Origin of the sequence: Herbiconiux gentiana, assembly GCF_024978135.1 — a bacterium.
In the GTDB taxonomy this organism is placed as follows: Bacteria; Actinomycetota; Actinomycetes; order Actinomycetales; family Microbacteriaceae; genus Herbiconiux; species Herbiconiux gentiana.
The window spans coordinates 56,333-169,685 of sequence record NZ_JANTEZ010000002.1; the positions used below are offsets into that span (position 1 = coordinate 56,333).

Annotated in this window: 106 protein-coding genes, 1 tRNA gene and 1 other RNA gene (1 of these 108 only partly in view); 39 read left to right on the plus strand and 69 right to left on the minus strand. The window is 69.8% G+C overall.

Translation table 11 applies throughout. The annotated features are described in order from the left end of the window. The first annotated feature begins 53 nt into the window (after positions 1–53). Positions 54–1,529, plus strand: a complete 1,476-nt coding sequence (locus tag NVV95_RS04010) for a phytoene desaturase family protein (protein WP_259485831.1) — start codon at positions 54–56, stop codon at positions 1,527–1,529. A 69-nt stretch (positions 1,530–1,598) separates the two neighbouring features. Next, positions 1,599–3,593, plus strand: coding sequence for a hypothetical protein (locus NVV95_RS04015; RefSeq protein WP_259485262.1), 1,995 nt, complete (start codon positions 1,599–1,601; stop codon positions 3,591–3,593). Between the two features lie 3 nt (positions 3,594–3,596). On the opposite strand, the gene NVV95_RS04020 is transcribed toward NVV95_RS04015, so the two are convergent. The 8 genes from NVV95_RS04020 to NVV95_RS04055 form a co-directional block, all read right to left on the minus strand. Then, the gene (locus NVV95_RS04020) at positions 3,597–4,493 is read right to left on the minus strand and encodes a glycosyltransferase family 2 protein (protein ID WP_259485263.1); all 897 of its coding nucleotides are present in this window, start codon (positions 4,491–4,493) and stop codon (positions 3,597–3,599) included. Beyond that, positions 4,490–5,416: a glycosyltransferase gene (locus NVV95_RS04025; RefSeq protein ID WP_259485264.1), complete on the minus strand. Its 927-nt coding sequence runs from the start codon at positions 5,414–5,416 to the stop codon at positions 4,490–4,492. The genes NVV95_RS04020 and NVV95_RS04025 overlap by 4 nt, the downstream gene beginning before the upstream one ends. A 192-nt stretch (positions 5,417–5,608) precedes the next feature. Then, positions 5,609–6,988, minus strand: coding sequence for a hypothetical protein (locus tag NVV95_RS04030; protein WP_259485265.1), 1,380 nt, complete (start codon positions 6,986–6,988; stop codon positions 5,609–5,611). Positions 6,989–7,029: 41 nt separating this feature from the next. Then, positions 7,030–8,535 carry a hypothetical protein gene (locus NVV95_RS04035; RefSeq protein WP_259485266.1) on the minus strand — a complete coding sequence of 502 codons (1,506 nt, stop codon included), beginning with the start codon at positions 8,533–8,535 and terminating at the stop codon, positions 7,030–7,032. Between the two features lie 114 nt (positions 8,536–8,649). Continuing rightward, complete coding sequence (locus tag NVV95_RS04040; RefSeq protein ID WP_259485267.1) at positions 8,650–9,750, minus strand: HTTM domain-containing protein; 1,101 nt, start codon at positions 9,748–9,750, stop codon at positions 8,650–8,652. Next, positions 9,747–10,277, minus strand: coding sequence for a tudor domain-containing protein (locus NVV95_RS04045; protein ID WP_259485268.1), 531 nt, complete (start codon positions 10,275–10,277; stop codon positions 9,747–9,749). Before NVV95_RS04045 ends, NVV95_RS04040 begins: the two co-directional genes overlap by 4 nt. Positions 10,278–10,400: 123 nt before the next feature. After that, a complete protein-coding gene (locus NVV95_RS04050) occupies positions 10,401–12,422 on the minus strand; it encodes an acyltransferase family protein (RefSeq protein ID WP_259485269.1) in 2,022 nt (673 codons plus the stop codon). Positions 12,423–12,461: 39 nt separating this feature from the next. After that, complete coding sequence (locus NVV95_RS04055; protein ID WP_333474048.1) at positions 12,462–13,550, minus strand: polysaccharide pyruvyl transferase family protein; 1,089 nt, start codon at positions 13,548–13,550, stop codon at positions 12,462–12,464. 298 nt (positions 13,551–13,848) lie between these two features. Between NVV95_RS04055 and NVV95_RS04060 the strand changes: the two genes are divergently transcribed. Genes NVV95_RS04060 through NVV95_RS04070 form a run of 3 tightly spaced genes read left to right on the plus strand, consistent with a single transcriptional unit; the run spans position 13,849 to position 17,181 of the window. Further along, positions 13,849–15,177 (plus strand): flippase, encoded by a 1,329-nt coding sequence (locus NVV95_RS04060; RefSeq protein ID WP_259485271.1) that lies wholly within the window; start codon positions 13,849–13,851, stop codon positions 15,175–15,177. Positions 15,178–15,182: 5 nt separating this feature from the next. Beyond that, a complete protein-coding gene (locus NVV95_RS04065; RefSeq protein WP_259485272.1) occupies positions 15,183–16,250 on the plus strand; it encodes a nitroreductase family protein in 1,068 nt (355 codons plus the stop codon). Positions 16,251–16,272: 22 nt separating this feature from the next. After that, on the plus strand, positions 16,273–17,181 hold the full coding sequence (locus NVV95_RS04070) for a glycosyltransferase family 2 protein (protein ID WP_259485273.1): 909 nt from the start codon (positions 16,273–16,275) through the stop codon (positions 17,179–17,181). Positions 17,182–17,239: 58 nt separating this feature from the next. On the opposite strand, the gene NVV95_RS04075 is transcribed toward NVV95_RS04070, so the two are convergent. From NVV95_RS04075 to NVV95_RS04095, 5 genes are all read right to left on the minus strand, one after another. Continuing rightward, on the minus strand, positions 17,240–18,748 hold the full coding sequence (locus NVV95_RS04075; RefSeq protein ID WP_259485274.1) for a sugar transferase: 1,509 nt from the start codon (positions 18,746–18,748) through the stop codon (positions 17,240–17,242). An 80-nt stretch (positions 18,749–18,828) separates the two neighbouring features. Beyond that, entirely contained in the window at positions 18,829–19,761 is a 933-nt protein-coding gene (locus NVV95_RS04080) for a hypothetical protein (RefSeq protein ID WP_259485275.1), read from the minus strand. Positions 19,762–19,807: 46 nt separating this feature from the next. Then, complete coding sequence (locus tag NVV95_RS04085; RefSeq protein ID WP_259485276.1) at positions 19,808–21,244, minus strand: tyrosine-protein kinase domain-containing protein; 1,437 nt, start codon at positions 21,242–21,244, stop codon at positions 19,808–19,810. Between the two features lie 91 nt (positions 21,245–21,335). Next, complete coding sequence (locus tag NVV95_RS18455) at positions 21,336–22,250, minus strand: nucleotidyltransferase family protein (protein ID WP_375163780.1); 915 nt, start codon at positions 22,248–22,250, stop codon at positions 21,336–21,338. Further along, positions 22,247–23,350 carry a DEAD/DEAH box-containing ATP-dependent helicase gene (locus NVV95_RS04095; RefSeq protein ID WP_259485278.1) on the minus strand — a complete coding sequence of 368 codons (1,104 nt, stop codon included), beginning with the start codon at positions 23,348–23,350 and terminating at the stop codon, positions 22,247–22,249. The genes NVV95_RS18455 and NVV95_RS04095 overlap by 4 nt, the downstream gene beginning before the upstream one ends. A gap of 161 nt (positions 23,351–23,511) precedes the next feature. Between NVV95_RS04095 and NVV95_RS04100 the strand changes: the two genes are divergently transcribed. Both NVV95_RS04100 and NVV95_RS04105 read left to right on the plus strand, forming a co-directional pair. Next, positions 23,512–25,164, plus strand: coding sequence for a tyrosine-protein kinase domain-containing protein (locus NVV95_RS04100; protein WP_259485279.1), 1,653 nt, complete (start codon positions 23,512–23,514; stop codon positions 25,162–25,164). After that, positions 25,164–25,811, plus strand: a complete 648-nt coding sequence (locus NVV95_RS04105) for an arsenate reductase/protein-tyrosine-phosphatase family protein (protein ID WP_259485280.1) — start codon at positions 25,164–25,166, stop codon at positions 25,809–25,811. The genes NVV95_RS04100 and NVV95_RS04105 overlap by 1 nt, the downstream gene beginning before the upstream one ends. A gap of 652 nt (positions 25,812–26,463) precedes the next feature. Here the strand turns inward: NVV95_RS04105 and NVV95_RS04110 are convergent. Next, positions 26,464–27,141 (minus strand): G5 domain-containing protein, encoded by a 678-nt coding sequence (locus NVV95_RS04110; RefSeq protein ID WP_259485281.1) that lies wholly within the window; start codon positions 27,139–27,141, stop codon positions 26,464–26,466. A gap of 770 nt (positions 27,142–27,911) precedes the next feature. After that, entirely contained in the window at positions 27,912–28,463 is a 552-nt protein-coding gene (locus NVV95_RS04115; protein ID WP_259485282.1) for a hypothetical protein, read from the minus strand. Positions 28,464–28,656: 193 nt separating this feature from the next. Here NVV95_RS04115 and lepB point away from each other — a divergent pair, with 193 nt between their 5' ends. The 6 genes from lepB (at position 28,657) to NVV95_RS04145 (ending at position 32,702) form a co-directional block, all read left to right on the plus strand. Further along, positions 28,657–29,382, plus strand: a complete 726-nt coding sequence (gene lepB / locus NVV95_RS04120; RefSeq protein WP_259485283.1) for a signal peptidase I — start codon at positions 28,657–28,659, stop codon at positions 29,380–29,382. Positions 29,383–29,426: 44 nt separating this feature from the next. After that, on the plus strand, positions 29,427–29,729 hold the full coding sequence (gene tatA, locus NVV95_RS04125; RefSeq protein WP_259485284.1) for a Sec-independent protein translocase subunit TatA: 303 nt from the start codon (positions 29,427–29,429) through the stop codon (positions 29,727–29,729). A gap of 89 nt (positions 29,730–29,818) precedes the next feature. Then, entirely contained in the window at positions 29,819–30,580 is a 762-nt protein-coding gene (gene tatC, locus NVV95_RS04130) for a twin-arginine translocase subunit TatC (protein WP_259485832.1), read from the plus strand. A 240-nt stretch (positions 30,581–30,820) separates the two neighbouring features. Next, complete coding sequence (locus NVV95_RS04135) at positions 30,821–31,273, plus strand: Ig-like domain-containing protein (protein WP_259485285.1); 453 nt, start codon at positions 30,821–30,823, stop codon at positions 31,271–31,273. Between the two features lie 74 nt (positions 31,274–31,347). Next, on the plus strand, positions 31,348–31,845 hold the full coding sequence (locus tag NVV95_RS04140) for a hypothetical protein (protein ID WP_259485286.1): 498 nt from the start codon (positions 31,348–31,350) through the stop codon (positions 31,843–31,845). After that, the gene (locus tag NVV95_RS04145) at positions 31,842–32,702 is read left to right on the plus strand and encodes a helix-turn-helix transcriptional regulator (protein ID WP_259485287.1); all 861 of its coding nucleotides are present in this window, start codon (positions 31,842–31,844) and stop codon (positions 32,700–32,702) included. Before NVV95_RS04140 ends, NVV95_RS04145 begins: the two co-directional genes overlap by 4 nt. Here NVV95_RS04145 and NVV95_RS04150 read toward each other — a convergent pair. From NVV95_RS04150 to NVV95_RS04175, 6 genes are all read right to left on the minus strand, one after another. Continuing rightward, the gene (locus NVV95_RS04150; RefSeq protein WP_259485288.1) at positions 32,695–33,228 is read right to left on the minus strand and encodes an MmyB family transcriptional regulator; all 534 of its coding nucleotides are present in this window, start codon (positions 33,226–33,228) and stop codon (positions 32,695–32,697) included. The two genes, NVV95_RS04145 and NVV95_RS04150, sit on opposite strands and share 8 nt — an antisense overlap. Positions 33,229–33,624: 396 nt before the next feature. Then, on the minus strand, positions 33,625–33,921 hold the full coding sequence (locus NVV95_RS04155; protein ID WP_259485289.1) for a winged helix-turn-helix transcriptional regulator: 297 nt from the start codon (positions 33,919–33,921) through the stop codon (positions 33,625–33,627). Next, positions 33,918–34,322: a VOC family protein gene (locus NVV95_RS04160; RefSeq protein ID WP_259485290.1), complete on the minus strand. Its 405-nt coding sequence runs from the start codon at positions 34,320–34,322 to the stop codon at positions 33,918–33,920. The genes NVV95_RS04155 and NVV95_RS04160 overlap by 4 nt, the downstream gene beginning before the upstream one ends. Before the next feature lie 40 nt (positions 34,323–34,362). Then, positions 34,363–35,862: an HNH endonuclease signature motif containing protein gene (locus NVV95_RS04165; RefSeq protein WP_259485291.1), complete on the minus strand. Its 1,500-nt coding sequence runs from the start codon at positions 35,860–35,862 to the stop codon at positions 34,363–34,365. Between the two features lie 258 nt (positions 35,863–36,120). After that, positions 36,121–37,329, minus strand: coding sequence for an LCP family protein (locus NVV95_RS04170; RefSeq protein WP_259485292.1), 1,209 nt, complete (start codon positions 37,327–37,329; stop codon positions 36,121–36,123). A gap of 25 nt (positions 37,330–37,354) precedes the next feature. Continuing rightward, positions 37,355–38,092, minus strand: coding sequence for a hypothetical protein (locus NVV95_RS04175; RefSeq protein WP_259485293.1), 738 nt, complete (start codon positions 38,090–38,092; stop codon positions 37,355–37,357). A 107-nt stretch (positions 38,093–38,199) separates the two neighbouring features. Here NVV95_RS04175 and NVV95_RS04180 point away from each other — a divergent pair, with 107 nt between their 5' ends. Next, positions 38,200–38,634 (plus strand): DUF4190 domain-containing protein, encoded by a 435-nt coding sequence (locus NVV95_RS04180; protein WP_259485294.1) that lies wholly within the window; start codon positions 38,200–38,202, stop codon positions 38,632–38,634. Positions 38,635–38,648: 14 nt separating this feature from the next. Here the strand turns inward: NVV95_RS04180 and NVV95_RS04185 are convergent, their stop codons facing one another. Both NVV95_RS04185 and NVV95_RS04190 read right to left on the minus strand, forming a co-directional pair. Then, on the minus strand, positions 38,649–40,286 hold the full coding sequence (locus tag NVV95_RS04185) for a RecQ family ATP-dependent DNA helicase (RefSeq protein WP_259485295.1): 1,638 nt from the start codon (positions 40,284–40,286) through the stop codon (positions 38,649–38,651). A 326-nt stretch (positions 40,287–40,612) separates the two neighbouring features. Next, on the minus strand, positions 40,613–41,140 hold the full coding sequence (locus NVV95_RS04190; RefSeq protein WP_259485296.1) for a hypothetical protein: 528 nt from the start codon (positions 41,138–41,140) through the stop codon (positions 40,613–40,615). A gap of 185 nt (positions 41,141–41,325) precedes the next feature. Between NVV95_RS04190 and NVV95_RS04195 the strand changes: the two genes are divergently transcribed. Together NVV95_RS04195 and NVV95_RS04200 are read left to right on the plus strand one after the other, a co-directional pair. Continuing rightward, complete coding sequence (locus NVV95_RS04195; protein ID WP_259485297.1) at positions 41,326–41,649, plus strand: hypothetical protein; 324 nt, start codon at positions 41,326–41,328, stop codon at positions 41,647–41,649. Beyond that, positions 41,646–41,993 carry a PqqD family protein gene (locus tag NVV95_RS04200; RefSeq protein WP_259485298.1) on the plus strand — a complete coding sequence of 116 codons (348 nt, stop codon included), beginning with the start codon at positions 41,646–41,648 and terminating at the stop codon, positions 41,991–41,993. The genes NVV95_RS04195 and NVV95_RS04200 overlap by 4 nt, the downstream gene beginning before the upstream one ends. Here the strand turns inward: NVV95_RS04200 and NVV95_RS04205 are convergent. The 3 genes from NVV95_RS04205 to NVV95_RS04215 all read right to left on the minus strand — a co-directional run bounded on the left by NVV95_RS04205 (position 41,974) and on the right by NVV95_RS04215 (position 44,617). After that, the gene (locus NVV95_RS04205; RefSeq protein WP_259485299.1) at positions 41,974–42,861 is read right to left on the minus strand and encodes a helix-turn-helix domain-containing protein; all 888 of its coding nucleotides are present in this window, start codon (positions 42,859–42,861) and stop codon (positions 41,974–41,976) included. The two genes, NVV95_RS04200 and NVV95_RS04205, sit on opposite strands and share 20 nt — an antisense overlap. Before the next feature lie 68 nt (positions 42,862–42,929). Then, positions 42,930–43,946, minus strand: a complete 1,017-nt coding sequence (locus NVV95_RS04210) for a MauE/DoxX family redox-associated membrane protein (RefSeq protein WP_259485300.1) — start codon at positions 43,944–43,946, stop codon at positions 42,930–42,932. A gap of 155 nt (positions 43,947–44,101) precedes the next feature. Next, positions 44,102–44,617: a hypothetical protein gene (locus NVV95_RS04215; protein WP_259485301.1), complete on the minus strand. Its 516-nt coding sequence runs from the start codon at positions 44,615–44,617 to the stop codon at positions 44,102–44,104. A gap of 189 nt (positions 44,618–44,806) precedes the next feature. Here NVV95_RS04215 and NVV95_RS04220 point away from each other — a divergent pair, with 189 nt between their 5' ends. Beyond that, complete coding sequence (locus NVV95_RS04220; protein ID WP_173182699.1) at positions 44,807–44,992, plus strand: hypothetical protein; 186 nt, start codon at positions 44,807–44,809, stop codon at positions 44,990–44,992. Between the two features lie 64 nt (positions 44,993–45,056). Here NVV95_RS04220 and NVV95_RS04225 read toward each other — a convergent pair whose 3' ends face one another. Then, the gene (locus tag NVV95_RS04225; protein ID WP_259485302.1) at positions 45,057–45,431 is read right to left on the minus strand and encodes a hypothetical protein; all 375 of its coding nucleotides are present in this window, start codon (positions 45,429–45,431) and stop codon (positions 45,057–45,059) included. A 56-nt stretch (positions 45,432–45,487) separates the two neighbouring features. On the opposite strand from NVV95_RS04225, the gene NVV95_RS04230 reads away from it, so the two are divergent. Beyond that, the gene (locus tag NVV95_RS04230) at positions 45,488–45,793 is read left to right on the plus strand and encodes a DUF7882 family protein (RefSeq protein WP_259485303.1); all 306 of its coding nucleotides are present in this window, start codon (positions 45,488–45,490) and stop codon (positions 45,791–45,793) included. Positions 45,794–45,834: 41 nt separating this feature from the next. Here the strand turns inward: NVV95_RS04230 and NVV95_RS04235 are convergent, their stop codons facing one another. Both NVV95_RS04235 and NVV95_RS04240 read right to left on the minus strand, forming a co-directional pair. Further along, a complete protein-coding gene (locus NVV95_RS04235; protein ID WP_259485304.1) occupies positions 45,835–46,104 on the minus strand; it encodes a GlsB/YeaQ/YmgE family stress response membrane protein in 270 nt (89 codons plus the stop codon). A 67-nt stretch (positions 46,105–46,171) separates the two neighbouring features. Further along, on the minus strand, positions 46,172–46,459 hold the full coding sequence (locus NVV95_RS04240; protein ID WP_259485305.1) for a hypothetical protein: 288 nt from the start codon (positions 46,457–46,459) through the stop codon (positions 46,172–46,174). 121 nt (positions 46,460–46,580) lie between these two features. On the opposite strand from NVV95_RS04240, the gene NVV95_RS04245 reads away from it, so the two are divergent. Together NVV95_RS04245 and NVV95_RS04250 are read left to right on the plus strand one after the other, a co-directional pair. Then, positions 46,581–47,417 carry an alpha/beta fold hydrolase gene (locus NVV95_RS04245; RefSeq protein ID WP_259485306.1) on the plus strand — a complete coding sequence of 279 codons (837 nt, stop codon included), beginning with the start codon at positions 46,581–46,583 and terminating at the stop codon, positions 47,415–47,417. A gap of 219 nt (positions 47,418–47,636) precedes the next feature. After that, positions 47,637–48,671 carry an NAD-dependent epimerase/dehydratase family protein gene (locus NVV95_RS04250; protein ID WP_259485307.1) on the plus strand — a complete coding sequence of 345 codons (1,035 nt, stop codon included), beginning with the start codon at positions 47,637–47,639 and terminating at the stop codon, positions 48,669–48,671. 16 nt (positions 48,672–48,687) lie between these two features. Here NVV95_RS04250 and NVV95_RS04255 read toward each other — a convergent pair whose 3' ends face one another. Both NVV95_RS04255 and glgX read right to left on the minus strand, forming a co-directional pair. Further along, a complete protein-coding gene (locus tag NVV95_RS04255; RefSeq protein WP_259485308.1) occupies positions 48,688–48,957 on the minus strand; it encodes a DUF3072 domain-containing protein in 270 nt (89 codons plus the stop codon). A gap of 95 nt (positions 48,958–49,052) precedes the next feature. After that, a complete protein-coding gene (gene glgX, locus NVV95_RS04260) occupies positions 49,053–51,137 on the minus strand; it encodes a glycogen debranching protein GlgX (protein WP_259485309.1) in 2,085 nt (694 codons plus the stop codon). A gap of 100 nt (positions 51,138–51,237) precedes the next feature. Here glgX and NVV95_RS04265 point away from each other — a divergent pair, with 100 nt between their 5' ends. From NVV95_RS04265 to NVV95_RS04280, 4 genes are all read left to right on the plus strand, one after another. Continuing rightward, positions 51,238–51,720, plus strand: a complete 483-nt coding sequence (locus NVV95_RS04265) for a pyridoxamine 5'-phosphate oxidase family protein (RefSeq protein WP_259485310.1) — start codon at positions 51,238–51,240, stop codon at positions 51,718–51,720. 59 nt (positions 51,721–51,779) lie between these two features. Further along, the gene (locus tag NVV95_RS04270) at positions 51,780–51,962 is read left to right on the plus strand and encodes a hypothetical protein (protein ID WP_259485311.1); all 183 of its coding nucleotides are present in this window, start codon (positions 51,780–51,782) and stop codon (positions 51,960–51,962) included. After that, on the plus strand, positions 51,959–52,081 hold the full coding sequence (locus tag NVV95_RS04275) for a hypothetical protein (protein WP_259485312.1): 123 nt from the start codon (positions 51,959–51,961) through the stop codon (positions 52,079–52,081). Before NVV95_RS04270 ends, NVV95_RS04275 begins: the two co-directional genes overlap by 4 nt. A 91-nt stretch (positions 52,082–52,172) precedes the next feature. Beyond that, positions 52,173–52,442, plus strand: coding sequence for a hypothetical protein (locus tag NVV95_RS04280; RefSeq protein ID WP_259485313.1), 270 nt, complete (start codon positions 52,173–52,175; stop codon positions 52,440–52,442). Here NVV95_RS04280 and NVV95_RS18380 read toward each other — a convergent pair. From NVV95_RS18380 to NVV95_RS04295, 3 genes are all read right to left on the minus strand, one after another. Further along, positions 52,439–56,980, minus strand: coding sequence for a S8 family peptidase (locus tag NVV95_RS18380; protein ID WP_269909031.1), 4,542 nt, complete (start codon positions 56,978–56,980; stop codon positions 52,439–52,441). The two genes, NVV95_RS04280 and NVV95_RS18380, sit on opposite strands and share 4 nt — an antisense overlap. A gap of 138 nt (positions 56,981–57,118) precedes the next feature. Beyond that, complete coding sequence (locus NVV95_RS04290) at positions 57,119–58,138, minus strand: helix-turn-helix domain-containing protein (protein WP_259485314.1); 1,020 nt, start codon at positions 58,136–58,138, stop codon at positions 57,119–57,121. Beyond that, positions 58,131–58,976 (minus strand): TetR/AcrR family transcriptional regulator, encoded by an 846-nt coding sequence (locus tag NVV95_RS04295; RefSeq protein WP_259485315.1) that lies wholly within the window; start codon positions 58,974–58,976, stop codon positions 58,131–58,133. Before NVV95_RS04295 ends, NVV95_RS04290 begins: the two co-directional genes overlap by 8 nt. Positions 58,977–59,111: 135 nt before the next feature. Here NVV95_RS04295 and NVV95_RS04300 point away from each other — a divergent pair, with 135 nt between their 5' ends. Together NVV95_RS04300 and NVV95_RS04305 are read left to right on the plus strand one after the other, a co-directional pair. Beyond that, entirely contained in the window at positions 59,112–59,639 is a 528-nt protein-coding gene (locus NVV95_RS04300) for a MarR family winged helix-turn-helix transcriptional regulator (protein WP_259485316.1), read from the plus strand. A 23-nt stretch (positions 59,640–59,662) separates the two neighbouring features. Further along, on the plus strand, positions 59,663–60,124 hold the full coding sequence (locus tag NVV95_RS04305; protein WP_259485317.1) for a MarR family winged helix-turn-helix transcriptional regulator: 462 nt from the start codon (positions 59,663–59,665) through the stop codon (positions 60,122–60,124). Between the two features lie 8 nt (positions 60,125–60,132). Here the strand turns inward: NVV95_RS04305 and NVV95_RS04310 are convergent, their stop codons facing one another. The 3 genes from NVV95_RS04310 to NVV95_RS04320 are packed head-to-tail and all read right to left on the minus strand — an operon-like array spanning position 60,133 to position 63,174. Then, positions 60,133–61,302, minus strand: a complete 1,170-nt coding sequence (locus tag NVV95_RS04310; protein ID WP_259485318.1) for a hypothetical protein — start codon at positions 61,300–61,302, stop codon at positions 60,133–60,135. Beyond that, positions 61,299–62,507 (minus strand): ATP-binding protein, encoded by a 1,209-nt coding sequence (locus NVV95_RS04315; protein WP_259485319.1) that lies wholly within the window; start codon positions 62,505–62,507, stop codon positions 61,299–61,301. Before NVV95_RS04315 ends, NVV95_RS04310 begins: the two co-directional genes overlap by 4 nt. A gap of 7 nt (positions 62,508–62,514) precedes the next feature. Beyond that, positions 62,515–63,174 (minus strand): response regulator transcription factor, encoded by a 660-nt coding sequence (locus tag NVV95_RS04320; RefSeq protein ID WP_259485320.1) that lies wholly within the window; start codon positions 63,172–63,174, stop codon positions 62,515–62,517. Between the two features lie 92 nt (positions 63,175–63,266). Between NVV95_RS04320 and NVV95_RS04325 the strand changes: the two genes are divergently transcribed. Both NVV95_RS04325 and NVV95_RS04330 read left to right on the plus strand, forming a co-directional pair. Further along, positions 63,267–64,901, plus strand: a complete 1,635-nt coding sequence (locus NVV95_RS04325) for a sensor histidine kinase (RefSeq protein ID WP_259485321.1) — start codon at positions 63,267–63,269, stop codon at positions 64,899–64,901. Positions 64,902–64,939: 38 nt separating this feature from the next. After that, positions 64,940–66,109: a GGDEF domain-containing protein gene (locus NVV95_RS04330; protein WP_259485322.1), complete on the plus strand. Its 1,170-nt coding sequence runs from the start codon at positions 64,940–64,942 to the stop codon at positions 66,107–66,109. A 6-nt stretch (positions 66,110–66,115) separates the two neighbouring features. Here the strand turns inward: NVV95_RS04330 and NVV95_RS04335 are convergent, their stop codons facing one another. Then, entirely contained in the window at positions 66,116–66,769 is a 654-nt protein-coding gene (locus NVV95_RS04335) for a PDZ domain-containing protein (RefSeq protein ID WP_259485323.1), read from the minus strand. A gap of 104 nt (positions 66,770–66,873) precedes the next feature. On the opposite strand from NVV95_RS04335, the gene NVV95_RS04340 reads away from it, so the two are divergent. Together NVV95_RS04340 and NVV95_RS04345 are read left to right on the plus strand one after the other, a co-directional pair. Further along, positions 66,874–68,322, plus strand: coding sequence for a glycosyltransferase family 2 protein (locus NVV95_RS04340; RefSeq protein ID WP_259485324.1), 1,449 nt, complete (start codon positions 66,874–66,876; stop codon positions 68,320–68,322). Next, a complete protein-coding gene (locus tag NVV95_RS04345) occupies positions 68,319–68,720 on the plus strand; it encodes a hypothetical protein (protein WP_259485325.1) in 402 nt (133 codons plus the stop codon). Before NVV95_RS04340 ends, NVV95_RS04345 begins: the two co-directional genes overlap by 4 nt. 50 nt (positions 68,721–68,770) lie before the next feature. On the opposite strand, the gene NVV95_RS04350 is transcribed toward NVV95_RS04345, so the two are convergent. From NVV95_RS04350 to NVV95_RS04400, 11 genes are all read right to left on the minus strand, one after another. Next, the gene (locus NVV95_RS04350; protein WP_259485326.1) at positions 68,771–69,718 is read right to left on the minus strand and encodes a response regulator transcription factor; all 948 of its coding nucleotides are present in this window, start codon (positions 69,716–69,718) and stop codon (positions 68,771–68,773) included. A 66-nt stretch (positions 69,719–69,784) separates the two neighbouring features. Next, complete coding sequence (locus tag NVV95_RS04355) at positions 69,785–70,792, minus strand: glycoside hydrolase family 6 protein (RefSeq protein ID WP_259485327.1); 1,008 nt, start codon at positions 70,790–70,792, stop codon at positions 69,785–69,787. A 9-nt stretch (positions 70,793–70,801) separates the two neighbouring features. Then, a complete protein-coding gene (locus tag NVV95_RS04360; RefSeq protein WP_259485328.1) occupies positions 70,802–73,261 on the minus strand; it encodes an EAL domain-containing protein in 2,460 nt (819 codons plus the stop codon). Further along, a complete protein-coding gene (locus NVV95_RS04365; RefSeq protein WP_259485329.1) occupies positions 73,258–73,422 on the minus strand; it encodes a hypothetical protein in 165 nt (54 codons plus the stop codon). The genes NVV95_RS04360 and NVV95_RS04365 overlap by 4 nt, the downstream gene beginning before the upstream one ends. Before the next feature lie 8 nt (positions 73,423–73,430). After that, positions 73,431–74,165 (minus strand): SGNH/GDSL hydrolase family protein, encoded by a 735-nt coding sequence (locus tag NVV95_RS04370; RefSeq protein WP_259485330.1) that lies wholly within the window; start codon positions 74,163–74,165, stop codon positions 73,431–73,433. Between the two features lie 112 nt (positions 74,166–74,277). After that, a complete protein-coding gene (locus NVV95_RS04375; RefSeq protein WP_259485331.1) occupies positions 74,278–75,369 on the minus strand; it encodes an aspartate-semialdehyde dehydrogenase in 1,092 nt (363 codons plus the stop codon). Positions 75,370–75,386: 17 nt separating this feature from the next. Then, positions 75,387–76,655 (minus strand): aspartate kinase, encoded by a 1,269-nt coding sequence (locus NVV95_RS04380; protein ID WP_259485332.1) that lies wholly within the window; start codon positions 76,653–76,655, stop codon positions 75,387–75,389. Between the two features lie 85 nt (positions 76,656–76,740). Then, positions 76,741–78,666, minus strand: coding sequence for a bifunctional 3'-5' exonuclease/DNA polymerase (locus NVV95_RS04385; protein ID WP_259485333.1), 1,926 nt, complete (start codon positions 78,664–78,666; stop codon positions 76,741–76,743). A gap of 11 nt (positions 78,667–78,677) precedes the next feature. Next, positions 78,678–79,277 carry a recombination mediator RecR gene (gene recR, locus NVV95_RS04390; protein WP_179546401.1) on the minus strand — a complete coding sequence of 200 codons (600 nt, stop codon included), beginning with the start codon at positions 79,275–79,277 and terminating at the stop codon, positions 78,678–78,680. Between the two features lie 144 nt (positions 79,278–79,421). After that, complete coding sequence (locus NVV95_RS04395; protein WP_375163786.1) at positions 79,422–83,048, minus strand: DNA polymerase III subunit gamma and tau; 3,627 nt, start codon at positions 83,046–83,048, stop codon at positions 79,422–79,424. Between the two features lie 92 nt (positions 83,049–83,140). Beyond that, positions 83,141–83,614: a GNAT family N-acetyltransferase gene (locus tag NVV95_RS04400; RefSeq protein ID WP_259485334.1), complete on the minus strand. Its 474-nt coding sequence runs from the start codon at positions 83,612–83,614 to the stop codon at positions 83,141–83,143. Positions 83,615–83,695: 81 nt separating this feature from the next. Here NVV95_RS04400 and NVV95_RS04405 point away from each other — a divergent pair, with 81 nt between their 5' ends. Then, a complete protein-coding gene (locus NVV95_RS04405; protein WP_259485335.1) occupies positions 83,696–84,757 on the plus strand; it encodes a GNAT family acetyltransferase in 1,062 nt (353 codons plus the stop codon). 48 nt (positions 84,758–84,805) lie between these two features. Here the strand turns inward: NVV95_RS04405 and NVV95_RS04410 are convergent, their stop codons facing one another. Both NVV95_RS04410 and NVV95_RS04415 read right to left on the minus strand, forming a co-directional pair. Beyond that, positions 84,806–85,393 carry an MmyB family transcriptional regulator gene (locus NVV95_RS04410; RefSeq protein WP_259485336.1) on the minus strand — a complete coding sequence of 196 codons (588 nt, stop codon included), beginning with the start codon at positions 85,391–85,393 and terminating at the stop codon, positions 84,806–84,808. 21 nt (positions 85,394–85,414) lie between these two features. After that, positions 85,415–85,663 carry a helix-turn-helix domain-containing protein gene (locus NVV95_RS04415; protein WP_259485337.1) on the minus strand — a complete coding sequence of 83 codons (249 nt, stop codon included), beginning with the start codon at positions 85,661–85,663 and terminating at the stop codon, positions 85,415–85,417. A 165-nt stretch (positions 85,664–85,828) separates the two neighbouring features. Between NVV95_RS04415 and NVV95_RS04420 the strand changes: the two genes are divergently transcribed. Continuing rightward, a complete protein-coding gene (locus tag NVV95_RS04420) occupies positions 85,829–86,581 on the plus strand; it encodes an SDR family oxidoreductase (RefSeq protein ID WP_259485338.1) in 753 nt (250 codons plus the stop codon). An 86-nt stretch (positions 86,582–86,667) separates the two neighbouring features. Here NVV95_RS04420 and NVV95_RS04425 read toward each other — a convergent pair whose 3' ends face one another. From NVV95_RS04425 to ffs, 4 genes are all read right to left on the minus strand, one after another. Continuing rightward, positions 86,668–87,858 carry an acetate/propionate family kinase gene (locus NVV95_RS04425; protein WP_259485339.1) on the minus strand — a complete coding sequence of 397 codons (1,191 nt, stop codon included), beginning with the start codon at positions 87,856–87,858 and terminating at the stop codon, positions 86,668–86,670. Further along, positions 87,855–90,104, minus strand: a complete 2,250-nt coding sequence (pta, locus tag NVV95_RS04430; RefSeq protein WP_259485340.1) for a phosphate acetyltransferase — start codon at positions 90,102–90,104, stop codon at positions 87,855–87,857. Before pta ends, NVV95_RS04425 begins: the two co-directional genes overlap by 4 nt. A gap of 67 nt (positions 90,105–90,171) precedes the next feature. Continuing rightward, on the minus strand, positions 90,172–90,837 hold the full coding sequence (locus tag NVV95_RS04435; protein WP_259485341.1) for a hypothetical protein: 666 nt from the start codon (positions 90,835–90,837) through the stop codon (positions 90,172–90,174). 109 nt (positions 90,838–90,946) lie between these two features. Next, positions 90,947–91,043, minus strand: an RNA gene (ffs, locus tag NVV95_RS04440) — signal recognition particle sRNA small type. A gap of 60 nt (positions 91,044–91,103) precedes the next feature. Here ffs and NVV95_RS04445 point away from each other — a divergent pair. The 3 genes from NVV95_RS04445 to NVV95_RS04455 all read left to right on the plus strand — a co-directional run bounded on the left by NVV95_RS04445 (position 91,104) and on the right by NVV95_RS04455 (position 93,146). After that, positions 91,104–91,757 (plus strand): SDR family oxidoreductase, encoded by a 654-nt coding sequence (locus NVV95_RS04445; protein WP_259485342.1) that lies wholly within the window; start codon positions 91,104–91,106, stop codon positions 91,755–91,757. Between the two features lie 72 nt (positions 91,758–91,829). After that, positions 91,830–91,917, plus strand: a tRNA-Ser gene (locus NVV95_RS04450). Between the two features lie 110 nt (positions 91,918–92,027). Then, entirely contained in the window at positions 92,028–93,146 is a 1,119-nt protein-coding gene (locus NVV95_RS04455; RefSeq protein ID WP_259485343.1) for a Gfo/Idh/MocA family protein, read from the plus strand. A gap of 208 nt (positions 93,147–93,354) precedes the next feature. On the opposite strand, the gene NVV95_RS04460 is transcribed toward NVV95_RS04455, so the two are convergent. Continuing rightward, positions 93,355–93,792: a DUF3151 domain-containing protein gene (locus NVV95_RS04460; RefSeq protein ID WP_259485344.1), complete on the minus strand. Its 438-nt coding sequence runs from the start codon at positions 93,790–93,792 to the stop codon at positions 93,355–93,357. A gap of 56 nt (positions 93,793–93,848) precedes the next feature. Further along, positions 93,849–96,332: a phosphoketolase family protein gene (locus NVV95_RS04465; RefSeq protein ID WP_259485345.1), complete on the minus strand. Its 2,484-nt coding sequence runs from the start codon at positions 96,330–96,332 to the stop codon at positions 93,849–93,851. A 187-nt stretch (positions 96,333–96,519) separates the two neighbouring features. Here NVV95_RS04465 and NVV95_RS04470 point away from each other — a divergent pair, with 187 nt between their 5' ends. Further along, positions 96,520–97,140 (plus strand): hypothetical protein, encoded by a 621-nt coding sequence (locus NVV95_RS04470; protein ID WP_259485346.1) that lies wholly within the window; start codon positions 96,520–96,522, stop codon positions 97,138–97,140. Here NVV95_RS04470 and NVV95_RS04475 read toward each other — a convergent pair. From NVV95_RS04475 to NVV95_RS04505, 7 genes are all read right to left on the minus strand, one after another. Next, positions 97,112–97,717 (minus strand): GNAT family N-acetyltransferase, encoded by a 606-nt coding sequence (locus NVV95_RS04475; RefSeq protein WP_259485347.1) that lies wholly within the window; start codon positions 97,715–97,717, stop codon positions 97,112–97,114. The genes NVV95_RS04470 and NVV95_RS04475 overlap by 29 nt on opposite strands. Then, positions 97,710–98,864, minus strand: coding sequence for an o-succinylbenzoate synthase (menC, locus tag NVV95_RS04480; protein ID WP_259485348.1), 1,155 nt, complete (start codon positions 98,862–98,864; stop codon positions 97,710–97,712). The genes NVV95_RS04475 and menC overlap by 8 nt, the downstream gene beginning before the upstream one ends. A 30-nt stretch (positions 98,865–98,894) precedes the next feature. After that, positions 98,895–100,169, minus strand: coding sequence for a saccharopine dehydrogenase family protein (locus NVV95_RS04485; protein ID WP_259485349.1), 1,275 nt, complete (start codon positions 100,167–100,169; stop codon positions 98,895–98,897). Beyond that, the gene (locus tag NVV95_RS04490) at positions 100,166–100,921 is read right to left on the minus strand and encodes a phosphatase PAP2 family protein (RefSeq protein WP_259485350.1); all 756 of its coding nucleotides are present in this window, start codon (positions 100,919–100,921) and stop codon (positions 100,166–100,168) included. Before NVV95_RS04490 ends, NVV95_RS04485 begins: the two co-directional genes overlap by 4 nt. 14 nt (positions 100,922–100,935) lie before the next feature. Next, complete coding sequence (locus NVV95_RS04495; protein WP_259485351.1) at positions 100,936–102,165, minus strand: multidrug effflux MFS transporter; 1,230 nt, start codon at positions 102,163–102,165, stop codon at positions 100,936–100,938. Further along, positions 102,162–103,133, minus strand: coding sequence for an aldo/keto reductase (locus NVV95_RS04500; protein ID WP_259485833.1), 972 nt, complete (start codon positions 103,131–103,133; stop codon positions 102,162–102,164). Before NVV95_RS04500 ends, NVV95_RS04495 begins: the two co-directional genes overlap by 4 nt. Before the next feature lie 111 nt (positions 103,134–103,244). Then, positions 103,245–104,057: a DeoR/GlpR family DNA-binding transcription regulator gene (locus NVV95_RS04505; RefSeq protein ID WP_259485352.1), complete on the minus strand. Its 813-nt coding sequence runs from the start codon at positions 104,055–104,057 to the stop codon at positions 103,245–103,247. Positions 104,058–104,151: 94 nt separating this feature from the next. Between NVV95_RS04505 and galT the strand changes: the two genes are divergently transcribed. Genes galT through galE form a run of 3 tightly spaced genes read left to right on the plus strand, consistent with a single transcriptional unit; the run spans position 104,152 to position 107,500 of the window. After that, positions 104,152–105,267: a galactose-1-phosphate uridylyltransferase gene (galT, locus tag NVV95_RS04510; protein ID WP_310796054.1), complete on the plus strand. Its 1,116-nt coding sequence runs from the start codon at positions 104,152–104,154 to the stop codon at positions 105,265–105,267. Then, complete coding sequence (gene galK, locus NVV95_RS04515; protein ID WP_259485354.1) at positions 105,264–106,541, plus strand: galactokinase; 1,278 nt, start codon at positions 105,264–105,266, stop codon at positions 106,539–106,541. Before galT ends, galK begins: the two co-directional genes overlap by 4 nt. Next, positions 106,538–107,500, plus strand: coding sequence for a UDP-glucose 4-epimerase GalE (gene galE, locus NVV95_RS04520; RefSeq protein ID WP_259485355.1), 963 nt, complete (start codon positions 106,538–106,540; stop codon positions 107,498–107,500). Before galK ends, galE begins: the two co-directional genes overlap by 4 nt. Before the next feature lie 24 nt (positions 107,501–107,524). Here the strand turns inward: galE and NVV95_RS04525 are convergent, their stop codons facing one another. From NVV95_RS04525 to chvE, 5 genes are all read right to left on the minus strand, one after another. After that, entirely contained in the window at positions 107,525–108,340 is an 816-nt protein-coding gene (locus tag NVV95_RS04525) for a CPBP family glutamic-type intramembrane protease (RefSeq protein ID WP_259485356.1), read from the minus strand. After that, positions 108,337–109,791 carry an ATP-binding cassette domain-containing protein gene (locus NVV95_RS04530; protein WP_259485357.1) on the minus strand — a complete coding sequence of 485 codons (1,455 nt, stop codon included), beginning with the start codon at positions 109,789–109,791 and terminating at the stop codon, positions 108,337–108,339. The genes NVV95_RS04525 and NVV95_RS04530 overlap by 4 nt, the downstream gene beginning before the upstream one ends. Before the next feature lie 67 nt (positions 109,792–109,858). Then, positions 109,859–111,100 carry a multiple monosaccharide ABC transporter permease gene (gene mmsB, locus NVV95_RS04535; protein ID WP_259485358.1) on the minus strand — a complete coding sequence of 414 codons (1,242 nt, stop codon included), beginning with the start codon at positions 111,098–111,100 and terminating at the stop codon, positions 109,859–109,861. 33 nt (positions 111,101–111,133) lie between these two features. Continuing rightward, positions 111,134–112,672: a multiple monosaccharide ABC transporter ATP-binding protein gene (gene mmsA / locus NVV95_RS04540; protein ID WP_259485359.1), complete on the minus strand. Its 1,539-nt coding sequence runs from the start codon at positions 112,670–112,672 to the stop codon at positions 111,134–111,136. A 108-nt stretch (positions 112,673–112,780) separates the two neighbouring features. Next, positions 112,781–113,353 carry the 3' portion of a multiple monosaccharide ABC transporter substrate-binding protein gene (gene chvE / locus NVV95_RS04545; RefSeq protein WP_269909032.1) on the minus strand. 555 nt of this gene lie beyond the right edge of the window, so only the last 573 of its 1,128 coding nucleotides appear in the window; its start codon lies beyond the right edge, outside the window; it ends in the stop codon at positions 112,781–112,783.

Consider the following 113,353-nt stretch of genomic DNA (forward strand, 5'->3'; position numbering starts at 1 on the left):
AGTGAACAGCCATGCTGCCGGCACGCGGCGCTCCCGATGGGATACTGGGTTCCATGCCTGATGTGACAGTTGTCGGAGGTGGGCCGAACGGGCTGGCAGCGGCCGTCACGATGGCGCGTGCGGGGCTCGATGTCGAGGTCCTCGAGAGAGGTGCAACACTCGGCGGCGGAGCCCGGACCGTGCCCCTCACCCTGCCGGGGTTCCTGCACGACGTCGGCTCGGCCGTTCATCCCATGGGACTTGCCTCCCCGTTCTTCCGAGCCTTCGAACTCGACCGACGCGTTGACTTCCTGGTGCCCGACGTCTCCTACGTGCACCCGCTGCCCGATGCACCCGCGGGCGTGGCCTACCGAGACCTGGATAAGACGGCCGCACAGCTCGGCCCGGACGGGCCGGCCTGGCGACGCTTGTTCGCTCCGCTGGTCGAGAGGATCGACGGAGTCACCGACTTCACGGCTAACCAGCTCCTGCGCGTGCCTCGAGACCCCGTCACCGCCGTCCGGTTCGGGCTGCGGACTCTGGAGCAGGGGACCGTGCTGTGGAACCGTCGATTCCGGGGCACGACCGCCACCGCCATGCTCAGCGGGGTGAGCGCTCATTCCATCGGTCGCATGCCATCCCTCGCGTCAGCCGGTGCGGGCATGGTACTGGCCGCCCACGCTCACGCCCGCGGATGGCCCATTCCGGTGGGTGGCAGCCAGGCCATCGTCCGCGCATTGGAGGACGACCTGATCGCGCACGGTGGACGGGTGACGACGGGAGTCGAGGTGCGCGACCTGCGGGCATTGAGCTCGAGCCGAGCGGTGCTCCTGGACGTCTCGGCGTCCGCCCTGGCGGATATCGCCGGACCTGCCCTTCCGGACGGGTACAAGGCGCGCCTGCGCCGCTTCGCCTACGGTGACGGGGTCGCGAAGGTCGACTTCGCGCTGTCCGGTCCCGTTCCCTGGTCTGATCCCGAGGCGAGGCTCTCCCCCACCCTTCACCTCGGCGGATCCCGGAAGGACATCGCCCGGTCGGAAGCACAGGTCGCCTCTGGCCACGAGCCGGACGAACCCTACGTGCTGGTGTCACAGCCCACCGTCCTCGACCCTTCCCGTGCGCCGTCGGGGCAGCACGTCCTCTGGGCGTACATCCACGTGCCGCGCGGTTCGACGCTCGATCCGACCGAGCTGATCACGCGCATGGTCGAGCGGTCCGCCCCGGGGTTCCGCGATCTCGTTCTCGCGTCGGCCGCGATGTCCGCCTCGCAGCTGCAGGAGTACGATCCGAACTTCGTCGGGGGAGACATCTCCTCGGGCGCCCTGTCGATCCTTCAGATGGCCGTGCGGCCGACCCTCTCGCACCGCCCGTGGCGCACACCCGGGACGGGGTTGTACCTGGCGTCGTCGTCGACTCCCCCAGCGACCGGGGTGCACGGGCTCTCGGGCTTCTACGCCGCTCGAACGGCATTGAAGGACATGTTCGGCCTGCGCGTCCCCGAACTGGGAATCGACGGGCCCCTGAAGCGGCCCCGGGAGGCCCGGCCGTGATGTAGGGTCGGACCACGCTCCTTTGGGTTGGAGCGCGAAGCATCTGGACGGACTTTGGGGGTCTGAACCATGCGCAGGACGATTCCGCGACGAATTTTTCTCGCCGGGTCTGGTCTTGCCGTGCTCGGTTTTGCCGACTTAGCGAACGGACTTGTCGCCTATGCGGCGGGTCCGCAGAACTCGGCGCTGGCCGCGGTCTCCGGGACGTCGGCAGACGCAGCGGGCGCCATCAACGACTACCTGCGCTCCAAGACGGGCGCGGTCGCGTTGACCGGCGACTACTTCATCGATTCGGTGATCGAGATCCCCGCGGCGATCTCCTCCTTCGAATTGACCGCGGGGTCGCGGCTCAAGGTGCGGGGCGACCACACCGCGCTGTCGCGCACCGGCACGATCGTGTACCGCGAACAGCTGAAGACCGCCATGACGAAGGGCAAGACCGCGATCACCGTCGGACAACCGACGGCGTATCGCGCGAACGACTACGTCCTCCTCGCCGGTGACGACACCACCTCCGGAACGACGGATCGGTACGGTTACCTCCGACGGGTCACAAGTGTCTCCGGAACGACCGTGAATCTCGACAAGGCGCTCCCCCGGACCGTCCAGATCAAACCCCGTGTCGCAGCGGTGACCCTCTCCCGCCCGCTCAAGATCTTCGGCGGCGGTGAGATCTTCCACACGGCACCCATGTCCAGCAGTTCACCACTGATCCGGATGATGGCCGTCGACACCCCGCAGGTCCTCGGCCTCATCGTGCACGACAACGGGGCGGCGGGGGTCTGGATCGCCCACTGTCGAAACGGCGTGGTCGATTGCACCATCAGCGATCTGCTCGATGACGAGGCGAACGACAAATTCGGCTACGGCGTCAACGTCGTCGGATCGACCCGGGGCTTGACCGTTCGCGGAACGATCTCCCGGGTCAGGCACGCGGTGACCACCAACTCCGGCCCGTTCATCAGTGTCCTCGGAGCGGCCGGGGAACCCGAGGACTGCCGCTTCGAGTGCATCGCGTTGGACTGCACCGACAAGTCGGTCGACACCCACCGCCTCGGCTGGAACACGACGATCGTGCCGAACGTCACCGGAGGCCGGGGAGGCGTGCAGGTGCGGGCGGACAACACCAAGATCGTTGGCGGAACCATCGTGGGATCGGCGGGGCCCGGCATCTCCGTGCATCCCATGGTTGCCGTGGCGCCGACGGTCACCGGTACGGCGATCAGCAACCTGAAGCCGTCGGGGAGCGCGATCCTAGCGGATTCACCCGTCTCCGTGAAGGATGTGGCCATCCGCGACAGCTACGGCGTCCACATCGTCCTGTCGTCCAATTCTACCGTCATCGGCGGATCGATCCTCGCCGGCGGCGCTGTGGCCGTACGGTTCCGTGGCAGCAACAACAGCGTGACCGACATCCAATGCGGCAACAACATCACCACTCCCTACACGGAGGATCCGGGCGCGACGCACAACGTCTTCCGCATGTCGACCACCGCCCCGGAGCCAATGGCGGCGCCGGTCGCGACGAAGCCGCCGAGCATCTCCGGAACGTTCGCCGTCGGCAACCAGCTCTCAGTCGACGACGGCACCTGGACCATCGGGCCGCTCACCATGGCATTTACCTGGATGCGCGACGGGGTCCCGATCTCCAATGCGACCAACCGCACCTACCGCACGTACGACGTCGTCAGCGCGGACCTGGGCAAGACGCTCACCGTCGTCGTCACAGCCCGGCGCGCCGGCTATGCCGACGGAACGGCGACCAGTGCTCCGACCGCCACCATCGCCGCCGGACTCGCCTTGGTTCCCGTCACCGTGCCTGTTCTCTCGGGAACCCCGAAGCCCGGCCAGACGCTGACCGTCACCCGTGGCACATGGGATCCGAGCGCTCAGAACACCAGCTGCAAATGGTTCGCGAACGGTGTCGCGAACGGCAGCACGGGCACGACCTATCTCGTGAAGTCGAGCGACGTCGGAAAGCTGATCACCGTCGCCGTCACGGCGACCAGGACCGGTTGGACTACGGCAACATTCACCGCCGTCGGCCTTTCCATCGTCGCTTGACGGTCAGGCCTGGTCGTTGTCGTCGAACCCCTTGACGATCCAGAAGTCCTTCGTCGAGCGCTGACGCACGCTCGAGAGCATGGTCTTCGGTGATGAGTTGACGAGGCCCAGCAGGAGATAGCGAAGCTTCGCGATCGGCGACCGGGCAGCGTGATACCGGATGCGGCTGGCTGAGAGCCGTATGAAGCGGCGATCCGCGAGGGTCAGATTGCTCCGGTGCTTGTCGAGATAGGCCTCGAGCCCCGCCGCCCGGGACAGCGTGCGGCCGGTCAGCTGACCGGACTCATGCTTGCGCTGCAGCACGTTGGCTTCCTGGCACACGGCATAACTCAGCCCGCAGAGCAGGAAGCGGAAGAAGAAGTCCCCGTCGTTCTTTACCATGAGCTGCTCGTCGAACCCACCGACGCGGTCGAAGGCCCGCCGGCTGACCAAGATGTTCGAGCCGGTGACGCCAGGGTTTTCGGCTGCCGCCGCCTTCGCCGGGAGGCCGGGCTTGATCCTCAGCCCCGGCGCGGTCTGACTCCCCCGGAACATCTCTATCCACGTGACCACCGCATCCGGACGGTGCTGGTCGAACTCCGCAGTCGCGCTCTCGAGGTACTCGGGAGTCCACTTGTCGTCATCGTCCAGGAAGGCAATGAGCTCCTCGCGGGCGTGGGCCGCTCCGAGATTGCGTGAGCTCGAGGCGCCCCGGCCGTCCACATTCCTGACGAAACGCACGGGAACCGACGAACCTGCTCCGACCCGCTCGCAGAGGTCCGCGGTTGGTGCATCTTCCACGTCCGAGACGACGACGATCTCCGATACCGGCGTGGTCTGCGTCAGGACCGATCGGAGTGCTTCCTCGAGGAACTCGGGACGCTGGTGGGTCGGGATGACGCAGCTGACCGCTGTGCTCATGCCGCGTACATCCAGGCTTTGATCGCGCCCATCGCATCGTCCTGCTCGGCGATCTTGCGCTGCAGCAGCGCCGCCATCTGTTCTCGGCGCGCTGCCGCGTCGGAGATGGCATCCGCCATCGCTGCGGCGATTCCGGCGGCGGTGGGCTCGGCGTAGATCGCGCCGTCGCCGAAGTAGTCCTTCAGAACGACCATGGGGCTCGTCACCAGCGGCGTGGTCGCTTCCAGCGCCTCGTACCCGGACCGCTGCATGGTGTCCTCCGCCGTGGTGATCGCTCCGACCACACTGGCGCCGGCGCGAAGGCGCTCATAGTCGGGGCGCGTCGCGAAGCCGCTGAAGACGATGTTCGGCGGCGCTGAGTCGCGGGCCTGCTGCGGAGCCTTGCCCGTCAGCACCCAGAGCATGTCCGGCTTCAGCCGAGCCGCCTCGATGATCTCCTCTACCGGTTCGTCGTACGCCCAGGCCAGGGGAATGAGAACGTAGGGGCGACCCGCCGTCACCATGAGCGCTGGGTCGTCGAACGACCCGTCCGCCGGCGCGACGAAGTCCCGCAGATACCCGTGGCACTGCAGCACGGTCGCCCCCGCTGCGCGGGCGCGCCGGGCGAGCGGTTCGTTCGTGACGATGACGCGGTTGCCCTTGCGTCTGGCTATCCGCAGGATCCAGGGAGTCGCCCATGACCAACGCGGGTCGTCGAATGCACCGGTGTGCATGTCGGCGGCGAGGCGGGCCCCCGTCCTGAGGCTGTAGAGCCATGCCCGAAACAGCGAGAAGAACGGAGGCTGCATCACGAGCACCACCGACGGGCGCTTCTCCGCGAGCATCCGCCCGGTCATCCGCCACTGCCTGGCGTACCGGCGGGGCAGCGACAGGCCCTTGCCACCGTGGATGTACACGCCCTCGATGCCGAGCCCCTCGGCCATCCCCGCGCTTCGTCCGTTGAACTCGACCCAGCTCAAATAGACGGGAGGCCCCGACGGCCTGGCCTTCACAGTGCCTCTCCGCGGTCTCCGCGGCAGGTCGTGGTCATCGAATGCATGGCTTTCCCCTTCGTCATGTTTTTGCGCTCGCCGCGCACCGCAGGGCAGTGAGATCTTTTCAGTGCCCGGTTGCGGCTACGCGGCACGCGCGGGATCGGCAGCCACGGGTGTCGGGACACCTCGTTTTCGGGTGACGACGTCTTTCAGCACGTCACGTGCAGACCTCTTGTCCGCGAGGGCGAGGCCGCCGAGGATCCAGAGGGGACCCGCGGCGTCGAGGCCTCCGGCGGTCTCGGACACCATCGCCACGAGCACGGCCGCGGTCAGCGCCACGCCGGGAAGAGTCGCACCGGCACCGATGCCTCGGAGCAGCAGCCAGCCTAGGAGCAGGATGCCGAACCAGCCAAGGGCGGTCAGGAAGATCGCCGCCAGGCTCTCGCCGGCACCCGATTCGCTCCCGTCCAGGCCTGCTTGGTTGACCGAGTTGCCGACGAGACCGAACCCACCTCCGAACGGATGGGTGAGCGCATAGGTGATGCCGTAGAGGAATCCGTCGGCGTGACGGCCGCTCTGCCCCTGCTGGGCGAACTCGGAGTAGGCGACCGCGCCCAGCACAACTCCGACGAGGATGAAGGCCAGACGACCCGAGTACTTGGTCAGGAACGGCTGCACAATGGCAAGTCCGAGCACGACGATCCCGCCGCGCCCCAGCGAGGCGAAGGTCATCCCGGCGAAAAGGAATGCCAGGATGATGAACAGGGGCCCGCGCTTGAGAGAGGAGAACCGCAACCAGATGAAGCCGCTCGCCGCCAGGATCCCGAAGGACGGCGGATTGAGGACGAGGCCACCGACCCTGGACAGCACCGTGCCATCGGACAGGAAGTAGCGGTAGGCGGCCGGGAGACCGTTCTCGCGGATATTGGTGTTCGAATAGGCGTTCAGGTCGCTGGCACTCGCAGGATCGATCGGCCGCACTCCCGTGAGCTCGAGCACGCCGTAGAGAGCGCCGATAGCGATGAAGGTGATGACGACGGGGGATGCCCGCCGCAGCTCCTCGCGGTCGACCACCATGCCGAACATCAGCAGGATCGCCGGCACACCCATCTGGCGCAGCTGGTAGACGCCGATGGAGGTATCGGTCGAACGGAGGAAGGCCACCGCGAGGAACGCGACGAACACGAGGATGAAGACGAGCACGCCTGCCCGCTGTTGACTGCGGGTCATCAAGCGGATGACGATGTACAGCGCGATGCCGATCAAGACCGAGTCGTCCAGCCAGAGGGCGATCGGGCTGCCGGTCAGCGCTCCGAGCGACCGCTGGACGGCAGACGCTCCGACGAGCAGTCCGATGAGAAGGACCGGCTTGTTCGCGAGAGCCGCTAGCACCGAAGAGAGGCCGACCAGCGCGACCAGCACTGAGACAATCCCATCAGGGCCCGCACTCACGGCGGCGAGAGTCACCACGGGGACGGCGAGCACCGCGCACGCCGTAAGGACGACGTCGCGCAGGGACATGTGTTCCCGCATTCTCGTTCCAGCCATGTTCCCTCCGCCTCTCAGTGTAGGTGAAAGAGGCGCCGCACGATTCCGGCGGGCTCCCGGCTCGTCCGCAGCACGATGGTGTTGTTGTCCGCCTTCTCGGCCTCGACCACCGCCACCGTCGAGCGCGTGTCGGTCGTGACCTCGCGCACCGAGTTGTTGTCGCCGAGGATGCGGACCCCGACCTCGCCACCGCGTCGGATGGTCAGACCGTCGATGCTCGAATCGCTCCGCAGCTCGACCGCAGGTCCAGGAGTGTCCGAGATGGAGCAGTCCCGGATGTGAGCCGGCCCGCGACAGCGGATTCCGGTGCCGTCGGTGACGTCGGTGATCGTGACGCCCTCGATGGATGGCGGCACACGCACGACGCTCGCCACGGTGATGCCGGAGACGGTCGTTCCGCTCACCGAGCCTCCGAGAACCCGCACGTTGTCCGCGCGGACCTGCACGCCCCCGGCGCCACCGGCGACGTCGGGGATCATCGTGATTCCCCACCCCAACCGGTGGGTGTCGATGGCTTTGTTCGAGCAATCCTCCGCCCGGGGAGCAAAGGTGCAGTCCTCAGGCTCTCCCGCACTGCCCACGCCCTCGATGGGACTGCCGGCGTTCGTCGTCACTGCGTGGCGCACCCTGGTCATGAATCCTCCGACGAACACGTCCCGCGTCGAACCCGACACATTCACTCCGTAGCCGAAGTAGTCTTTGCCGTCGTCGAGGAGATCACGGACCGTGCACTCGATGCGTCCGCCACGGCAATGGGCGACCGTCACGCCGATGCCTCCGTTCGAGTGGACGTCTATTCCCGAGACGATCGGCTGATCGACTGCTCGCAGAGTGACCAGCGACTTCTTGCCCGATCGCGGGTCGAGGTTGTAGACCTCGCCCGCTCCGTCGATGACGACCGGCGGCGCGAGAGTCACGCTCGAGGTGCGCGGAGACTTGTCGATCGTGCGGGGCAGGGGCCGATCTATGTTGACGGTGCCACCGTCGATCGAGGTGACCCGCCGCAGGTACCCGTACTTGTCCGAGGAACCGGCCACCTTGTTGTCACCCGACAACAGCAGGTACTCGTCCACCTCGTAGCGGTCCGCATGGTCGGTTCGGAAGGACACCGCGCCCTCCTCCATGGTGTGGCCGGTCTTCTCCCGGAGCTCGATCGATCCCGAACGGGCCAATCCCGAGTGACTGCCTCGAACCTTGATCGCACTGCCCGCCGCGAAGGTCAGGTGGGCGAGCGATTCGGGGAGTTCAACTGCGGCGTCCGTCACGAAGCGGCCGTCGATCGTCGCCCGCGACCCTGCCCGCTCCAGGAACGCATTGAGAGCCGGTGCGGCGTCGAGGTCGCTCCCGTCCAGCTCACGTAGCACGGGGTCATCGGACGTTCGCACTCCGGGACGCCCGAGCAACGACCCGCCCGTCGCGAGTTCGAGCGAGACCATGCCGGCCAGACCGGCCGCTACGGTGGCCGCACCGCCGCCCGCGACGAGGAGGAACGAACGTCGGGTCAGGCCCGGTGCCGTCATACGGTTCTGATTCACTGTGCCCCTCCGTCTGCCATTCAACACAGTGAATGTTTCCAATGACATCTCGAACGCTGGGAATCAGCCTGCGTTCGCCGCCCAAAAGCTCTGCGGCGTTTAGACGCCCACCTCCCTGCGACCGCTCGGGCGGTCGTCCGCGCGGGTGCGGCTGATCCACCGCACGAGCGCCACGGCCTGACTGACCAGATACGCGGCCCCGACGAGGCCCCCGACGATGATGATCGTCAGCTTGATGCCGTTCTCCACCTCGAGCGGGAGCGAGATCGACAGCAGCCAGGCGCACAGTGCCAGAAGGGGCACTCCGACGGACGCCATGACGATCCAGGCCCGTGGCGACAGGTGCGGTGCGCGAACACCCCGGTCGCGCAGCCAGGCCACCGCGAGACCCCAGGGCACGAAGGCCGCGTAGGCGACGACGTTGGTAGTGAACAAGATGTTCATCATCACCAGCACCCCCACGTGGAAGACCGCCGCGAAGGAGATGAGGATGCGGAATGCGCGCCAATTGATCACCGAGAGGAGGATGCCGCCTTCAAGAAGGATCGTGATCCAATCGAGCGGCTCCCAAAAGACCGGTGTCGTGATGTTGCCGAACAGCGGCGCGAAGGCCGCATCCCGGCCGTCGATCAGCAATTCGTACCAGTAGTGGCCCTCCGTCGCCTGAGTGCCGGGGCGCAGCCATCCGCCCAGTACTTTCGGGGCAGCAGCCGTCGCGAAGCCGACGCCGATCAGTAGCGCGAGGAGCCGCATGGGCCACTGACGAGGCGGCCGCGCGGCGTCTGACACGGAGGAGTCGATGGAGTACGCACTCCCCCACCCCGCCCAGACCACGAGCAGCGCGACCAGCGGCAGGAAGATCGTGTGATCGATCTTGCCGAAGCTGTAACTGAGACCGAACAGCACGATCATCAGCAACCCGGCTGCGATCGATGCAACGCGAGTGACGACACCGAACACCACGAGCGCGAGGGCTAGCGCCAGAGCGAGTTCCAGGGCCACAAGCACGCCAAGGGGCGGCAGGGCGTCCAGCAGTCGGAACGGCCCGGGTGGGGGGTTAAAGAACGACTCGGGGTAGGAAGAGAGGAACTGCGCGTTCGGGAGTAGCGCCAAGGCGGCGATGCCGAAGACGATGCGGTACACGCCGAGATCGCGCGTGGTGAACGGTCCGCTGAGAACCCAGCGATCGAAGGCCTTCATCGGGCACCCTCTGTCAGGTCGATGACCACCGTCTTCGTGATCTCGTCGGTCGTCTCCGTCGCGCCCGTGATGTCGATGCGGCGATCCGTCCAATCGACCGTCATGCCGACCGGCTCACGCCCAGGAAACATGCGCGCAAGGTCCCCACGGAGCCATTTGACGGTGTCAGGTGCCGTGGCGCGATCCTCCAAGAAGAACGCCGACTTGAACACCGACTTGTCGAGAAGCTTGGAGTCGGGAAGGACATCCTCGAAGGGGATCTCCTCGCTCGCTCCGTCGTCGAACTCTACGTGAACAACCGGAATCTGGGCTTTGAGGATGTCACCCGTCAGGGGCGTGCCCGCGAAGCTCGGCTGGAACACGCCCGGATAGGGCTGATCGAACTGCCGCTGAAAGAGCAGCTGGGCAGGGAGGAGCAGGATCGCCAGCGCAAAAATCAGCCTGAGCGCGATGCGCACTCCACGATTGCTGTCGCGGCGGCGGTCACCTCGGAGCGACCGACGGCGATCGCCTTCTTCGTCTCGCACTGCGTCCCCCTCTGATGCCTTCCCACGAACCCGTCGGTGGCTCGGTCGGCCCCAGAAGTTTACCGGGCAGGCATCGGTGACATCCGCCGATGCGTACCCCCCTTTTTGGGCCGAGCCAGGTACTCAGGTTTGGACTAGACCGTCGAGCCGATCCCAGATCTCATCGCGTAGAGCGGTGGTGAAGGTGACGGTCAGGTGATGATCGTCCCGGTAGACCAGGGTGTCGTCGATGATCGGCGGGCACCAGCGGTCGTTGCAGAGGTAGGGGTTGAGGTCGAGGAAGGCCGCGCCCGTGTCGGACGCGACGCGGCTCTCGGCGTCGAACGAGAGCCGGTCGATGGCGGCGGACGGTGCGCGACCGCAGTAGTTGGCGTCGTCTAGGTGGGCGGACAGGCAGATAGAGGGCGTCAGCCCCATCGTCGCCGTCTCGCCGACAACGACGGTCTGCGACGCGTCCGGCAACGACGTGATGGTCGTACGCAGCCCGGATGCCCAGTAGCTAGTGAAATCCTCGGTTCCGTGAGCCACATCAATCTCCCGCGCGAAGTTCGCGAGGATGATGACCTCGGGCGGATCGGCGTTGAGGCGGTCGATGACGCCTTGGCGCCAGGTGTCGCACTCGGGGTACGGCTCGCTGTTCAGCAGACTATCGACCGTCACGGAGTTGCAGGAGCTCTTCGTGTACGACGTCAGTCGGATGCGGCCCTCCTCCGCCAAGGCCGCGAGCGGTGGGTACCACTGAGCCGCGTGGGAGTCACCGAACAGCGCCACGGTCGGGCCTGAGTCACCGACCTCGCAGCCGGCCACCGACATCTCGTCGAAATCGAGGTGGCATCCGCTGTCGTAGATGGCGGGATTATCCTCGCTCGCGTCCTCAAGGGCCGGTCGCAGGTTGACGGGCACGAAGTCAGTTCCCTCCGGCGATGTCCGCGCGACGTACCCGGGGGCAGTCTCGCCGCTCGTCAGCCGAAGCTGTGCGACGACGGCCATGCCTCCCCCGCACGTCGCCACAATGACGGCGGACGCTGTCAGCGCGGCCACGAGGGTGCGCCGAGGACGCGCTCCGGCCAGGAACTTCTGAGTGCGGAACGGGTTCTCCACGAAGGTAAAGAGCAGCCACCCGATCGGTACGCAGGCTACGGCGAGCGCGACGGTCGCCCACAGCGGCAGCGGAGACCGTTCCCCGATCGCGGCCTGGGTCAGTAGCAGCACCGGCCAGTGCACGAGATACAGCGAGTAAGAGATCATGCCGATGAAGACCAGCGGCCGCAACGACAGCAGGCCAGCCGGACTCCACGCACGCGTGCCGGCGCCCCCGATGATGACGAGTGCGGTCGCCACGACCGGGATGGCAGCGTTGTATCCCGGGAACGATGTGTTCTCGTTGAAACTGAAGCAGACCCAACCGATGGCCACGAGTCCGATCCAACCGGCAATGCCCGCGGCGCGACCCCGGATCGCGCGTGGGTTCGCGTTCACGAGGAAAGCGACCAATCCCCCGACGCCGAGTTCCCAGGCGCGGGTCGGAAGGGAGAAGAACGCCCAGGGCTGATCGGAACGGGTCAACAGCACGCACAGGGCGAACGAGACAACGACGAGCATCGCCACCACCGCGGCCAGCCTCCGCGGCGACCTCCGGACGAGGAGGAATCCGAGCGCCAGCACCGCCGGCCAGAAGATGTAGAACTGCTCTTCGATGCCCAGAGACCAGAAGTGTTGGAAGAGCGAAGGCGTGGTCTCGCTGAGGTAGCTGGTGCCGGTCGCCGCGAAGAAGTAGTTCGGGAGGTACAGCGCAGTGGCGATCGCGCCCTGGAACATGGCCTTGAGTTGGAGTGGCGGGAGCCAGATCACGCTGCCGATCACGGTCAGGATGACCACGAGCAGCGAGGCGGGCAGGATGCGGCGGGCTCTCCGGGCGTAGAACTCCGCGAAGCCCACCCGGCCCGTCGACACAAGCGATCGTAACAAGTGACTCGTGATGAGGAATCCGGAGATCACGAAGAAGATGTCGACCCCGACATAGCCGCCCGTGATGAATGGCAAGTGGGCATGGTAGAGCAGTACGGCACCGACCGCTATGGCTCGGAGTCCCTGAATATCGCCCCGGAACCCTTCACGGGGAACCGCACGGCGTTCCGCGGTCATCGCCACGGCCTCAGACCTCGCATCACGGGCGCGGACCGTTCACGATCGGAGGTCCTCGCGCACCGCCGACCACATCGCCTCTATCGACCGCTTGACTTCAGACCCCGCAGCGACGATGCGCTCCCCCAGATCGGCGGACTCGAGGATGTAGCTGATCAGATCGACCGACTGGCCGGCGTCGCCGAGCGGGTCGGCCAGAAGCTCCGGGACCCCGAAGTCGCGGGCAACGTGCTCATACTTGTGGCTCCAGCCGTGGATCACCGTGGGAACACCCTGCGATAGGGCGCTCACCACGGCGTGGTATCTCCCGGACACCAGCAGCGGTGCCGACCCGATCAGGCCCTTCAATTCCACGCCGTCGAGACCGCTGACGACGTCGAGGTCGATCCCGGCGGTGCGCCTGACGGAGTCGACTACCAGTTGGAGGATCTCGACGTCGTTCCGGCCCTCGTGGGCCAGTCCGTACGGGGCGAGCCCCCGGCCGTGCAGGTCGATCGCTATCGCGGAGAGGTTCGCCACGTAGCGGGCCTTCGCCTCCGCGTCGTCCGCCCGGGAATAGATGTTGACGTTCGGGACGATCGGCACACGACCTCGGAGCCGCTCGTGCCTCGCGGGGAAGCGTCCGTCCAGCACGGCGGTGAAGTCGGGATAGCGCCGCACTCGATCCGCGCCCTCGTCGGCCAGGATAGCTCGAACGTAGGACTCCGACTCCGGGTCGCGAGGGAAGATCAGATTCGAAGCGTTCAGAGCCTTCCGCGACGGCGCCGCCGTCAACTCGAACGGGCCGAAGGCTTGCGGGAGCATGTAAACCGGCACGCCGCGCGCCGCCCACCGTTCGAGCTTCGAGGCCGTGTAGTCCAGCGACTGATGCACCCACTGGTCACCGTAGCGAAATCCAGAACCATCGAACACGGCGACGACCTCCGACGGCAGCACCCACGGGAACCGCTTCCACAAACGTCGAAGCCCGGGAATCTTCTGGAGACGGTCGGTCAGCCCGTACACCCGCTGAGGAACGAGGGGATACACGCCCGCGATGCGTTTCTTGACGTCGGATCCGTTGTGGAACTCGACCACCGGCACGGCCCCGAACTCCTGCCGCACGCGCTCGGCCGCGGCGAGCAGCATTAGATACGCGCCCTGGTTATTGAATTCGACCCCGACGAGGAGTATATATTTTCCCTGCAATGCGTGCCCCCGGATCGCCGACCTGACTTACAACTGTGATGCAAGCTTACGAGGGGAGCGTGGACACCGACGGCACGCCGGATCCGCGGCACCTCAGCGTCTTCGGTCGCACCGATCCCGATGTTACACTTGTCGGCGACGCCAGCTCTCCTGCCATAGGAATCCGACCCATCGTCCCGCAGGCGTCGACCCCACCCATCGACGGCGTTGGTCGGTCCTCTTCGACATAAGGAGATAGGTGGTCACGTTTTCGCGCGATTCGCGCAAGTCCCTCGGGAACGGTTTTTGGAACGCGGGCCAGCAGGGACTTTCACTAGCGTTGAACGCCGTGATCGGCATTCTGTTGGTCGTCGCAGTTCCGGTTCAGGAATACGGCCTCTACAGCTATGCGGTCGCGCTGTCGTCGATCGGCGTCGCTGTGATGTCGGCGGGTCTGACCGGGTTGGCCGTCCGCGAGCTGGTGCAGGACCGCGAAGCAAACTCGGCTATTGTCGCGTCGCTGACGCTGATCCGCGAGTTCTTCGCCCTGGTCGGCTTCCTCATCATCGCGGGCCTCAGCCTCACGAGTGGCGACGGTCTCGCGATCGCCGCCACTCTGCTGGCGTCTTCCGCGCTGTTCGGACGGGCGCTGAACGCTCCGGAGCTCTGGTTCCTCTCGCACCTGCGCAGCGGCAAGCCCGCGATCGCCAGGATCTCGGTCACCGTTGCTCTCTTCGGCGTCCGGCTCGCTCTTCTGGCCCTGTGGCCGAACATCTGGGTCATGCTGATCCTGTACTCAGCGGAGGGGCTCATCTCAAGCCTCATCATCATCGGGATGTACCTCCGAGACAAGGACTCACCGGGGTTCGCCCGTCCGAGCTTCCCCGCCATGTTCACGCTGCTCCGCCGGTCGTGGCCACTTATGCTGTCCAGTCTCGCCGACCAGGCGAACCTGAAGTCCAGTGTGATCGTCATCCAGGCGCTGCTCGGCCCGAAAGCGGTGGGCGTCTACGCAGCCGCGTCCCGGCTCAGCGAGATTTCTTTCTTCCTCCCCGTCGTGTTCATGAACTCCACCTTCCCCGTGCTGCTGAAGGTCCGGAAGGAGAAGGGGCCGGACAGCTCCGACTACCGGCGCATGCTCCAGCAGTCCTACGACCGAGCGTTCTGGATGGGCGTGCTCGTCGCAGTGAGCGTTATCGTCGTCGGCACGGTCGTGATCCGCGTCGTCTTCGGACCGGAATATGCCGACGCGGAACCTATTCTGTACATCCAGGCAGCGGCCTGCCCCTTCGTCTTCATGGGTGCCGTCTACTCGAAGTGGATCATCGCAGAGGGCTACCTCTGGTCGTCGCTGGTGCGCCATTCCTTCGGAGCAGTCGTCAACATCGCCCTCAACTTCGCCCTGATTCCGGTCATGGGCGTCATCGGGGCCGCCGTGGCGACTCTCGTCTCCTACATCGCCGCGTCGTTCGTCGCCAGCTTCCTGGGCCGTCGATCGCGGTTCGCCGGTGGCCAGATGGCTCGCGCCATCGTCTGGCCCGCGCGCCTGGTACGCAACCGCCTGCTTCGGCCCTCGATCGGAAAGTGACCCACGTGAAGAAGAGCCTCGTGTCCCGCGGAATCTCTCGGAGCCGCAAAGTCGTCGGCCGATGGGCTCTGGCCGGAGGTCCCGTACGGCGGGGGCTTTACTACCGATATATCAGCGAGGCCTTCGGTCGCGAGGAGCGGGCCGTCGACGCCGGCATCACCGCCTATCATGGAACTCTCGGCACCGGCAAGGAGCTTTTTACGCTCCGGCGGAACGTGCACATGCTCGAAAAGGGCCTCACCATGCGCCCGCGGCGCGATGAGTTCGCCTTGGGCTACATCGGCTCGACTGTGCAGGCCTTCGCCGGCGTGCACCGCCTCGGCGCCGCGTCGGGCGTGGGCGTCGACGAGTCCCGTTGGATGCACACGGTGCTGACCGAGTACTTCGAGGCCACGTCGCGCTCGACGAATCCGAAGATCGAGCGCCTCCGCGCCACGTTCCGTGACCTCGAGCCGATCGAGCCCACCCGGGTATCGATCGCATCGGGACCGCACCTGCCGCAGGGCCTACCTCCCGCGGTGTCGATCGAGAAACTGACCGAGCTCGCGATGAATCGGCGCTCGGTCCGGTGGTTCACCGGCCAGCCCGTGGACCGCACACTCGTCGACGCCGCGATGGCGGTCGCAGCGGAATCCCCGACGGCGTGCAATCGACAGCCCTACCGGTTCGAGGTGTTCGATGACCCGGAGAGCGTGCGCCGCGTGGCAGCCATTCCCATGGGCACCGCGGGATACGCGGAGCAGCTGAGCGGGATAATCGTCATCGTCGGAGACCTCTCCGCGTTCTTCGATGAGCGGGACCGGCACCTGATCTATGTCGACAGCTGCCTTGCTGCGATGGGTCTCATCTACGGCCTCGAAGCCCAGGGTGTGGCCAGCTGCTGCATCAACTGGCCGGACCTCCCCGATCGGGACAAGGCGATCGCCGCATTGCTGGGTCTGCCCTCCCACGAGCGAGTAGTGATGCTCCTGGCCTACGGATACCCCGATCCGTCGGGGCTCGTGCCCTACTCGGCGAAGCGCCCCGTCGAGGCCGTTCGCCGGTACCGATCGCTGACACGGCCCGCCGACTGATCTGAAAAGAGGCTCCACGCTGATGTCGTCAATCAGTTGCATCATCCCCACGCATCGACGATCCGACCTGCTCGCCGAAGCATTGCGATCGGTCGCAAGTCAGACGCGGCCTCCGCTGGAGATCATCGTCGTCAGCGATACTGATGACCCGGGGGCGGCCGAGGTGTGCGAGCGCTTCAGAGCGGATTCGGCCATCCCGATCCAGTTCCACTCGTCCGCCGGCACCGTCGGAGGCGCGTCGGACTCGCGCAACCGCGGCTTCCGCGAGTCCATCGGGGAGTACGTCGCCTTCCTCGACGACGACGACACCTGGGAACCGCGGTTCCTCGAGGAGTGCGAACAGGCTTTGGCCGCGTCGAATCGGGACATCGCTGTCGCGTGGATCACCATGTTCCGCGAGGCCGCGACGAAAACCGGCCCTGCCATCGTCGAGGGTCTATCGGCGTCCGACGTCGTCGCGGTGAATGCCGGCACGACCGGCAGCAATATGGTCATCTCCCGCACGGCGCTCGACGATGTCGGTGGATTCGACCCCAGTCTCCGGATGAAAAATGACACAGACTTGTTCTATCGACTTCTAAAGGCCGGCAATGGTTACTCCGTCGTCCCCGAACGGCTCGTGAATCAAAGGAAACATGACACCGGTCAACTGACGGGGCACTCGTTGGCTCGAGCTGCAGCCACCGAGCGCTACATGGCGAAGCACGCCGCGGATCTCAACAGAAGTGACCGGCGGCAACTCCGTTTCGTCATTCACCGCATCCGGCGGCACGCCTCCACAAATCGACTAGCGAAGGCTTATCACCTCGTGATGACTATCCTGCACTATTCGCTCGCGCAGTATCGGATCGACAGGGCCAACCGTTCCGAGAAGGACTATTTCACCGTCCCGGCTATCGAGGACTCAGGCGGCGAGGCAACCGGTACATAGGCAAAAGTCGAGTCCGCGACCGGTCTCGTCGCCGCCACGCTCAACCAACTGGTTCGAATCAGTAGGCCCCATCGCGTGCCAGCACTGCCCGCGCAGTCCGCCAAAGAATCACGAGATCGCCTGTGAAAGACCAGTTCTCGACGTAATACAGATCCAGTCGAACGGTGTCCTCCCAGGAAAGGTTCGATCGGCCAGACACCTGCCACAGCCCGGTGATGCCCGGCTTGACGAGGAATCGACGATGTACGTGCTGCTCGTACTGGTCGACCTCGGTGTCCAGCGGAGGTCGGGGGCCGACCAGTGACATGCTTCCCGAGAACACGTTGAAAAGCTGGGGCAGCTCGTCGAGGCTGAAGCGGCGGAGGAAGCGACCGATAGGGGTGATTCGAGGATCGTTCTTCATCTTAAATAGCACGGCATTCCCCTCAGCACGCTGCTTCGCGGCGAGTTCTTGCAGCAGGTGCTCCGCATCGACCACCATTGAGCGGAACTTCAGGATGCTGAAATGTGCACCGTTGTAGCCAACCCGCTCCTGCCGGAAAAAGACCGGGCCAGGGGAACTCAGGCGAATCGCCAGCGCGATGGCCCCTAGCACAGGGCTCAATAAGAGGATTCCTAGACCGGAGAAGAGGATATCGAAGGCCCTCTTGGTGAACTTCTTTGCTCCCTCGTAGCGCGGCATCTCGACATGAATGAGGGGCAATCCGGCGACTGGTCGGGTGTGGATACGCGGACCACCGATATCCACCAAGCTCGGTGCCACGACAAGGTGCTGACGCCCCGGAGCCAAACTCCAGCTGAGCTCTCGGACACGTTGGGGGGGAAGCTCGTCGGCACTAGTGATGATGACCGTGTCCGCTCCTGACGCCTCGAGCGCCATCTGGACCTTGTCGAGGTTCCCGAAGATCGGCGCGCCGGTGCCCGGGAGCGTCGCACCAACGAGGGAGGTCGGAACGCAAGCGCCCACTACCCGATAACCGACGTCAGGACGACGCATCAGCTCGCGCCCGATATGAGACGCCGACGCTGCCGAACCGACAAGGAGCACTCGCGAACTAAAGGCACCATGCGCTCGGCGAGCGTGCAACCATCGGCGCCACGCCCAGCGGCCCAGCAACAGTACCGCTATTCCTCCAGGGAAGGCGATGAGTATGTAACCCCGCGCTAGATCTACTTGGAACAGGAAGGCGACAATGGCGACCAGTCCGAAAAGACGTACGGTCGCATCGGCGATCAATCGGTATTCCTGCGAACCAGCCCCTATTACCCGGAACCCTCGGGTCCCGTAGATCTGCAGCGCGAGGAGCCAGGAAACGAACAGGACCACAGAGATCGTCGTATAGCTCACCGCCAAACTGCCCGACGACTCGCCCAGGCGGAGCTCGGCGGTGTCGAGCCCCAGCCAGAACCATTGCACCCCGAAGATCACGGCGGCGACGATCCCGACGTCCGTGAAGAACAGCCGGCGAGCGTAACCAATCTGCCAGGGGGCCGCGCGATTCGCTCGACCGGCGGCCCCGATGGTGCCGCCGCTCAAAGCGCCCTCTGAATAGGTTTCGCTGACCATTCATCCCCCATCGTTCACCAACCTGGCACGAGGCGACTGCGCCGATCAGGATACGGTCTTGACGATACCACTCGGCTCATTCAGTTCACTTGCGACCAAACCGCTCCGCCGTCGGCCGACACGAAGAACCCTTCCTGTGACCACGCCTTGACAGCGGATCCCTCAGACGTGATTCCGATCGGTTTGGAGGCGACTTCCGGGAGGCAATCGGACGCCTCGACGACCGCCCTCTGCGGCCCGACGCCGTACTTCCGGAGCCCCAGCCCATCGCAGTCCGCGTCGTCGGAGACCACGGCCACGAGGCCACCGGAACCATAATCGTAGGCGATCGTGGCGGCTTGCTCGTCGATGACAGGCTCCCAGACTCCGACCACCCCGTCGTCTACCGTTGCATGGAACACGCCTTCCATGCAATTGACGGCGATATTCACGAGCCGTTGCACCACTTGAGTCACCGCCGTGCAGGGCGTGGCAACCGCCGCGCCACCCACGTCGATCTTCGACGAGTCGAGCGGGTCGACAAAGGTCCCCTCCGCGAGTCTCTCAGGGTAGCTCTCCCAGTATTGTCCTCCGGTAAAGGTCGAGATCAGGGAGATGCGGCAGTCCGGCAGCAGCGCCGCGACGATGTCGGTCTGGTCGGCGTCCACCACATCGACACTCAGGATCTGCCCCACCTCAAGGGTGCCGAAGGTCGCGCCGACCCAGGTCGCACCCCCATCCTGGGAGACGTCTAGAACCGGGGAGACTGATCCGCACTGACCGCGCGTGGCACGGAACAGTTCTGGCGACTGCGAGGAATCGAGGTAGTACGGTGCGGGTGGAGGGTCGGTGGGTGCACTATCGGCGCCCGGACTCGGGGAGCTGTTCGGACTTGGCGCGGGTGTGGACGGCGACCCCGCCACCGGCGGCGCCGATGGCACCACGCCACTGTCTGCCACCGGCGGTTGATGGATGGCGAATATCACGAGGACCGCGGAGACCGCCGTGAGCGCAATGATCAGCACGACCGTCATGGGCCCGCGCTGACGGGCTCGTGCAGATGGCGAAGCCATGAGGGCGTCAGCCCCTTCGTGAACTCGGCGCAACTACCGCTGCAGGCGCAGCCGGCATTCCCGAGACGTCCGGAGCCACCGCGTCTCCGTAGCCATAGCCGTAGCCGTAGCGTCCGTATCCGTACGAGTCGGGCCCGCGGGTCGGCAGCATCGTCAAAACCGTGCCGGCCAGCTTGGCTCCGACGTTGTGCAGCGAACTGACTGAGGCTCGTACCTGGCTTTTGTTCGCCCGGCCTGTCGCGACGACCAGGATGGCGCCGGCCGTAAGGTTGGCCAGGATGATCGGGTCCGTGACGGGCAGCACGGGCGGCGCATCGAAGAGGACGACATCGAAGGCGCTCTCCAGCGAGGCGATCAGTTTGGTCATGGCCGACGATCCCAGCAGTTCGCTCGGGTTTGGCGGGATCCGACCCGAAGGGAGGACGTAAAGGTTCGTCTCGCCCCAGCGCTGGATCACGTCACCGGGTTCGGCTCGATTCACGAGGACGTCCGTGAGTCCCGCGCTGCCTTCGACGCCCAGGTAGTCGGCGAGGCGGGGCTTCCGGAGATCCGCATCGACAATGATCACACGCTGGCCCGAGAGAGCAAGTGCGATCGCGAGATTCGCCGCTGTCGTGCTTTTGCCCTCACCGGGGATGGACGAGGTGAAGACGAAGCTGCGAGCATCGCTGTCCGTGCCGACGAACTGAAGGTTGGTGCGGAGGGTGCGGAACGACTCGGCGCGAGGGCTCATAGGGTCGTCCCTGACCACGAGCGGTCGCTCCGTTGTGGTGGGGTCGTGCACGATTCCGCCGATGATCGGCGCATCCGTGATGGCCTCGACGTCATGCTCGTTGCGGATCTTCGTGTCGAGTACTTCCCGCAAGACGGCCAGCGCGAGCCCGGCGATCAGGCCGATGACTCCCCCGATGACGATGTTCAGTACGACATTGGGGGACGAGGGCGAACCGGGCACATAGGCCTGGGTGATGACTGTTATCTTGACCGGGGTGACACCCTCGGCGGTTGCGGGAACGAGGTCGGTCACCACGTTTTCGAAGCTGCTCGCGACGGCGTTCGCCAGTTGAGCGGCGAGCTCCGGCGACGGGTCGGAAGCGGTTATCTCTACGATGACAGTGCCGGACGGCGACGATGCCGAGATATGCTCAGCAAGTGAGTCGACATTGGTGTCGAGATTCAGGGTGTCGATCACCGGCTGCAAGACGATGGGCGTCGTCGCGACGTCGGCATAGGACTGAACCTGCCCCTGGGCGAAGTTCTGCCCCTGGCTGAGATCGCTGACCGATCCCGTCGACTGCACGGACACGAACACCTTCGACGTTGCTTGGTACTCCGGTGCCTTCAGGATCGAAAAACCTGCGCCGACAGCCACTCCGACCAGAGTGAGAGCCACAATGTAGACCCATCCGCGGCGCAGGAGTCTGATGTAATCACGTAAGTCCACGCCCAGATTTCCCTTTCGAAAGTCGGTCCCGCTCGGCCGCGACCGTAATCATGGTCTCACAGTCCCACAGTTGCTGATGACCCAGGCCACGCTAGGAGCGACCAGCCGGCCGCTTCGTGATTAGCCGAAGGCCGTCTAGTGCTCCCCGTAGTACCCGGTGGACTCGCGACGCCGTGAGGTTATGACCGATCCACTCCGGGTGCTCTTGCAGGAGCGACTCTTGCGGTGGCCACAGCAGTTTCGCCAGCTCGCGAGGCCGATTCTGCCATGGCACCCCACCGAGATAGCTCAACCACCGGCCCGTTCGGGACTCCACTGATGTGCGCCGATGCCAATCTCGAAGCGCACGTTTGTCACCCACCCGCCCGGGAGCGACAGGTAGACCCGCTGCCAGGAGAACAGGTGCCAAGGTCTCCGAACAACCGGCTCGGGCAGCGAATTGAACGACTTCCGCGCCTAGTGCGGAGTCGCGGCGGAGGCGCTCCACCAGTTGACCGAGCTCGACCTTGCTGCGCGGCGCATTCGGCTTGCGTAAGCCGTGCAGTCCGAGGATGGCTGCGCTCGCCGCGGTGTCCGGAATGAATGCAGGTGAGTGCGCCACCTCAATCTGCTCGCGTCGCTGCCAGAGAAGGTCGAAGACTTCACCGGGAGGCGCGAGGAAGCCCGGGAATCGATGATGCACGTCGATGTCACAGGGCCACCGCTCGTGGACCAGCGTCACTGAATGCATTTCGAGCTTGTCCGCCGTCCACAGCGTGACTCGAGGCTGCCACCCCTCCTTGGCGAGGGCGCTGATGGCCCGCTGAGCCGCCGCCGGGTGCGCGATCACGTCTACATCAGCGTAGGTACGAGCAGCTCGCAGGCCTTGGAGCTCAGCGGCGAGCCCTTTGATTATCAGAGCGTCGACGCCGGCCGTGCCGAGCCGTTTCGCGACGAGACCCGTCACAAGAGGAACGGCTTCGCTTCCGCGCAGGTTTAGGGGGGACGCTGCCCGAAGCGCTGTCATTGCCTACCCGAACGCAGCACCCCGGCCTCGACGAGCTCGACTAGGGCTGCCGCAACCGCTGCTCGCGGATCGAGCCCCATCGGGACGCCGTACGTCTCGACGACCGAGAGGCTTATAGCTTCGGTTGACACCGCCGATGCGGCCATGTCCCAGATGAGCGGACCGATGCCGTCGAGAACCCTGACGGTCGAGCCGTGGAGAAGCATGATACGGCCGTCGACTCGCACAGCGTCTGTAGCGGCGGTTCGACAGTACCAACCCGGTGGTAGGGGTCCGTCTTCTCCGGAAGGGTCGACGGCCCCCCAGTCCTCCGGCGCGGCAGCCTCTCCCACCTGACCTTCGAACCACGACGGGACCGAGGACGCCTCCGCGTAGGTAAGGGTTCTCACACCGCCGATTCGGGTAATCAATTCCGCTAGTTGGCAGAGGGGTCGGTCGAGCTCGGGCAGGTAGCTCATCTCGGGAATCAGAGCCGTCATCGCATCCAGCAGTGGTAGATCGACAGCGAATGGAGACTCGCTCGAGCCCGGGACCCGCTTCAGGATATGGATGGATGACAGGCTAAGTGGGGCGTCCGGCAACTCAAGAAGGCCGAGGCCGGACGGAGGAGTCTGAATCTTTGCGCCGAAGCCAAGGATGCGCGACAGCGGCTTCCGATATGGGAGAACACGACCGTTGGCATCGGTTCCAATGGTCTCGTCCGTCACATAGCCGAGGTAACGGGCGAGGTGCCCAACGAGTGTCGTCTTGCCGGTCCCGGACGGTCCGACGAACGCGTGCACTTGCCCGTCCTCCGCAGCCACACCGCACGCATGGAACATCAACAGCTGAGAACGCCGAAACTCGATCGCTGCAAGCGTAACGCGGCTGGTGAGCAGCGCGGCCGCCTCGCGGGCATCCGCTACTACGACGTCGAAGGGGCCGGGAACTGAAGAAGGAGGATTGGCCCGGATGTAGATCGACACGTCAGCCGGGCCAGCATGTGCCGCCGCGTCAACCCAGCCGTATGAGATCTCTTGAACCGTCGGCCCTGAGACTGAATCGTCGAAGTTGAGCGCGACGCGAACGCCTATCGCGCTAACCAGGAGCTGAGCCGCCATGTGCCCACGATAGTGCAGGCGACGGACGCCGGAGGGCGCGCATTCGCGAGAGGTGACGCCCCCACGGCTACAATGTGCAGGTCGCGTGCGTGTTCGAGCTGTGACACCGCGCGCAGGTCCGGGCAGACCGATGTGTGGACGTTTAGATTGTGGGGGAACGCATGGAACTTCGGTCGTACGCCGCAATCCTGCGAGCGCACTGGCTGGCGATCGTCGCTCTGCTGTTGCTGGGTGGCGCCGTCGCCTTCGGGTGGTCCCTGCTGCAGCCCAAGGTCTACCAGGCGGATGCGAGCGGCTACATCTCGGCGGGCGCTGCGGGAGACACGGGCTCGGCGCTGGTCGGAGACAACCTTGCCAAATCGAAGGTCAAATCGTACATCGACATCGGAACCTCACGCGCGGTCGCCCAGCACGCCATCGATGAACTCGGCCTGGTCGCGACGCCCGAGAGCCTCGTTCAGCGCATCAAGGTATCGAACCCCGACGACACCGTGCTCCTCGAAGTCACAGCCCTCGCGGGAACCCCGACCGACGCGCGGGACCTCGCCGAAGCCTGGTTGCGGGGCATTCAAGAGCAGATCGACAGCATTGAGACCCAGTCGGGCGCCTCGGCCGATGGCTCGACGGACAGCATAGTCAAGCTCATACCGCTCGATTCCGCGACGCTTCCCGATTCACCGCTCTCGCCCAATACCCGCCTTGCCATCGTGATCGGTCTGGTGGTGGGTCTGGTCCTGGGCATCGCCTTAGCCTTCGTGCGACACGCTTTCGACCGTCGCATTCGCGGCGCCGACGCGGTTGAGTCGCAATTCGGCATCTCCGTGGTGGGCTCCATCCCCGTCGACCGTCGGTTTACCGACCAGGACCGGCTGGTGGCGATGGAAGGTGCGACCGACTACTCCCGCGTGGATGACGACGATGTCGCCGTGGCGGAGTCCCTCCGCGAGCTCCGTACCAACCTGCAGTTCATGAACGTGGATGACCCTCCTCGGGTAATCGTTGTGACAAGCCCCCTGCCTGGCGACGGTAAATCTACAACGATTGCAAACCTCGCGATCGCGCTAGCTGCCGGTGGCCAGAACGTGATCCTGGTGGATGCGGATCTGCGCCGGCCGACCGTTTCCACGACGTTCAACCTGGTCGGCGGCGCCGGACTGACGGAGGTCCTCGCCGGCCGGTCAGAGGTGACAGATGTGCTCCAGCCCTGGGGCACGTCCGGGCGCCTGTTCATTCTGGCCGCTGGCAAGACCCCGCCGAACCCGAGCGAGCTCCTCGGGTCGGAGCGCATGCACAGCCTGCTCGCCGAACTATCGCAATTCGCGATCGTTCTGATCGACGCACCGCCTCTCATCCCCGTCACCGATGCGGCGATCCTCACGCACAACACGGACGGCGCTCTCGTCGTCGCGAGCGTGGGTAAAACGACCTATGAGGCACTTGCCAAAGCATTGGCCAACCTCGAACGGGCGAATGGTAAAGCTCTGGGCGTCATCCTCAACCGGGTGCCCAGAAAGGGCGGTGGCTATTACGGCTACCAGTACCGGGGGGATTACACCGCAGTCAGCCGCGCGGATAGCGTCGACCCTGCCACTGAGGCGCTGCCCGGGCTGTCAGGGACACCCACCGCAATGGCGGCACCGCCACGGTCCGAGACTTCATCGCGGCAACCTGGTTCCGAACCGCCTCCCCCGACGTTCGACGACCTCTTAGCGGAGCCCGACGCGAACGAGTCCGAAGTCCGGACGGCACCGGGCGAGATCCCCGCCAGGTCGCGGCGCGAATTGCGCTCCGCTCGATCCCATCGAGGAGTCTGATGCTGGAAGACCTTTTCGGGCGTCCGGCTGCGCCGGAAGGCTCACCTCTGATCCTCTTCGTCTGCACGGGCAACATCTGCCGCTCACCGTTGGCGGAAAAACTGTTGCGCGAACGCCTGGAACAATTCGATCCGACAAACCGGATCGAGGTGGCCAGTGCAGGCCTCCACGCCGTCGTGGGGGCCCCGATGGAGCCGGAGCCGGCCGCAATCGGAGAGCGCCACGGGGGTGTCATGGCGCACGAAGCTCGCCAGCTCACCGCAGCGATAGCGCGTAGGGCGTCGGTAATCCTGACTATGACGAAAGCGCAACGGGCGGAACTCTCACAGGAGTTTCCGTTCGCGCTGAAGCGCACATTCACTCTGGTCGAGTTCGTGCGCTTACTTGCCGAGGTTCCGGACAAGGTCGCGCCGCCGTCTGCCCAGAATGGGCGCACCCTGTTCGACACGTCGCTGGACGCGTCGCGCTACCGGGGGTCCGTCGTGGCTCATCCGACCGACGACATCGAGGATCCGTATCGGCGGTCGGCGGAGACCCATGAGCGGGTCGGTGAACGGATTGTGACACTGGCCGATGAGCTCGCCGCCCAACTTACGGGCAAGTCGGGTGGCACAGCTCAGGATGCGGGCCCGCCTACGGCGAGATGAAGCGTACTTCTGTAGTCACTATTCAAACTAAAGATCCCGCCGCGGTACCAGATCCTGTTCGGTCAACGCGCGGCACGGCGGCTGGAGCGATCTCCGATCTGCGAAGGCCTTCATCCGGGCGATCCATTGCGGGAGCAGCGCAGACATCGTCCATCACTGACACCTCTGCCAGTTTCTGAACAGATCGCCCTCCGGCATCGAATTTCTACGCGCTGCGTCACCGCGCATACGTGGCGGGCACCACGTGAGCATCGTATGCAGGCAACAGTTCTGAATACAGCGGGGCTCACCCCGGCCGTTCTAGCTTCTGGCCGACAACTACGACACTCGCCGGCAACACTTCGCCTGCTACGTGCACCCGCTTCTGCCACTATCCGACGGTCACCTGGGCACACCGGCCGACGCCTTGGTCAGCATCAATCTCATCGCATGTGGTCGACGCGGCCCCCACTCCCCTTCATGCACCGTCCCCTTGTGCCGCGGGCGTGCAGACGAGGCACGAGGCAGTCAAGGGAGACTGGGGCTGACCTTGATCGACATGTCTGCTCCACCAGCGGTCGCGATGAAGATGATCATGGGATGATGACGAGCACGCTACGAAACGCACGATTGATTCGGTCCTGACGCTTCGCTCGGCTCGATCTGGCGCGAATTATTCGACGCGCGAGAGCCATGTCGGTGCGATTGGAAGGACGGACGTTGGGTCAGGCACTGGCGGGCTGGTCGGCTCCGGCAGTTCGGGGGCCGGATCGACGGGCTCGGACGGCTCGCCCGGGTCGGTCGGCGTGACCGGCGCAGGGGAAGCCGTGCCCACCACCGTGACCTGGTCGACGGGAGCCTGGACTATTTCCTCTGACACCACTGATCGCGAAACCTCCTCGCCATCGGTGTACAGCACCTCGACCGTCGTCAGCATGGTTCCTGGCGACCCGACGACGCTCACGTAAGAGGTACCGAGGGGCTGAGTCGGATCTTCCTGAGTCACGGAGGCGAATGGGATCGAGTCGGAGAATTGCACGTACTCGCTGCTCTGTTCGGGCGAACCATCGACCACGGGGAGGATCGGACTCGGCACTGGGGATGAGGGCGCAGGAGGATCGGTCGACGGTTGGGGCGTCGGCGTCGGCGTCGGCGTCGGCGTCGGCGTCGGCGTCTCAAAACTACCGAACGACTCGGGCACAGAACCCGCCAGCACACTTCGCTCGTTAGCGGTAAGGGCGACCGCGACCAGCGCGCCGCTCAGAATCACCGCCACACCCAACCCCGTTGCAGCGAGCACTCGGCGTGAGCGCCATCCCAACGCACCGAACAGCTGGCGTCGTTCGATCATGAGTCCTCATTCTCAGAAGCCGATCAGCCCGGTTGTTTCGGGCGTCTTTCTGGCGTTTCGCAATGGTGCCAGGCGATCGACCGGGGCGTTGGGCTGAACCCAGCGCAACCGGATCCGCCTGAGACATTGCCGACGCGTCCGCTCGTGGTAGCCGGGCGAGCACCTATCGAAGTCTACAGGATGGCGGTGGAATCAGATTTCTCTGCAGACGTGACGCCTCGCTAGTCCAATGAACCGCCTTGCACATCCCGGACTGCTCCACGGTCCACGGTCCACGGTCCACGGTCTACGGTCCACGACGACACTTTGCAACCCGCACGCGGGAGAGGCAATCGATGTCGAGGCACGAATTCGGTAGTCTCTGACTGTAGATGCAACGACAGTCTCACTGTGGCAATCGCGCGAGGACGGCACGGGTCACAGCAGTCATAGCCAGTGCCGGGGCGCTTGCACTCTATGCGGCTTTGATATCCATCTGCATAAGCATGGATAGGCCCACCTGCTCCGAATACCACGGGACGACAGCCAGCTGGGGTATTCGCTCGCGCACGGGCCAATCGCTTGGCTCTATCGACAGGAGCGATCTGAACTCGCCGGGTGCGGCAGAGCTCGCGTCGCGGCAAGCGCGAAGTGCTTGTTCTACAGTTTCGACGGACTCTTCACCGTTCGCAGGACTTGTCGCGCCGCCTGGACCACCGGCTGGCAACGCTCTGCCGGATGGCAGCGTCAAGATACGGCCAGCCAACTGCCCGTGCGTCAGACGGACATGTCTAGTTCAGGCTGACTCCGAGGCCCGAGACGTCGTCGTTGTCCGACGAGACCATGATGCCGAGGAGCGGCTTCGAGCTGCCGATCGGGGCCGACCACGTGATGGCAGGCATGCTGATGGTCGCGCCGTTGCTGATCGCGGCGTGGATGAAGACCGTCGATCCCGGGCTCGATGTGACCAGCACCCAGCCAGCGGTCTGGTAGGCGGTGACGACGTCGGTCGTCACTGTCCAGGATGCTGTCTTGTTGTTGTAGATGGTGATGGTGATCTCGCCGGAGTCGAGTCCGGGAACGCCGGCACTGTTGTAGTTCAGCGCCCCGCCCTCGTACGTCGCCGTGCGCTGGGTGGCGCTCGTACCGGTCGCGGCGAGCCCGCCGCTGACGAAGGCCGTCGGGCTGTCGAAGACCTCGCTGGCGGCAGCGAGGGGGGTCGCGACGGCGAGGGCGATGACCGGCGCGGCCCAGGCCGCTGCAGTGGCGACCTGGCGGCGGGTGAGGCCACGGGTCTCGGCCAGGAGGGTGGCGTCGGAGTCGTGGGTGGGTGTGACGGTCATGGCGGGTCCTCAAATGTGGAAGTTCGATGAATCGCGCGGGGCCGGAAGAGCCCTCACGCGCGAGTCGAAAGTAACGACGGCGACGAGTTCGATCAGATGAACGACTGGTTTTTCACCCTCGGCTTCACCCTCCGCAGGGGTCCGGAGAAACCGGATACCACGCGGTGTCACACCTTCTATTAAGGTGAGCGCTGTGACCGAGCCCACCGAACCCCTGACGGCGACACCGGCACGGGTGTCTGTGCTGCGTCGGCTGGCGCGGAATCCGCTCGTAAATCTGGTCGCCGCCTTCGTCGTGCTCGCGCTCGTGCAGACGTTCCTGGTGCGGTTGTACTCGGTTCCGTCGGGGTCGATGGAGTCGACGCTCGAGGTCGGCGACCGCATCCTTGTCAATCGACTCGCCTATCTCGGGGGCGGGCCGGCCGACGGGGACGTCATTGTGTTCAACGCCTCGACGGCCTGGGAGCCGTCACCGCCGGCGGAGACCAACCCGTTGAAGGCAGTGGCCAGGTGGGTCGGCGGGCTCGTGGGAATCGGGCCGACCAACGATCACGTCCTGGTGAAGCGGGTGATCGCCGGCCCCGGGGAGACGGTCTCGTGCTGCGATGCGAAGGGGAGGATCACGGTCGACGGAACGGCGATCGACGAGCCGTACATCCTCGACGACGTGCCGTTCGAGGCCGGGGTGCTGGACTGCTCGACCGTGCCGGCTTCGCTGCGGTGCTTCACCCCGTTCACCGTTCCCGACGACCAATACTTCGTGCTCGGGGACCATCGCTCGGCGTCGAGTGATTCGATCGCCCAGTGCCGGGGGGCTCCGACGACCGCGACGTGCGTGCGGCTCGTCGACCGGTCGGGCGTTGTTGGCCACGTCTTCAGCATCGTCTTCCCGTTCACCCGGCTGGGAGCAGTCTCATGACTGAGCCGGGTACACTCAGGCAAAACCACTAGGGGGCTTCACTCATGCTCGGAAATCTCAACGGCTGGCACCTGATCATCGTTCTCGTGGTCATCCTGCTGCTGTTCGGCGCGACCCGTCTCCCTGCCCTGTCGAAGGGGCTGGCGCAGTCCATGCGCATCTTCAAGCAGGAGACCAAGGCTCTTCGGGATGACGACAAGCCCGCTGAGGCTGTGAACACCACGCCGCCGGCAGCGAACGCCCCGACCACCTCGACGACCGACGTCGCTCCCCCGCTCGAGACGCCGCGTGTCACGCCGGTGCACTCCGACGCGGTGCGCAGCGAGCCCGACTCCAGCAAAAGCTGACGATGGTCGCCATCGGAGCGCGGAGCTCGCGCTCGGGCGGCGAGCGCGCGCCGCGCACGCCTCGTTCGAAGCGCCCTGCTGATGGGCGGATGTCGCTCGGCGCCCACCTGATCGAGCTGCGGAAGCGGCTCTTCCTCGCCGCACTGGGCATCGTGCTGGGCATGGTCGTCGGATGGATCCTCTCCGATGCCGTGCTCCAGGCGCTGACGGTGCCGATCCAGGAGTTGTCCGATGCGCAGGGGCGCACGGCATCGCTGAACTTCACCGACATCTCGTCGGCGTTCGATCTGCGAATTCAGATCGCCTTCACTGTCGGTGTGGTCATCTCCTCCCCGGTCTGGCTCTACCAGATCTGGGCGTTCGCCGTTCCCGGCATGAAGCGGCGGGAGAAGCAGTACGCGGTCGGCTTCGTGCTCTCCGCGGTGCCGCTGTTCCTCGCCGGCTGCGCCGCGGGCTGGTTCGTGATGCCGCACATGGTGGTGCTGCTGACCGGGTTCGCGCCGCAGGATACGACGGCGCTCATCTCGGCGCGTACCTATTACGACTTCGTGCTGAAGCTCGTGCTCGCGATCGGTATCGCGTTCGTGCTTCCCGTATTCCTGGTGCTGCTGAACTTCGCCGGGGTACTCACGGCCAAGGCCATCTTGAAGTCGTGGCGGATCGCCATTCTGGTGATCACCCTCTTCACCGCCATCGCCACTCCGGCGGCCGACGTGATGTCGATGTTCCTGCTCGCGGTGCCCATGGTGCTGCTGTACTTCGGCGCAGCCGGGATCGCGTACATCCACGACCGCAGGGTCGCCAAGCGCAATCGCGCCATCGACGCGGAACTGGGTCTGGATCCCGCCTGAGTCGCGGAATGGCCGCTTTTCGTAGCGGTCGCGCAAATGGTTCGGGGTGAATCGGCCGAATCGACGAATCTCCTCCTTCCGACGTCGAACGGTCACACGTGACACCACCCGTGCGGGCGATGGGCGTCGGCTAACGCCCCTCGTAGCGTGGACGCTGCCGCTCGCGCCGGTGACCCCACGGCTACTCTCGTCGCCGCTCCGTGCGCCATCTGGAGCGGTCGACCCGAAAGCAGAGTTGCAATGGACAACAACATCAGCGCGCCCGGAATCTCCCGACGCCAGGTGCTCGCCACGTCAGCCTGGGCCGTGCCCGTCATCGCTGTCGCCGTCGCGACCCCGCTCGCCGCAGCCAGTGAGGCGCCCGAGCCGAAGTACACGTTCGCCGGCATCTCGGCGACCGGTAACCCCGGCGAGACCCTCGTCGACGACGCCCGCCCGGGCGCTCGTGTTCGCACCGACCCCGAGGGCAACCCGGTCGCCGGCCAGGTCGTCTCGTTCGTGTACGTGTCCGGCCCGTTCACGATGAACGAGAACACCGCCACCACCGACGGCGAAGGCGCTGCCCGCGTCGGCGTCACCTTCGCCCCCGACGCGGAGCCGGGCATCCTCGGCGCCATTCAGGCGTTCTGGACCGGCCCCGACGGCGTCAAGTACGACGACACCGTCGACGTCTCGGTCAACCCGGCGGCCTAGCCGGATACACGAAGCGGGTCGGCTCATTGCGAGCCGGCCCGCTTCGTGCATCCTGGGTTCGCTACGCTTCCCCCATGACCCAGGTGGATCTCGAAGGGTGGCACGATTTCGCGGTGGCGACCGTGGGGGCCGCCGGTGCGCTGGCCGGGTTGATCATCGTGGCCGTGTCGGTCAACGTGAAGCAGATCATCGCCGGGTCGGCCCTGCCCGCGCGGGCCGGTGCCACGATCGCGGCGGTCGCGGTCATCCTGGTGTCGGGGATGGCGATGCTCATCCCGGGGCAGGGCGCCGAGGCGCTGGGCGTCGAGGTGCTCGTCTTCTCGATGGCCGCATTGGCCTTCCAGGCGGATGCCGCGGTGCGCCTGCTGCGGAGTCAGGACGGGCCGCCTCTCTCGGCCAGGGTGTCGACGGCCGTGATCGGGATCGGTCAGCTGACGGGCGGGGTCGTCGGGGGCATCCTGCTCGTCACCGGCGATGCCGGCGGGCTGTTCTGGGTGGCCGGCGGGTTCATCGCGATCTTCGTCGTGTCGATCGTGAACGCGTGGGTGCTGATGGTCGAGATCCTGCGGTGAGCGCCGATCCCCGGGCTGCTGCGCTGTCGGACTTCCTGAGGTCGCGGCGCGGGCAGCTCGACCCGGGTGCGCTCGGCCTGCCCGGTGGCGCGCGACGGGTGCCGGGGCTGAAGCGCGAGGAGGTCGCGGCCCTGGCGGGCATCAGCCGGGATTACTACGTGCGGCTGGAACAGGGTCGAGGGCACCAGATGTCGGAGCAGGTGGTCGCCAGCCTCGCGCGGGCGCTGCAGCTCGACGGTGACGAGCGCAGCTACTTCCACCGCCTCGCCTCGCCCCACCCCGCGTCGATCACAGCCGATGTCCCGCAGCCCGTGACCGCGACCGTGCTGGCACTGCTCGATCAGTGGGCGGATGTTCCGGCCTACGTCTTCGACGGCAACGAGGACATCCTGGCCATCAACGAGATGGCCGACCTGGTCAGCCCGGGGCTCGAGTGGTTCGGTGACAATATCGTTCTCGGCGCTTTCGCTGTGGTGGAGATGTTCCCCGACAATCCGGACTTCCAGGAGCACGCCCGACGCTCGACTGCGGCGCTGCGCTTTCACGGGGACCCGGAGAACGAGCGACATCGGGAGATCGTCGGGCAGCTCTCGGTCGGCCACGTGCTGTTCCGGCGACTGTGGGCGGAGCACCACGCTTATCCGTTCATCAGCGGAACGGTGCCGGTCAGCGTGAACGGGAGCGAGCTCGTGGACTTCCCGTGGCAGATCCTCGAGATCCCCGGCGGGTTCTTCATGGCATTCATGCCCGTGGAGGTGGGGAGCACGCCGTGGCGCATGCTCGCGTGGCTGCGGGAGACGAAGCTGACCGGGCGAGGACTTCGAGGGCCGATGGCGGGGTGGCCTGCCCTCAGCTAGGGAGGGCGTCGGCCAGGCGGGTCAGGGTGCGCTCGGACTGCGGGTCGGCGGGGGCCCAGACGAACAGCGAGTCGCCGGAGTCGTCGGGGAGCAGCAGGAGCTGGTAGGTGAGCTCGATGGTGCCCTGCGCCGTGTGCGGGAAGACCGCCGAACCGTGGCCCAGGGCGCGGAGCTCGTCGTCGGCCCAGGCTGCGGCGAAGTCGTCGCTGCGCACCGAGAGGTTGCCGACGATCGAGCGGAAGGTGGCGTCGCCGCGGTGCTCGTCGAGCGAGCCACGCAGGAGGGCCACGGTCTGGCGCGAAAGCTCGGTATAGCGGGCGTGGTCGCGGTCGATCGTGGGGTCGAGGAAGGTGAAGCTCGCGAGGTTGGCGCCCTCGTGGAATGCCGGCGTCAGCGCCTCGGCCAGGCGGTTCGAGACCACGACGGTGAAGTAGCGGTCGCAGAGGAATGCCGGGGTCGCGGGCCACGACGTGACGAGCTGCCGGATCGCCTCGCGGGATCCGGCCGGCGTGCGGTCGTCGGTCATGCGTTCCACGGTAGCCAGCGGCCCGCGGCTTCGATTGCGATGAATGTAGGAAGGGACGCGCATCCTGGCGGAACCCTGCCGACTACGTCGCGAACAGGGGATCGCGCCAGACATCCTCGGCGATCTCGACCCAGCCGTCGCCCGGGCGGTGATCGCTGAGCAGGGCATCCGCGGTCTGGATGACGCCGCCGAGGCCGGGGCCCGAATAGCCGAGCTGCGAGGCGTCGGGGTCGGGGTCGATCGTGTCGGCCGCGAGGAAGCACAGGCCGCTGTCGAGCTCGGAGGGCGCCGCGACCCACCAGCGCGACGGGCAGCAGCAGGCCCATCAGCAGCCGGTCCAGCGGGGGTGACGCCGAGGTCATCGGGTGGTTCGAGCCTGTGCCGAGAGCCCGGTTGCTAGCGCCCGTCAATAGACTCGGAAGCTCTCGCCCAGGCGGCGAGGGACTCGATCGCCGGGCGCAGGGCGTGGCCGCGGTCGGTCAGGGCGTAGGCGCGGGTGTTGTGACGGAGGGGCAGGCGCGTCAGCACGCCGGCCTCCTCGAGTTCGCGCAGGCGGGTGGCGAGCATGTTCGTGCCGAGGCCGAGGTCGCGTTGGAGGTCGCCGTAGCGTTGCGGCCCGTCGAGCAGGCGTTCGACGATGAGCAGGGCCCACCGGGAACCCACGACGTCGAGGGCCGCCGCGAGATCGCTCACGCGGTGGGGGCGGCGTCCGGCTTCATCCAGAACGGGGAGTAGTGGTAGCCGTCGGGGTCGTCGAACTGGCGCTGGTACATGAAGGGGTAGTCGTCGGTGTCGCCGATGCGGCCGCCGGCGGCGCCGGCTCGGTCGGTGAGCTCGTCGACCGCCTCGCGGCTCGGGTGGTCGAACGAGACCGTGACCTTCGAAGGGGTGTCGGGGCCGCCGATCAGCTCCTCGGTCGCGCCGACGCTTGTGTACATCTCGCGGCTGCCGAGCATGACGTACTGCTCGGGCGCGATGGCGAAGCACGACACGTTGTGGTCGGACATCTCGGGGTTGAGGGTGAAGCCGAGGGCGGTGTAGAAGGCGGTCGCGCGCTCGACGTCGGCGACGGGGCAGGTGATGAAGAGGCTCATGGGTGACACACTTCCAAAAGTGAAGTGACGTGTCAAGAGGCTAGAAGGGCGGATGCTCGGGCAAGGGTCGTGGGGTGGGGCGGGCGGTGGCGCTCGTGGCTCGGTGCGGGGTGGCGCGATGGAATGGCGGCACCGTGATGGGGCGGGTGGCTGGGTGCGGGGTGGCGCCAGGGGGTGGCGGCTCGGTGGCTGAGCGGGTGGTGGGGCGAGTGGCTGGGTGCGGGGTGGCGCCAGGGGGTGGCGGCTCGCTGGCTGAGCGGGTGGTGGGGCGAGTGGCTCGGTATGCGGTGGCGCCGTGGGGTGGGGGATCGGTGGTGTGGCGGGCGCCTGATGGGGAGGTCCAGTGGAGGGTGCGGTCGGGGCCGGCGGTGACATTCCAGTCGGTGTGGTGCTTGACGGTGTGGTGGCGGCGGCAGAGGGCGGCGAGGTTCGCGAGGCTGGTCTCGCCGCCCTTCGCCCAGTCGAGCACGTGGTCGAGGTCGCAGCGGTCGGCGCTTCGGGTGCAGCCGGGGAAGCGGCAGGTCTCGTCGTCGAGCACGACCGAGGCGCGCAGGTCGGCGGGCACCTTGTAGCGGTCGCGGCCTACCGAGAGACGGCGGCCCGTGATCGGGTCGGTGAGGATGCGCAGGAACGTCGGAGCGGCTGCCGCCAGTTCGCGGGCGGTGTCGAGATCGATGGGGCCGTAGCCGTGGAGTTCGGCCGGCTCGGTGGAGCGACCGAGGAAGGTCAGCACCGGGACGGTGACGGCGATGTTCGCCGTGATGCCGCGGGCCCGGGTGACGACGTCGCTGTCGCCGTCGCGGTGCAGCAGGAGTTCGACGAACGAGTCGGCTCGGAGCTGTGCGTGGGTGCGCGACTCGTCGGGCGCGCGCAGGGCGCGGCCCAGCTGGTCGAGGGTGTCGTCGATGGCCGTCGCCGCGACGGCGGGGAGGTGGCACACCAGGGTGGACATGCCGTCGCGCTCCTTCTCGAGCCACACGGCCCGCTCGTCGCGCGCCTCACGGTGGCGGGTGTCGATCGATTCGGGGTGCATCCGCTCCCGCACCACCCGCGCGTGGGCGGAGAGCTGCGGGGCCGTCTGCCGCTCGGCCTTCGCGAGGGCGACCACCTCGAACTCACCCCGTGCGTGTTCGGGGAGCGTTCGCGCCTGCCTCACGACAGCCTGGGCGTGGCGGTAGCTGAGGTCGCCCCGGGTCAGCGCATCGAGGGTGACCGGGAGGAACTCGCAGAGCATCTCGGCGTCGTCGATGCGCTGGGCGGCTGTCGACTCGGGCAGGCGCAGCGTCGTCGCGATCTCGGCCACCAGCGACCGTCGCGCATGCTCGAGCGAGGCCCCGTCGAGCTTCGCGAGCCGGTCGGCCTTGCGCGCGGCTGCCGCCAGATGCCGAACCGCTCGGCCCTCGAGAATGGCCTGCTCGCGCTGGATCTCCGCCACCGCATCCGCCTCGGCCCCGATGCCCTGCAGCAGCGATTCCCGCCTCGAGACCGCCGACGGCGAAACGTCGACGAAGGTGAGAGAGGGGGCCGGAGAAGAGTTCATGAGCGTGCCTCAATTATAGAGGCGCACCCGACTGAGGGCAATAGATTTAAGCCGGTCAATCCCCATTTTCTGCCCGACCCAGCCATGGCCATCGAGGGCAAGCGCGAAGCGCGCGGCAGCACCCCGAGTCCTGCCGTTAATGACTCAGAAGCCGACAGGGCTGCCGCGCGCTACGCGCTTGCCCTCGATGGTGTCGGCCGGGTTTTCGAGGCAGGTGCCCGAGAGTGCGCGGGTGCGCGATCGGTCGTGATATTCGGGTCAGTTGGGGACTGCGCAGGTCTCTTCCGCGGCGTTCTGGCCCTGGAGACCCTCGATGACCTCGGGGGTGGTCGGGGAGTCGGTGGGAGCGGCGTCGGCGGGGGGTGCGGCGTCGGTCGCGGCGGGGTCGGGAACGGCCTCGCCCTCGTCGGCCGAGCCGGTCGTCGTCGAGTCGGGGCTCAAAGTGAAGGGCTGGTCGGCGAGCACCTTCGCGAACAGCTGGTCGGCCAGCTCCTGGATGGGCTGCACCTTGTTCGAGTCGTTCACGTACTCGGCCACCGGGTACGAGACGAAGACGACCTTGGAGAGGTCGATGTCCTTCAGGGTCAGGGCGAGCGAGACCATCGAGTCGGGGCTCTGAAGCGAGGTCGACGGCTTCACGTTCTGCGCGGCCGCCTGGGCGAGGCCGTAGACCTTCGTGATGTCGGAGAGGGTGCTCTCGCTCTTGATCTTGCGCAGCAGCGAGGAGAGGTACTGCTGCTGCGAGCCGATGCGGGACAGGTCGCTGCCGTCGCCGACACCCTTGCGGTTGCGGAGGAAGGCGAGAGCATCCTGACCCTGGACGATCGAGCGGCCGGCGGGCAAGTAGAGCCCCGAATCGGTGTCGGCGATGTCGCCGGTGACGCAGACCTCGACTCCCCCGACCGCGTTGGTGAGCTCGATGACCCCGTCGAAGGAGGTGGCGGCCGCGTACTGGATGTCGACCCCGGTGAAGCCCGAGATGGTCGCCGCGGTGCAGGCGAGGCCACCGCGGCCCCAGGCGTCGTTGAGCGCCTCGGCGTCGCTGGCGTCGTAGGCGGTGCCCGTCGTCGGGTCGGTGCACGCGGGCTGGGGGATGACGAGGTCGCGCGGGAAACTGACCACGACGGCGTTCTGGTGGTCGGCCGAGACGTGCAGCAGGATGTTGACGTCGTTCAGCGTGGACTCGCGCTCGCCGAAGCTCTCACCCTGGTTGGGGTCGTTGTCGGTGCCGACGACGAGGAGGTTGAAGCCGCCCTCGTAGGCTCCGAGGAAGGGCGGCGGGGCGGGCGGAGCGGCGGTCGAACCGAGGTCAACGGCGTTGGAGCTGAACTGCTGGGTGACGCTGGTGACGGCGTAAGCGGTGACGGCGAAGACGCTGACCAGAACCACGGCGACGGCTACGGCGAGCCACTTCAGGACGAACGCGACGGGCGACGGTTTCGGTCGTCTGGCGTGGTGCATCTGCATGTGTGGTCTCCCCGGTCGGCCCGGGTCATCCTGCCACAGCTCGGTGCGCGGCGCCTGAACCGCGGGCGGGTGGCGTGCGGGTCGCGAAGGCGAGGGTGACGTGCGGGAGCTCGGAGCGCGGGATGACCGCGGAGAGCGTGGAGCGCGGGGAGAGTTCGACCGAAAGGGCGTAGACGAGGGGGTCGGTGTCGATCTCGAGCGCCGGGCGGGGTGAGCCGTCGACTTCGACAGGCGGGCGGGCACGCACGGCTCGTTCGCCGGAGAGGAGCGGCGAGCGGGCGGGAGCGATGGGGCCGGAGGGCAGACCCATCTCCCGTCGGAAGCGGTTGGTGAGGATGTGCCGGGTGTGCGCCGCCAGCAGCAGCGGCGGGGCGGTCCGTTCACTCGGCGTCTCGTGCCAGCTAGTGCGGACCGCCTCCCAGAGGAGCGGGTAGTGCATCCGCTCGACCAGCTCGAGGAGCCAGGTGGGTCTCGGGTGCGGCGAGGGCTGCTCGAGGGCGCGGAGCTGCTTGGGGTCGAGGTCGGCGAGGTTGACCGGGTCGGAGTGATCGGCGGGGTTGCGCCAGAGCGTGTAGCTGATGCTGACGGCCCGGTAGCCGTCGCTGGACTCGATGCTCTCGAGGTGCACGTCGTCGAGGGCGGGCTGCGGCGCGAGGCCCATGACCGGACCGGGGAAAGCCCGCACGCGCTCGGCCTGGGCGATCCGCGGATTGGGGGCGTCTTCGGGGAGGTATCCGGTGACGTGCATGGGGGCGGTAGCCATGCTTCATTTTCTCGCTCTAACGGCCTGATCAGTCGAATCCGCCCTGAACCGGCCCGCTTGACCAACGGGTCTTCGGAGGGGTCCATCTACGACCGTAGGATTCCAGCGTGAATGACGACATCCCGCCTATGCCCCCTCAAGACGCCATGCCGCTCCCAGCACCAACGCCGCACTATCAGCAGACGCCGGCCAACTACCCGCCGCCTGCGCAAAATCCACCTGCGCACTATCAGCCGCAGCAGGGCCAGCCCATCTACATGCAGCCGGTCTATCTTGCTGCGCCGCCGCGCCCGCCTCTTCCCGGCAGCGCCATCGCGACCCTCGTGCTCGGGATCATCTCGATGGCGCTCTTCATGACCATCCTCCTCAGCCCAGTCGGCGCATCGCTCGGTGTCGTGGGATTGGTTTTCGGTTTCGTTGCAATCGATAGCGTTCGACGGCCTGGCCGTCGCGGTGTCGGTCATGCCGTGTGGGGTCTGATTCTCAACGGCATCCCGGTCGGGATATTCGTCCTCGGCTGGCTCGTGAGCACTGTCTCGTAGCGACACCGGGCCAGCTAGGGAGCCGGGGTAAGGAGGGCGTGGGACGCGATCGCGGAGAGGGAGAGGACGCGGTAGCCCTTCGTGGCGAAGAAGGCCGTGACGCGGTCGGGCTCGACGCTGACGATCTCGCCCGGGCCCCAGAGGGCGTGGCGCACGCGCTGCGCCTTCTCGAAGACGGGCAGGCCGGGCGAGGCCGGCACGGGCGGGCGGTAGGCGCTGCCGCTGTCGCAGGTGTCGCAGTTGCCGCACGGCTCCGCGAGAGTGTCCCCGAAGTAGGCCAGCAGCAGCTGGCGGCGGCAGCGGGTCGTCTCGGCGTACGAGCGGATCATCGCCAGCCGCGACTCCTCGATGTCCAGCCGCTGCTCGGCGAGGCGCGAGACCGCGGCCACCGCGTCGGCGGGCTCGGTCGGGCCGGCGAGGGCGATCCCCGAGGGGGACTCCACCGCCACGCCCGACTCGACGAGCAGGTTCACCAGGGTGCCGGCGGCGCGGGGCGACAGGCCGCTGCGGGTGGCGACGGCGGCGAGCATCCGCGGGTCGTCGACGGCGAGCGAGCGGATGATCGCCTCGACGTCGGAGGGTGCGGGCCGGCCGCCCGCGAAGAAGCGGCGGAGGCCCAGGTCCTCCTCGCGGTAGTGCAGGGTGGCCCGGGCGGGGGCGCCGTCGCGGCCGCTGCGGCCGACCTCCTGGTAGTACGAGTCGAGCGAATCCGTGATGTCGGCGTGCACCACGAAGCGCACGTTCGGCTTGTCGATGCCCATGCCGAACGCCGAGGTGGCCACCACCGCGTCGACCCCGTCGCCCTGGAACCGCTCGTGCACCGCGCGACGACCGGCCGCGCCGAGACCGCCGTGGTACGCGGCCGAGCGGATGCCCGCCTGCTCCAGCTCGGTCGCCGTCGTCGTGGTGTCCGCCCTCGTGGCCACGTAGATCAGGCCGGGCTTCGGGGCGGCCACCACCTCGGCGAGCACGGCTCGCGCCTTCTCGTGCTCGCTCTCGTGGCGCTCGACCGCGAGGTGCACGTTCGGGCGGTCGAAGCCGCGCACGAACAGCACCGGGTCGTGCATCCGGAGCCGCTGCACGATCTCTTCGCGCACGGGAGCCGACCCCGTGGCCGTGAGGGCGAGCACCGGCGGGCGGCCGAGCCGGTCGATCAGGCCGCCGAGGCGGAGGTAGTCGGGGCGGAAATCATGGCCCCAGGCCGACACGCAGTGCGCCTCGTCGACCACCACGAGGCCGACGCCGAGGGTGCCGAGCTCGTCGACCACCTCGTCGCGGGCGAGCTGCTCGGGCGCGAGGAAGATGAACTCGGCCTCCCCCGAGGCCACGGCGCTCCAGGCGGCGGCGTTCGAGCGCCTGGACTGCGAGGAGTTCACGGCGACGGCGTCGTTCGAGCCGGTGCGCTCGTCGATGTGGCGCACCTGGTCGAGCTGCAGCGAGATCAGCGGTGAGACGACGACGGTGGGGCCCTCGAGCAGGTGGCCGGCGATCTGGTAGATGGCCGACTTGCCGTAGCCGGTCGACATGACCGCGAGCACGTCGGCACCGCCGGCGACCGCTCCGATGGCCTCGGCCTGGCCCGGGCGCAGCTGCTGCCAGCCGAACACTCGGCGGGCGACGTCGTCGATCCTCGCGGTGAGCTCGCTCTGCACGCCCTCACCCTAACTGCGTGCGTCTGGGCCCCACCAGCGGGGGCTGGCGGCACTACGGCTTCGCGACCCCCGAACGGGGGCGGGTGAGCCAAGGGTGATACTGCGGGTGATAAAGGCCGCACTCAGTCGACATCGAGCAGAACGTGCCTAATCTGGACAGGTCGGACCCGATGACGTCTGAGGTTTCGACGGCGTCTCGCTACAGCGGTCACCCAACCGTTGCGAGCACGTAGAGGCCCCTTACCGGTGAACCCCAAATGATCCGGTGAGGGGCCTTCTCCATGCCCGGAGCGTCTCTGGCGCGGGCGCTCGGCGTCGGGCGGGGGCTAGGAGCGCGACCAGCCGCGGACGGTGCAGTCGCGGCAGTAGCCCGAGGTGCCCGAGACGCGCGCGGTGACCTCGTCGCCGTCGTCGGGGGCTCCGGCCTTCACGAGGGTGAGAGCGGGCACGGGCACGGCGGGTACCCCGCGGCCGATCGACGGATGCTCGAGGTCGGCGCGGCCCGCGGCGACCGCCGCCACCGTCCAGCCGTCGATCTCGCTCCCGGTCTCGAGCCCGGCCAGCGAGAAGCCCTCCGACCAGCGCACGCTGATCGTGAGCACGCCGGACGCATCGGCCGCCCAGGGCGCGACGCCGACGGTGCCGTTCGCGAGCGACACGCTCACGGCGTCGGACTGGCTGTTCGCGGCGAAGTCGAGCGCGAACTCGAGCGGCGCCACGATGCCGGGCAGCGGAAGCGGCGGGGCGCTGTCGCGCGAGCGGGCGACCGCGGCGGACACCCAGGACGCGGTCTCGGAGACGGCCTGGTCGTGGGGGTGACGATCGTGGGGATCGCCAGGGGAGCTCGGCGTCATGGTTCTCCATCGAGTGTGCATCGGAGCAGCGTGGGGATCGGGTTCCCCCCGGGGACTACTGACGCACTACGGAACTTACACCGCACGGCTCCCGGACACGCGCGGTGCCACTACTGAGATGGGTAGGGTGGGGTCCCCGTCTCCGGGCGGGTTAATACGCTCAACCGAGACTGTGGGGGTCCAGGATGATCGAGAACGGAATGCCGGTCGACGGCGCACGGGCCGCGCGGCTCCTGCTCGACGCGGTGGTGTCGCAGAGCGGCGACGCCACGACCGACGAGAACACGCGGGCCATGACGACGGCTCTCGGCGAGCTGATCGGCGGGTCCACGGCGCCGGACACGGGAGACGTGGTGGGAGCATCCGTCGTCTGCCTGTCGTGGCTGGCGGGGCATCTCGCCGCGGCGACCCGGCGCTCACCCGAGGAGGTCGTGGCCGATCTGCGGGAGTTCATCGACCTCACGACCGCCCGGGAGGGCGTGACGGGCGTCGATAGAGTGGAGGAGTGACGAGCTACCGCATCGGGCCCGACGTCGCGTGGCACAGTTCCGACGACGACGGTGGCGCGGGCGGTAGCGGTGGTGCGGGCGCGGGTCGAGTGGCGGTGCTCGACCTGGCGGAGGTGGGGGCGGTTCCGTTCGTGCTCGAGGGGTCGGCGGCGGCCATCTGGACGGCGGTCTTCGAGCACGGTGATGAGGGCGCCGACGGCGTGGTCGCCGCGGTGGCCGAGCGGTTTGACCTCGAGCCCGCTGACGTTCGCGCCGACGTCGATGCGTTCCTCGCCGAGCTGGTGCAACGGCGGCTGATCGAGGCGGAGCCCGACCCGGCGGCGGCTAGCCCAGACCCGACCTGAGCTCGCGCGGCGACGGGAAGCCGAACGCCGACATCGCGCGGCGCAGCTCGGCGGCGTCGCTGAAGCCGCTGTGGTGCGCGATCTGCGTGACGTTGAACACCCCGAACGACTCGCTGCGCAGCATCGACACCGCGAGCTCGGCCCGCTGCCGGCGGATCTCACGCGACGGCGTCGACCCGGTCGAGGCGAACACGCGCTGCAGCTGGCGCATCGAGACGTTCAGCGACCGGGCCACCGCCTCGGGCGTGAGCGAGCGGTCGGTGCGGTAGGCGGCGATCTGCGCCATCGCCCGATCCAGGATGCCCGTGTTCGGCGCCTCGGCGGCACCGACGCCCTTGCCCTCGAGGTAGATCGAGGCCACCATCTCCCAGATCAGCTTCTCGGCGAAGTAGCTCGACAGCCGGTCGAGCTCGTCGCCGCCCTCGAGCAGGGTGCCGAGGAACGCGGTGGCCGGCGTGAGCACGGCCGAGCCCTGCACGAGCACGGGATCGGTGTTCGCGCGGTCGATGAACTCGTCGACCGCCGAGAACGGCAGGCCGAGGGTGATAGCGCTCGCGCCGCGGAGGGCGTAGGCGGCGTAGCGGCGGCAGCCGATCAGGTAGAGCGCCTCACCGGGCCGCACCGCCCGCTCGTCGCGGTTCTCGGAGCGCACCATGATCGTGCCGCCGCGGGGCACGATCACCTCGACGGCGAGCTCGTCGGGGCGGCAGATCTTGCGCACCGGCGTGCCGCCCGCCGGCACCCGCAGGATGGAGAGTTCGGTCTGCCCGAAGCGCACTCCGCGCTGCCCGGCCGCGCGGTGCTCCCGCCTCGACTCCATCGTCGAACCGCCTTGGATTCCCGGTGTGCTGCGCGCGCTCTGTGCCATGTCTGCCCCCACCTACTCGGTCACGCGGTCATTCAAGCGCCCGCCGCCCCTGCACGCATCCGTAGTCACTACCGAGATCCGGCGGGTGCAGCGCCCGCCAGCGCCTCGGCGACGGCGGCCGCCAGGGACTCGACCTCGGTCGACCCGATGGCCGGACCGGCGGCCACCGTGCCGTCGGTGGCCAGCAGCAGCGCCGCCGGGTATCCCGGGATGCCGGCCGCCGTCATCACCGCGCGGGCACCGCGGTGCACCGGGGCGTCGAGCAGCGGATGCGCGTCCGCCAGCCTCGCGGCGTCGTCGGAGCTGAGCGCGGCCACCTCGACCGCCCCGCCGAAGCGCTCCCGCCAGCCCGACAGCTGCGGCGCGACCTGCTCGCAGGCGTGGCAGTCGGCCGAGAGCAGCACGAGCAGCAGGGGCTCGGTGCGAGCGAGCTCGGCGAGGGGCGTCAGGGTGGAGCCGTGCGCCAGCACCTCGACGTCGGGGGCGGGCCAGGGGGCGCTGCCGGCCCGGGCGGGCCAGGGGGCGCCGGCGGCGGGGGCCGGTACGGTCGTCGGCGCAGCCGGGGCGCGCCGGCCGGCCACGACGAGCAGGGCCGTCGCGGCGAGCACGGCGGTGGTGGTGGCGAAGAAGGCCGTCCAGTCGTCCCGGTGCAGGGCGAGCAGGGTGGGCAGCGCCCCGCGGTCGGCGGTGACCGCGACGGCGGCGGCCGCGAGGAAAAGAAGGACGTTGCGGGCGGCGGTGGCGGGCGTGAGCGGTGAGCGGAGCATCCCGAAGCAGGCGCAGTCGACCCGGCGGCCACGAAGCAGCACCCGGAGCACCACGACCGTGAAGGCGAGCATCAGCAGCACGGCGACGGCGGCGGCGACGGTGAGCAGCGGCGCGGGGGCGAGGAGCAGCGCGAGCCCGAGCAGCAGCTCGAGGGCGGGGAAGGCTGCCGTGAACCAGGAGCGGCGGAGCGGGGCCGGCACCCCGAGGTCGACGAGGTCGTCGACGGTCAGCCGGCCCGACGGCAGCAGCTTGAGGGTGCCGCTCACCAGCAGCACGGCGGCGAGGGTCAGAGCGAGGGCGGCTGCGACGGCGGTCATCGTCGGGACTCCCTCGGGGGTGGTGGGCGGCGGCGGCGCCGGCGAGGCGGGCCGAGACGCCGGAGCGGGCGGCGGCGCCCACGGGGCCGGCAGAGACGCCCGAGCGCCCGGCGACCCGCCCCGGAGGGCAGACGACGAGCGCTCGGCGGGGTGGATCAGCTGGCCGAGCAGAGGATCAGCGTGCTGCTGACGTTGCCCGCGGACTTCCCGCCGGTGGCGGTGTAGCCGGCGGGCAGCGTGGAGACCGCGTTCAGCTGGAACGCGACCGAGATCGACAGCGTGGTGCGGAACGCGATGGTGGCTCCGGCCGGCAGCGCCGACGTGAGCGTGATCTGACGGCTCGTGCCCGACAGCACCGCGACCGAGGCCGTGCCACCCGAGACGGAGAAGACGCCGATGTTGGCGACTCCCGAGCCCGAGATGACGACGGTGGTGCCGACGGGCAGCGGCGTGGTGGGGCCTGCCTGCAGGGTGAAGCCGGGGCCGAGCACGCCCAGCGTGCCGCAGGTTCCGCGCAGCGCGTAAGCGCCGACGTCGACGATCGAGGCGGCGTGCGCCGGGGTGGCGACGGCCAGGGCGATGACGGGAACCGACCAGGCGGCACCCTTCATGACGGTGCGGCGGTCGAGGCCCTTCTCGGCGTCGATCGGCGTGTTCTTGTTCTGCAGCATGGGTCCCCCTCGAGACGTTCGTCGGATCGCGGCGACGCTTCTCGGCGACCGCTGGATCAGCATTTCGAGGGGGTGAGAGCGGGTGAAGCGGAAGGGGATCTTCTGTCGTTCCGGTGACCTGTCCTGTCGCTGGTGTCACTTTGCGAAGTGTTTACCCGCCGGAAATCCGGGTGTGTCTATCGTGAGTGCATGGGGACCATCGAATTCGAGAACGAGAAGAGCGCACTCGTGCACACGGGTGACGTCACGCAGCCGATCGCGCGGCTCTACCGCATGAACGACGGCTGGCACGCCAAGCTGGCGCACCTGCACACGGGCAAGGCCTGGTTCGGGCCGTACGAGTCGCCCGAAGACGCGCTCAGCGAGATCGCGTAATCGCGCACGGCGCGCCGAACGCACGAGCGGCGAGCTGCGCGCCAGCCGCGAGCGGGAAGCGCTTCTAGAGCGACTTCAGGTCGCCGACCGCGCCGAGGTCGAGGTCGAGGTCGTCGGCCGGCCCCGGCTCGGGCTGTTCGACCGCGACCGCCTTCGAGCGACTCGGGGTGACCGCCGCGAGGTGGTCCCGCAGCGTCTGCGCTCCGGTGGAGAAGTCGGGATCGTCGCCCTGCGCGACCTCGGGGACCGCCAGCACGTCATTGCCGACCCCCACCACGAGCTCGGCCGAGAGGCCGAGCTGGCCCGAGGCCGTGACGATGGGGACGGTGACGGCCTCCGCGAGCCCGCGCTTGGCGAGGCCGGCGCTCAGTTCGACCAGTGCCGTCGCGACCTCATCGGTGGTCAGAACCGTCTCGCCGGCGTAGGTGATTCGCTTCATGGCTCAACCCTGCCCCGATCCGGCCCCGCGCGCTCGCCAGGGGCCCATAATGAGGCGTGGGCACTCTCATCTACGGCGGCGACTTCGAGCTCGAGGTTGATGACCGGATGCTCGCGCATCTGCAGGTCGTCATCATCGGCCGGCTCCGCCGCGCCGAGTCCTGCGCGCTGAGCTGGAGCGTGCCGAAGGCCCAGGGCAGCGGACGCGAGACCATCTGGCTGAACCCGCACACCGCGCTGCGGTTCCGCTTCGACTCGGCCGAGCGGCACACGATCAACCCGGCGTGGGTGGCGCTGATCTCCGAGACGGCGAACCGCGGCGACATCCAGCTGGTGCAGGAACCGCAGACGGCGGCCGGCTGATCGCTCAGCCGACCGCCGTCGCGGTGTGGAAGTGGGTGGCGCTACGCGCGGCTGCCCTTGCGGCCGAAGATGAGGCCGTAGATCAGCAGCACGATGATCGAACCGACGATGGCGACGACCCAGGTCTGGATCGACCAGAAGTCCTGCAGGTTCGCACCGAACAGCAGGCCGCCGAGCCAGCCGCCGAGCAGCGCGCCGACCACGCCGAGCAGCAGCGTGACGAACCAGCCGCCGCCCTGGCGACCCGGGAGGATCAGCTTGGCGATGGCGCCGGCGATGAGACCGAGGATGAGGAAGGCGATGAAGCTCATGATGTGATTCCTTTGTGTTCTGGGGTGGTCGGGTACTCGTGCCCGGCGATGCCGTGTGCCGGGAACGTCAGGTGCGGTGCGGGATGTTGATCTCCGCACCCTCGATGTCGATCTCGCCCACGTCGTCGGGGCCGCCCGTGCCGGGCAGCGACGTGACGCGGTCGGTCTCGATGTCGGGGTCGTCGAGCGCCGCGGATTCGCCGGCTTCGTGCTGCAGCACCTCGGTCTCGCGACCGCTCGAGGGGCTGTAGGTCATGTCCTTGCGGGTCAGGTCCTCGTCTCCGAGGTCGCCGTCGTGAACATCCACATCGGGCAGTGTGTCTGCTCCGAGCGCGTCGGAATCGTTGTCGCTCATGCCTCCTGCCTACTCCTGTGAGCACTCCCAGCAAAGGGGCAGCTTTGACACCGATCGTTCCGCGGCTCCGGTCCGAACCACCGCGGGTGTTTGTTGACGCCCATTCCTCGAAAGGACTCTGATGACCGAGATCACCGCGCACCACGGACTGCTCAAAGACATCGCCCTGCACGTCGACGACACCGGCGGCTCCGGCCGCCCCGTCGTGCTGATCCACGGATGGCCGCTCTCGGGCGAGTCGTGGTCGGAGCAGGTGCCCGCCCTGCAGGCGGCCGGCTACCGCGTCGTCACCTACGACCGCCGCGGCTTCGGTCGCAGCGACAAGCCGCTCACGGGGTACGGCTACGACACGCTCGCCGACGATCTGCAGGCGGTGCTCACCGAGCTCGAACTCACCGATGTCACCCTCGTCGGTTTCTCGATGGGCGGCGGCGAGGTCGCGCGCTACGTGACCAAGCACGGAACCGACCGGCTGCACAGCGTCGTCTTCGCCTCGGCGGTCACCCCGTACATGCTGACGACCGGCGACAACCCCGAGGGGCCGCTCTCCCCCGCCGAGGCCGCGAAGATGACCGCATCGCTCACCGCGAACCAGGAGTCGTTCTACGACGGCTTCACCCGCGACTTCTTCTCGGTCGACGGCGAGCTGAAGGTCACCGAGCAGCAGCGACAGGATGCCCTCGCCCTCGCCCTGCAGTCGAGCAAGGTCGCGGCGCTGGCCTGCATGACCTCGTTCGGAACCACCGACTTCCGCGATGACCTGCCGAATGTGACGGTGCCCGCCCTCGTCATCCACGGTGACGGCGACGCGACCGTGCCCCTCGCCGGATCGGGCGCCCGCACCCACGCGGCGATCCCGGGCAGCGAGTACCACGTCGTGGCGGGAGCGCCCCACGGGGTGAACGTGAGCCACGCCGACGAGTGGAACCGGGTCGTGCTGGACTTCCTCGCACGCTAGAACGTTCCTCGCACGCTAGAACGGTGGGGCGCGGCGCCGACAGTACCCGAAACGGTCGGCGCCGCCGCCCGACCTGCCTCGAGGGTAGCGAGAAACGGTTGAGACTCGTACTCCCATGATCGGGCACCCGCAATCAGGGCGCCCGGACGGTGCCGGGATCGGACAGCCGGACGATGCTGGAGCGAAAGACCACCCCGCTCCCGCTCGGAAGGACCTCCCGTGAAGATCGTCGTCATCGGCGCGACCGGCAACCTCGGCACCGCCCTGCTGCGGCGGCTCGCCCAGGCCCCCGCCGCCACCGAGGTGGTGGGTGTCGCCCGCCGCATCCCCGACGAGACCGAGCCCTACGCCGGTCTCCGCTGGCACGCTCTCGACGTGGGCGACGACACGGCCAGGAGGCGGCTCACGAGCATCCTGCAGGGGGCGGATGCCGTCGTGCACCTGGCCTGGGCCCTGCAGCCCAACCACCTGGAGCACCTGCTCTGGCGCACCAACGTGCGCGGTACCGCGGCCGTGCTGGGAGCGGCGGCCGACGCCGGGGTGCCGCACGTGCTCGTGGCGTCATCGGTCGGCGCCTACAGCCCGGGGCCGAAGTACCGCCGGGTCGGCGAGGACTGGCCGACCGGCGGCCTGCCGAGCTCCCACTACTCACGACACAAGGCGATCAACGAGCGCGCGCTCGACGACTTCGAGGCCGCGCATCCGTCGACCGTCGTCACCCGGCTGCGGCCGGGGCTCGTCTTCCAGGCCGACGCCTCCTCCGAGATCGCGCGCCTGTTCGCCGGGCCGTTCGCGCCCCGGCGGCTTCTGGGGCGGTTGCGGCTGCAGATCGTCCCGTTGCCCTCCCAGCTGATCTCCCAGGTCGTGCACGCCGACGACGTGGCCGACGCCTTCTGGCGCGCGATCGAGCGGGGCGCGGGCGGCGCCTTCAACCTCGCCACGGAGCCCGTGGTCTCCCCCGACGTGCTGGCCGCGGCCCTCGGCGGCAAGGCGGTGCCGGTCCGCGCGGCCGTGCTGCGGGCCCTGATGTGGGCGAGCTGGAAGGCCAGGGTGCAGCCGTCCGACCCGGGCTGGCTCGACATCGCGACGACGGTGCCGCTGATGTCGACCGAGCGGGCCCGCGCCGTGCTCGGCTGGGCTCCCACGGTGTCGGCTCCGGATGCTCTCGCCGAGCTCCTCGGCGGACTGGCCGTCGAACAGGGGAACGCCGGGTCGCCACCCCTCGGCGAGGGGGGCGCCCGGCGCGCCTTCTAGCGGGAGCCGCTCGGGGTCACTGACCCCGGCCGGTGCTCTGCTGCAGGCGGTCGATCTGCTCGGAGGCCTGGGCCTTCGTCAGGTCGGCGGGGAGCTCCTCCCCCGCCTCACGGGCGAGGGTGTCGAGGTAGCTCTTCTGCGGGCCGGTCATCGGCTCGTCGCCGGTGACCCAGTCGCTCGGGTCCTTGCTCGCGGAGTTGTCGGGGTCGGGGTGGGTGCCGCCCAGCGTCTCGCCCTCGGGCGCCGCCCCGGCTACGGATTCGTCGTTCTCGTTCTGATCGCTCATATGTTCGAACGTACGCCTCTGTCGGGGGCCCGGCACGCTATTCGTGCAGCCGCTCGCTCAGCGGCTGTCGCGTCGCGCCCGGGCCCTCCGAAGACTCAGGCCGAGGCGCGGGAGCGCAGCAGCGTGAACGAACCGCCCGAGGCGATCAGCGTGGTGACCGGCGGCACCACCTGCTGCTCGGGGTCGCTCGAGAGGGCGAGCTCCCACTCGGCGCCGGGCGCATCCGGAACCTGGAACTCGACACCGTTCTCGGCCGCGTTCAGCAGCAGGGCGAACGAGTCGTCACCCTCGTGCTCGAACACGAGAGTGATCGTGCGGGCGTCGGGGTTGTCCCAGTCGTGGTCGGCGAACTCCTTGCCGTCGCTGCGCTCGAGCACGACGGTGTCGCCGGCGATCTCCTCGGGCACGTCGGCGTCGGGCGCGTGGCGGAACCACTCCGGGCGGAGCGCGGGGCTCTCCCGTCGCAGCTCGAGCAGCGCCCGCGTGAACTCGAACAGCTCGAGGTCGACCGCGGCCCAGTCGTACCACGACGTCTCGTTGTCCTGGCAGTAGGCGTTGTTGTTGCCGCCCTGGGTGCGACCGAGCTCGTCGCCGCCGAGGATCATCGGCACGCCGGCCGAGAGCAGCAGCGTGGCCATGAGGTTGCGGCGCTTGCGGTCGCGGCGCGCGTTCACCGCCTCGTCCTCGGTAGGGCCCTCGGCTCCGCCGTTGGAGGACTTGTTGTCGCTCTCGCCGTCGTTGTTGCCCTCGCCGTTGGCCGAGTTGTGCTTGGCGGCGTACGAGGTGAGGTCGTGCAGCGTGAAGCCGTCGTGCGCGGTGACGAAGTTGATGCTCGACAGCGGCGAGCGGCGCGATGCCTCGTAGACGTCGGGCGAGCCCAGGATGCGCTGCGAGACGGTGCCGAGCACGGTGTCGGTGCCGTTCCAGAAGTCGCGCACGTCGTCGCGGAACTTGCCGTTCCACTCCGACCAGCCGGCCGGGAAGCCGCCGACCTGGTAGCCCGCGGTGTCCCAGGGCTCGGCGATCATCTTCACCGGGGCGAGCACCGGGTCCTGCTGGATGAGCGTGAGGAACGCGCTGTGGATCTCGGCGTCGCCCCCCTGCCGGGTGAGCGTGGTGGCGAGGTCGAAGCGGAAGCCGTCGACGTGCATCTCGGTCACCCAGTAGCGCAGCGAGTCCATGATCAGCTGCAGGGCGGCCGGGTGGCCGACGTTCAGGCTGTTGCCCGTTCCGGTGGTGTCGAAGTAGTGCTGCTCGTCGCCCTCGACCAGGCGGTAGTAGGAGGCGTTGTCGATGCCCTTGAAGCTGAGCGTCGGGCCGAGGTCGTTGCCCTCGGCGGTGTGGTTGTAGACCACGTCGAGGATGACCTCGAGGCCCGCCTCGTGGAACGCCTTCACCATGGCCTTGAACTCGTCGACCTGATGGCCGCCCGCGGCGTCGGCCCCGCCGGTGGCGTACTCGTTGTGGGGGGCGAAGAAGCCGATGGAGTTGTAGCCCCAATAGTTGCGCAGCCCCTTCTCCTCGAGATGGCTGTCCTGCACGAACTGGTGCACGGGCAGCAGCTCGACCGAGGTGACGCCGAGGTCGGTGAAGTGCTTCAGGGCGGCCGGATGCGCGAGCCCCGCGTAGGTGCCGCGCACGTCCTCGGGGATCTCGGGGTGCAGCATCGTGAAGCCCTTGACGTGGGTCTCGTACACGACGGTCTGGCTGAGCGGGATGCGCGGGGCGCGGTCGCCCGCCCAGTCGAACTCCTGAGCATCCGGCCCGGTCGTCACGACGCAGCGCGGGCTCGCCGGGGCCGAGTCGAGCGTGTTGAGCGTCTCGGGGTCGTCGAGCTTGTGCCCGAACAGGGTCTCGTTCTTGGAGTAGTCGTAGCCGCCCTCGATCGCCGTGGCGTGGGGGTCGAGCAGCAGCTTGTGCACGTTGTGGCGCAGCCCCTGCTCGGGCGCCCAGGGGCCGTCGACGCGGAGGCCGTACCGGGTGCCTACACCCATGTTCGGCACCAGGCCGTGGAAGACGTGGCCCGTGCGCAGCTCGAGCTGCGTGCGGGTCTCGGTGCCGTCCTCGTCGAAGGTGCAGACGTAGACGGCGTCGGCGGTCTCGCTGTAGACGGCGGCGTTCGCGCGGCCGTCGATGAAGCTGATGCCCAGCGGGTAGGGCAGGGATCGGGAGTCGGGCATGGGTTCCTTGTTCTCTTCGGAGGACGCGACCCGCGATGCGGGGCGCTCTCCCAGTGAGCCACGCGAGCCGAAAACCGCCAACAGCAGTACGGTCGCGAACATGACAGAGAAAAGCGACGTCGAGACCCTCGCCGGTCTCGTGAAGGATTTCCGGTTCGCGATGCTGACGACGGTCGACGACCAGGGTCGTCTGGTCGCGCATCCGCTCACCGTTCAGGAGGCCGAGTTCGACGGCGACCTCTGGTTCATCGTGGGCGCCCATGCCTCGGCTCTGCAGAACCTGCAGGTGAACCCCACCGCCGGCGTCACGCTCAGCTCGAACGACAGCTGGGTCTCGCTCACCGGCACCGCCGCGGAAGTGGCCGACCAGGCGAAGGTGAAGGAGCTGTGGAGCTCCACGCTCGAGGCCTGGTTCCCCGAGGGCCCCGACGACCCCGAGGTGCGGCTGCTGAAGTTCAGCGCCGACGGCGCCGAGTACTGGGACAGCCCCGGCGGACGGGTCGCCACCCTGTTCAGCTTCGTCAAATCGAAGGTGACGGGCGAGCCCTACGAGGGCGGCGACAACGCCAAGCTCGACCTCTAGACCGCACCATCTCCAGACCACCACATGAACCGCAGCACCGAACAGTAGGGAGATCGACGATGACCGCGAAAGACGGATCCACCGACGTGAGCGAGTCCGAGAAGGAGCGCACGGAGGACCTGCCCGACGGCTCGAGCTCCGACGGCAGCACCTCCGAGCCCGGCGAGGACACGGTCTCGGGCGGCGGCGCCCAGGACAGCGGGAACCAGGACGACAGCAGCACCCAGGGAGGCACCGAATGACCGACGCGAAGCCCGGCACCGAGCCCGAGATCGACACCGACGTGCCCGACCCCACCACGGTCGACCCCGACACGGGAACCGAGCCCGGTGGGGCGCCGGTGGAGAACCCCTCGGGCTGATCCCCGCCTCTCCCCGGCAGGTCACGAATGTCAGGCCCGCGCACTACCATCGGTGGTGCGCGGGCCGGCGTGCTTCTCGAGAGGAGCATCGTTGGCCGACTGGCACCCCGTTCAGACCCTGCACGCGAACTCGTGGATCTTTCCACGACCCGGCACGACCGAGCCGTTCGCCGAGATCAGGCACCTGCCGGTGAAGGTCGGTGAGCGCACGGTGTGGGCGTTCCGGGCCGTCAGCTGGCGGCGGCCGCGGCACCTGATCGGCGCCGGCTACTTCGGCACCCTGGAGGACGCCGCTCGCGAGTGCCATCGAGTGGCACTCGCGAGCGCGGTTCCGAGCGTGCTCAACGAGCAGCGGCGCTAGATCCCGTCGCGCGTGACCCGCCGCCGACCGTGGCGCCGGTGCAGCAGCAGCGCCCCGCCGCCGAGCACCAGCAGCACGATCGCCGCGGCGACGCCGGGGGCGGCCGCCCAGCCGGTGGCGGCCAGGTCGTCCGACGCCTCGGCCGAACCGTCGCCGTGCGAGCCGCCGGGGGCTCCGGGCTGGGCCGGCACGCCCGGGTCGGCCGGCGTGCCAGGCGCCACCGGCCCAGGCGTGCCAGGCGTCCCCGGTGTACCAGGCGTGCCAGGCGTCCCCGGGTCGACCGGGTCGACCACCGGCTGCAGCATCGAGCGATCGACCGCCTGCGCATAGATCACCCGGTGCGCCGTGAGGTGGATGTCGGGCGACGACACCTCGTAGAACGCCCGCGACCAGATCGGCTCGCCCTCGGGCACCGCGAGCGTGACGTCCACCACCGGCCCCACCTCGGTGACCACCTCGTGCGAGACGCGCTCGCTGTAGATCAGTCCGTCACGGATGCTCGAGCCGATGCCCGCCGTGAACGAGAACCCGCCGCTGTAGGCCGGGTACCGGTTCGAGTACGTCATCGTCAGCGGCCTGCCGTCCTCGGCCTGGTCGGGGAGGTCGCGGAAGGTCGCCCAGAAGTCCTGGGTGATCCTCGGCTCGGCGGCGCAGCGCGCCGGCCCCGCGTTGAGGTACCCCGCGAGCACCTTCCCGTCGGCCCGGATCAGCTCGACCGAGGTGGCGGCCGTCATGTCGAAGGTCGTCTCGACCGTCTCGCCGTTCACCCACACCGTCGAGAACACGACGGGCCCGCTGCAGAGCTTGTAGCGCAGGGTGAGGTCGAACACGTCGCCCGAGCGGTTCACGAAGCGCAGGTCGGCGAGGTCGGGGTTCTCGGCGTTCTGGCTGATCGAGACGTCGCTCGGCGCGTTCGCCTCGATCGAGAAGCGGTGCACGACGTGCTGACTGCGGGTGCCGTCGGCGGCGAGCGCCCACGCCTCGGCCGTGTAGACCCCGGGCGCGACCGCCACCCGCGAGCTCCGCACCGAGTCGACGTAGAACATCGGGTCGATGGCGACGTCGATCGTCTCGTCGAGCACGGTGCCGGTCGAGCCGGTCACGGTGAGCGCGAGGCGGCCGGTGCCGGCCACGAGGGTCTCCAGGTCGACGGTGCCGGCACCGTCCGAGTCGTACTGCGGGTTGTCGAGCATGTCGAACACGAGCATCTCGGCGACGTTCAGCGTCGTCTGCACGGTGACACCGCGGGTGGTGAGGGTTACCGGATGCTCGCCCACCGCCAGCTCGGCCGGCAGCAGCACGGCGCGGATGTCGGTGCCGTCGGCCGCACCGACACCGGTGGCGACGAGCTGCCCGTCCAGCGCGATCTCGTACGGATCACCCGGGACGATCCCCGCCACCTGCACGCCCACGTCGGTGCCCGCGCGGGACCACGGGTGGTCGAGCGAGACCGCGGGGTCGGCGGGCGCGGGCGCCGCCGGGTCGCCGGCGGTGGTCACCGTCAGCATCGTGCTGTGCCCGGTGGCGCCGAAGCCGACGCGCCCGAGGTACCGGGTGCCGGGCTCGAGACCGCTCCAGGAGACGACCGTCGAGGCCGGCTGCCCCAGCGTCATCTCCAGACGGTCGGGGCTGAGGGTCAGTGCTCCGTCGGTGGTCGACGAGCCGAGCAGGTAGCTCGTCAGGGTGTAGCCGAGATCGCCGTCGCCCGAGTAGAACTCGACGTCGAGGATGTACGTGCCCGAGGGGAGCTCCGGCATGTCGAGCAGCTCGCCCGGGTTCGGCGTCGCGCGGGACTGGACCGGAATGACCTGCTGGTGGTCGTACTGCGACAGGTGCAGGTCGAGATCGGCCGTCGGGTCGTCGCTCTGCAGGTCGAAGCGCGCCCAGCTCGTCCCCTCCGGCACGGTGATGACGTAGCGGTCGTCGGTCGCTCCGGCGTGGCCGACGCCCCGCACGGTGCGGCCGCGGGCGAGCCCGGCCTTCGTCAGGTCGACGGCCTCGGTGGCTCCGACGGCCACGGGGATCTCGACCGAGCCGTCGACGCCGTCTCCGGCGACCTCGGCGGGCACGGTGAGGGTGATCGGGCGCACGGCGAGCGGGGTCGTGACCGTGGCGCCGTCGGCGTCGGCCCAGCGCAGGTCACCGGTGACGAACTGGTCGAGCGGAGCATCCGTTCGTGTGAACGTCACCGTGTACTGCTGCTGCTCACCGGCGGCCGCGAAGCTCAGCGTGGCCGGGGAGACCTCGACCTCGACCCCCGGCATCGACACCGGGGCCGCGGTGAAGACGCCGGCCCGTGTCGACGTCACGGTGCGCGTGACGGTCTCGGTTCCCGCGAGCGAGCCGACGCTGATCGACGCCAGGTTGAGCTGGGACGGGTCGACCGTGTCGACACCGAGCTCGAGGCCCGTGACCGCCTCGGCGTAGCCGAACCACTCCTCGGGGCCGTTCAGGTAGAGCATCCCCGGGTCGAAGTACCGGGTGGGGTCGACCTGACCGGCGCCCTGCGCGAAGGGGTCGGCGACGGCGTCACCGCTCGCGTCGACTGTGTCGTGGGCGGTGGTCATCATGGCCGACTTGATCTCGTCGGGGGTGGCCAGCGGATGCTCGCCCAGATACAGCGCCGCCAGGCCGGCGACGTGCGGCGAGGCCATCGAGGTGCCCGAGAGCAGCGCGTAGCGCCCGTCGGCTCCCGGGGCGTTCGCGCTGGCGGCGAGGATCGCCACTCCGGGGGCCGCGACGTCGGGCTTCAGCACGTCTCCGCCGTCGGCCAGGATCGGGCCGCGCGAGGAGAAGCCGGCGATCTGCGGGGTGGCCGGCGAGGGCAGCCCGGCGGTGTTGCCGTCCTCGAGGATGACCCGCGCATCCGTCGTCGCCGCGTAGGCGTGCAGCAGGGCGGAGGACTCGGCGTCGACGTGCACGGTGGGCACCGTGTGGGCGTCGAGGTCGACGGAGCTCGAGGTGGGGTTGACCAGCACCATGCCGATGCCGCCGGCGCGCTTCACCTCGGCCGACTTCTCGAGCCGGTCGATCTCGCCGCGGTCGCAGAGCACGATCAGGCCGGCGGTCTTCGCGGGGTCGAGGGTTCCGGTGCCGCAGAGTTGCGGGTCGGCGGCACCGTCGGCCGCGAGCGCCGTGGCGTCGGCGAGACGGCCCTCGACGGGGGCGTCACCGGGCACGGTGATCGACCCGCCGAGCACGATCCGGCCGTCGCCGAGACGCACGGTGGCCTCGTACGACGGGATGGTGGACGCGGCCACCGTGGTGATCCAGGGGGCCGCGTTGTCGGCGGTCGAGGGGTCGGCGCCGTCGTTGCCCGCCGAGGCGGCCACGAACACGCCGACGGCGGCGGCGTTCAGGAAGGCCTCGTCGGTGGCGGAGATGGTGGTCTGGGCCGCCCCGCCGCCGATGGAGTAGTTGATGACGTTGACGCCGTCGGCCACGGCCGCGTCGATGGCGGCGAGGAGGTCGCCGGTCTGGCAGCCGTCGTCGTAGGCCTCGGGTCCCGTCCAGCACGCCTTGTACGTGGCGACCCGCGCACCGGGCACGACGCCGGCGATGTCGCCGAGCTCGCGGCCGGCCACGACGGTGGCGACTCCGGCGTCGCCCGCGGCGGTGCTGGAGGTGTGCGAACCGTGTCCGTTGCCGTCGCGAGGGGACAGGTACTCGCCCCGGTCGCGGTTGATCGTGTCGGCGCCGTAGCTGTCGACGAAGTAGCGGGCCGAGACCAGTTTGGTCGAGCAGTCGTCGGCGGTGAATCCCTCGCCCGTCTGGCAGGCACCCCGGAACGTGCCGCCGTCGGCCTTGTCGAAGACGATCGAGTCGCCATCGAGGTAGGGCTCGGCGCCGGGCGCGGTGCCGAGGGGGTCGCCGGCGAACGAGGCGTTCTCGGGGGCGATGCCGCTGTCGATCACGCCGACCACGACGCCCTCGCCCGCGGCCTCGACGCCGCCGGTCTGCGCCCACACCCCGTCGGGGCCGGTGAGGCCGAGGAACTCGGTGGACGACGTGGCCTGCAGGTGCAGCAGCTCGTCGGGGATGATGCGGTCGACCAGCGGATCGGTGGCGAGCGCGGAGGCCTGGTCGGCCGTGAGGCCGGCCGAGAAGCCGTTGGTCGTGACGGTGTAGGAGGTCGTGATGTCGGCGCCGACCGAGTCGGCGAGGGTCTGCTGCCGGTTCTGCAGGTAGCTCGTGTAGTCCTGGGCGCGACGGGAGCGCAGGTCGAGGTCGTCGCCCGGGTCGGGCTGGGTGGCCGGCAGCTTGGCAAGGCCGCCTCGGTAGCCGGCGACCGCGTCGTCGCGGAGGATGACGATGTAGCGGCCGTCGGGGTAGCTCTCGGCCGCGGCGGCCGGGGCTGCGGGCGCTGCGGAGACCGGGGCGGTCGCGGTGGGCGCACCCGGCAGCGTCGACGCGGACGCCGTGCCCGCGCCGAGCAGCCCGGCTCCGCTGCCGAGCAGTGTTGCGGCGACCGCCGCGATCAGCCGGGCGGAGCGGGAGGGACGGAGGGGGCGGAGCGGAGCCGGAGGAAGCGTAGTCACGGGAACCCTTGATCGTTGGACGGCGTTCGGTCGTCCCATTCTGGGGAGGGCTCCCGCCCATGACTTGGCCTGACTAGGCCAGTGGCCGCAGTCGGCCAGCGCCGGAAACGCGATCGTTACACGCCGGCGACGCCCCGTTCACAACCAGCCGCGTCGGCCGGCCTCGAGGCCCGCTTGGAACCGCGTCGCGGCCTCGAGCTCGGCCATCAGCTCCTGGCTGCGCCGGCGGAGGGTGCGCGGCGAGATCTGCAGCTGCCGGGCGATGGCGTCGTCCTTCATGCCGACCGCCATCAGGGCGAGCAGCGCCCGCTCCTCGGATGACGCTTCCCGGGTGCGGCCCGCTCCGGCCACCCTCCCCCGCGGCACGGCCTCGCCGGCCTCCACCTGCGCGCGCGACTCGGCGAGCGGCAGCGACCGGGCCCAGTGGAACTCGAACAGCTGGTGCAGGGCGTCGATCAGCGGGGCCGAGGAGGTGACGAGGGCCGAGATGCGGCCGGGCTCCAGCGTCAGCGAGACCAGCGCGGCCCGCCGGTCGACGATGGCGAGCTTCACCGGCAGCTGGGGGGCGATCCGCGCCTCCTCCCCCTGCTCGGCGAGCTCGGCCACCTCCTCCCAGGTGGTGCCGTCGTCGAAACTCTCGACCGTGTAGATCGCGCGCCAGCCGACTCCGCGACCGAGCGCGCTCGCCTCGACCGGATCGAGCGACGCCGAGACGTAGGGCGGCCGGTCGAAGGCCAGGAACTCGGTGCGCGCCTCGTGCTGCAGCCGGGTGTACCAGGCGGCCACCGCGTCGGCGTCGGCGAGGATCGTGGTCTGGGTCTGGTCGACGCCGCTCGGCGGCACCCGCTCGAAGATCTCCACCAGACGGGGCAGTGCCTCGCGGATGCGCAGCACCTGGTCGCCCATCCGGTCCGCGATGGCGCGGAGCGAGTAGCCCGGGTCGACCGCGGTGTACTCGCGCTCGGCGCCCTCCAGGCGCGACGCCAGACCGAGCTCGCGCAGCCCCTCCAGGATGGCGGAGGCCGCGGGCAGGCCGAGACCGAACCGCTCGGCGGTGCGGGCGGCACTCCCCTTGCCCTGCGCCAGCAGCTCGAGGTAGACCCGTTCGCTCAGCGGATCGAGGCCGGCGACGTCGAGCAGCGGCGCGTCGTCAGGCACGGTCGCGCAGCGCCGCGATGACGGCGGCGGCGGCGTAGTCGGGGTCGGGCTCGAGGAAGCGCTCGAAGACTGCGAGCAGGGCGAGGGCCGGCAGCGCCCAGTCGGGGTCGTCGGAGCTGGTGGTCGCGGGGCCCCGGTAGCGCGCGTCGACGATCCCGGGGTTGCCGAGGTGCCGGAGCCCTAGGCCCTCGACGACCGCCGAGATCACGGTGGCGTAGGGGCGGTAGTCGCCCTCCCACTCCTCCTTCAGGCGGTAGCCGAGCACCTGCGAGAACTGGCGGTGGAACTCGGCCATGTGCTCGACGAACTCGGCGCTGCCCGAGAGCAGCGCGCGCTCGATCTCGATGCGCGCGGGCCAGTCGAGGTGGCTGAGCAGCGTGGCCGACAGTCCGACGTAGGACTGCCACGACACCGACTCGATCACGGCGCGGAAATTGTGCTCGAGGGCCACCCGGATGACCTCGTACAGCACCTGCTGGCGCTCCCGGGCATCCGACAACCGGTCGATGTTCGCCAGCAGGATGCGCTCGCTGAGGGCGAGCGTCTCGTCGTCGGTGAGCTTGTTCGAGGTCTCGCGGGCGATCTCGATCAGGAGCTCGGTGACGAAGGCCTCCTTGGAGTCCCAGAGCCGGTAGGTCGAGCTGCGCGGAACACCGGCCTCACGGATGAGGTCGTCCATCACGAGGTGCTCGAAGCCGATCGTCAGTCCGATGCCCTCCACGCGCTCCATCGCCACGTCGAGCACCCGCCGGCGCACCTCGGCCGCCGGGATGCGCGAACGGGGCCGGTGCGAGTCGGGCTCGCCCCCCATGCGGGCGCCGTCGACGACTTCGGTCACTCGTAACCCCCGGGTCAGGTCGTGGGCTCAGGCGGCGAGCCGATTCGTGAGCACCAGAGTAGTGACAAACCGGCCAGCGGGTGGTATTCGCAGATCTTTAGCCCGTCTAGTAAAGAGTTGGACTATGTTTGAGGGATGACCACGAATCGACCCGATTCGGATCCGCACTACTGGTACGGAGACGACGCCGAGCGCGACAGGAGCATCGCCGTCCTCGAGGCGATGCGCACCTTCCGCTCCGCCGAGTCCGCCATGCGCAGGCGGTCGCAGGAGTCCATGAACATGGGCGAGAACGACCTGATCGCCATGCGGTACCTCCTCCGCGCGACCGAACAGGGAAAGACCGTGGGCCCCAAAGAGCTCGCGCAGTACCTCGGGATCACCAGTGCTTCCATCACGGTGCTGCTCGACCGGCTCGAGAAGAACGGTCACATCCACCGCGAGCCCAGCCCGTTCGACCGCCGGGCGCTCATCATCGTGCCGACCATCCCCAAAGACGCGATCGAAGCGGCGACCCTCGGCGACGTGCGCCCCGAACTCATCGACGTCGTCGAGCGGCTGAGTTCCGACGAGGTGCGCATCATCGTCGACTTCCTCACCGAGATGCGGGAGGCCGTCGACCAGGTCGACAATCACCAGGCCGACCGCGACGACCGCGCCTGACGCCGCGTCGATATCGTTAATCCGTGCCGAAGAATTACGAGGTCATCGCCGAACTGAGGGCCTACCGGCTCGCCGAGGAGGCCATGCGGCGTCGCACTCGCGAGTCGATGAAGATGGGCGAGAACGACCTCACCGCCCTGCGCTACCTGCTGAAGGCCCAGGGCGAGGGTCGGCTCGTCACGCCCGGCATGCTGGCCGATCACCTCGACATGAAGTCGGCCTCGGTGACGGTCATGCTCGACCGGCTCACCAAGTCGGGCCATCTCTCGCGCATGCCGCACCCGAACGACCGTCGCAGCCTCGCGGTCGTCGCGACCCCGGGCTCCGACGACGAGGTGCGCGAGACCCTCGGCGCGATGCACTCCCGCATGATGGCGGTGGCCCGTCGGCTCGACGCCACCCAGGCCGAGGTGCTGCACCGCTTCCTGCACAGCATGAGCGACGCCCTCGAGGTCACCCTCGACGAGGCGCCGCAGCCCGGCTGACAGCCCGCCTACGACGCCAGGCGCTGCAGATCGAAGTGCAGCAGCAGCTCGTCCCCCGCCACCTCGTCGGAGGCGGTGCTCATCATCAGCCGCATCATGCGGATGAACGGGAGCACCTCGGCGCGCAGGCTCCGCACGTCGGCGCTGGAGCAGCGGATGATGCCGAAGCGGTCCTCCTCGCCCTCCAGCAGTTCGAGCACCAGGGTGCCGGGGGTGCGCCGCGGCGACTGGTTGAGCTCCCGGAGCACGGCGCGGATGGTCGCCCGGTCGTCCTCGTGCATGCGGAGCGACAGTTCCGCCTCGTCGATGAAGACGTCGACCTGGTCGCCGAGCGAGTCGGCGGGCCGGGAGCCGTCCACCGCGGCCTGCAGCCGGGCGGTCAGCTCGGCCGCGCGCAGGCGGTCGTCGACCGTCAGCTCGCCGGCCATCCGCAACCGGGCGAGGAAGGGCACGACCTCCTCGCGCAGGGGCCCGATCGAGCCGACTCCGTCGTCGTCGATGAACCGCTGACGCTGGGCGTCGAACTGCCGGTCCCTGGCCTCGGCCTGCGCAAGGCGCTCGGCGTAGATGCCCGCCAGCAGCACCCGCGCGTAGCCCATCGCCCCGAGGCCGAGCGCCAGCACGGGCGCGACCGCCACCAGCACGATCACCGCGATGGGCACGGGCGTGAGCGGACTGAAGAACACGTGCAGCAGCGACAGCACGGTCACCAGCGCCGTCGAGATACCGGTGTACAGCCCCAGCTCGGCAGCCGTGCGGAAGGGTGCCGCCGCCATCAGGGCGAGAGCCAGCGTCAGCAGCCCCCAGTCGTCGCGCACCAGCAGGTTGCTGCCGAGCGAACCGAGCGAGTTGAGCACCGTGGCCACCGCGAGCAGGGCGAAGACCGTCGCGAAGCGGTCGGTCGAGACCCCCACGGTGAAGTCGAAGGCCGAGCGGATGAACCAGCCGAAGCCGGCGGCGAGCGCCACCAGCGCCCCGATGGCCAGCGGCCACGACGAGGTCTGCGCGGCGGTCGTCACCGTGAGCGCCACGGCGGAGACCAGGCACACGGTCGCCACCACGATCAGGAAGCCGCGCGCGCTGATGGCGGCCAGCGGGTCGAAATCGAGGGCGGTGGTTCCCCGCGGGGCGCGCACCGAGCCCAGCGGCACCGAGCGGCTCGGGGTGCGGGCGCTCACCGGGGGGCTCCCGGCACCGTCATGAACACCGCGGTGCCGGTTCCCGGCCGCGACCAGATCTGCACCGAACCGCCGGTCTCGACGATGCTGTCGACCACGGTGACCCGCAGGCCCACCGTCTCGTCGCCCGCGGCGTCCACGTCGAAGCCGACCCCCGCATCCGACACCATCACACTGACCTCGGGTGCGCTGTAGTAGACGGCGATCTCGGCGTCGATCTGACCGGAGTGCCGTCGCACGTTCTCGAGGCACTCCGAGATGGCCCGCTCGAGGTTGCGCGCGTCGGCCGGCCGCACGCCGTTGATCACCTCGGTGTCGCCGGTCACGCGGATGCGCAGCCCCTGCTGCTCGGCGGCCCGCACCACCGACACCAGCAGGGGCACCGAGGCGAGCGACCGGGAGGCCGAGGCCCCGATCTCGGGGCCCGAGAGCACGAGGCTGGTGTCGGCGAGATTCGCCAGGTCGCGGTCGAGCGACTGCAGCATGCGATCGCCGAGCGGGCCGGGCGGCGTGGCCGCCAGCGCGCGCAGATCGGTCAGCACGGTGTCGCCGACCCAGGCCGCCGCCCTCGCCGTGAACCGGGCCTCGGCCAGGTGGCGCTCCTCGGCGAGCGCCGAGTCGAGCATCTGCGCGGTGCCGCGCGCCGCCTCCCGCCGGCCGATCCAGAGCGCGGTGACGAACAGCACGAGGGCGAGCCAGGAGGCCAGCACCGGCACGTCGAGGGCGAGCCGCATGCCCTGCTGCCAGGCCACGAGCTGCACGAGCCCCGGGCCGACGAGGAGGGCGAGCGTGCCGAGCACGAGCGAGCGGGCGAGCGACCTGGCCGCGATGCCGACGACGAGGATCGCGAACTCGGGCATCGACAGCAGCACGAAATCGCTGGTCGGGGCGGCCGCGGTGCCCGCGTCGGCCACCGACACCCCGGCCACCACGAAGGCGTAGAGGGCGAGGCCGAGACCGGCCGCGACCGTGTACAGCACCGCGCGCACCTGCGACCCGGTGCGCAGGGCGGCGACCACGGCGAACCCGGTGACCACGAGGCCGGCGATGCCGACCACGATGTCGGCGCGGCCGGTCACCGGGATGAAGGCCGTCACGATCAGCGCGGTGGCCGCGAGGAACACCACCGCCAGCCAGCTGCCCGCGGTGGCGAGCGCACGGCTCGTGCTCCGGCCGTCGACGTCGGCCGCGATCTGGAGCGTCATCGCGCGGTCACGCGAGGTAGCCGTCTTCGGCGGCGCGCAGCATCAGATCCTGCTTGCGCTCGGCCTGACGTCCCTCCGAGGCGTACTGCTCGCGCACCCGCTCCAGCGCGTTCTTGACGATCTGGATGTTCGTGCCGAGGATCATCGCCACCTCGACCGGACTGTGCCCCGAGGCGTAGAGCCGCAGCGTCTCCTCCTCGTGCTCACTGAAGCGGATGCCCGGCGACGCGTCGCGCGTGGGGCGGGCTGCCTCGTCCCAGGCGACCGCCTCCGTCACCGCGCCGGCGCCTGGCCGCACGCCGAGCACGCGGCGCACCACGGCGAGCAGCTCGTCGGCCGGCTGCGACTTCGACACGAAAGCCGCGGCCCCGGCGGCCAGCACCCGGCGCACGTTGTCGGGGTTGTCGAGGGCGCTCAGCACGACGACCGAGGCGCCCACCGAGCGGCAGATGCGGATGCGCGCCTCGACCGAGATCGGCTCCTTCAGCTGCAGGTCCATCAGCACCACGTCGGGCGGGAAGGCGGGGTGCCTGGCCATGTCGACCCAGCCGGTGCTGTGGGCCACGACGTCGAGCTCGGGCGCGTTCTGGCGGAGCCAGCCGGTGAGGCTGTCGAGGATCAGCTCGTGGTCGTCGACGATGCCGACCGTATGCACCCTGCCGTCCATGCCGTCACCACCCCTGACCCCTGATTCGATGCTACCCGGCACACGTTCGGGCAGTCCAATCCGGCGCGGGGACTTGCCTGTACCCTCAACTCATGGCCAGGGCACCGGAGAGCACCGAGGCGGAACGGCGCTCGCGGCTCGACCGGGGCGTATTCCAGTCGCAGCTGCTGCTGTCGGCCGCCCTGCTCCTGCTCGTCTGCGCGAGCTACGTGTTCCAGCCGAGCTCGGTGCTCGACCCGCGGTTCTTCGTCGGAGTCTCGGTGGTGTTCGGGCTGACGGGGGCGGCGGCGCTCATCCCCTGGTGGCGCCTGCACCGCAACTGGGCAGCGCTGCTCCCCCTCATCGACATCGTCGCGATCATCGCCGTGCGCGAAGGCAACACGATGCTCGGGGCGGGGCTGCTGCTGGTGTTCCCGGTCATCTGGCTGGCGAGCCACTACGCCTTCACCGGCGCCGTGGTGAGCGTGGGGCTCTCGACGGCCCTGCTGTGGGGCACGGCCGCCCTGCGCGGAGACCCGCTCGGCGTCGCCTCGATCCCCACCGTTCTGCTGCTGCCCACCACGCTCGTGTTCATCGCGACGACCACCCTCGCCACCTCCGCCCGCACCGCGGCGCAGCGAGGGCTGCTGCGCCAGCAGGCCGGGCTGCTCGAGGTGGCGCTCGGGCGGGCTCGCCGTCAGCAGCAGACCCTCGACGAGGTGCTGAACGCCGTGACGTTCGGCGTGATCGCGTTCGACCGGTCGGGGCGGGAGACCCTGCTGAACCGCGCGCACCGCTCGGTGCAGACGGAGTTCGGCCTGCCCGAGACGACGGTCGAGCATCCGGTGCTCTACCAGCCCGACCGCGTCACCCCCTACGCCGACGAGGAGAAGCCGTTCCGGCGGGCCACCGCCGGCGAGCGCTACGACGACCTCGTGGTCTGGCTCGGCGAACCCGGAGAGCACCGCGTGGCGCTGTCGATCAGCTCCCGCCCGCTCACCTCGCCCGACGGGAGGCTCGACGGCGGGGTCATGGTCTCGCGCGACGTCACGAGCGAGATCAACGCGATCCGGGCGCGCGACGACCTGGTGGCGTCGGTGTCGCACGAGCTGCGCACGCCGCTGACGTCGATCCTCGGCTACCTCGAGCTGGCGCTCGACGACGAGACGCTCGACCCCGGCACCCGGTCGATGCTCGAGGTCGCCTCGGCCAACTCCGACCGGCTGCTCGCCCTCGTCGCCGACCTGCTCACCGCGGCCAGCGAGAAGGAGCAGCAGATCGTGATGTCGTTCAGCCAGTGCGACCTCTCCGAGATCGTCGCGCAGGCCATCGACGCCCACGTGCTCACCGCGGCCGAGCGCGGCATCGTGATCGAGAACGCCGTCGAGGGCGCGGTGCTGCTCGAGGCCGACGGCTTCCGGCTGCGGCAGGTGGTCGACAACCTGCTGACGAACGCCATCAAGTACAACGTCGAGGACGGGCGGGTGACGGTGTCGGTCTCCGCCGGCGAGAGCAGCATCGACCTCGCGGTCAGCGACACCGGCATCGGGCTGAGCGAGCTCGAGCAGCAGAAGCTGTTCGACCGCTACTTCCGGGCCGAGGGCGTGCGGCAGTCGACCATCCACGGCTCAGGGCTCGGGCTCACGATCAGCCGCGACATCGTGCGCCGCCACGGCGGCGAGCTCTCCGTGACGTCGACCGTCGGAGTGGGCACGACGTTCACCGCCACGATCCCGCGCGCGCGTTAGACTGCGGCGACGGCGACGGCGATTTCGGGAGGGGCGGCATGCAGCTCGACAGCAGTACCCTCCTGCTGATCGCGACGTTCGTGATCCTGCTCTGCGGGGTGTCGTTCATCGTCAACACGGCCATGCGCCGCAACGACGCCTCGGGCCGGCTGTGGAGCCTGTCGTTCCTCGGCGGGATGCTCACCGCGCTGTCGTTCTCGGCCTGGAGCGTCGCCCCGCAGCTCTGGTGGGTGCTCGCCATCGGCAACAGCGCCTACGTCGTCTCGATCGGCGCCCTGTGGTCGGGTGCCCGCGTGTTCAACGGCCGGCCGGGTCTCGTCTGGATCGCCCTCGCGGGCGGTGGCGTCGTCGCCCTGCTCACCGCCGTCGAGGCTCCGACCGGTGGTGCGTGGACGGGCTCCGCGGGCCTGTTCGCGGGCATCGCCGTGTTCGCCGGGCTGGGTGGGGCCGAGACCATGCGCTCGCGCATGCGGCGCAACCTCAACGCGCGCATCCTGAGCTTCTGCCTCTGGATCGTCTGCGCCTACTACGTGCTGCGCACCTCGATCTTCCTCACGCTCGGCCCCTCGAGCGAGGTCTTCCAGAGCTACTTCGGAACGCAGACCACCACGGTGATGACGATCCTGCTGGTGCTGCTCAGCACCATCTCGCTGTCGATCCTGCAGGCCGAGCGCTCCGGAGCCCGCGCCCTCGGCGACATGACCGTCGGCGTGCACTCCACCGTCGGCCTGCTCTCGGCGGCACCGTTCATGCAGCAGTGGGCCGACTGGATCGAGCGCAGCTCGTTCCACGGCGAGCGCCTCGCGATGGTGGCGATGGACGTCGACAACCTGCCGCAGATGAACATGGCGTTCGGCCGCGACTTCGGCGACCGCGCCATCCGCTCGGTGGCGCAGATCATCCGCCATCACGCGCCGACCTGTGCCCTGCTCGGCCACACCGGCGCGGGGCGCTTCGTCATCGTGGCCGTCGTGGCCACCGCCAACGACGCCGAGCAGCTCGCCATCCGGCTGCAGACGGCGCTCGTCGACGAGCCGATCGACACCGAGCAGTCGCTGCGGGCCACGGCCAGCTTCGGCGTCGTCGACACCGACACCTTCGGCTACGGGCTGCCCGTGCTGCGCTCGGCGCTCGACGCCGCCGCCGACGAGGCCCGCGACGAGGGCGGCAACCGGATCGTGGTGGGGCGGCGCAGCCCGGTGGGCTGAGGCTCGCTACTCGGCCGGGGGCTGCGCGATCGCGACCGTCAGCTGGTCGCTCGCGGTCTGCTTGGCGTAGTCGCCCGAACCCGGCGCGGTCTGCAGCAGCAGCTCGTAGGTGAACGACAGCGTCACCGAGGTGGCGGCGGGGTCGAACGCCGGCAGGATGAACGTCTGGCTGTAGCTGTAGGGCGCCTTGATGTAGTAGCCGGGGGTCACCGAGGACTGGTCGGTGATGGGCGACGGTGCGGGAAGGCTGCCGCTCGGGCCGTTGACCGCCGGCGTCACCGAGACGCGCGAGAGGTAGAAGCTCTGGCCGTCGTCGGTGCCGAGCTTGCCCGAGAGCGTGAAGGTGATCGGCTTGTTCGCCTCGGCCGTCCACTCGTCCATGCTCAGCGTCGAGTAGTAGTCGATGGTGAGCGCGATGTCGCCCGCCTGGAGCTGGTGCTGCGCCGAGCCGGTGGCGAGCTCGTTGACCACCGGTGTGATCGTGGGCGCCGCCGTCGGCGTCTTCGTGGGCGAGGAGGTCGGCGTGGTGGAGCTGAAGCGCGACTGGTCCCACGGCGCCGTTCCGCAGCCGCTCAGGGCCACGACCGCGGTCAGGGCGAGGGCGGCGACACCCGTCGTGCGGGCCCTGGACAGCACCCTCGTTGTTCGCGTGCGTGCCATGTGGAACACCTTCCCCGATCGACTGAGGCAATCTTAAGCCGATCTTGACGCGACCCTGGCGCATTCACGCGACAACGCTGGGGGTGCTGCGCCAGACTGTCGACATGGCAGAGAACCTGAACCCCTACGTCACCGATCGCACGGAGCTCGGTGACCACGGCGACGAGTTCGAGAACGACTTCATCGAATCGGTCGAGTCGCTCCCGAGCTACCGCCCCACGATCGGCTGCATCGTGCCCGCCTACAACGAGGCCGAGTCCATCGCCGACGTGCTGGAGTCGCTGCTCGGCCAGACCCGCCTCCCCGACGTCATCCACGTCGTGGTGAACAACACCACCGACGACACCGTGAAGATCGCCGCCCAGTACGCCGGGCCGCACCTCAAGGAGGTCGACGGCATCGAGCAGTTCACCGAGGTCTACGTTCACGACATCGGCAAGAACAAGGACAAGAAGGTCGGCGCGCTCAACTACGGCTACCAGCTGGTCGAGGGCTGTGACTTCCTCCTCGGTGTCGACGGCGACACCACGGCGGCTCCGGATGCGGTGGAGCGCCTCGCGGAGGAGATCACCTCCGACTCGCGCATCGGCGGCATCTCGGCCATCTTCTCGATCGACGAGGCGCCCATCAAGGGCTTCGTCGCCAAGTTCCTCGTCACGGGCCAGCGCTTCCAGTTCGCCGCCTTCAACATGCAGAACATGCTGAAGGGCCGCAACATGGCGGTGCTCGGCGGCCAGTTCTCGATCTTCAGCACCAAGGCGCTCCGCCAGATCATGGTCGAGAACCACCAGAACACCCCCTGGGTGAAAGACAGCGAGGTCGAGGACTCGCTGCTGTCGCTGCAGATCAAGAGCGCCGGCTACCTCACCAAGATCTCCGCCCAGGCCCGCGCCGACGTCGGCGGCATGACCACCATCCGCGGCCTCGACGGCCAGCAGGTGAAGTGGAACTTCGGCGCCATCGAGCTCATGTGGCCCGGTCAGCGCGGCGACACCAAGGGCCAGCCGTTCCACCCGAACCTGCGTCTGCGCTGGCTCGAGAACTTCTCCATGCTGATCAACCTGGTCACGCGTGTGCTGTTCGTGCTGCTGCTGCTCGCGTCGCTCTCGATCAGCGCCTTCGTGTTCTCGCCGATCTGGCTCGTGCCACCGCTCGTCGCCATCCTGCTGAACCTGCGCACCGCGCTGTCGATGCACGACCGCAGCGCGCGGGACATCTTCTTCGCCGTCGCGCTGTTCCCCGCCGAGATCTACATGTGGATCAGGCTCGGGCACTTCATCCGCGCCTGGACGAAGTTCCTCTCCCGCAAGCAGACCGACAACTGGGCCGCCCAGGCCAAGGCCGAGAAGGGCCGCGGCAACAGCTACCTCGTGCCGTTCGTGGTGATCTTCCTCACCATCGCCGTGCTCGTGCTCGGCTGGTTCCAGCTGGACGCCTTCATGCAGTCGACCATCCTCTGGATCGGCTGGCCGATCCTCGGTGTCATCACCATCGTCCAGACCCTCGAGATGTTCGGCAAGGTGCTGCGCCGCTACCGCGGGTACAAGGTTTGACACCGAACTACGTCGAACACGACGCGCTGGTCGCGCTCCTCAACTCGGTGGGGGACGACGACCGGCGCGGTCGTTTCGTGCACGATTTCATCAGCCTCTGGGAGACCCGGTCCCAGAGGCTGATGAAGGCACTCGGCAACCGGGACTTCGACGACGCCGACGTGGTGCTGCTGAGCATCCGCTCGTCGAGCACGATGCTGGGCGCGTGGTCGCTCGAGGCCATCGCCGGCATGGTGCACTCGGCCGTGAAGGGCTTCGACCTGCAGGGCAGCCTGCGGCACCTGCCTCGGCTGCAGGCCGTGGGCGAGGCCACGTGCCAGGAGCTGCTCGGGGTGCTGGAGTCGATGCGGCGGCCCGGCGCGCCGGCCGGCGGGGCGCGGTCGGCGAAGTCGGCCTAAGGGGTCAGGCGTTCGGACCTGGGGCCTTGGCCCTGGCCTTGGCCTGAGCGTCAGTCGTTGTCGGAGGCCGCGAGGCGGTAGCCGACGCCGCGCACCGTCTCGATCCAGCGCGGCGTGGTGATGCTGTCGGCCAGTTTGCGGCGCAGGTTAGCCATGTGCACCTCGATGGCGCGCTTGTCGGCCTCGCTCACGAAGTGGGCGGTGACGTAGCTCTCGCCGCGCAGGAGCAGCGCCAGGTCGGCCTTGCTGCGCACCCGGCGCTGGCTCTCCATCAGGGCGTTCAGCAGATCGAACTCGCTGCGGGTGAGATCGATCGCCCGCCCGTCCTTCTCGGCCAGCCGCATCTCGGAGTTGACGTAGAGGCCGTTGTGGTCGAGCCAGCCGTCCTCCCGGTCGTAGCTCTTCGCAGCCGCCGGGGGTGCGGCCGCCTCGGCGGCCGCCTCGACGGGCACCGCCTGCGGCGCGACGGCCTGCACGGTGGCGGCCGGCGTGTACTGCGGCTCGGCGACCGCGGGGGCCGGAGCTACGGCAGGGGCGGCCGCCACGGGCGCCTGCACCGGGGCGGGAGCGGGCGCGGCGACGGGCGCGACCGGGCCCGAGCCGTCGACGGCCAGCACCTGGCGCGGACGGCGCATCATCGCCTCGACGCGGGCGCGCAGCTCGCGCGGGCGGAAGGGCTTGGTGAGGTAGTCGTCGGCGCCGGCCTCGAGGCCCTGCAGCGTGTCGATCTCCTCGTCGCGCGCGGTGAGCATGACGAGATAGGTGTTGCTGAACGTGCGGATGCGCTTGGCGGCCTCGAAGCCGTCGATGCCGGGCATGCTCACGTCGAGGGTGGTGACCATGGGGTCGTAGGCCCGCACCGCCTGCACGCCGTCGAGGCCGTTCCCAGTCGCGATGACCTCGAAACCGGCCTGCGTCAGCACCGTCTCGAGCAGATGCCTGATGTCGGCGTCGTCTTCGATGATGACGGCGACGCGGCGTTCCCCATGTGTGTCCATTGCCCCGATGCTACCAACGGTTGAGGCGGATGACGGGGCATTCTTCGTCGGCGGTCACGCGGCCGCTCACCCGGCCGCGTCGGCCGCGAGTTCGAGCGCGCTCTCGTTCCACCACTCGCCGGCCGCGGGGCCGCCGTTGCACTCGCCGTCGCTCTCGCCCGGCGGCTTGATCCAGAGGTTCGCGTCCTGCGCCGAACCCGAGGGGCTCGCCGACGGCTCGGCGCCGAGCGCGCGGCCCGCGGGGTTGCACCACTCGCCGGTCGACCCGTTGCCGTTGCGGCCGGTGTCGATCACGTAGTGCGCACCGTTCGTGAGACCCGAGATGGTGTTCGCGTAGTACTGCTCGCGGTCGGTGTTGTTGTAGTTCGAGACGTTCGTGGCGAAGCCCCTCGCCCGTTCGATGCCCGCGCGGTTCAGCAGCTCGGCCATCTCGGCGGGCGGCCCCCAGTTGGAGTGCCCGGCGTCGATGTAGACGGTGAGGCCGGCGCCGGCGAGGGCGTCGACCGCGTCCCCCACCTCACCGAGCCGCTCCTCGACGTTGTCGCACTCGTCGGCGAGGGCCAGGGCATCCGGTTCGAGGATGACGATCGAGCCGCTCTCGTCGAGCGCGGTGGCGATCTCGTCGATCCAGACCGGGTACTGCTCGACGGTCAGGCCGCCGCTGGAGAAGTTGCCGCAGTCGCGGTTCGGGATGCCGTAGACGGTGAACAGGGGCACCTGGCCGAGCTTCGCCGCCGCCGTGACGAGGTCGGCCACGTAGCCGCCCACCTCGCCGATCGGCTGCTTCTCGGGGGTCAGCCAGATCGCCGTCGGAACGTCGGCGATGCGGCGGAAGACCGCGGCGTCGTCGGCGTCACCGGCCTTCTCGGCCGTGTCGGCCGCGGTGGCGGCCTTCGAGGCGGGGTCGGCGTAGAGCGAGGTGCCGGCGAACGGGTTGCCCGCCGCGACGCCGCCCTGCGAGAGGATGGCGCCGACTCCGGCGACCATGCCCACGAGTACCGCCAGGATGGCGACGACCGCCACGATCAGCCCGATGCGCGGCAGCACGGGCCGCGTCACTCCCCTAGTCGACACAGCGCAACTCTATCCCGCCCGGGTGGCCTCGGCCGGAGCGGCCGTCGGGGCGGAGCGACCCACGGTGCCCGCGGCGCCGTAGCTCTTCAGCCGCGACATGGTCTGCGCGAACGGGGCAGGGCGGCCGTAGAAGAACCCCTGCGCGTGCCGCACGCCGATGCCGACGAGCACGTCCACCGCGTCCTGGGTCTCGATGCCCTCGACGATCGTGGAGTAGTCGAACGCGTCGCCGAAGCCCTGCAGCGCACGCACGACCTCGCGCTGGCGCGTGTCCTCCAGGTTGTCGACGAGCGAGCGGTCGATCTTCAGGATGTCCATCGGGATGCGCACCAGGGCTCCCACGGAGGAGGCCTCCGACCCGTAGTCGTCGAGGGCGATCAGCATGCCGAGCTCGCGGAACAGCTCGGCCTGGGCGCGCAGATCGTCGTCGATGTCCTTCGTCGACCGCTCGTTCAGCTCGAGGCAGAGGGTGACGTCGGGGTAGCGGGGCACGATGTCCTTCAGGAACGCCCCGACGTGCTCGTCGCGGATCTGCTCCACCTCGAGGTTGATCGTCATCACGGTGACACCGGGCACGAGCTTGCGGAACTCCCGCCCCGACTGCAGCGAGGTCGCGATCACCTGGCGGGTCAGCTCGTCCATGCGGCCGAGGCCCTTCGCCTTCTCGATCAGCGACGCCGTCGAGATGCGTCCGAGCTCGGGATGCGTGTAGCGCACCAGCGACTCGAAGGCCCAGATCTTGTCTTCCAGCGTGTTCACGATGGGTTGGTAGACGACGTTCAGCGAGCCGTCGTCGATGGCCCGCGCCACGATCTCGTTGATGCGGCTGGAGCGGTGCGGCGAGATGCCGACGCTCGACTCCGACGACGGGCCGCCCTGACGACGCGACTTCTTGATCGCGAGCATCGAGTGGTCGGCGTCGACCACGATCGACTGCGGATCGGTCTCCTGATGGCCCGAGTACGCGAGGCCCACGCTCACCAGCGGCCGGAACTCCCGGCCGGCGAGGCTCGCGGGCGCCCCGATGTTCGCCACGATGCGGTCGGTGACCCCCTTGGCCTCGGCGAGCGACTGCAGCTTCGTGAGCACCACGACGAACTCGTCGCCGCCCACACGGGCGACGAAGTCGTGCGGCCGCACACTGGCCCGCAGGCGCGTGGCCACGACCGACAGCATCTCGTCGCCGATGTGGTGGCCCTCGGTGTCGTTCAGCCGCTTGAACTGGTCGAGGTCGATGAACAGCACCGCGATGCCCGAGGCGTAGGTGCGGTCCTCGTTCAGGCGCGCCAGGGAGCGCTGGAAGGCGTTGTAGTTCGGCAGGCCGGTGAGCGAGTCGCGGTCGACCCGGTCGAGCAGGGTGTCGTAGGCGCCCCGCACCCGCGCCGTCTCGCTGGCGATGTGCCCGATGGCGTCGAGCGCGAGCTCGTCGTCGGCGCTGAACGGCACTCCCCCGGTCTTGCGGCTGGCCACCAGGAACTCCTGCGGCTCCACCGCGTCCTCGCGGTGCTCGTTGGCGACGTCGTCGTCGGCCTGGGCGATCGACTCGGGGTTGAGCTGCGGGTCGGTGGTGTCGAGCGCCGAGTAGCGGGCACCGATCTCGTTCCGCCCGGGCGGGGTGCGCCGCACCTCGAACTCGGTCGCGTCGATCGCCCGCCGGGCGAACTCGACCATGGCCTCCTTGGGGTCGGCCGTCAGGTCCCAGGGCAGGGCGCGCGCCGCGTCGACCACGCCGCTCAGTCGCCGCTCGCCGCTGCGGGTCTGGGAGCGCTTGGCGAGCCCGTAGAACAGCAGCGCGACCATCAGCAGCGGCACGGTCATCCGCGCCAGTTCGACGTTCTCGCCCGTGCCGAGAAGGCCCAGTGAGCCGACGCTGGCCACGTGCACGGCGAGGCCCACCACGGTCGAGAGGGCGAAGACCATGAGGATGCGCGGCACACTGATGCCCGAGAGGCCGCGTCCGCCGTCGGCACTCCAGCGGAACTGCTGCCAGGCCAGGTAGACGGCGAGCACCACCGCGAAGTGCGCGGCCGTGGCGAGCACGATCGCGACCGCGGCGGGCAGCCCGGCGGCGATCAGCGCGCGGCCGAGGGCCACGAAGGCGATCGCGCCGAGCGCGCCCACCCCGGTCCACTGCGCGGCCATCCACGGCGAGCGCGAGCTGACGGCCTTCGACACGAAGAACGCGATCACCCAGAGCCCCACCTCGAGCACCGGGTTCTCGGCGGGGAGCGCGATGACGAGCAGGGCGCCGGCGACGCCGAAGGGCGGCAGGCCGGGCACGCGGCCGATGGGCTGCTGGAAGACCGCCGTGACCCCCACGGCGACCAGGAAGACGAGGCAGGCGACGATGGTCTCGGGTGGGTCGATCAGGCCGGCGACGACGCCCGCGACGGCGGTCAGCACGGTCACGGTGGCGAGCGCGGCCGAGCCGAGGAAGGACCTCGTCCGGATCGTGTCGCGCAGCGTCATGCCGCGAGTTTATCCGGACCGGGGTGGGCGGGTGCGCCGGGCCCGGCGGGGCCGGTCGCGTGGGCGAGGCCGGGCGCGTCGGTGCGGGCGGGCGCGTCGGTGCGGCCGGTGGCGTCGGTGCGGCCGGTGGTGTCGGCGGGGCCGGGGGTGCGGCCGTGCATCCGTTCGGTCAGAGGCCGATCGCCCGGAGCGACTCGTCCATGCGCAGGGCCATCTCGGCGTAGCCCGCGTCGTTCGGGTGCAGGCCGTCGGAGGCCATCCACTCCGGGTGCCCCTCGATCCAGTGCGAGGCGCCCGGCACGAAGTCGGCGTCGATGACGGCGGCCTCGCTCTGCACCCAGTCGATGATCTGGGCGACCGAGCCGGGACGGTCATCCGTGTACCAGAAGGGCTCGACCACCACGATGCGGGTGTCGGGGAGGGCGGTGCGCAGGGTCTGGAAGTCGGTGGCGATGGCGCTCTGGATGTCGGCGGCGCGGTCGGGCATCGAGAAGTTGTCGTTCAGGCCCATCGTGACGAAGAGGATGTCGGGGTCGGCCGCGATGGAGCGGGAGACGCCGTCCTCGGGGCCGTAGTCGGGCGGCGTGCTCTGGCGGTGGTTCACGAAGCCGAGGCCGTTGACGCAGTAGTTGAACTCGTTCCAGCCGCGCTCGGCGGAGATGATGCTCGACCAGCGCTTCGACGGGTCGGAGGCGCCGGTGCCGAGCGTGTAGGAGTCGCCGTAGAAGGCCACGACGGGAGCGTCGGGGTCGAGCGGGGCGGCTTCGGCGCCGGAGGTCGTGCCGGCGCCGGGCTGGCCGGCGCTGCTCGTCTTCGTCACGATCGAGACCGTGACGAGCACGGCGCAGACCGCCACGAGCGCGGCCACGGCGATGACGACGAGACGCGCTGCACGAGGCTCCATGTGGAGTGTTCGGTGCAGCGCGTCTCGGGGATTGGTGCCGCGGGGGTCGCGCGGGTGGTGGCGCTGGTGCCGGCGGTGGGGGTGGTGGCGGTGGTGGGTGCCGGCGCTGGTGCTAGACGCCCGCGGTCGCGGTGGCCTCGGCGCTGTCGGCGGCGGCACCGGCCGTGGCCGCGATGACCTCGGCGATCTGCACGGCGTTGAGCGCCGCACCCTTCCGCAGGTTGTCGTTCGAGATGAACAGGGCGAGGCCGCGCTTGCCGGGGGCCGACTGGTCTTGGCGGATGCGCCCCACGAAGCTCGGGTCGCTGCCGGCCGCCTGCAGCGGCGTCGGCACCTCGGACAGCTCGACGCCGGGAGCCGCCGCGAGCAGCTCACGGGCGCGGTCGGGCGTGATGTCGTTCGCGAACTCGGCGTTGATCGACAGCGAGTGACCGGTGAACACCGGCACGCGCACGCAGGTGCCCGACACGAGCAGCTCGGGCAGCTCGAGGATCTTGCGGCTCTCGTTGCGGAGCTTCTTCTCCTCGTCGGTCTCCTCGTCGCCGTCGTCGACGATCGAGCCGGCCAGCGGGATGACGTCGAACGCGATGGGGCGCACGTACTTCACCGGCTCGGGCATCGTCACGGCGGAGCCGTCGTGCACCAGGTCGAGGAGGTGCTCGTCGGCGACCGCGGCGCGGGCCTGGTCGGCCAGCTCCTCGGCACCGGCGAGGCCCGAGCCCGAGACCGCCTGGTAGGTGGAGACGATGAGACGCTCGAGGCCGGCCTCCTCGTGCAGCACCTTCAGCACGGGCATGGCCGCCATGGTCGTGCAGTTCGGGTTCGCGATGATGCCCTTGGTCGCCTCGGCGATCGCGTGCGGGTTCACCTCGGAGACGACGAGCGGCACGTCCGGGTCCATGCGCCAGGCGCTGGAGTTGTCGATGACCGTGACGCCGGCCGCCGCGAAGCGCGGCGCCTGGGCGCGGGAGCCGGTGGCGCCGGCCGAGAAGAGGGCGATGTCGAGCCCCGTGGGGTCGGCGGTCTCGACGTCCTCGACCACGACGTCCTCGCCGCGGAACGGGAGCACGGTGCCGGCGCTGCGGGCGGTGGCGAAGAAGCGGATCGACGCGATCGGGAACTCGCGCTCTTCCAGGAGGCGGCGCATGACCTTGCCGACCTGGCCGGTGGCGCCCACGACGCCGACGTTGAATGCCTTGCTCATCTGTATGTCTCTTTTCGTCAGCGGCCGGTGCCGGCGTGCACGACGGCCTCTTCGGTGCCGTCGAGGCCGAAGGCCGTGTGCACGACGCGCAGGGCGTCGTTGATGGTGTCGGCGCGGGTGACCACCGAGATGCGGATCTCGGACGTCGAGATCATCTCGATGTTGATGCCCGCCTCGAACAGCGCGGTGAACAGCTTCGCCGAGACGCCCGCGTTGGTGCGCATGCCGGCGCCCACGAGCGCCAGCTTGCCGATCTGGTCGTCGTACTGCAGGCCGAGGAAGCCGGTCTCCGACTGCTCGGCCCGGAGCGCCGTGAGCACCTGCTGGCCCTCGCTCTTGGGCAGGGTGAACGAGATGTCGGTGAGCCCGGTGCTGGCCGCCGAGACGTTCTGCACGATCATGTCGATGTTCGCGCCGGTCTTGGCCACGAGCGTGAAGATCTGCGCCGCCTTGCCCGGGATGTCGGGCACGCCGACCACGGTGATCTTCGCTTCGCTCAGGTCGGTGGCGACTCCGGCGATCAGGGGCTCTTCCACGGCGGTCTCGCTTTCGGTGGGGTTGTAGACGATGGTGCCCTCGTTGTTGTTGAAGCTCGAGCGCACGTGCAGCGTGACCCCGTGCCGGCGCGCGTACTCCACGGCCCGGATGTAGAGCACCTTCGCGCCGTTGGCCGCCAGCTCGAGCATCTCCTCGCTCGTGATGCGGTCGATCTTGTGGGCCTTGGGCACCAGCCGCGGGTCGGCCGAGAAGATGCCGTCGACGTCGGTGTAGATCTCGCAGACGTCGGCGTTCAGCGCGGCGGCCAGGGCGACGGCCGTCGTGTCGGAGCCGCCGCGACCGAGAGTAGTGATGTCCTTCGTGTCGCGGTTGAAACCCTGGAAGCCCGCGACGATCACGATCGCCCCGTCGTCGAGCGCCTCGCGTAGGCGCACGGGGGTGACGTCGACGATGCGGGCGGCGCCGTGACGGGCATCCGTGATCATGCCGGCCTGGCTGCCCGTGAAGCTGCGGGCGGTGTGGCCGAGGCTCTCGATGGCCATGGCGAGCAGCGCCATGGAGATGCGCTCACCGGCGGAGAGCAGCATGTCCATCTCGCGCGGGGCGGGGATGGGGGCGACCTCGTGCGCGAGATCGAGCAGCTCGTCGGTGGTGTCGCCCATGGCGCTCACCGCGACGACGACCTCGTTGCCGGCTTTGCGGGTCTCGACGATGCGCTTGGCCACCCGCTTGATGCTCTCGGCGTCGGCGACCGACGAGCCGCCGAACTTCTGCACGATCAAGCTCACTGTGGGACTCCTGGTGGGGCGGGGGCGGGGCGACCTCTCGACTATATCGCGGGGGGGATGGGACGTTACGGCGGGCGGTGGTGCGTCACTTCGCCTGGTCGTAGCTGTCGACGATCGCGACGGTGACCGGGAATTCGACCGGTGCGTCGCCGAAGATGAGGCGGCCGGCCTCGGCGGCGGCCTCGCGCAGCTCGTGAGCCACCGCCTCGGCGAGGTGGGCAGGGGTGTGCACCATCACCTCGTCGTGCAGGAAGAAGGAGAGGTGGGGTTCGTCGGTGAGCGCTGCTGCGCCGTCCCGCCGGCCCAGGCTGTGCAGGCGGCGGCGGATCGAGCCGATCCAGCACAGCGCCCACTCGGCGGCCGTGCCCTGCACCACGAAGTTGCGGGTGAAGCGACCCCACGAGCGGGCCTCGGTGCGGGCGCGGGTTCGCAGAGCATCCGTCGCCCCGTCGGAGGCCGCCAGCTCGTGCAGGTCACGCCACTCGGCGCTCGGGTGCGGGCTCGTGCGGCCGAGGCGCGTGCTCACCACGCCGCCCGTCTCGCCCGTGCGGGCCGCCGCCTCGACGTAGGCGACCGCCGCCGGGAAGGCGCGGGCGAGGCGCGGCAACATGCGCCCGCTCTCGCCGGCCGTGCCGCCGTACATCGCGCCGAGCATGCCGAGTTTGGCATGCGCCCTCGTGTCGACCGCGCCCGAGGCGACGATGCCGTCGTAGAGGTCCCGGCCGCGCCCGGCTGCGGCCATGGCCCGGTCGCCGGCGAGGGCGGCCAGGATGCGCGGCTCGAGCTGGGCGGCGTCGGCGACCACGAGCATCCGCCCCTCGTCGGCGACGACCGCGCTGCGCACCTGCTTGGGCAGCTGCAGCGCCCCGCCGCCTTCGGCCGCCCACCGGCCCGTGACGACGCCGCCCGGGAGGTAGTTCGCGTGGAACCGGCCGTCGACGACCCAGGTGTCGAGCCAGTTCCAGCCGTTGGCGGTGAGCAGGCGCGAGCGCTTCTTGTAGTCGAGCAGGGGTTCGATGGCGGGGTGCTGCACGGTCTTGAGCTCCCACTCGCGGGTGCTGTCGACCGTGATTCCGGCGCGGCGCAGGGCCTTCAGCAGTTCGACGGGCGAGTCGGGGTTGACCGTTGGGTCGTTCAGCAGACTCCGGATGCGCTGCAGCAGTCGCTCGAGCTCGGCCGGTCGCTCGCCGTCGCGGGGGCGCGGGCCGAGCACGCGGGTGAGGAGGGCGTCGTGACGGGTGGCGCTCCACGGGAGGCCGGCGTGACGGAGCTCGGCGGCGGCCAGGGCGCCGACGGACTCGGCGGCCACGAGCAGGGCGATGCGGCTCGGGTCGAGTGCGGTCGCGATCGCGTCGCGCTGCAGGGCGAACTCGCGGCGCTCGTCGGGGGCGGCCCCCGCCCCGGCCCCGCCTCCCTCCCTCTTCCCGTCCCCGTCCCCCTCCCCCATCGAGCCGTCGAAAACCGCCCTCTCGGAGCGCTCATAGGGCGATTTGTGACGGCTCGATGGAGGAACGGGGTCGTCGTCGGTGAGGAAGAGGTCGTCGAAGAGGGAGAGCGGCGCGGCCTTCAGGGGCGCGGCAGAGGTGGGAGCCGGGGCGCCGGCCGGGCGGAGGGTGTCCCACGCCGAGGCGGGCGAGGTCGCCAGGGTCGAGTGCGCCGTGAGCGCCGAGGTGCGGAGGATCGTGTGGCAGAGGCGGAGGTCGACGCAGCGGTCGACTCGGACGTTCTCGGCGAGGAGGGTGGGGTACCAGCGTTGGGTGTCGTTCCAGACCCAGCGCGGGCGGTCGCGTTCGTGCTCCGCCACGGCTGCGGCGAGGTCGGGGCGGGCGAGTTCCGCCGCGGACCCGACGGGGGCCCCGTCGGCATCGAGCGGCTCGAGCAGCACCCGGCCGGGGCGCGGCTCGGACACGACGACGTACGCGGGCGGCGCGCTGGCCTGGGCCTGCACGTCTGTGGCGGGCGCCGCACCGTCTTCGCGCGGCACGCCGGTCGCAGCGGGCACGTCAGCCACGGGGCGGCGCGTCAGTTCTCGACGAGGCGGCGCCCTTCGAAGGCGCGGCCGAGGGTGACCTCGTCGGCGTACTCGAGGTCGCCGCCGACGGGCAGGCCCGATGCCAGTCGCGTCACGCGGATCTCGAGCGTCGTGAGCAGCCGCGACAGGTAGGTCGCGGTCGCCTCCCCTTCGAGGTTCGGGTCGGTGGCGATGATCACCTCGGTGACGGTGCCGTCGGCGAGCCGCTGCATCAGCTCTCGGATGCGCAGATTGTCGGGCCCGATCCCGTCGATCGGGCTGATCGCCCCACCGAGCACGTGATACAGCCCGCGGAACTCGCGCGTTCGCTCGATCGCGACGACGTCCTTCGCCTCCTCTACCACGCAGATGAGGTTCTGCGCCCGACGCGGGTCGCGGCAGATGCCGCACGTCTCCTGCTCGGAGACGTTGCCGCAGATCTGGCAGAAGTGCACCTTCTCCCGCACATCCGTCAAGATCTCGGCCAGCCGGCTGACGTCGAACGACTCCGTCTGCACGATGTGGAACGCGATGCGCTGAGCCGACTTCGGCCCGATCCCGGGCAGGCGGCCGAGCTCGTCGATCAGTTCCTGAACGATGCCTTCGTACATGCGACTGGGCTCTGGGTCTCTCTCTGAGATGGTCGTGTGGTCGAGATGTTCGTGTGGTCGAGACGTTCGTGCGTCGAGGTCTTCGGATGTTCGTGCCGACGGTCACCCGTCGCTGGCCGTCCCGCGGCGGAGCGCCCGCGGGCGCTACCCCTCGCGGCCGGGCAGCGGCTGCTCCTCGATGAAGTTGGCGCCGAGGATCTCCCGCACGACGGCCTCGCCGTACCGAGCCCGCCCGCCGGCGGCAGCGCCCCCGCCGCGCTGAGGCGCATCCGCCCCACCGCGCTGAGCCCCACCCGCCCCGCCCGACCGAACAGCACCCGGCCCGCCCGACTGAGCCGCACCCGGCCCACTCGATTGAGCAGCACCGGGCCCGCCGGCCTGCGACCCGCCACGCTGAGGCCCGCCGGACTGTGACCCATCGGCGGCTGAAGCCCCCTCGGGCCCGGACGCCTCGAACCGCAGCGCCCCGGGCCGCGCGGCCGGGTCGCCCGCTCGTGCGCCACCGTCACGCCCACCCTGCGGCGGGCGGCCGGCGCCCTGCCGATCCCTCGACGCAGCACCCTCTTGGGCGCCGGGCCGCCGAGCATCGCTCTGTCCACCAGGCGCCCCGCCGCGCTGACCGGTAGGACCGGTCGGGCCACCGAAATTCTCGCCCCCACTCGGCAGGATGTCGGCCAGCGACGGCGGCAGATCAGGCTCGTCACTCGGCATGGGCTCGTCGTAAGGCGGCGGCTCCTCGTCGCCCGACGTAGGAATCGCCACGACGTCCCACGACGTCGTCGCCGCCGCGCGCGCCCCCTGCGAACCCTGCACCGGAGCACCCTGCGGCCCCCGCATGGGCGCACCTCGCCCACGCTGCGACGGTGCCTGCTGCGAACGCTGCGGCGGTGCCTCGCCCTGGGGACGCTGCGCTGACGCTTCGCCCTGCGAACGCTGCCCCGCTGCCTCGCCCTGCGGGCGCGCGACCGCTGCCTCGCTCTGCGGGCGCTGAACGGGCGCCTCCCCCTGGGGACGCTGCGCTGACGCCTCACCTTGTGGACGCTGCCCTGCTGTCCCACCCTGCAGACGCTGAGCGGGTGCCTCGGCTGGCGCCTCGCTCAGCGGACGCTGGATCGGTACCGACGTGCGCGGGTTCGGGGCCTGCGGGGCGGTGGCGCCGCCGCGGAGTGCCGCGAGCTGGGCGCGCACGCGCGCCACCTCCGCGGAATCGCTCTCGGGGCCCGGCTCGGCGGGGGCGGTGGCGGTGTTCTCGTTCAGGCCGGGAACCGTCCACCCGGAGGAGTCGACGACGGCCTTGGGCTCGGGAGCGAGCTCCTCCTCGGGCGGGAGCTCTTCGAGCTCCTCGTCCTCGTCGAACTCGTCGTCGTCCTCGTCCGCACCAGTGCTGTCAGATGCATCCAGGCCAGCCGACGAGGGTGCGGTCGGGGCGGCAGAGTCGGCCGATGTCTTGGAGACCCCAGGCGCCACGGTCTCGCTCGACGGCGCTGGTGGGGTAGCCGTCGCCGGCTCGGTGGGTGTGGAAGGTTCGGCGGGGGTAGAAGGCTCGGTCGGCTGCGCGGGCGGGGTGGCGTCTGCGGCAGCAGGAGCTGCAGACGGGGTGGGCGCAGCGGCAGCAGGAGCTGCAGACGGGGCGGGCGCAGCGGCAGTCGGCGTCGCGGAGGTAGCCGAGGGCGCGGCAGGCACTGGGGGCGCCGAGGGTGCCGGCGCCGCGGAAGTAGCCGGGGCCGCCGAGGGTGCCGGGGCCGCCGAGGGTGCGGGCGCCGCGGAAGTAGCCGGGGGCGCGGAGGGTGCCGGCGCGGCCGAGGGTGCCGGCGCCGCCGAGGGTGCCGGCGCCGCGGAAATAGCCGGGGGCGCCGAGGGTGCCGGGGCCGCCGAGGGTGCCGGGGCCGCGGAGGGTGCTGGCGCCGCGGAAATAGCCGGGGCTGCGGCGGGTGCTGGCGCGGCCGAAGCTGCCGGAGCCCCGGAAGCGACTGGCGCGGCGGACGCGTCGTGGGGGCGGAGGGTGGTGTCGACGCGGGCGATGTACTTCACGCGGAGGCCCAGGACGTCGAGGATCGCCTGGCGGAGGTACTCGCTGACGCCCTGGCCGGGGGCCGAGCGCTCTTTGAAGCTCGCGACGTCGTTCTCGCTGGGGAAGGCGAGGGTGAGCACGTCGCCGTCGAGGGCGCGCACCTGGGCGGTGAAGACGACCAGCCAGGCGGTCATCTTCGCCTTCTGCACAGCCTCGAGGATCTCGGGCCACGCGTCTTTCAGCTGCTGCAGCGTGACCTCGCCGGCTGCGGCCGCGACGGTCTGCACGGGCGTGGCCGCCGGGGGGACGGCCACGACGTCGGGGGTCTCGACCGCGGTGGGCGGGGCAGCCGGAGCGGGCGACGACGACGGGTGGGCGGAGGAGTCGGCACCCGCGGCGACGTTCCACGAGGCGGCAGCGGCCGCGGCATCCGGAACCGTGTCGGCCGGGAGCGATGCCGACTCGGTGACACCGGACGGCGCAGCGGGCGCCGATGAGGGCACCGGCACGGTCGGCGAAGAAACGACAGCCGGCGCCGACGGCGCGGTCGGCGAAGAGACGACAGCAGGCACCGACGGCGCAGCCGAAGCCGGCACAAAAGAACCAGAACCAGAAGACCCAGCCCAAGGCCCCCCGCCCGGCGCATCCACCCCGATCCGCCGCTCCAACCGCTCCACCCGAGCCAACGCCCCGCGCTGGGTGTCGTCAGCCCCCGGCACCAGCGCCCGAGCCATCATCAGCTCCAGATGCAGCCGCGGCGACGTCGCCCCGGTCATCTCGCTCAGCGACGAGTTCACGATGTCGGCAACCCGTGAGAGCTCCGCGTGCCCGAACAGGGCGGCCTGCCGCCGCATGACCTCGAGGTCGTCGGCCGGCACGCCGCGCAGCACGGAGGCGGCCTGCTCGCGGGTGGCCGAGACCACGATGATGTCGCGGAGGCGCTCGAGCAGGTCTTCGACGAAGCGGCGCGGGTCTTGACCGGTCTGGATGACGCGGTCGACCGCGTCGAAGACGGCCGCGCCGTCGTGGGTGCCGAGGGCGTCGACCGCCTCGGAGAGCAGGGCGCCGTGGGTGTAGCCGAGCAGGGCGACGGCGCGCTCGTAGTCGACGTGGTTGTTCTCGGAGCCGGCGATCAGCTGGTCGAGCAGCGACAGCGTGTCTCGGGCCGAGCCGCCACCCGCGCGCACGACGAGGGGCAGCACGCCGGGAGCGACGTCGACGCCCTCCGACTCGCAGAGCGACTGCACGTACTCCAGCAGCTGTGCCGGCGGGATGAGCCGGAACGGGTAGTGGTGGGTTCGCGAGCGGATGGTGCCGATGACCTTGTCGGGCTCGGTCGTGGCGAAGATGAACTTGATGTGCTCCGGCGGCTCCTCGACGATCTTGAGCAGCGCGTTGAAGCCGCCCGAGGTCACCATGTGCGCCTCGTCGATGATGAAGATCTTGAAGCGGTCGCGTGCCGGCGCGAAGATCGCGCGCTCACGGAGGTCGCGGGCATCGTCGACGCCACCGTGCGAAGCGGCGTCGATCTCGACCACGTCGAGCGAGCCCATGCCGTCGCGGCTCAGCTCGACACACGACGGGCAGACGCCGCAAGGGGTGTCGGTGGGGCCCTCGGCGCAGTTCAGGCAGCGGGCCAGGATGCGCGCCGACGTCGTCTTGCCGCAGCCGCGCGGGCCGCTGAACAGATAGGCGTGATTGACGCGGTTCGTGCGCAGCGCCGTCATGAGCGGATCGGTCACCTGCGACTGCCCGATCATCTCGGCGAAGGTCTCGGGCCGATAGCGGCGATAGAGGGCGGTAACCACCCGCTAAGACTACCTGCGGCCACCGACACCGGGGCGGGGGCGGGTCAGAGGGTGAGGGCGTAGCAGACCGAGAGCTCCGAGCCGATGTACGGCCCGAAGGGCTCGATCCGCTCGTAGCCCTCGCGCTCGTAGAAACGCATCGCATCGGGCTGCTCGATGCCGGTCTCGAGCACCAGCCGCTCGACCCCGAGCTGCCGCGCCTCCTCCTCGAGCGCCCGCAGCACGGCCGTCGAGACGCCTCGTCCCCGGGCATCCGGATGCACGAACATCCGCTTGATCTCCGCACCCCCGCCGGGCAGCGGTCGCAGCCCGCCGCACCCCACGGCCTCGCCCGACGCCGTGCGCGCCACGAGGAACACGGGCACCGACGCCGCCGTCGGCACGGCGCCCGGCTCGTGGTCGTCGCGGCCGTAGCGCTCATCGAGCTCGGCGCGCTGGGCGCGGCGCAGGGCGTCGGCGGCCGGATCGTCGAAGGGCACGCGCTCGATGGTGACGGCCAGGGCGGGGCGACGGGTCATGGGTTCCTTTCGTGACAAGCATTACCGTAACGGTTGTTATGCTGGCGGGCAAAGCCGAACCGAGAACAGAACGGATGCACGATGGCACGCCAGCGCGACGTCGACGATCAGCGGCAGCGCCTCAGCGAGGCCACCTGGGCCGTGCTCACCGAGCGCGGGCTGCCGGGGCTGACGATCCGCGCGGTGGCCGAGCGCGCGGGCTGCACCACGGGCCTCGTGATGCACGCGTTCCCCACGAAGGACGCGCTGCTCCTGCACGCCCGCGACCTGCTGCACGCCGCCACCCGATTGCGCGCCGACGCCGCCGAGGCCGCGGCCGCGACGCCCGGGCAGGCCCTCGAGGCGGTGCTCCTGAACGCGCTGTCGCTCGACGACCGCTCGGCCGACGAGGCCCGCGTCTGGGTGAGCTACCTCGCGGCGGCGCTGGCCGATCCGACGCTCGCCGAGCGGCACCGGGCGGGCAACCGCAGTTTCGTCGCGCGGGTCGAGCGCCTGCTGGGGGCGAGCCGGCCCGCGTGGTCGGCTGAGCGCATCCGCACCGAGGCCCGCACGCTGGTGGCGGTCGCCGAGGGCATGAACACGCTGGGGGCGGCCGATCCCGAGACGTATCCGCCCGAGGTGCAGCGTCGGTCGATGACGGATGCCCTGAGCCGCACCCTTGGCCCCGCCGACGCCGGGCGCCCGGCTGCGCCCGACCCTCTGCAGGCGGGCGGCGCCGGGCTGAGCATCCGCCCCTTCGACGAGGCCGACACCGAGCAGGTCGTCACCCTCTGGGCCGCCTGCGGACTCACCCGCCCCTGGAACGACCCGCACCGCGACATCGCGCGGAAGCTCACGGTGCAGCCGGAGCTCTTCCTGGTGGGCGTCGACACCGCGGGCGCCGTCGTGGCGAGCGCCATGGCCGGATTCGACGGGCACCGCGGCTGGGTGAACTACCTCGCCGTCACGCCGGCGCGGCAGGGGCACGGCGACGGACGCGCCCTGATGCACGAGGTCGAGCAGCGCCTGCTGGCGCTCGGCTGCCCGAAGGTCAACCTGCAGATCCGGGAGGGCAACGAGGGCGTGATGGAGTTCTACCGCACCCTCAGCTACACCCGCGACGCGGCCGTCAGCTTCGGCAAACGCCTCATCCCCGACGCCTGACGGCGCCCACCCGCGCTCCTACCTACGTCGCCACGATCCCCCGCGGGCTCAGGAAGCGATGCTCGATGCCAGGAGAGCGAGGCGCTCGGCCGAATCGGAGTGCTCGTCGGGGTAGTACACCACCAGCAGCACGTCCCCGACGGGCAGCTTCTCGCGATTCAGCCGAAGCACTCCGACGACCGGGTGATGCACGGTCGCGACCCCGCCCTCGAGCCGCTGGACGTCGTGCCGCGCCCAGAGCGAGCGGAACCGGCCGCTCGCCAGGGAGAGCTCACCGACCAGCTCGACGGTGCGGGCATCCGTCACGTCATCGCCGATCGTGCTGCGGAAGGCCGCCACCGAGTCGATGGAGGCACGCTCCCAGTCGTCGTGGAAGGTCCGCTCCTCGGGATCGAGCAGCAGCGATCGCAGCCGGTTCTGCCCCGGCACCAGTCGCGGGTTGAAGGCGACGGCGAGCGGGTTCGACGCGAGCACGTCGAACGATCTACCCTCGACGAACGCGGGCAGCTCGATCGCGGCGAGGAGGTGGTGCAGGCGCTCGGGCACGCGCTCGCTGCGTCGCTCGAAGCGTCGGCGCGGAAGGGGCCTGGCGAGCCCGAGCAGGTAGGCGGTCTCGACGTCGTCGAGACGGAGCACCCGGGCCAGAGCCTCGAGAACCTAGGCCGAGGGATTGCTGTCGCGGCCGCGTTCGAGGCGCAGGTAGTAGTCGGCGCTGATGCCCGCCAGCAGGGCGACCTCCTCGCGACGGAGGCCCGGAACCCGGCGATGCGATCCGCCGGGGAGTCCGACGGTCTCGGGTGCTACCAGGGCGCGGCGGGCGCGCAGGTACTCGCCCAGACGGTTCTCGGCGGAGGCGGATGCGGAGGCGCCGGCGGAGGCGGAGGTCGGCGCGCGGTCAGCGGTCACGTTCTCACGATAACCACGCCGCGGCCGGCGGGAGGGGGCCCTGCCACTCCCCGGATCACGGGAGGACTCCCCCGCATCCGCCCACCGGTGGAGCATCGGATGCGCATCCCGGCCGGTCACGACAGACCTGCCGCAGCCCATCCACCCCGACCCGAAGGAACCACCATGGATCTCACCTCCCGCACCGCTCTCATCGTCGGCGGCACCTCCGGCATCGGCCTCGGCCTCGCCCGGCGCCTGGCCGCGGCCGGCAGCACCGTCGTGATCGGCGGACGCGACACCGACCGTCCCGGGCTCGACACGTTCCCCACGGTCACCGTCGACGTGACCGACCCCGCCTCGGTGGCGCGGGCCCGCGACGAGGTGCTCGCGCAGCACGCCGAGCTCGACCTCGTCGTCACGATGTCGGGGGTCATGATGATGGAGGACCTCCGCGACCCCGCCCACTTCGCGCAGACCGAGGCGGCGATCGCGGTGAACCTGCTCGGCACGATCCGAGTGATCGACGCCTTCACGCCGCACCTGGTCGCGCGGGGCTCGGGCGACATCGTGACGGTCAGCTCGGGGATCGGTTTCCTGCCGTTCCCGCCGATGCCCGGGTACGGCGCCTCGAAGGCCGGCGTGCACGCCTACACCGAGGCCCTGCGCGCCCAGCTCGACGGAACCGGCGTGCACGTCACCGAGCTCATCCCGCCCGCGGTCGCCACCGCCGGCCAGGAGAAGGTCAACCCTGCCGCGCTGCCCCTCGACGGCTTCCTCGACGAGGTGATGGGGCTGCTCGGCGAGACGCCGACACCGGCCGAGATCGTGGTGGCGGCGGCCCGGCGCCTCCGCTGGGCCGAGCGCGACGGCAGCTACGCCGAGCTGCTCGCCCAGCGCTCGCGCGCGCTCACCCTGCTGCCGGGCCGAGCGTCCTGACGCGGATGCCCGCCCGCGCAGTCGCGGCGGCATGACCAGCCCGGCCGCTCGCCCGAGGCGGATGCCCGCCCGACGGCCGCGCCGGCCTACCCCGCCACCGCCGCGAACGACTGCCGCGCGATCTCCAGTTCCTCGTTCGTCGGCACCACCAGCACCGCCACCCGCGACGACTCCGTGGAGATCGTCCGCGCCCCCAAGCCCCGGGCCTCGTTCCGCGCGGCGTCCACCTCGATGCCCAGCCCCTCGAGCCCGGCCAACGACCGCGCCCGCACCAGGGGGTTGTTCTCCCCCACCCCCGCCGTGAACACGATCGCGTCGAGCCTCCCGAGCTGCGCGTAGTACGCCCCCACGTACCCCCGGATGCGGTGCAGGTACACCTCGAGAGCCAGCTCGGCCGCCTCGTCCCCGGCGGCCGCCGCCTTCTGCACGTCGCGCATGTCGCCCTTGCCCGACAGCCCCAGCAGCCCCGAGCGCCGGTTCAGCAGCTCGTCGAGCTCGGCGAACCCCATCCCCGTCTTGCGGTTCAGGTGGAACAGCACCGCCGGGTCGAGGTCGCCCGAACGCGTGCCCATCACGAGCCCCTCGAGCGGGGTCATGCCCATCGAGGTCTCGACCGACCGCCCCCCGTCGACGGCGCAGACCGAGGCGCCGTTGCCGAGGTGCAGCACGATCGTCTTCAGCGACGACAGCGGACGGTCGAGGTACTCCGCCGTGGCTCCCGCGACGTACTTGTGCGAGGTGCCGTGGAACCCGTACCGCCGGATGCGCTGCCGCTCGGCCAGCGACGCGTCGATCGCGTAGGTGTAGGCCGCCGGCGGCAGCGTCTGGTGGAACGCCGTGTCGAACACCGCCACCTGCGGCACCGAGGGGAACGCCTTCTGCGCCGCGTCGATGCCCGCGAGGTTCGCCGGGTTGTGCAGCGGCGCGAGCTCGCTGAGGTCTTCGATGTTGATCTTCACGAGGTCGGTCACAACGGTGGCCTCGTGGAACCGCTTGCCGCCGTGCACGACGCGGTGGCCGACGGCGGTGAGCGGATGCTCGTCGAGCGACGGGCCGTGGTCGCCGAAAGCGGCGAGCATCGCCGCGAACCCGGCGGTGTGGTCGGCGATCGGGTCGTCCGACTCCCACGATCCGTCGGGTGTCGTGTGCTTCGTGTGCCCTGCGTCTTCGCCGATGCGCTCGACGAGGCCCGAGGCGAGCACCTGCTCGGTCTCGATCTCGATCAGCTGGTACTTGAACGACGACGATCCGCTGTTGACGACGAGGATGGCGCTCATGCGGACGCCCCCGGCGCGTCGGAGGATGGCGATGTCGCCGCCTGGATCGCCGTGATGGCGATGGTGTTCACGATGTCGGGCACGAGCGCTCCTCGGGACAGGTCGTTGATCGGCTTGTTCAGGCCCTGCAGCACCGGCCCGATGGCCACGGCCCCCGCCGAGCGCTGCACCGCCTTGTAGGTGTTGTTGCCCGTGTTCAGGTCGGGGAAGATGAACACCGTCGCCCGGCCGGCCACCGGGGATCCGGGCATCTTCGCGGCGGCGACCACCGCATCCGTCGCCGCGTCGTACTGGATCGGCCCCTCGACCGGCAGCATCGGCCGGGCGGCGCGCACCAGGGCGGTCGCCTCGCGCACCTTCTCGACGTCGGCCCCCGAGCCCGACGACCCGGTGGAGTACGACAGCATCGCCACGCGCGGATCGATGCCGAACTGGGCGGCGGTCTCCGACGACGACACGGCGATGTCGGCCAGCTGCTCGCTCGTGGGGTCGGGCACGACGGCGCAGTCGCCGTAGACGAGCACGCGGTCGGCGAGCGCCATCAGGAACACGCTCGACACTACCGACACCCCGGGGCGCGTCTTGATGATCTCGAACGCCGGCCGGATGGTGTGCGCGGTCGTGTGCGCCGCCCCCGAGACCATGCCGTCGGCGAGCCCCAGCTGCACCATCATCGTGCCGAAGTACGACACGTCGGTGACGGTGTCGAAGGCCATGTCGTAGGTGGTGCCCTTGTGGGCGCGCAGCGCCTGGTACTCCTCGGCGAAGCGGTGCCGCAGCTCGGGGTCGAAGGGCGAGACGACGGCGGCGGCGTCGAGGTCGAGGCCGAGCTCGGCCGCGCGGGTGCGCACGGCGTCCTCCTCGCCGAGGATCGTCAGGCGCGCCACCCCGCGGGTGAGCACGGTGTTGGCCGCCCGCAGGATGCGATCGTCGCCGCCCTCGGGCAGCACGATGTGGCGGTCGGCCTGGCGGGCGCGGTCGAGCAGCCCGTACTCGAACATCAGCGGCGTCACGACGTCGGCCTTCGACACGTCGAGCAGCCGCAGCAGCTGCCCGCCGTCGACGTACTGCTCGAACAGCGCCAGCGCGTTGTCGAACTTCACCGGGGAGTCGGCGGCGAGGCGCCCGCGCGTCGAGGTGATGCGCACGGCGGTCTCGTAGGTGCCGAGCTCGGTCGAGATGATCGGGATCTTCGGGTCGAGGCCGCGGATCAGGCGCATCACCGGCTCCGACACCTCGAAGCCGCCGTTCAGCACGATGGCCGCGAGCGACGGGAAGGTGCCGGAGGAATTCGCCATCAGCACCGCGAGCAGCAGCTCGGAGCGGTCGCCCGGCACTACCACGACGGCACCCTCGGTCAACCGCGGCAGCACGTTGCGCATCGACATGGCGGCGACCACGACGCCGAGCGCCTCCCGGGCGAGCAGTCGGGGGTCGCCGAGCACGAGGGTGCCGTCGATCGATTCCAGGATGCTCGCCACGCTCGGTGCCACGAGCACCCGGTCTTCGGGGATGGCCCAGACCGGGATGCGCCGCGGCTGCACGGGGATGGACGACGTGACTGTCGCCGGCTCGGCCGCCGCGGACTGCACCAGCGCGTCGACCGCGTCGCGGGCCGCCAGGGAGATCGCGTCACGGATCTTCTCGAGGTTCTCGGGGTCGGAGCGGTTCGCGACGATGCCGATGAGGGTCGCGTGCGCGTTCTTCAGCTCGACCAGCGCGAGCTCGGTGATCTGACGCATGTCGTCGGCGGAGCGCGCATCCGAGCGGCCGAGCAGCTCCTCAGAGCCCTGGCCCTTGCGTCCGCCCAGCACGAGCAGCACCGGGGCGCCGAGGTTCGCCGCGATGCGGGCGTTGTAGCTCAGCTCGGAGGGGCTGCCGACGTCGGTGTAGTCGCTGCCCAGGATGAGCACGGCGTCGTGCTCGCGCTCCACCTCTTTGTAACGCTGCAGGATGCGCGACAGCGCGGCCTCGGGATCGGCGTGCACGTCGTCGTAGGTGACGCCGATGGCCTGCTCGTAGCCGAGCTCGCTGCCGTCGTGCTCGAGCAGCATCTCGAGCACGTAGTCGCGGTCGGCGACACTGCGCGCGATCGGGCGGAACACCGCCACCTTCTGCACCGAGCGGCGCAGCATCTCGAGCACGCCGAGCGCGATCGTGGATTTGCCGGAATGGCCCTCGGCGGAGGTGATGTAGATGCTCTTCACGCCGGGGACGGAAGCGGGGATGTTCTCAAGTGATGACACGGAATCCTCTTCGGTTGTCCGTGCTCCACTCTATCCAGGCGCGGCTGGGACGCGCCCGGAATCGGGCTCAGGCGCCGCAGATGTCCCCGACGACGCCGGTCGAACTGGACACCGTGATCATCTGGATCGTGCCGGTGCCGGAATCCTGGAAGGTCACCACCCGGCCGTCCGAGAACAGCTGGTAGGCGGCGGGCTGGCCCTGCGCTCCGGGAGTGGCGACGGCATCCGGTCGCGCTGCCTGCAGCTCCTCGATCGTCGAGCCGAGGCCGATGCCCTCGACGGTGCGCGGTCCGGTTCCGGGTTGCACGGTGTCGATGGCGACCATCCGCACCAGCGTGACCGCCGCGGCCGGGTTCTGCTCGTCGATGCCGCTGACCATGGTGTAGCCCACGCCGCCGAACGTCCAGGTGTCGACGCCGGGGCGGCAGATCACCGGGGCGGCGGGCACGTCGGCCTGCACGACCTGGAAGGTGTCGCCGACCACGAGCGGACCGATCCCGGCGAACGAGACCACCCAGGTGGAGGTGTCGGAGGCGACATAGGCGTCGGGGTCGACCTCGTCGGTCGGCTCCGGGGTCGGCGCGGGCGCGGCGGTGGGGCTCGCGGACGCGGTGGGGGTGACCGTGACCGTGACGGTGGGTTCGGGCGCCGGGGCGGGGGCCGAGCATCCGGATGCCGCCAGCACCACCCCGAGGGCGAGGGCTGCGAGCGCGGTGCGGCGAAGAGACGTCATGGCCCGAGGCTATCGACGCGGCGCGACGGGCCTCGCCCCCCTGAACGGGTGAACCTTCGCCCGGGCGAGCGGATGTGCGGCCGCCGCACGACGCACACCGCCGCTTAACGGAAAGGACTCCCCGCGCACCCGCCAGAGCCCGGTTACCCTTGCTGCGTTTCCGCCCTGGGGGAGTTGGCCTGGATGGCGCCACACGGGGAGCCGTCGACCAGTGTAGCAAGTGCCGGCCGCTTGATGAATCGCGGCGGGAGGAGTTGGCTGGGGGCATGAAGATCGCCATCGCCGGAGGACACGGCCAGATCGCCCTGCACACCACCAGACTGCTCAGCGCGTCGGGGAACGAGGTGTGGGGCATCGTGCGCAACCCCGACCACGCGGCCGACATCGAGGAGGCGGGCGGGCAGGCCCTCGTGCTCGATCTCGAGCAGTCGGACTCGGAGGCGCTCGCGGCCGAGCTCTCGTCGCGCGGGATCGACGCCGTGGTGTTCGCCGCCGGGGCCGGGCCGGGCAGCAGCGCCGAGCGCAAGCTCACCGTCGATCGCGACGGGGCCGTGCTGCTGGCCGACGCCGCTTGGCGCTCCGGGGCCACGCGGTACGTGCTCGTCTCGTCGATGGGCGCCGACTCCTTCGACGCCGACAGCGACGACGTCTTCCAGATCTACCTCAAGGCCAAGAGCGAGGCCGACGAGGCGGTGCGCAAGAGCGATCTCGACTGGACGATCGTGCGGCCGGGCGGCCTGACGGACGACCCCGCGACCGGCTCGGTGACGCTGGCGGAGTCGACGGGGCGCGGCACGATCCCGCGCGCCGACGTCGCCTGGCTGATCGCGCAGCTGCTCACCTCGGGCGACGCCGTGCACCGGCAGTTCGAGGCGATCTCGGGGCCGACGCCCATCGCGGAGGCGCTCCGCGCGCTCTGACGCGCACCCCTCGGTCGGCGGGCGGCGCCGGGAGCAGGTAGGATATCTCTCGGTCATCGCCACGCGATGCCAGGAGAATTCGCCTAGTGGCCTATGGCGCACGCTTGGAAAGCGTGTTGGGTGCAAGCCCTCGGGGGTTCGAATCCCCCATTCTCCGCCAGTTGGGTGCGCGCACCCACCCCACAGCCGGGTTCGAATCCCCCATTCTCCGCCAGGAACACCATCCATCCGGCAGCCCCGCTCCCGCCCCGCGCGGGTTAGCGTGGGGGCATGCAGGCGCAGAGCGAGGGCCCCGTTCGGTTCGGCATCGTGGGGAGCGGGTGGCGCAGCGAGTTCTTCCTGCGCATCGCCGAGGCCCTGCCCGACCGCTTCGAGGTCGCGGGCCTCGTCACGCGCAGCCCCCGAACGGCGCGGCGGCTCGAGGCGCGGGGCGTGCATCCGTTCAGAGACGTCGACGAGCTGCTCGCCGCCGGGCCCGAGTTCGCCGTGGTGTCGGTGCCGCGGGAGGCGGCTCCCCCGATCATCCTGAACCTGGTGAGCGAGCGGATGCCCGTGCTCACCGAGACCCCGCCCGCCACCGATCTCGCCGAGCTCGTCGCCCTCTGGGACGCGGTCGAGCGCGTGCCCGGGGCCATCGTGCAGGTCGCCGAGCAGTACCACCTCTCGCCGCTGCTCAGCGCGCAGCTGGCGGTCGCGCGGTCGGGGCGCCTCGGTCGGATCAGCCAGGCCGTCGTGGCGCAGTGCCACGACTACCACGGCGTGAGCGTGCTGCGCCGGGCGCTCGGCATCGGCGCCGAGGACGCCACGATCTCCGCCGACACCTTCGAGTACCCCCTGCTCGCCGGCCCCGACCGGCACGGCGACCCGCGCTCAGAGCGCTTCGTCACCGCCACCCAGACCACCGCCCGTTTCGACTTCGGCGACCGCCTCGGGGTCTACGACTTCGCGCCCGAGCACTACTTCTCGTGGGTGCGCGGCAACCGGATGCTCGTGCGCGGCGACCGCGGGGAGCTCGAGAACCTCGAGGTGCGGTACGTCCGCGGCCACGACGAGCCGGTGTTCGCGCAGCTGCGGCGCGTGATGACGGGCGAGGGCGGCAACCTCGAGGGGCTGTTCCTGCGCGGGCTGCTGCTCGGCGAGGAGTGGATGTTCCAGAACCCGTTCATCCCCGGCCGCCTCGCCGACGACGAACTCGCCATCGCACGGATGCTCGACGGCATGCGCCCCCGCATCGCGGGCGGCCCCGACGTCTACTCCCTCGCGGAGGCCAGCCAGGACCACTACCTGGCCCTCCTCATGCAGCAGGCCGCCACCACGGGCGCCCCTGTGCGCTCGACCCCCCAGCCCTGGGCGGCAGCCCTGGCCGCCGAGGCCCCGCCCGCCGCATAAGCCTCGCCCGCCGCTCAGGCCCCGTCCACCGGTTAAAAGGGGAACCGCCCCGGCCGTGGCCGGGGCGGTTCGTCGAGAGCTGGAAATGAGCGGTCGTGCCGCTCACCGGCTACATCGAGCTCTTAAGAGTTCTGCACCTTCATATCGACTCCTTCCGTCGTCTGATAGAACGCAACAGTACGCCTCGGCATTCCGAAAGGAAAGACGTTCAGCGCTCGCCCGCCTCGATCGCCTCGACGGCTCGCGGGTCTGCGCCCTGCAGGAACTCGGTGAGGCGCGTGACCTCATCGGTCTCGCCGATCGCGTCGGCGGCACGGCGCAGCAGGTAGAGCGACAGCAGCACGCCGCGGTTGGGCTCGTGCGACCACGGCACGGGGCCCTGTCCGCGCCAGCCGGCCTTGCGCAGGGCGTCGAGGCCGCGGTGGTAGCCGACACGGGCGAAGGCGTACGACTGCACGGGCTCGCCGCGGTACCAGGCGCGGTCGGCGAGGGTCGCCCAGGCCAGCGACGACGTGGGGTGCGCCTTGACGGTCGCCTCGAGCACCTCGTCGACGTCGTAGCCGACGGCTCCGGCGAGCGCCTCGGTGACGCCCGACTCCTCGGGCAGGCGGGTCTCGGGCAGGCCGAGCAGATTCTCAGAACTCATGCCTCGATGCTACGCGGATGCGCGCCCGAACCCACCCCGCCGGGCGAGGAGCGGCCTCAGCCGAACTCGCCGCGGCCGCCGCGGGCGTTGTCGTCGCCCGTGTCGGCCTCCGCCGCCTCCACGTCCTCCTCCGACGCGAAGACGAGCCCGGCCGAGCCGACCACGTCGGGCGCGTCCTCGCCGTGCGCCCGCGTGTAGGCGCGGTGTGCCGCGCGCTCGTCGTCCATCTTCTGCGACAGCCCGGCGTACGCGGTCGACAACCGCGGCACCCGCCGGATCACGTCCATCACCAGCCGGAACCGGTCGAGGTCGTTCAGCATCAGCATGTCGAACGGCGTCGTGGTGGTGCCCATCTCCTTGAACCCGCGCACGTGGATGTTGCTGTGGTTCGTGCGCCGGTAGGTCAGCCGGTGGATCAGCGACGGGTACCCGTGGAACGCGAACATCACGGGCTTGTCGGTGGTGAACACCGCGTCGAACGAGGCGGCGTCGAGGCCGTGCGGATGCTCGGTCTGCTCCTGCAGGCGCATCAGGTCGACCACGTTGACGAAGCGCACGGCGAGGTCGGGGATCTCCTTCTTCAGGATCTGCACCGCCGCCATCGCCTCCACCGTCGGCACGTCGCCGGCTGCGGCGACCACCACGTCGGGCTCCTGCCCCGCCCGCTCGGTGCCCGCCCACTCCCACACGCTCAGACCGCGGGCGCCGTGCGTGCGCGCCTCCTCCAGCGACAGCAGCGAGGCGGTGGGCTGCTTGCCCGCCACGATCACGTTGACGTAGTCGCGGGATGCCAGACAGTGCTCGGCGGTCACGAGGAGGGTGTTCGCATCCGGTGGCAGGTACACCCGAACCACGCTCGACTGCTTGTTCACGACGTGGTCGAGGAATCCCGGGTCCTGGTGCGAGAAGCCGTTGTGGTCCTGCCGCCAGACGTGCGACGAGAGCAGGTAGGTGAAGGAGGACACCGGCCGGCGCCACTCGACCTTCGCGCTCGACTCGAGCCATTTCGCGTACTGGTTGAACATCGAGTCGACGACGTGGATGAACGCCTCGTACGACGTGAACAGCCCGTGCCGCCCGGTGAGCAGGTAGCCCTCGAGCAGCCCCTGGGCGAGGTTCTCGCTCAGGATCTCGATCACGCGCCCGTCGTGGGAGAGGTTCTCGTCGGTCTCGAGCACCTCGCCCTGCCACTCCTTCGCCGTGACCTCGTAGACGTCGCTCAGCCGGTTCGAGGCGACCTCGTCGGGGCCGAAGATTCGGAACGTCTCCGGGTTCAGCCGGATCAGGTCGCGCAGCCACGAGCCGAGCACCTTGGTGGGCTCGGCCACGGCGCCCCGGCCCTCCGCACCCGTCCCGGGGCCCGACGGCCCGTCGCCCGGCGTGAGGTCGACGGCGACCGGCTCGAGCGCCGGCAGGGTGAGCGCCTTGCGCAGCAGCCCGCCGTTCGCGTGCGGGTTGGCGCTCATCCGCAGCTCTCCCGCGGGCCGCGCCGGCGCGAGCTCGGCGACGGGCTTGCCGTGCACGTCGAACAGCTCCCCGGGCCGGTAGCTCATCAGCCACTCCTGCAGCTGCGCGAGGTGCTCGGGGTTGTCGCGCACGCCGGCGAGCGGCACCTGGTGCGCACGCCAGGTGTTCTCCACCGGCAGCCCGTCCACGACCTTGGGCCCCGTCCAGCCCTTGGGTGTCTTCAGGATGACCATCGGCCACGCCGCCCGCGCGGTCTCGCCGCCCGACCGAGCCTGGCGCTGGATGGTCGCGATGTCGTCGAAGGCCTGCGCCATCGTGTCGGCGAAGCGCTGGTGCACCGCCATCGGGTCCTCGCCGTCGAAACCGCCGGCCACGATCCGGGGCGAGTAGCCGTAGCCGATGAACAGCGACTCGAGCTCGTGCTCCGGGATGCGCGCCAGCACGGTCGGGTTGGCGATCTTGTAGCCGTTGAGGTTGAGGATCGGCAGCACGGCCCCGTCGGTCATCGGGCTGAGGAACTTGTTCAGGTGCCAGCTCGTGGCGAGCGTCGCCGTCTCGGCCTCGCCGTCGCCGATCACGCAGGCCGTGATCAGCTCGGGGTTGTCGAGCGCCGCTCCGTAGGCGTGCACGAGGGAGTAGCCGAGCTCGCCGCCCTCGTTGATCGAGCCGGGTGTCTCGGGCGCCGCGTGCGAGGGGATGCCGCCCGGGAACGAGAACTGGCGGAACAGCCGCCGCATCCCCTCGCCGTTCTGGGAGACCTGGGGGAACAGCTCGGAGTAGGTGCCGTCGAGCCAGGCGTTGGCCACGACCCCGGGGCCGCCGTGGCCGGGACCCGCGATGTAGATGACGTTCGAGGAGCGCTCGACGATCAGCTTGTTCAGGTGCGCGTAGATGAAGTTCAGCGCCGGGGTCGTGCCCCAGTGCCCGAGCAGGCGGGGCTTGATGTCGTCGACCTTCAGGGGGCGCTTCAGCAGCGGATTGTCGAGGAGGTAGATCTGCCCGACCGAGAGGTAGTTGGCGGCTCGCCACCAGGAGTCGACGACGGACAGGGGGACTGCATCAGGAGCGGTCATGGCTTCAGCCTACGAAGGGGACCTCGCCGCCGACAGGGGTTGCGTGCGCTTTCCGACGAGGGTCGCACCCGGGTCGCACGCCGGGCCATGCACCGGGCCGCACGCTGGGCACCGGCTGGGAGCGGTGGACACGGTGTCCCCCAAGTGGCCGCTACCTCCGCAAGTCGGCCGCCCCTACCCTGGTGGCGTGAGTGTGCAGACGGGGGTCGCGACGCGGGTGCTCCGGCCGCGCGCGCAGATCCTCGCGCAGGCGCGCATCGTGGTGGCGGCGCTCACCCTGCCGATCTTCACGGCGATGCTCTGGTACGCCATCCCGCGTGGCAGCTGGCCCCGGGTCGTGATCGCCTTCGGCTTCGTGCTGCTGCTGTACGCGGCCGCCGTGCTGCTCCTGCGTTCGGTGAGCATCCGCGTGGAGCACGACGCCGTGGTGGAGCGCGGGTTCATCGCCCGCAGCCGGGTGCCGCTGAAGCGGGTCGCCTCGGCGATCGTGCTCGACGTCTACCGCGGACCGTCCAGCGAGACCACGCGCCAGCTCTTCCTCGTCGACACCGCCGGCGAGCTGCTGCTGCGCATGCGCGGCGAGTTCTGGGCCGGAGACGACATCGAGGCGGTGGCCACCGCCGTCGACGTTCCGGTGCAGCGCCGGCTCGACCCCGTCACGGCCTCGGCGGTGCGCCGCGAGATGCCCGAGCTGCTCTACTGGTTCGAGCGCTGGCCCTGGGTGGGCGCACTCGCCGCGGCCGGCGGCATCGCCGCCCTCGCGCTGCTCCTGATCGGGCTCATGTCCCCGACCCTGCTGCTGCCCTGACCCCGTCGCCCGCGAGCTCCCGCCCGAACACCACGCCGTGCGCGTCCCGCCGCAGCTCGCGGAACCCCACGCGGGGGTAGAACGCCTGCGCACCGGTGTTCGCCGGGTCGACGACGAGGTGCACCCCGGCCGTGCCCGCGGGCAGCGCCGCCACGAACGCCTCGATCAGCGACCGCCCGGCACCCCGCCCCTGCGCCGCGGGCAGCAGGTCGATGTGCAGGTGCGCCGGCAGCCGAGCGGCCTCGGGGCTGATCAGGCCGGCGGCGTGCTCCTTCCGCTCGTCGGCGGTCAGGCTCGACGGATGCGCGGCGAACCGCTCGGCGAACCGTGCCGTGTCGGCCGTCCCGAGCACGTACCCGAGCACATCGCCGTCGAGCTCCGCCAGCACCGCGAGCTCCGGCTCCAGGTCGAGGTAGGGCGCCGCCCAGCGGTCGGTGAGCACCCTCGGATCGGGATGCAGCGCGGTCGCGTCCCGCCCCGCGTCTCCCGTGCGCACGCAGATGGCGAGCACCGCCGCCCGGTCGCCGGGTCGGGCCGGGTCGAAGGCACGCAGGGTGAGCGGTGCGGCCTCAGGCACGGGCGAGCAGCTCGGTCGGCCGCGTGCGCCACGCGGCCACCAGTTCCGTGCGCACCGTGACTCCGCTGCCGGGTCCCGCCGGCACGGCGAGACGCCCGTCGACGAGCACGAACGACTCGGTGAGGTCTTCGGCGAAGTAGCGGTCGGACGCGGAGGTGTCGCCCGGCAGCGTGAAGCCGGGCAGGGCGGCGAGAGCCACGTTCGCGGCCCGGCCGAGGCCGGTCTCGAGCATCCCCCCGCACCAGACGGGGACGTCTCGCTCGAGACAGGCGTCGTGGATGCGGATGGCCTCGAGGTACCCGCCGACCCGACCCGCCTTGATGTTGACGATGGAGGTGGCGTCTCGCTCGATGGCGTCGATCGCCACCGCGGTGGAGGTGATCGACTCGTCGAGGCAGACCGGGGTGTCTATGGCCTGGGCGAGGGTCACGTGCGCCGCGATGTCCTCCTCGACGAAGGGCTGCTCGATCAGCAGCAGCCCGAAGTCGTCGAGCCCGCGCAGGTGGTCGATGTCGGCCACGGTGTAGGCGGTGTTGGCGTCGACCTGCAGCAGCGCATCCGGCCCCAGCATCGAGCGCACGGCGGCGACCGGTTCGAGGTCCCAGCCCGGCTTGATCTTGAGCTTGATGCGGCGGTAGCCGGCCTCGGCGTATTCGGTGACCTCGTCGAGCAGGGCCTCGATCGACGGGGCGATGCCCACCGAGACGCCGCAGTCGACCTCGGGCCGCACCGCTCCGAAGTACTCGCCGAAGCTGACACCGGCGGCGCGCGTCTGGGCGTCGAGCACCGCGGCCTCGAGGGCGGCCTTCGCCATGCGGTGGCCGACGGTCGCGCCGAGCACACTCGTCACCTCGGCGGCGCGCACTGTGCGGGCGTCGAGCAGGGCCGGGGCGAGATAGTCGCGGATGACCGCGGCCGCCCCCTCGACGTACTCGCTGGAGTACACCGGGTCGGCCATGGCGACGCACTCGCCCCAGCCCTCGCCCTGGGCGGTGAGCACCCGCACGAGCAGAACGTCGCGCGCACTCTGGCGGCCGAAGCTCGTCTCGAACGGGCGCACGAGCGGCATCGCGATGCGGTGCAGCTCGACGGCCTCGACCTCGACGGGCAGGGCCGAGCCCGGGGTGTGCACCGCGATGCCGGTCATGGTCTCGTGCCGCTCCTGCCGACCACTCGCCTACGCCAGCCGGTCTTCGAGGCCCCAGGCCTGGCCGTACCCGCCCGCGTCGACCGGCGCGGCCATCAGGTCGAGGAACGCCTTCGCGTCGAACGCCTCGGGGCCGAGCACGCCGGTGCCCGCCCAGGTGCCCGTCGAGAGCAGCTCGAGCGCGATCACCGGGTTGAGCGCGGTCTGCCAGACGACGCACTGGGCCTCGTACTCCGCCATCGTCCACTCGTTGTCGCTGACGTGGTAGAGGTACACCTCGCGCGGCTGGCCGTCGGTGCCGGTGCCCGTGACCCACAGGCCGGCGCAGGTCTTGCCCGTCATGAACGGGCCGAGGGTCGCCGGGTCGGGCAGCCCGGCCGCGACGACGTCGCGTGGGGCGACCTCGACGGGGCCGTTCGCCGAGCGCACGCGCACGGGCTGGGTCTTGTCGAGGCCGAGCTGGTGCAGCGTCTTCAGGATGCCGATGAACTCCTCACCGAGCCCGTACTTGAAGGTCACGCGCTTGGCGTCGACCCAGCGCGGCATCAGCAGCACCTCCTCGTGCTCGACGTTGACGCACTCGACGTCGCCGATGCCCTCGGGGAAGGTGAAGACCTCCGGCTCCGAGAACGGCGGGGTGGTGAACCAGCCCGTGTCCTTCTCCCAGATCACGGGAGGGTTCAGGCACTCCTCGATCGTCGTCCAGATCGAGAAGGAGGGGGCGAAGATCTCGTTGCCGTCGCTGTCGCGCACCACGAGGTTGGCGCCGTCGCGGGTGCCCAGCTCGTCGATCTCGCTGAACAGGTGGTCGGCGGCGTAGCGGGCGAACACGTCGGACAGGCCGGGCTCGACGCCCATCCCGACGAGCGCCAGCCGGCCCGCCTTCTCCCAGTCGGGAGCCTGGGCGAACTGGTCGTCGCCGAGCTTCACCCCCGTCTCGGAGTAGGGGTTCGTCGGGTGCGGCTCCGACAGGCTCATCGCCATGTCGAGGTAGTCGGCTCCCGCGGCGAGCGCCCCGGCGAAGATGGTCGGCACGAACTTCGGCTCGACGGCGTTCATCACGTGGGTGGCGCCGTGACGGCGGGCCACCTCGGCGACGTCGTCGGGGTTCGAGGCGTCGATGCGGTCGGGGGTGAAGCGGGCCGCGACCTCGGAGCCGTGCTTCGCCTCGACCCACGCGACGGTGCGTTCGGCTCGGGCGAGGTCGTAGTCGGTCACGACGAGGTGATCGTAGAAGCTGCGGCGCGCGGCGATCTTGGCGATCGCGTCACCGACACCGCCCGCGCCGACCAGGAGGATTCTCATGCCCTGACGTTATCGGTAGGCGAGGCGCTATCGGTAGACGAGGCCGGAGCGGAACGGTTCCAGATCGGCCGATGGTCGCGCACCCGCTCGGCGTAGATCTTCGACGCGAACGGCGCCCAGACGAGGGCGGCGACTCCCGCTCCGAGCAGCAGGCCGCCGATGGTGTCGGTGAGCCAGTGCGCCCCGAGGTAGGTGCGGCTCGCCATCATCAGCAGGGTGTACACCGAGCCGGCGACCCAGATCCAGGTGCGGGCGAACACGATGCCGAGCACCACCGCGAGTGTCGCCGCGTTGGCGGAGTGGCCCGACGGGAAGGAGCCGAAGTCGCTGACGACGAGCATGTCCTCGGGCCGTGGGCGGCCCACGGCGGTCTTCAGCACCTGCACCACCGCGGCGCTCAGGATGATCGAGATCGTGAAGAACAGCGCGGCCCACGGGCGCCGGAAGATCAGCAGCAGCGCGATGACGACGAGCGGGATGACGACGACCGCCAGGAAGCCGCCGCCGAGGTAGTTCATCACGAGCGACGGCGCCTCGAGGATCGGCGTGCGGTTCTCGAGGATCTCGTCCATCCATTCCTCGTCGATGCCGAACGGCAGGCCCTGCTCGCGCACGACGACGATCACGCCGAGGAGCACGGCGAGCAGCAGCGCCACGATCGCCGAGACCACGGGCCACCGCCGGGTCACCTTGTAGGGGACGGGAGGCTCCGGCGGGCCGAGCGTGTCGGCGGGCGGCGGCTGTTCAGACATGCCGTCACCGTACCTCAGTGCCCGAGAGCCGGCACCCGCTTCGGCCGCACCACGAGCCAGAGCGACAGGATGCTCACGACCGCCGTCGCCCCCATCACCGTCGCCATGGGGGTCGCCGAGTCGATGCCCAGCACCCCGACGAGCGGCGAGACGAGCCCCGCCAGACCGAAGTTGACCGCTCCGAGCAGCGACGCCGCCGTTCCGGCCTCGTGGCCGTGCGCGTTCAGGGCGAGCACCTGCACGCAGGGGAAGGTCAGCCCGCAGGAGGCGATGAAGAACCACAGCGGCACGAGCGTGCCCCAGAGCCCGAGGTCGAGCGCCGAGAACAGCACGATCAGCCCGGCGCAGGTGAGGAGCATCACCGTGGAGACCGCGAGGATCCACTGCGGCCCGAACCAGCGGGTCAGCCGCGCGCTCAGCTGCGTGCCGGCGACGATGCCGAGCGAGTTGACGGCGAACAGGATGCCGAACTGCTGCGCGTCGAAGCCGTAGACCTGCTGGAACAGGAACGAGCTCGCCGAGAGATAGGAGAACAGCCCCGAGAAGGTCATGCCGCCGATCAGCGCCACGCCCACGAAGACCGGGTCGGTGAGCACGTTGCGATACCGCTGCAGCACGCCCGATCGCCCGGTGCCGCTGCGGCGCTCCTTCGGCAGGGTCTCCCTGATCCAGAGCGTCACGACGGTCACCACGAGTGCGCCGTAGGCGGCCAGCACCCAGAAGATGCCGCGCCAGTCGACCACGAGCAGCAGCTGCGAGCCGATCACGGGCGCGATGATGGGCGCGAGCCCCGACACCAGCGCGAGCCGGGAGAGCATCACGACCAGCCGGCGGCCGCCGAACAGGTCGCGCACCATCGCCATGGCGACCACGCCCCCGGCCGCGGCACCCATGCCCTGGATGACGCGGAACACCCCGAGGCTCACGATCTCGGGCGCGACCGCCGCACCGACGCACGCCAGCACGTGCACCGACGAGGCGATGATGATGGGCATCCGTCGCCCGACCCGGTCGCTCAGCGGCCCCACCAGCAGCTGGCCCAGGGCGAAGCCGAGGGTGGTGCCGGTGAGGGTGAGCTGGATCGCGGCGGCCGGCACCTCGAACTCGGCCTCGAGCACCGGGAAGGCCGGCAGGTAGAGGTCGATGGTGAACGGGCCGAGCGCCACGAGGGCGCCGAGGATGAGGACGTAGAAGAGGCGCTGCCGGCCGCTCAGCGCGTCGCCCGGGTGGGAGGTCGTCGTCAACGGCGCCCCGTGCCGTCGACGGCGAACGGCTCGATGGCGGCGAGCTCGTCGTCGGAGAGCGGCGGGGCGCCCAGGGCGGCGACGTTCTGCTCGAGCTGCGTGACGCTCGAGGCGCCGATCAGCGCGCTGGTGACCTGCGGGTGGCGGAGCACCCAGGTCAGGGCGAGCTGCGCGAGGGTCTGGCCGCGGCCCTTCGCGATCTCGGCGAGCCCGCGGGCGCGCTCGAGGTAGGTCTCGTCGATGCGGTCGGCCGAGAGGAAATTGCTCGTGGCGGCCCGCGAGTCGGCCGGCACGTGGCCGTCGAGGTAGCGGTCGGTGAGCAGTCCCTGCTGCAGCGGCGAGAAGACGATGCTGCCGGCGCCGACCTCCTCGAGCACTGGCAGCAGGCCGGTCTCGATGTGGCGGTTGAACATCGAATAGCTCGGCTGGTGGATGGTCAGCGGCACCTTGTGCTCAGCCAGGAGGCGCGCGGCCTCCCTGGTCTGCTCGGGCGAGTAGTTCGAGACGCCGACGTAGAGCGCCTTGCCCGAGTGCACCGCGGTCGCGAGCGCGCCCATGGTCTCCTCGAGCGGGGTCTCGGGGTCGAAGCGGTGGGAGTAGAAGATGTCGACGTAGGGCAGGCCGAGCCGCGTCAGCGACTGGTCGAGCGACGCCAGGAGGTTCTTGCGCGAGCCCCACTCCCCGTAGGGGCCCTCCCACATGTGGTAGCCGGCCTTCGACGAGATGATCAGCTCGTCACGGTAGGGCGTCAGGTCCTCGGCGAAGACGCGGCCGAAGTTGGTCTCGGCCGATCCGGGGGGCGGGCCGTAGTTGTTCGCCAGGTCGAAGTGGGTGATGCCGAGGTCGAAGGCGCGGCGGATGATGGCGCGCTGGGTGTCGATCGGGCGCTCGTGACCGAAGTTGTGCCAGAGGCCGAGCGAGAGCTCGGGAAGCTTCAGGCCGCTCCGGCCCGAGCGCTTGTAGGGCATCCGCTCGTAGCGGTCGGGGGCGGCGAGGTAGGTGTCGGACACGCGGGACTCGTTTCTCTTCGGTGAGGTGCGGGGGCTATGAGGGGGGCGGTGACGGTGGGGGCGGAGAGGTCAGGGTGCGTCGAGCACGTCGAGCCCGGCAGCGCGCAGCTCGGCGAGCCGCTCGTCGTGGCCGGCCGGGGCGTGGTCTCCGGATGCGGTGACCAGCAGCTCGAACTCCGACAACCCTGCCACGATCCCGACGTCGGCCTGGCCGATCTTCGACGGGTCGGCGACCACGACGGCGCGGTCGCTCGCCGCCACCATCGCGCTCTTCAGCTCGGACTCGGGGAGGTTGACGTTCGTCACCCCGGCCCGCACGTCGACCCCGGTGCAGCCGATGACCGCGAGGTCGGCGTGCAGCCGGCCGAGCAGCGCCGAGGCGTAGGGCGCGACGAGGGAGTGCTGGAGCGGCCGGAGCGTTCCCCCGGTGACGACGACGGTGAAGCGCGGGATGGCGTCCTCGAGCGCCAGGGCGATGGAGAGGCCGTTGGTGATGATCACCACGTCGTCGAGGTCGTCGCGCTCGAGCAGCGCGTCGGCGACCGCCGCCGTGGTCGTGCCGACGTCGAGCAGCACGCTGCTGCCGCTCTCGACGAGCGCTGCGGCCGCGATGCCGATGCGGCGCTTCTCGTCGGCCCAGGTGGCCCTCGCCGACTCGAAGGAGGGCTCGAGCGCGTCGGCGCGGGGGGACATGCCGCGCAGGACCGCGCCGCCGTGCACGCGGTCGACCGCACCGTCGCGCTCGAGGGCCGCGAGGTCGCTGCGCACGGTCACCTCGGACACACCCAGCTCGCGACTCAGCTCGGCGACACGCGCGAAACCGGTCGCCGCGACGAGCTCGAGCACCCGCGCTCGGCGCACCGTCGCCGCGTCATTCCCCATGGCTTCATCTTACGCATTCGAAACCCGATTGGGCAGGCTTGACTTTCGGGTTCGAAACTGGCGTAATCGAGGGGTGCAGACCCTCAGCAACAGAATCATCAAGCGGGTGCACCGTCTCTCCGACGGCCGCGAACTGATCTACTTCGACGACCCCGACACCCGGCTCCCGCCCGAGCGAGCCGACGACGCCCGCCCCGAGGCTCCCCGACCGCCCGTCGCCCAGATGCGACAGGACCCGCTGACCGGCGAGTGGGTCTCCATCGCGGCCGCCCGGCAGAACCGGGTGATGCTGCCCCCGAAGCACCTCGACCCGCTCGCCCCGTCGAGCCCCGAGAACCTCACCGAGGTGCCGAGCGACTACGACGTCGCGGTGTTCGAGAACAAGTCGCCGTCGTTCGGCCCCGACGTGGCTCCCGAGGGCACCGACCCGGCTGTCTCTCTGGCGGAACTGCGCGAGATCGGGCTCGGCCGCACCGCCACCTCGGTCGGCCGCTGCGAGGTCGTCTGCTTCAGCCCGGCGACGGAGGGGTCGTTCGCCGACCTGTCCGTCACCCGGGCGCGCACGGTGATCGAGGCCTGGGCCGACCGCACGGCCGCCCTCTCGGCCCTGCCGGGTGTGCAGCAGGTGTTCCCGTTCGAGAACCGCGGCGAGGCCATCGGCGTGACGCTGCACCACCCGCACGGCCAGATCTACTCGTACCCCTACATCACCCCGCGCACGCAGAAGCTGATCTCGTCGATCGAGAGCTACGGCCCGACGCTGTTCGCCGACATCCTCGACCTCGAGCGCTCCTCCGACCGCGTGCTGATCGAGGGCGAGCACGTCACCGCCTTCGTGCCGTTCGCGGCGCGCTGGCCCGTCGAGGTGCACCTGCTGATGAACCGGCACGTGCCCGACTTCGCCGAGACCACCCCCGAGGAGCGCGACGAGCTCGCGGTCGTCTACCGCCGCATCCTGCGCGCCATCGACCGCCTCTACGACACGCCCACCCCCTACATCGCCGCGTGGCACCAGGCGCCGGTCAACGAGCACCGCGACGACATCCGCCTGATGCTGCAGATCACCTCGCCGCGCCGTGCGGCCGACAAGCTAAAGTTCCTGGCCGGCTCCGAAGCCGCCATGGGAGCCTTCATCGGTGACGTGCCGCCCGAAACGGCGGCCGGCCTGCTGAAAGACGCGCTCGCCCGCGCAGACAAGGACGACGAATGACCGACGGAACCTCCCCCGCCCCCGGCGGGCTCGAGCAGCTCGACTCCGCCGCCGTGCGCGGCTTCGCTGCGGCTTACGGCCAGGCCCCGACCTCGCTCTGGGCCGCCCCGGGCCGGGTGAACCTGATCGGCGAGCACACCGACTACAACGACGGCTTCGTGCTGCCCTTCGCCATCGACCGCCACACCGTGATGGCGGCGCGGTTGCGCGACGACCGCACCGTGCGCGTCTCGTCGGCGTTCACCGACGAGGTCGTCTCGATCTCCCTCGACGAGCTCACGGCCGAGGCCGTGTCGGGCTGGTCGGCCTACCCGCTCGGCGTGATCTGGGCCGCCGGGGTGCAGGGCGCCGACCTCGCCCGGGTGCCCGGGCTCGACCTCTACTTCGTCTCCGACATCCCGGTCGGCGCCGGCCTGTCCTCGAGTGCCGCGCTCGAGAGCGTGGTCGGCATCGCGATCGACGAGCTCTGGGGCCTCGGCTTCGACCGCCGCACCCTGGCCGTGATCGGCCGCCGCGCCGAGAACGAGGCCGTCGGCGCGCCCACCGGCATCATGGACCAGTCCGCCGTGCTGCTCGGCCGGCTCGACTCGGCCGTGCTGCTCGACTGCCGCTCGCTCGAGACCCGCGTCGTGCCGCTCGGCCTCGACGACGAGGAGCTCGTGATCGTCGTCACCGACACCCGCGTCGAGCACGAGCACGCGACCGGAGGATACGCCGCCCGCCGCGCCTCCTGCGAGCTCGGCGCGCGCACCCTCGGGGTGACCTCGCTCCGCGACCTCGGCCCCGACGACCTCGGCCGCGCCGAGGAGCTGCTCGACGACGAGACCTTCCGCCGGGTGCGGCACGTCGTCACCGAGAACGAGCGCGTGCTCGACCTCGTGCGCACGCTCGAGAAGCGCGGCGCCGGCGCGGTCGGCGCCCAGCTCGACGCCTCGCACACCTCGATGCGCGACGACTTCGAGATCTCGGTGCCCGAGCTCGACCTCTCCGTCGAGGTGGCCCGCCGCGTCGGCGCCGTCGGCTCCCGGATGACCGGCGGCGGTTTCGGCGGATCGTCCATCGCCCTGATCCACCGCTCGAAGGCCGAGGCGCTCGCCGAGGCCCAGCGCGCCGCCTTCGCCGAGGCGGGCTACCGCGAACCCGTCGTGTTCACCGTCGTGCCCTCGGAGGGTGCGGTGCGCCGGCCGTTCGGCGGAGCATCCGTCACCGACCCCGCCATCGCCACCGGCCCCGCCATCGCCACCGACCCCGCCATCGAGAGGATCTCGGAATGACCACCTGGCTCGTCACCGGAGGCGCCGGCTACATCGGCGCCCATGTCGTCCGGGCGCTGCAGGGCGCCGGACTCACCCCCGTCGTCCTCGACGACCTCTCCAGCGGCTTCGCCGGCTTCGTGCCGGAGGGGGTCGCCTTCGTCCAGGGCTCGATCCTCGACGGCGACCTCGTCGAGGAGACGCTTCGCGCGCACGACGTCACGGGCGTCATCCACGTCGCCGGCTACAAGTACGCCGGCGTCTCGGTGAAGCGACCCCTGCACACCTACGAGCAGAACGTCACCGGCACCGCGGTGCTGCTCGAGCGCATGCAGGCGGTCGGTGTCTCGCGCCTGGTGTTCTCCTCGAGCGCCGCCGTCTACGGCACGCCCGACACGCTGCTCGTCACCGAGGACACCCCGAAGGCGCCCGAATCGCCCTACGGCGAGTCGAAGCTGATCGGCGAATGGCTGCTGCGCGACCAGGCCGTCGCCGCCGGGCTCGCCTCCACCGCGCTGCGCTACTTTAACGTGGTGGGCTCGGGCTCGCCCGACCTCTACGACGCGAGCGCGCACAACCTGTTCCCGCTGATCTTCCGCGCCCTCGGCGAGGGCCGCACGCCCACCATCTTCGGCGACGACTACGACACCCCCGACGGCACCTGCGTGCGCGACTACATCCACGTCTCCGACCTCGCGCTCGCCCACGTGGCGGCCGCGCGTCGGCTCGAGGCGGGCGAGCCCGTGCTGCCCGCCTACAACCTCGGCTCGGGCGACGGCGTCTCGGTGCGCGAGATCATGGATGCGGTGGCCTCCGTGACCGGCATCGACTTCACCCCCGAGGTGGCGCCCCGTCGCCCGGGTGACCCGGCCCGCATCGTGGCGCTCGGCGAGCTCGCCGCCCGCGACCTCGGCTGGGAGATGCGGCACACGCTCGAGGAGATGGTGCAGTCGGCGTGGGAGGCGTACCCGAAGGGGTAGGGCACGGCCTGCCGCTGGCTTCGGTCAGCCTCCCACCGCGGGCGGTGTCACGAGCTCGAGCACGGCGACCGTGAGGTTGAAGGCGCCGTGCGCGACGATCGACGGCCCGAGTCGTCCGGTGACCACCGCAAGCACGCCGAGCACGACACCCACCACGAAGAGGGTGAGCAGGCGCGACGCCGCGGCGGCCGTCTCGGGCACCCCGTCGAGGTGGAAGACCGTGAACAGCAGCGCCGAGCCGAGCACCGCGATCACCGCGGCCCGGCGCCGCCGCGCATCCGTCGCCGCCCCCGTGCCCTCGGCCCCGGCCGCGCCCCTTACCCCGGCCCCGGCCGGCGCGACGGCCCGCTCGATCGCGCGCAGGGCCAGCCCGCGGAAGTAGAGCTCCTCGACCACCGGCGACACGACGGATGCGGCCAGCACCGCGAACACCACGAACAGCACCGGGTCGCCGACGCCCCCGGCGAACGCCGTGGCCCGCGTGCCGCTCAGCTGCCGCACGACCTCGGCCAGCCCGAGCGCCGCGAGCCGCAGCCCCACCCCCACGGCGAGCCCCACCGCCACGTCGACCGGCCGGAACCGCAGCCCGAAGTCGAGCGCCAGGCTCCGCCGGCCTCGCCACCAGGTGGCGAGGAGCACGACGGCGACGAGCGGCAGCCACCCGCTGACGACCTGCTCGATGCCGAGCACCAGCCAGGCCTCGCCGCCCACCCCGGGCAGCCGCACCAGCACCCGCACGACCGCCGACAGCACGACGAACGCCACCACCCCGACGAGCACGTCGGGAAGGCCCCACCGCACCGCCCGCGGATGCGCGGCCCCGGTGGCCGTCACGGTCACGCGGGCGCGAGGAGGGCGCCGACGGACGCGGGGGCGGCGCCCGCGCGCACCTCGCCCGTGACGCGGCCGGCGGCCATCGTGACCACGCGGTCGCAGATCGCCAGGAGGGCGGGCAGGTCGGCCGAGGCGATGACGACGGCCTTGCCCGAGGCCCGGGCCGCCTCGAGGTGGGTGACCATCTCGGCCCGCTGCGCATCCGTCGACCCGCGGAACGGCTCGCCGAGCAGGAGCACCCGGCGGTCGGACGCGGGGAAGGCGGCGACCAGGCCGCGGATGTGCCCCGCCTCGTCGCCGCCCTTGCCGAGCGCGCGGGCGGCCCCGAGCATCTTGTCGCCGAAGCCCTCGCGGGGAGCGGTGTCGCTGTCGCGGTCGACGAGGCCGAGCGAGACGAGTGCCGGCAGCTTCGAGGCCGAGACCGGCATGGCGATGCCGCCGACGAAGCGCACGCGGTAGCGGGGGGCGGAGGTGGTGGCGAGGAAGAGCCCCGCCGCGATGGCCTTCTCGACCGTGGAGGTGTCGACCGGGCGGCCGTCGAGCTCGACGGTGCCCGTGGTGCCGGTGCCCTCGGAGCGGCCGTAGACGCTGAGCAGCAGCGACTCCGCTCCCGAGTCGCGGAGGCCGGCGAGGCCGACGATCTCGCCCGGCCGCACGTCGAGCGCGGCGTCGGAGACGAGGCGGCGCTCGGGTTCGACCGGGTCGGAGGTGCTCCAGGCGGCGACGCGGAGGAGCGGAGGGCCCGACGCGGGCTGCGGGGGGAGGGCGGGACGCGCATCCGTCACCCCCACCAGCTCGGCGAGCACCCGGTCGCGCACCGCCTCGCGCTCGGCCGCCGAGCCCGACCACGACGACCGCCGGTGGGCGCCCACGATCGCGCCTCCCCGGAGCACCACGAGCTCGTCGGCGTAGCCGAGCGCCTCGGCCGGACGCTGGGTGACGACCAGCACGGCGGCGCCCCGGGCCGCGAGGCCGCCGAGCAGCTCGATCAGCCGGGCGGCGTCGGCCGGGGAGAGCCGGGCCGCCGGCTCGTCGAGCGCGACGACGGCCGCGCCGCGTGCCTCGGCCCGGGCGAGCTCGATCACCAGGCGGTCGAACTCTCCGGCATCACCCGCGCGGTCGACGGGGCGCAGCGTCGAGCCGAGACCGGCGAGCAGGGCGGCCGCGTCGTCGCGGGTGCGCTTCCAGTCGATTCCGCAGCGGAAGAGCCCGCGGGTGCGGCGGCGCTCGTGCCCCATGAAGATGTTCTCGGCCACGTCGAGCGCGGGCACGAGGCCGCGGCGGCGATCGATCCAGGCGTAGACCGGGGCGACCCCGGAGGTGATGCGGTCGGCGATCTCGCGGGCGAGGCCGTCGGGCCCGTCGTCGTCGCCGGCGCAGAGGGCGACCACGGCGCCCGCCCGCGTCACCAGGGCGTCGCCCGACGGGAGGGTGAAACGGAATTCGGCGGGTGTCACGACCGCGACCCTATACCGGGCCGGGTGGACACCCGCCGAATTCTCATGCGGAGCGCTCTGCCGAGGCTCAGCGACCGCCGGAGCGGCGCTTGTTGTAGACGTCGAACGCGACGGCGAGCAGCAGCACGAGGCCCTTGACGGCCTGCTGCCACTCGATGCCGATGCCCATGATCGACATGCCGTTGTTCAGCACACCGATGATCAGACCACCGATGATCGCGCCGCCGATGGTGCCGACACCACCCTGCACCGCCGCGCCACCGATGAAGGCGGCGGAGATGGCCTCGAGCTCGAAGCCGTCACCGGCCTTCGGGCCGGCGAGGTTGAGGCGGGCGGTGAAGATCAGGCCGGCGAGTGCGGCGAGCACACCCATGTTCACGAACAGCCAGAAGGTGACGTTGCGCGTCTTGATGCCCGAGAGCTCCGCGGCGTGCAGGTTGCCACCGATGGCGTAGACGTGACGGCCGAAGGTCGAGCGGTTCATGACCGTGCCGTAGATGAGCACGAGCACGGCCAGCACGATCAGGGTGACCGGGATGCCCTTGTAGGTGGCGAGGGCGTAGGCGAACAGCGCGACGGCCACGGCGACGAGCACCAGCTTGGCGACGAACCAGGCGAAGGGCTCGACCTCCTGGCCGTAGCTCTGACGGGCACGGCGGGTGCGGAACTGGGACACGAACAGCGCGATGATCGCGATGGCCGCGATGCCGAGGGTGAGCGGGTCGAGCTCGAAGCTGCCGAACAGGTCGGTGAGGAAGCCGTTGCCGAGGGCACGGTACTCGGTCGGGAACGAGCCGATGTTGGCGTTGCCCAGCACCACGAGGGCGAGACCGCGGAAGATCAGCATGCCCGCCAACGTCACGATGAACGCCGGTATGCCCACGAAGGCGATCCAGAAGCCCTGCCAGACGCCCACGAGGGCACCGACGAGCAGCGACAGGATGATCGACAGCCACCAGGGCAGACCCCACTGCACCGCGAACACACCCGAGACGGCGCCGACGAACGCGGCGACCGATCCGACCGACAGGTCGATGTGGCCGGCGATGATGACCATCACCATGCCGATCGCGAGAACGAGGATGTAGCCGTTCTGCACGATCAGGTTGGAGATGTTCTGCGGGCGCAGCAGGATGCCGTTGGTGAGGATGCTGAACAGCACCACCACGAGCACCAGGGCGATGAAGATGCCGTTCTTGCCGAGGTCGCCCAGGATGTGGCTGAGGCGCTCGGTGAACTTGTTCTCGACGGGGTTGACTTGCGCGCCCGCGGCCGTCGCGTCGGACGGCTTGGTTTCCAGGTCGGACATGGTCCTTGTTTCTCCTTTTCCGTAGCGCGCGGGCTAGCGGGGCTTTTCCATGGTCATGAGTTTGAGCAGGGCCTCGGGGGTGGCCTCCTCGATGGGCAGCTCACCGGTGATCCGGCCCTCGGAGAGGGCGTAGACGCGGTCGCAGATGCCGAGCAGCTCGGGCAGCTCGGAGGAGATGACGATGATGCCCTTCCCCTCGGCGGCCAGCTTGTTGATGATGCTGTAGATCTCGTACTTCGCACCCACGTCGATGCCGCGGGTGGGCTCGTCGAGGATCAGCACGTCGGGGTCGGAGTAGATCCACTTCGACAGCACGACCTTCTGCTGGTTCCCGCCCGAGAGCTTCCCGGTCTTCGCCAGCACGCTCGGCGCCTTGATGTTCATGCTCGTGCGGTAGGAGTTCGCGACCTGGAACTCCTTGCCGTCGTCGACCAGGCCGAAACGCTCGAGCTTCTCCAGCGACGCCATCGAGATGTTGCGCTTGATGTCGTCGATCAGGTTGAGCCCGTAGGTCTTGCGGTCTTCCGTGGCATAGGCGAGACCGTTCTCGATCGCCTCGGCGACGGTGCGGGTCTTCACCTCCTTGCCCTTGACGAAGACGCGGCCCGAGATCTTGGAGCCGTAGCTGCGACCGAACAGGCTCATCGCGAACTCGGTGCGGCCGGCGCCCATCAGACCCGCGATGCCGACGATCTCGCCGGCGCGCACGGTGATGTTGACGTCGTCGACCATCACGCGGGTCGGGTCCTGCGGGTGGTGCGCGGTCCACTCCTCGACGCGGAGGATCTCCTCGCCGATGTGCGGCGTGTGGTCGGGGTAGCGGTGCTCGAGGTCGCGGCCCACCATGTCCTTGATGATGCGCTCCTCGGTGACGTCGGTCTTCGAGATCGTCTCGATGGTCTTGCCGTCGCGGATGACGGTGACCGAGTCGGAGACCTTCTTGATCTCGTTCAGCTTGTGGCTGATGATGATCGACGTGATGCCCTGCTCCTTGAGGTGCAGGATGAGGTTCAGCAGGTGGTCGGAGTCCTCGTCGTTCAGGGCCGCGGTGGGCTCGTCGAGGATGAGCAGCTTCACACGCTTGGACAGCGCCTTCGCGATCTCCACGAGCTGCTGCTTGCCCACGCCGATGTCGCGCACCTTGGTGGTGGGGTTCTCCTTCAGTCCCACGCGCGCCAGCAGTGCGGCGGCCTCGTGGTTGGTCTTGTTCCAGTCGATCAGGCCGAGCGGGCCCTTCAACTCGTTGTTCAAGAAGATGTTCTCGGCGATCGAGAGGTAGGGGCTGAGGGCGAGCTCCTGATGGATGATCACGATGCCCTTCGCCTCCGAGTCACGGATGTCGCGGAACTGCACGACCTCGTCCTCGAACACGATGTCACCCTCGTAGGTGCCGAACGGGTAGACGCCCGAGAGCACCTTCATCAGCGTCGACTTGCCGGCGCCGTTCTCCCCGCAGATCGCGTGGACCTCGCCGCGGCGGACGTCGACCGTCACGTTCTGCAGCGCTTTCACGCCGGGGAACGTCTTGGTGATGCTCCGCATCTCGAGGATGTTCGTCCTGTCATCGGACATGTCGTGGATAACCTGCTTCCTTGCCTCGTACGCCGTACGCCGGGTGGGGCGAGACCCGCGCCCCGGCCGCGCTCTCGCGCGACCGGGGCGGGGTCTCGGTGGGGCTGACTAGCCCTTGATCTCGTCTTCGGTCCAGTAGCCGGACTTCACGAGGACGTCCTCGATGTTGTCCTTGACCACGATCTGCGACTCGAGCAGGTACGAGGGGACGACCTTCGTGCCGTTGTCGTAGTCGGTGGTGTTGTTGGTCTCGGGCTCGTTGCCCTCGAGCAGCGCCGACGCCATGTCGACCGCGACCTTGGCCAGGTTGCGGGTGTCCTTGAAGATGGTGGCGTACTGCTCACCGGACTCGATGGCCTTGACGGAGTCGAGCTCGGCGTCCTGACCCGAGATGACGGGCCACTCGGCACCGACCGAGTAGCCGGCGTCGGTGAGGGCCGAGATGATGCCGCGCGAGATGCCGTCGTAGGGCGAGAGCACCGCGTTCACCTTGGAGCCGTCGGAGTAGGTCGACGTCAGCAGGTTCTCCATGCGCTTCTGGGCGGTCTCGCCGTCCCAGCGGAGCGTGGCGGCCTGCTCGAAGGCCTCCTGGCCCGACTTCACGACGAGGACCTTCTTGTCGATGTAGGGCTGCAGGGTGTCGATCGCACCGTTCCAGAAGAACGTGGCGTTGTTGTCGTC

Coding starts and splice junctions, on each gene's coding strand:
- NVV95_RS04010 (WP_259485831.1), top strand. CDS start 54: ATGCCTGATGTGACAGTTGTCGGAGGTGGGCCGAACGGGCTGGCAGCG.
- NVV95_RS04015 (WP_259485262.1), top strand. CDS start 1,599: ATGCGCAGGACGATTCCGCGACGAATTTTTCTCGCCGGGTCTGGTCTT.
- NVV95_RS04020 (WP_259485263.1), bottom strand. CDS start 4,493: ATGAGCACAGCGGTCAGCTGCGTCATCCCGACCCACCAGCGTCCCGAG.
- NVV95_RS04025 (WP_259485264.1), bottom strand. CDS start 5,416: ATGGCCGAGGGGCTCGGCATCGAGGGCGTGTACATCCACGGTGGCAAG.
- NVV95_RS04030 (WP_259485265.1), bottom strand. CDS start 6,988: ATGTCCCTGCGCGACGTCGTCCTTACGGCGTGCGCGGTGCTCGCCGTC.
- NVV95_RS04035 (WP_259485266.1), bottom strand. CDS start 8,535: ATGACGGCACCGGGCCTGACCCGACGTTCGTTCCTCCTCGTCGCGGGC.
- NVV95_RS04040 (WP_259485267.1), bottom strand. CDS start 9,750: ATGAAGGCCTTCGATCGCTGGGTTCTCAGCGGACCGTTCACCACGCGC.
- NVV95_RS04050 (WP_259485269.1), bottom strand. CDS start 12,422: ATGACCGCGGAACGCCGTGCGGTTCCCCGTGAAGGGTTCCGGGGCGAT.
- NVV95_RS04055 (WP_333474048.1), bottom strand. CDS start 13,550: ATGCTGCTCGCCGCGGCCGAGCGCGTGCGGCAGGAGTTCGGGGCCGTG.
- NVV95_RS04070 (WP_259485273.1), top strand. CDS start 16,273: ATGTCGTCAATCAGTTGCATCATCCCCACGCATCGACGATCCGACCTG.
- NVV95_RS04075 (WP_259485274.1), bottom strand. CDS start 18,748: ATGGTCAGCGAAACCTATTCAGAGGGCGCTTTGAGCGGCGGCACCATC.
- NVV95_RS04080 (WP_259485275.1), bottom strand. CDS start 19,761: ATGACGGTCGTGCTGATCATTGCGCTCACGGCGGTCTCCGCGGTCCTC.
- NVV95_RS18455 (WP_375163780.1), bottom strand. CDS start 22,250: ATGACAGCGCTTCGGGCAGCGTCCCCCCTAAACCTGCGCGGAAGCGAA.
- NVV95_RS04095 (WP_259485278.1), bottom strand. CDS start 23,350: ATGGCGGCTCAGCTCCTGGTTAGCGCGATAGGCGTTCGCGTCGCGCTC.
- NVV95_RS04100 (WP_259485279.1), top strand. CDS start 23,512: ATGGAACTTCGGTCGTACGCCGCAATCCTGCGAGCGCACTGGCTGGCG.
- NVV95_RS04105 (WP_259485280.1), top strand. CDS start 25,164: ATGCTGGAAGACCTTTTCGGGCGTCCGGCTGCGCCGGAAGGCTCACCT.
- NVV95_RS04110 (WP_259485281.1), bottom strand. CDS start 27,141: ATGATCGAACGACGCCAGCTGTTCGGTGCGTTGGGATGGCGCTCACGC.
- NVV95_RS04115 (WP_259485282.1), bottom strand. CDS start 28,463: ATGACCGTCACACCCACCCACGACTCCGACGCCACCCTCCTGGCCGAG.
- tatA (WP_259485284.1), top strand. CDS start 29,427: ATGCTCGGAAATCTCAACGGCTGGCACCTGATCATCGTTCTCGTGGTC.
- tatC (WP_259485832.1), top strand. CDS start 29,819: ATGTCGCTCGGCGCCCACCTGATCGAGCTGCGGAAGCGGCTCTTCCTC.
- NVV95_RS04135 (WP_259485285.1), top strand. CDS start 30,821: ATGGACAACAACATCAGCGCGCCCGGAATCTCCCGACGCCAGGTGCTC.
- NVV95_RS04140 (WP_259485286.1), top strand. CDS start 31,348: ATGACCCAGGTGGATCTCGAAGGGTGGCACGATTTCGCGGTGGCGACC.
- NVV95_RS04150 (WP_259485288.1), bottom strand. CDS start 33,228: ATGACCGACGACCGCACGCCGGCCGGATCCCGCGAGGCGATCCGGCAG.
- NVV95_RS04160 (WP_259485290.1), bottom strand. CDS start 34,322: ATGAGCCTCTTCATCACCTGCCCCGTCGCCGACGTCGAGCGCGCGACC.
- NVV95_RS04165 (WP_259485291.1), bottom strand. CDS start 35,862: ATGAACTCTTCTCCGGCCCCCTCTCTCACCTTCGTCGACGTTTCGCCG.
- NVV95_RS04170 (WP_259485292.1), bottom strand. CDS start 37,329: ATGCAGATGCACCACGCCAGACGACCGAAACCGTCGCCCGTCGCGTTC.
- NVV95_RS04175 (WP_259485293.1), bottom strand. CDS start 38,092: ATGGCTACCGCCCCCATGCACGTCACCGGATACCTCCCCGAAGACGCC.
- NVV95_RS04190 (WP_259485296.1), bottom strand. CDS start 41,140: ATGACGCCGAGCTCCCCTGGCGATCCCCACGATCGTCACCCCCACGAC.
- NVV95_RS04195 (WP_259485297.1), top strand. CDS start 41,326: ATGATCGAGAACGGAATGCCGGTCGACGGCGCACGGGCCGCGCGGCTC.
- NVV95_RS04205 (WP_259485299.1), bottom strand. CDS start 42,861: ATGGCACAGAGCGCGCGCAGCACACCGGGAATCCAAGGCGGTTCGACG.
- NVV95_RS04210 (WP_259485300.1), bottom strand. CDS start 43,946: ATGACCGCCGTCGCAGCCGCCCTCGCTCTGACCCTCGCCGCCGTGCTG.
- NVV95_RS04215 (WP_259485301.1), bottom strand. CDS start 44,617: ATGCTGCAGAACAAGAACACGCCGATCGACGCCGAGAAGGGCCTCGAC.
- NVV95_RS04220 (WP_173182699.1), top strand. CDS start 44,807: ATGGGGACCATCGAATTCGAGAACGAGAAGAGCGCACTCGTGCACACG.
- NVV95_RS04225 (WP_259485302.1), bottom strand. CDS start 45,431: ATGAAGCGAATCACCTACGCCGGCGAGACGGTTCTGACCACCGATGAG.
- NVV95_RS04235 (WP_259485304.1), bottom strand. CDS start 46,104: ATGAGCTTCATCGCCTTCCTCATCCTCGGTCTCATCGCCGGCGCCATC.
- NVV95_RS04240 (WP_259485305.1), bottom strand. CDS start 46,459: ATGAGCGACAACGATTCCGACGCGCTCGGAGCAGACACACTGCCCGAT.
- NVV95_RS04245 (WP_259485306.1), top strand. CDS start 46,581: ATGACCGAGATCACCGCGCACCACGGACTGCTCAAAGACATCGCCCTG.
- NVV95_RS04255 (WP_259485308.1), bottom strand. CDS start 48,957: ATGAGCGATCAGAACGAGAACGACGAATCCGTAGCCGGGGCGGCGCCC.
- glgX (WP_259485309.1), bottom strand. CDS start 51,137: ATGCCCGACTCCCGATCCCTGCCCTACCCGCTGGGCATCAGCTTCATC.
- NVV95_RS04265 (WP_259485310.1), top strand. CDS start 51,238: ATGACAGAGAAAAGCGACGTCGAGACCCTCGCCGGTCTCGTGAAGGAT.
- NVV95_RS04270 (WP_259485311.1), top strand. CDS start 51,780: ATGACCGCGAAAGACGGATCCACCGACGTGAGCGAGTCCGAGAAGGAG.
- NVV95_RS04275 (WP_259485312.1), top strand. CDS start 51,959: ATGACCGACGCGAAGCCCGGCACCGAGCCCGAGATCGACACCGACGTG.
- NVV95_RS04300 (WP_259485316.1), top strand. CDS start 59,112: ATGACCACGAATCGACCCGATTCGGATCCGCACTACTGGTACGGAGAC.
- NVV95_RS04315 (WP_259485319.1), bottom strand. CDS start 62,507: ATGACGCTCCAGATCGCGGCCGACGTCGACGGCCGGAGCACGAGCCGT.
- NVV95_RS04320 (WP_259485320.1), bottom strand. CDS start 63,174: ATGGACGGCAGGGTGCATACGGTCGGCATCGTCGACGACCACGAGCTG.
- NVV95_RS04325 (WP_259485321.1), top strand. CDS start 63,267: ATGGCCAGGGCACCGGAGAGCACCGAGGCGGAACGGCGCTCGCGGCTC.
- NVV95_RS04330 (WP_259485322.1), top strand. CDS start 64,940: ATGCAGCTCGACAGCAGTACCCTCCTGCTGATCGCGACGTTCGTGATC.
- NVV95_RS04335 (WP_259485323.1), bottom strand. CDS start 66,769: ATGGCACGCACGCGAACAACGAGGGTGCTGTCCAGGGCCCGCACGACG.
- NVV95_RS04340 (WP_259485324.1), top strand. CDS start 66,874: ATGGCAGAGAACCTGAACCCCTACGTCACCGATCGCACGGAGCTCGGT.
- NVV95_RS04350 (WP_259485326.1), bottom strand. CDS start 69,718: ATGGACACACATGGGGAACGCCGCGTCGCCGTCATCATCGAAGACGAC.
- NVV95_RS04360 (WP_259485328.1), bottom strand. CDS start 73,261: ATGACGCTGCGCGACACGATCCGGACGAGGTCCTTCCTCGGCTCGGCC.
- NVV95_RS04365 (WP_259485329.1), bottom strand. CDS start 73,422: ATGCACGGCCGCACCCCCGGCCCCGCCGACACCACCGGCCGCACCGAC.
- NVV95_RS04370 (WP_259485330.1), bottom strand. CDS start 74,165: ATGGAGCCTCGTGCAGCGCGTCTCGTCGTCATCGCCGTGGCCGCGCTC.
- NVV95_RS04375 (WP_259485331.1), bottom strand. CDS start 75,369: ATGAGCAAGGCATTCAACGTCGGCGTCGTGGGCGCCACCGGCCAGGTC.
- recR (WP_179546401.1), bottom strand. CDS start 79,277: ATGTACGAAGGCATCGTTCAGGAACTGATCGACGAGCTCGGCCGCCTG.
- NVV95_RS04395 (WP_375163786.1), bottom strand. CDS start 83,048: ATGATCGGGCAGTCGCAGGTGACCGATCCGCTCATGACGGCGCTGCGC.
- NVV95_RS04400 (WP_259485334.1), bottom strand. CDS start 83,614: ATGACCCGTCGCCCCGCCCTGGCCGTCACCATCGAGCGCGTGCCCTTC.
- NVV95_RS04405 (WP_259485335.1), top strand. CDS start 83,696: ATGGCACGCCAGCGCGACGTCGACGATCAGCGGCAGCGCCTCAGCGAG.
- NVV95_RS04420 (WP_259485338.1), top strand. CDS start 85,829: ATGGATCTCACCTCCCGCACCGCTCTCATCGTCGGCGGCACCTCCGGC.
- NVV95_RS04425 (WP_259485339.1), bottom strand. CDS start 87,858: ATGAGCGCCATCCTCGTCGTCAACAGCGGATCGTCGTCGTTCAAGTAC.
- NVV95_RS04435 (WP_259485341.1), bottom strand. CDS start 90,837: ATGACGTCTCTTCGCCGCACCGCGCTCGCAGCCCTCGCCCTCGGGGTG.
- NVV95_RS04445 (WP_259485342.1), top strand. CDS start 91,104: ATGAAGATCGCCATCGCCGGAGGACACGGCCAGATCGCCCTGCACACC.
- NVV95_RS04455 (WP_259485343.1), top strand. CDS start 92,028: ATGCAGGCGCAGAGCGAGGGCCCCGTTCGGTTCGGCATCGTGGGGAGC.
- NVV95_RS04460 (WP_259485344.1), bottom strand. CDS start 93,792: ATGAGTTCTGAGAATCTGCTCGGCCTGCCCGAGACCCGCCTGCCCGAG.
- NVV95_RS04465 (WP_259485345.1), bottom strand. CDS start 96,332: ATGACCGCTCCTGATGCAGTCCCCCTGTCCGTCGTCGACTCCTGGTGG.
- menC (WP_259485348.1), bottom strand. CDS start 98,864: ATGACCGGCATCGCGGTGCACACCCCGGGCTCGGCCCTGCCCGTCGAG.
- NVV95_RS04485 (WP_259485349.1), bottom strand. CDS start 100,169: ATGAGAATCCTCCTGGTCGGCGCGGGCGGTGTCGGTGACGCGATCGCC.
- NVV95_RS04490 (WP_259485350.1), bottom strand. CDS start 100,921: ATGTCTGAACAGCCGCCGCCCGCCGACACGCTCGGCCCGCCGGAGCCT.
- NVV95_RS04500 (WP_259485833.1), bottom strand. CDS start 103,133: ATGCCCTACAAGCGCTCGGGCCGGAGCGGCCTGAAGCTTCCCGAGCTC.
- NVV95_RS04505 (WP_259485352.1), bottom strand. CDS start 104,057: ATGGGGAATGACGCGGCGACGGTGCGCCGAGCGCGGGTGCTCGAGCTC.
- galK (WP_259485354.1), top strand. CDS start 105,264: ATGACCGACGGAACCTCCCCCGCCCCCGGCGGGCTCGAGCAGCTCGAC.
- galE (WP_259485355.1), top strand. CDS start 106,538: ATGACCACCTGGCTCGTCACCGGAGGCGCCGGCTACATCGGCGCCCAT.
- mmsB (WP_259485358.1), bottom strand. CDS start 111,100: ATGTCCGACCTGGAAACCAAGCCGTCCGACGCGACGGCCGCGGGCGCG.
- mmsA (WP_259485359.1), bottom strand. CDS start 112,672: ATGTCCGATGACAGGACGAACATCCTCGAGATGCGGAGCATCACCAAG.